The sequence below is a fragment of the Drancourtella sp. An12 genome (assembly GCF_002160935.1).
Classification (GTDB): Bacteria; Bacillota; Clostridia; order Lachnospirales; family Lachnospiraceae; genus Sellimonas; species Sellimonas catena.
On sequence record NZ_NFLO01000001.1, the window covers coordinates 229,973 to 345,315 of the forward strand.

Sequence of the window (115,343 nt, forward strand, 5' to 3'; positions counted from 1 at the left end):
CTGACACTGTTGGAGTCATTCAGGCGATCAATACGCCAAAGCAGAGTGTTACAATCAATGTTGAGTTATTTGGCCGTGAAACACCGGTTGAGATCGGTTTTTCAGATGTCAAGAAAATGTAACGTAAATGAAGTGGGAGGGAAATCCCCGCAAATACCACAAGGAGGTACAATATAATGGCTAAAAAAGTAGAAGGTTATATCAAATTACAGATTCCTGCTGGAAAGGCAACACCGGCTCCTCCGGTTGGTCCTGCTCTTGGTCAGCACGGAGTTAACATCGTAGAATTTACAAAGCAGTTCAACGCAAGAACAGCTGATCAGGGAGATCTGATCATCCCTGTAGTTATCACAGTTTACAATGACAGAAGCTTCAGCTTCATCACAAAGACACCGCCGGCAGCAGTTCTGATCAAAAAAGCCTGCAACATCAAATCCGGATCTGGTGTTCCGAACAAAACAAAAGTAGCTACGATCACAAAAGCTCAGGTTCAGGAAATTGCTGAACTCAAAATGCCAGACTTAAACGCTGCAAGCGTAGAAGCTGCTATGAGCATGATCGCTGGTACATGCAGAAGCATGGGTGTTACAGTAGTTGACTAATTGTAAACGTTAGAAATGTGGGAGGGCTCGCTCCCGATATTACCACTAGGAGGTTATAAGATGAAAAGAGGAAAGAAATATATCGAAGCTTCTAAACTGATTGAAAGAGGAAATCTTTACGACAGAGATGAAGCAATCGCATTAGTTAAAAAAGCTGCAACAGCTAAATTTGACGAGACAATCGAAGTTCATATCAGAACAGGCTGTGACGGACGTCACGCAGATCAGCAGATCCGTGGTGCGGTAGTACTTCCGCACGGAACAGGTAAAAAGGTTCGTATCCTTGTATTTGCAAAGGACGCTAAAGCTGAAGAAGCAAAAGCTGCCGGAGCAGATTACGTTGGAGCAGAAGATCTGATCCCGAGAATCCAGAACGAAAACTGGTTTGACTACGACGTAGTTGTAGCTACACCGGATATGATGGGTGTAGTCGGACGTCTGGGACGTGTACTCGGACCAAAAGGATTAATGCCGAACCCGAAGGCTGGTACAGTAACAATGGACGTTACAAAAGCCATCCAGGACATTAAAGCTGGTAAGATTGAATACAGATTGGACAAGACAAACATTATCCATGTACCGGTTGGAAAAGCTTCCTTCACAGAAGAACAGTTAGCGGACAACTTCCAGACGCTTATTGATGCAATCAACAAAGCAAGACCGGCAGCTGTAAAAGGTCAGTACCTGAAGAGTGTAACAATCACATCTACAATGGGACCTGGCGTAAAAGTAAATCCGGCTAAATTAGCTTAATCAGATTTGCGTAGATAAAGGGGAATCCTGCAATAGCAGGATTCCTTTTTGTTATACAATTCTATAACTGAAATCAATTTGCGGTTTTATTTTAAAGATTTTATAATAGAATTAAAGAGTCCGACTAACCACGGACCTGGCAGCCGATGGATTGTTTATAATAGGAAGAAAGAAGGTAACAAAATGATTTACAAAGATTTTCAGGGCCTGAAACTGTCTGCCCTTGGACTTGGTACAATGCGTCTTCCGGTAATCGATGGAGACGATGCCAGAATCGATGAGAAGGCAACAGAGGAAATGGTGGCTTATGCGATGGAGCATGGTGTCAACTATTTTGATACTGCATGGGGATATCATAATGGAAACGCTGAACTGGTCACAGGAAAGATGTTAAGCAAATATCCAAGGGAAAGCTTTTATCTTGCTACGAAGTTCCCGGGTTACGATCTTTCCAACATGGACAAAGTAGAAGAGATTTTTGAAAAGCAGCTGGAAAAATGTCAGGTAGAGTATTTTGATTTTTATTTGTTCCACAATGTGTGCGAGATGAATATCGATGCCTATCTGGATCGTTCTAATGGAATCTACGAATATCTGATGAAACAGAAAGAAAACGGACGGATCCGTCATTTGGGATTCTCTGCACATGGAAGCTATGATGTCATGAAGAGATTTCTGGAAGCATATGGAGAGTGCATGGAGTTCTGCCAGATCCAGCTCAACTATCTTGACTGGTCATTCCAGGACGCCAAGGCGAAAGTAGAACTGCTGAAAGAATACAAGCTTCCGGTCTGGGTTATGGAGCCGCTCAGAGGAGGAAAACTTGCCAAACTGAAAGACAGTGAAGAAGAAATATTAAAATCCATGCGGCCGGATGAAGGAATCCCGGCATGGGCTTTCCGTTTCCTTCAGTCTATTCCGGAAGTGACGATGACCCTGTCCGGTATGTCCAACATGGAACAGCTTCAGGATAATATCCGTACCTTTGAGACGGAAAAACCGCTTTCCAACGAAGAGATGGATAAGCTGTTGTCTGTGGCAAACAGAATGCTGGACGGTACACTTCCTTGTACCGCATGCCATTATTGTGTCAGCCACTGTCCACAAGGTCTTGATATCCCGAACCTGTTAAGCCTGTACAATGAACACAGCTTTACAGGAGGCGGCTTCATTGCGCCGATGGCACTGAGTGCCGTTCCGGAAGATAAACGGCCGGGCGCCTGCATCGGATGCAGAAGCTGTGAAGCAGTCTGCCCGCAGCAGATCAAAATTTCCGAGGCAATGGCAGACTTTTCGGCAAGACTGAAAGCATAAAGAAGAGAATGAAAAACCGGGAGAAATGCACGCTCATCTTGTGAATTTCTTCCGGTTTTTGAAATATGCCAAATCGTCTCTACATTACAATAAAAATTTTCGGAACTCCTCTGCTGTTGTCCCATACTCCTCTGCGGCCTGTTCCAAAGTCAGCAAATGTTTACGGTACAGATTGACCAGCAGTTCTTTCTTTTCCAAGGCTTTACCCTCTTCCATGCCGGCGATTTTGCCATCTTCCCAGCTTTCCCGCCGAAGATCTTCCTCATATTTTTCCTGATCAAATTCTTCCAGGATCACATCGCTCACCTCCGCACTGTTTTGCTCCAGGAATTCCTTCAGGATATCCTTTTCAATACAGCTTTTCTGCGCTTCCCGGACTGCTGTTTCTATGGCAAGCCCCTGTTTCTGGTTCTCTCTTACTTCATTTATAAAGTAGGAGTATTCCCATAGAACTTTACAGCTTTCCAGAAGTTCCTGATTGTGCCCAAGATTGATGTTGAGCATCAGTGCCCGGCATTCCAGTGCGACCTGTCCCGCAAATGCAGATTTCATAAAGGAATCTGAAAGGTTTAATTCCCGGTATTCCGATTCTTCGCTTTGTCCATTATAGAATACCACATATACCGGTACGGGTAAAGGAATCTGTCGTGTGCTGTAAAGATTCAGCCCGTGTTTCTTGATATAGTTCTGGTAAATGCGTGCCATATAAAACAGGCCGCGGATCGGCATATTTGGATTCAGGGTGCTTTGATGTTCGTACAGATTGAGGGTACTGGAAAAGAGAAAAGATACATCATTTTTCATTCCTACATAGATGACGTCTTCCAGAGTGGTGATTTCAAGATCTTCTTCGTTCGTATAGGAAGAGTGGTTTAATGCGTTATAGAGGGATAAAAGATTGTGTCTGTCCCGGAAAATCATACGGAAAAGAGTGTCTTTGTACTTTCGGTTGACAGGTTTTCCCAAGGACCGGTTCCGTTTTTTTTGTTTTAGATGTGATTTTTCTTTGTTTTTTCTTCATAGGCAGAAGCCTCCTTTGATTTGAAAATAGAATGGAATCAATAGATAATGAGAAATGGCTCCCGCCTTGTAGGAAAAGGCGGGAAAGAACATGTTCACAGTATAGTAATAGAAGTGATATAAATCAACATATGCCAAATTGTTTCGGCATCACAATAAAAATTTTTGGAACTCTTCTGCTGTTGTACCATACTCCTCTGCGGCCTGTTCCAAAGTCAGCAAATGTTTACGGTACAAATTGACCAGCAGTTCTTTCTTTTCAAATGCCATACCGGCGATTTTGCCATCCTCCCAGCTTTCCCGCCGAAGATCTTCCTCATATTTTTCCTGATCAAATTCTTCCAGGATCACATCGCTCACCTCCGCACTGTTTTGCTCCAGGAATTCTTTCAGGATATCCTTTTCGATACAGCTTTTCTGCGCCTCCCGGACTGCTGTTTCTATGGCAAGCCCCTGTTTTTGGTTTTCTCGTACTTCATTTATAAAGTAGGAGTATTCCCATAGAACTTTACAGCTTTCGAGAAGTTCCTGATTATGCCCAAGATTGATGTTGAGCATCAGTGCCCGGCATTCCAGTGCGGCCTGTCCCGCAAATGCAGATTTCATAAAGGAATCTGAAAGGTTTAATTCCCGGTATTCCGATTCTTCGCTTTGTCCATTATAGAATACCACATATACCGGTACGGGTAAAGGAATCCGTCTGGTGCTGTAAAGATTCAGTTCGTGTTTCTTGATATAGTTCTGGTAAATGCGTGCTATATAAAACAGGCCGCGGATCGGCATATTGGGATTTAAGGTGCTTTGATGTTCGTACAGATTGAGGGTACTGGAAAAGAGAAAAGATACGTCATTTTTCATTCCTACATAGATGACGTCTTCCAGAGTGGTGATTTCAAGATCTTCTTCGTTCGTATAGGAAGAGTGGTTTAATGCGTTATAGAGGGATAAAAGATTGTGTCTGTCCCGGAAAATCATACGGAAAAGAGTGTCTTTGTACTTTCGGTTGACAGGTTTTCCCAGGGACCGGTTCCGTTTTTTTGTTTTAGATGTGATTTTTCTTTGTTTTTTCTTCATAGGCAGAAGCCTCCTTTGATTTGAAAATAGAATGGAATCAATAGATAATAAGAAATGCCTCCCGCCTTGTAGGAAAAGGCGGGAAAGAATATGCCCCTAGTATAGCAATAGAGGAGATAGAAATCAACAGTCATACTATTAAAACTGTCTTATTATAGAGAGGACTGCCTGGAAACGAGCACTTATTTATTAAGTACACATTGATATAGCTCGATGAACCTGTCGCCCATTTGTTTTGTACTATAATATTGTCTGGCCCGGTTATAAGCGTTTTCTGCTACAGCGTTTCGTTCCGGAGTATGACTGAACCAGTAGCGGACAGACTGAGCCAGTTGAGCTGAATCATCACAGTGAAAGAGGGCTCCGGTGATTTGATCGACAATCATTTCCCGGTTGCCGGGACAGTCAGAGGCGATCAGGAACACATGGTTTGCCATCCCTTCAAGTAGTGTGTAGGAGCAGCTTTCCGTTTTAGAAGGCAGGATAAGAATTTGATATTGATTCAGAATTTGGCCGATATTTGAACAGAATCCATGCAAAATACAGGTTTCCTGTAAAGAATTCTGCGCGATTACCTTTTTGATTTCCGATTCCATTGGACCATTTCCATATAGATGTAAATGGATCGATTCCTGCTTCAGCTGTTTCATGGTTTCCAGAAGTACCATGACATTCTTTTCTTCCGAGAGTCTTCCGGTAAAAACAAGATCTTTGGCATTGGCATTGACATGGGTGTCGGGAATTGGAATTCCATTCGGAATTGTATGTACAAAATCTGGAGCAAAGTCATTTTCCAGAAGAATTCTGCGGGCAGAGTAAGAAACGGTAATCAGACCGTCACTTTGTTTTAGACAGTGATAATAATCTGCGTACAGCCTTAGGCTTTCGCGTTTCATGACTTCATGGATCGTAATCAGGAGTCTGTATTTTCGGATCGTGAAATCTGTCAGATAAGTATTGACTTCCACATAGGCATTTGAGTTAATCAGGTCGAATGTATTGAGGAAAGAAAGTGGTAGATCTTCTGTCAGATGACCTTTGCGAAATGGAAGCAGACGGATGTCTGATTCCAACTTTCCTTTGTAAATCTCGATATTTGGGGCCATAATGGTAACATCACACCGACGACGGCATAGTTCGTCTGCAAGATGACAAATATGTGTTGTGACGCCGGAATAGTGATCCAGACTGTCAATCAATAAAATTTTCATAATCTTTTTCTCCTGATATATAGAATTACTAAATTAAGAAAACCAGTTTGGAAACCGTTTCTTATATTCAGACGGCGAATATCCCGTTACCGACTTGAAAAGTCGGGAGAAGGAAAATGGATTTTCTAGTCCTACCGCATTTGCAATGACCTGCAGGGAATAATCTGTATCTACAAGATAGATTTTTGCTTTCTCAATCCGCAGTTCTGTCAGATATTGTTTCGGTGTTTTGAAGTATTTCTGCTTAAAGACCGCGGTTATATAATGAGGATTCAGATGCAAATAGTCAGCAATGTCCTGAATTTGCATATGTTCATTATAATGCCGGTCAATATAGGCTTTGATCTGCTTCGGATACGGAGCTGAGGAAATGTCCTCCTGATCTTTGTGATGTTCCGCAACAAGGCTCGAAAACATTTCCTTCAGTAGACCATTCAGTTTGAGATGTCCGGATGCGGTTTTTGCTTCTGAAAAAAAGGTAAGAGGAAAGTCTTCGGGTGTAAATCTGGCTCCATCAGGAATACGCCGATCGGTGAAAGCGAGGAACTTCATGATCATTTTTTCGTAAAGAGTGACATCCTGTATGTCGGTAACGAAGCCATCTCCAAAAAGAAGGCTCGTATAATAGCCGGCCTGAGTTCCCTGATAACCGATCCAGCAGTATTTCCATGGGTGGCGGAAATCTGCCTGGTAGGCGGCATTTACGCCTGCGGGAATCAGAAATGCCTGCCCTGGCTTGACCGGATATTTTTTTTCTTCGATCTGCAGAACACCGAAACCGTCTAAAACAAAATGGATCAGATAATAACGCCGGATGCGCGGACCGAAAATATTTCCGCAGACACACTGATCGATGCCGCTGGATTGAAAAGCAAGATCCAGAGAATCTTTTTCTACAGCATTTAAAAATAAATCCGAATTCTGTAACATGCTATCCCCCTTTTCTATATAGTGACTTGATTATACAATTTCGCAATGCTAAAAGAAAGAAAAATTGCAAAAAAGAAGAAAAATCTGAGAAATGGCAATGTTTATAGACAAAACAGCTATGGATGCAAAAAGGCATTAATGATAGAATCATACCAATGGGAAGGGAGTGAGAAAAAAGTTATGAAAAAGTTATATTATCTAATCAGAATGACGTTTCAAACAAAATTTGCATATATCAAAGCCTTCTGGTTCAATATTTTCGGAACGGCGGTCTCGATTCTGATTTACTATTTCCTCTGGAAATATGTATTTCAGTCCAGGGACGAGCTGCATGGATTTACGGCGGTGGAGATCACGACTTACGTGATTATTTCCCGGCTTCTGTCCTCGCAGTTTTCCGGCGGAATCAACCGGGAGTTTTCCGAGTGGGTCCAGAAAGGCGATATTGTGGTTGAGCTTCTGAGACCGGTCCCGCTTGTATTTACGCTCTTTGGAAAAAGAGTGGGAGAATTCCTTTTCTTTATCCTTTTCAAAGGAATTCCAGTCAGTATACTCGCAACCTTTATTTTAGGCGGAACCGGTCCGGATGGCGCAGCAAACTTTGCATTGTTTCTTATCAGTGTCTTTATTTCCATCGGTCTGATGTTCTGGATTGAAGTGATGGTGGGGCTGATTTCGTTCTTTACACTGAATTCATACGGGATTGGTTATACGAAGACAGCGCTGATGTCGATTCTTTCCGGCGGGATTGTACCGCTCTTTCTTTTCCCGGAAGGTGTGGCAAAGGTGTTGGACTATATGCCTTTTGCCGGGATGGTCTCGGTGCCGGTTCACATTTATCTTGGAAAATACACGGCCGCAGAGGCCTTTTCCTTTATCGGTCTTCAGATTATCTGGGTGGCACTGCTTGGAATCGGAGTGATGGCGTTTTACCGGTTCGCAATCAAAAAAGTTGTGGTACAGGGAGGTTGATGGTATGAGATGGAAATACTATGCAAAGCTCTGGCTTTGCTATATGAGAATCGGGCTTCTCTGCATGACCCAGTACCCGGCGGACACATTGATCTGGCTGATTTCCATGATCGTTCGGGAGGCCTGCGGGTTCATCGGAATTCTGGCAGTAGCCAGTGTGACGGGAGGCCTTGGCACATGGGGATTTTACGAGATCTGCCTGTTGTTCTCCATGTGTGCGGTAATTGAAGCAATCGGACAGGCATTTTTTGACAATGTCTGGTCTATCGATAAGATGATACGAAGAGGTGAGATGGATGTATTCCTGATCCGTCCGGCGTCACCGTTTGTGCAGATGCTTGGACAAATCATGCATTTTCAGGCAGTGTTAAGTATGGTAGTCTATGTAGGAATTCTGGCGTGGTCTATTCATGGAATCGGCCTTTCTATGGGAGTCCGGGAGATTGTGCTGCTTGTCGAATATGTGATTTTCGGGACGGTCATCAACTCCGGAATTTACACGATTTTTAACAGTTTGAATTTCTGGATCGTGCAGGGAGATGACATCGCAGTTCTCGTGCAGACCTGCCGGGAATTTGTCAAATATCCGCTTCAGGTATTCCCTGCGGCGATACAGGGATTTTTCACCTACATTCTGCCGCTGGGGTTTGTGGCCTACTATCCGGTGCTTGGTCTTCTTGGAAGAACCGATATGCCGGTCATGATCCTTCTGCCGTGTGTGGCGGCACTGGTAGCCGGAATTGCGGCTGTGATCTGGCGGCTGGGCCTGAAGGGATATAACAGTACAGGAACGTAAGGGGGAAGAAGTTTCTATGCAGATCGAAGTGAATCATTTAGTAAAAGAATATAAAAGGAAAAAAGATCCGGGCTCCGTGGGGAAGGCTCTGGCATCCATGTTTCATCCGCAGTACGATGTGTTCCGGGCGGTAGATGATATCAATTTTCAGATCCGGAAAGGTGAGGCAGTGGGTTATGTCGGACCAAACGGGAGCGGGAAGTCTACAACGATTAAAATGCTTTCCGGAGTGCTGACGCCGACAGCCGGGAAGGTGCTTGTCAATGGACTGGAGCCGTCAAAAAATCGGATGAAGGTTAATAAACATGTCGGCGTTGTATTTGGAAACCGTTCCGTGCTCTGGTGGGACGTGCCGGTCATCGAATCTTACCGGGTGCTGCAGCAGCTCTACGAGATTCCGGAAAACCGATTTCGTCAGAATCTGGAGGAGTTCACGGAACTGATGGAAATGAAAGAACTTCTTGGTACACCGGAGCGGCAGCTGTCCCTTGGCCAGAAGATGAAATGTAATATTGCGGCGGCATTTCTTCACGATCCGGAGATCGTTTATCTGGATGAGCCGACCATCGGACTTGACAGTGAGTCCAAATATAAAATCCGGAAATTTATCCGGCGGATGAATGAGGAGCGGAAGACGACTTTTATCGTGACATCTCATGATTTTCAGGACATTGAGTCGCTGTGCCGCAGAATTATCCTCATCAACCATGGGAAACTGGTTGTAGATGATAAAATTGAAAATGTCCGGAAAAATTTTGACCGGAGAAAACAGATCCGTCTGGAACTGGAACACAATCCATGGAATCAGAAAACCGTATTTGAGATTCCGGGAGTGGAAATTCTGCACTCACAGGAATCCGAACTTGTGCTGGAATTTGACAGTGAAGAAAATGACAGCATCCGTATTATCAACCTGATAGCGGAGAAAACAAGAATCCTTGATGTGTCCATCAACGGACAGGATATCGAATCCATCATCCGGGATATCGTAAAACAGGATAACAGAAAATAAGAAAAGGGCGTATCGTACGAAGCTTATGCTTTCGCACACGGTACGCCCTTTGACAGTTATTGTTCTGCAGCACAGGACATCTGTTTTTGGGAACCTGCCATTTTCAGCAGGCAGGTAGAAAGAATCAGGACCACCGGGAATATACAGGCGGCCAAAAGGCCTGTTTTCAGGCTGTCGCCGGAACTTTCCGTTACGAATCCGACGATGCCGGGGCCGATAGATCCTCCAAGATCACCAGCCATTGCAAGCAGTGCGAACATTGCTGTTCCGCCAAGAGGAATACGGGAGGACGATATACTGATTGTACCCGGCCACATGATTCCGACAGAGAAGCCGCACAGAATGCAGCCGGCAAGCCCCAAAGCGGGATGCTGCCCCAGTGCCGACATCAGATAGCAGACAAGACAAAGTGCGCCGGAACCGATCATGAATTTGAGAAGATCTATTTTTTCGCCGTATTTTCCGTAGAGGAGACGGCTGAGTCCCATAGTAACGGCAAACAGAGAAGGGCCGGCAATGTCTCCGATGCTTTTGGAAATTCCAAGAGCTGATTCCACATAGGCGGATGCCCACTGAGCCATGGAGATTTCACTTGCTCCAGCACAAACCATCAGGACAATGGAAACCCAGAAGACCGGAATCCTGAAAAGCTTCCGGATTCCTCTGGCTTCCCCTCCTTCTGCAGGATGCCGGATTGGACAAGTAGAAAAGTTGTACACATTGTATAATGGGATCAGAGCCCAGATACATGCAAGAATCCGCCAGTTTTCTATGCCGAAAATGGCAAAAAATGCGGTTGAGAACAGAATAACGCCGACTGCTCCCCAGCAGTAAAAGGAATGAAGCAGGCTCATCACGCTGTCTTTCCTGTCGAAAGGACAGGCTTCCACAATCGGACTGACAAGTACTTCGATCAATCCACTTCCGATTGCATAGATGATGGCACTGAGAAGAATTCCGATGTACGGATCACCAAGAAGCTCCGGCAGCACAGTCAGCCCGATAAGGCCGGAAGCCGAAAGAATCTCGGAAGCCACCACGCTCTTCCGGTAACCGATGCCGTCTACGAATCTGGCACAGAACAGATCCACAAGCAGCTGTGTAAAGAAAAATGCTGTGGAAATGAATGCAATCTTTCCAAGAGGTATGTTGTAGGTGTTGTGGAAAGTCAGAAACAGCAGAGGAGCAAAGTTTGCACAGATTGCCTGCGTTACAAATCCAAGGTAACACGCGGTGAGAGTTTTTTTATATGGATTTTTCATGATTTCTTCCCCCTGTGATTATTATGATTTGTCTAGGGGTTTCCGCTCCGGGACTGTTGTTTCCCAAAACGAAAGCCAACTGAATTATATCGTACCACATTCCGCCTGTCATTGAAATATATCACATATTTGTTGTATAATATCGTAAACGACAGTGCCTTTAAGGGGTGAGAAGCTATGAAGTACGGCAGACAAAGTAACAAAATCATGACCGATGACAGTCTGATGGAAATAGTCCGGCATGGAAACAGCAGTTATCCGTTCCATTATTACTATGAAAATCTGGCTGAGTTTGACTTTAATTGTATCGAGTGGCACTGGCATGTCGAAGTGGAATTTGTTCTGGTTGAAAAAGGCACAGTGAGGTGCGAGATCGGGGAAAAGCAGTTCTCTTTGCTGGAAGGAGACGGACTGTTTGTCAATTCCAGAGTGTTGCACCGCTTTTATTCGGAAGGAGAAGCGGTAGTGCCGAATTTTGTATGCCATCCGGTATTTATAGCGCCGCAGGACAGTTTGATCTTTGACAGGTACGTGCTGCCTGTCCTCTCTTCTGCTCTGGATTGTCAGACTTTTGAGGAAAACATATCCTGGCAGTCCGAAGTGCTGACACTTATGAGGGAAACTGTCCGGATTCAGGAGTCGGATTCCGGAAAAGAACTGCTGACGTCATCGCTGCTTCAGAAGATCTGGTATCTGATGTATGAAAATCTGGAGACGGATCTTGCGGGAAGGAGAATGGATACATCTGTTTCTTCTCAGGCAAGGGTACAGTTGATGATGCAGTATATTCACCAGAATCTGGCGTCAGGTATTTCCCTGAGAGATATTGCCGATCAGGCACTGGTTAGTAAAAGCACCGCGCTCAATCTTTTTCGCCGGTATCTGCATACAACACCGGTGGACTACCTGAACAGCTGCAGACTGAAAGAAGCGGCAAGGCTGCTTACGTCCACGGAGAAAAATATTAAAACAATCTCGAAAGAGACAGGATTTAATCACGAGGATTATTTTTGCAGAAAGTTTAAGCAGCACTACAAGGTAACCCCCACTGAATATAGAAAAGACAGTTTGAAAAAAATTTCAAGGCAGGATAACCATGTGAAATCCTGTACTGCAACCTCAGGTTGACAATGTTCCGTCTTCGGTTGCTGGAAAAAATGCCGGGTTTCGGTTAACCTGTAGGCAGACAAAATCAGAAAGGCAGGATATACAGGTATGGAATTATCAGAAAAAATTCAGATGCTCCGGAAGAAGGAGGGGCTTTCGCAGGAAGCATTTGCGGAGAAGATGGGAGTCAGCCGCCAGGCAGTATCAAAATGGGAGCTTGGAGTATCCAAGCCGGACGTGGATAAGATCGTTATGATGAGCAGTCTGTTTCAGGTGACTACAGATTATCTTCTGAAAGACAAGCAAGAAGAACAGACGGAGAAAGTGGTGTATTACAGAGAGGTCAGGCCGTGGCATTTCGAAAAGAAGAGCAGACACACACTGTTTGGACTTCCTATCTATCATATCTGTTTTCAGGGAATGAGAGAGAGCGGAGGGCGCTTTCGGATGAAGATGGCTCCGGCAAAAGGAATTCTGGCAGTCGGGGTGCGGGCTACAGGAGTTGTCAGTATCGGAGTATTCGCAAGAGGCCTGGTCGCGATCGGAGCAGCGGCGATGGGAATGATTTCCATAGGAGCGGCGAGTCTTGGCATTCTGGCTCTTGGAGCATTTGCCGCAGGAATCATTGCGGGAGGCAATCTCAGTGTGGGAATCGTTGCGTTCGGCAATCTTGCGGTGGGGATGTACGCCATCGGAAACTGTGCTGTCGCGAATAAGATCGCTCTTGGTAATTATGCCCATGGGCATATTGCCATAGGTAATACAGTCAGTGGAATGAAAGAAATTCTGCTGAAGGACGCGAACTTTACAGATATGGATCCGGAAGCGGTACGCAGCATGATTCTGCAGGAATTTCCAAAGACATGGCCGATGATACAAAAACTGTTTACGATGTGGTAAAAATGCGTGCCGCCGGGGAGTGAGATTCTCCCTGTGCGGCACGCGCTGTTTAATTGGATTCGGAAGAAGCCGTCTCCGGATTGCGACGGCTTTTCTGACTGCCATCGGTTATTTCTCCTTCGCACGATGCCGGCTGGCCGGAAGTTCGGCACCCTCCAGCGTGAGCAGACTGATTTTTTTATCAATGCCTCCGGCATAACCGGTCAGGCTGCCGTTCGTTCCGAGGACACGGTGGCATGGCACAATGATAGAAACCGGATTGTGTCCCACGGCACCGCCAACAGCCTGGGCGGACATATGATCCAGACCTCTTTTTCGGGCAATCTGACGTGCGATGTCTCCATAAGTAGTCGTTTTTCCGTAAGGGATTGTGCAGAGAATTTTCCAGACCTCTTTTTGGAATTCGGTTCCCATAAGGTGCAGAGAGACAGGGAAATCCGGATTTTTTCCTGTGAAATAAAGATCGAGCCAGCGCTTTGCATTAGCTAAAAGCGGAGTTTCACGGTCTAAACACTTGGCATTCAGAGAAAGAGCAAAATATTTCTGCCCTTCAAACCATAGACCGGTCAGGCCGGTATTGTCTGCTGCAAGAAGAATCCTGCCGAGCGGAGACTGGTAATGGCTGGTGTACTGCATAAGATTTCTCCTTTTATTCCGTTATGAGTTACTGCTCACCCCGAGCCGCCGGAAGCTGCATCTTACATGCAAACATGACGCTGCATTTTCCAACATCCCGGCACTGTGTGAACAGTAATTATTTTAGCACAATTTAGAAAAATTTTACATTGTGCCGGTTGATAATTGTGTCATATATGCTAGAATCAAAGAATATATGTAAGAATGGAAAGGAATGTGATCAATGTATCTCAATTATTACCTGCAGCAAATAAGATATATTTTATATATGGCACCGGTACTGCTGATTGCGATTACTGCCCATGAGTTTGCACATGGCTGGATGTCGGAACGCCTGGGAGATCCGACACCGAGAGCTGACGGGCGTATGAGCCTGAATCCGCTCAGGCATCTGGATCCGGTCGGAACACTGTGTCTGATCTTCTTCCATATGGGCTGGGCAAAGCCTGTAAGGATTAACACAAGATATTACAAAAACAGGCGACAGGGGATTATTTTGGTATCCCTTGCCGGACCGGTGATGAATTTTATTCTGGCGTTTTTGTCGGTTCTGTTAAGCGGCCTGATTATTCGTTTCGGAGACGCAAATTCGGAACTGATGCAGGTGTTATATCTTCTCTGCTATTATTCTGCGGTGATGAATACCGGACTTGGAGTCTTCAATCTGATTCCGTTCCCACCGCTTGACGGATCCAATGTGCTGGAACAGATCTTGCCAAGAGTCGGGTATTTTTATCAGAGAATCAGGCCCTACCGTTCCCTGATTCTCTTGCTTCTCCTTGTGAGCGGCGTTTTAAGCCGTCCGCTTATGAATGCGAACAGTACGATTCTGGGAGGAATGTGGGAGATTGTGCAGAGAATTCTGGGATTTGGCGTGCAGATACAGTCATCGGGCGGAGGTACGATTCTTTAAAAATGTGAAGAAGAAAGCGAAAGCCAGAGAGGGAAATCCTGCTCTGGCTTTTTACAATGGACAAGTTTATTCTGCTGCCTCTTTTTCCTCTTCCGGATCGTATTTTTTAAAGATGCGGTTGAATAAAATGCAGCACATGTAGGCAGTCACGGAAAAACCGCAGATCATGCTGATGGCGATAACAAGGCCAAAAGTGGTCGTAGAAGCAGTAAGTAAAAATCCGATCAGTGCAAAGTAAGCGAACATGATGAGAGTATATGGAAGATGGCCGATACTCATCAAAAACGCATTTCGGACAGCCTGCTTTGTCGTACAGATGTAATGCGAGATAATCGGGAATACATACAAAAACGCTGCTGCAAATACAAGGATAATCATCAAAAGCAGCAGCTGAATCACCCGGAACATGGTGCCACCTACTGAGGCTGCAATTATATAATCATAACGGAAAAACAGAAATACAGCAACGCTGAGGAGCCACACAATGGTGCTCTGTTTAAAATTTGCTGCAAAAGCTTTGAAAAATCCTTTGACAATGTAAGGCTCTTCCCGGCGGACCAGTTTCAGCGCGATTGTATTCAAGGCACTTAAGGATGCTCCGATTGTAAACAGAGGAACACAGCTGAAGATAAAGACAACGTTCAGAATCAACATGTCGCAGACTTTGGAAAGAAACTGCATAAAAGGATTTTCCAGACTAAACAAACGACTCATAATAACCTCCTTATTGATCCCGCCATGGGCGGACCGTTAAAACACAGTATAGCGAAAAAACAGGTAAAAATCAACAAAATAGACCAGATACACAAAAAATTCACTTGCCATATTGACGAATATTCATCATAATAATAGAATACAACAACAGGAGGAAACATCATGCTGGACAGAAAGTACGAGCGTCAGATGAGCGGAAAAGAAAAACGGAAATTTGAAGCGGAAAAAATGCGGCAGATGACGCTGAAAGAGAAAATTGAATATTTGTGGATGTACTATAAAATTATTTTTCTGATACCGGTGATTATCGGAGTTGTTATTTATCTGGGAGTCACCATGTATCAGGGAATTACCCGTGAAGTGCTGCTGAATCTGACAATCACGGGCGGAACAGGCACGGAATTGACAGATCTTGAAGAGGATGTCAAAGATCTCCTTGGTACAGGGAGCAGCAAAGAGACGGTGGAGATCAATTCCAACTTAAGCGGATCGGCAGATGATTACAACAGCAATGTTGCCCTGTCCACACTCATTGGTGCGGAATCGGTCGATGTTCTGATCTGCACGGAGGAAGTTTATGAACAGTATAATGATCAGAATGGCTTCGTGAATCTGGAAGAACTGCTTTCGGAGGAAGCACTTGCGGGCGGAAAAGTACAGGGGGATGCGTTAGTCCTTGAGAAGAATGACTACATGACAGAAAAAATGGGGGTTTCCTACGAACCGGCTTATGTCTGTGTCATGGAAAATGCAAAACATAAAGAGAATGCGGCAGCATTCGTTGAAATGCTTCTTGAAAATGTCTCCTGATCCGTTCAGGAGATCCAAAACGGATAAACCGCTTTAAAAAAGCGCTGAAAAGTGGTATAATAAACCTTGCAACTTTTGGATTTGAGGACGTAGAGATGAACAAAAAAGGAACTATTCATTTTAAAGGCCAGTTGAAGTTGTATATGCAATGGCCGGCGATTATGACGATTCTCCTGATTGCCATGAATATCTGGATTTACATGGTTGATCAAAGTGCAGGTTTTCTGATGAGTGCATTCGTCATCGTCTATGCGATTATTGCGTTTATCCTGTATTTTTATAACAGGTCCCTGCTTATGGCAGAGCTTGTGGAGTTTGCCACTCAGTACGGCGGGGTACAGGACATTCTGCTCAGAGAGTTGTCGATTCCATATGCCATCCTGATGGATGATGGAAAGATACTGTGGGGGAACAGCCAGTTTGCCGAAGTGATCGGACCTGGACTAAGACCGGATACCTACTTGAGCAAGTATATTCCGGAACTTAACAGGAGCGTATTCCCAAAAGAGGAAAAGGAGACGGTACGGCTTGAAGTCACCTATATGGGACGGGATTACTCAGTGGATCTGCGGAAGGTTCCGGTATCCGGATTCAGCCAGAAAGAACCGATTCTTGAACTGCCGGAGGGGAAAGAGTATTTTGTTACCCTCTATATGAATGATATTACAGACCTGAATCAGGCTGTCGCTGAGATTGAAGACCAGAAGCTGGTGGCAGGACTGATCTATATTGATAACTATGACGAGGTTATCGAAAGTGTCGAGGAAGTAAGGCAGTCCCTGCTGATTGCGCTGATTGACCGTAAGATCAACCAGTATGTGGCAAGGATGGATGGAATTGTCAAGAAGCTTGAAAAAGACCGCTATTTCATTATTGTAAAAAACTTTTATTTCCACAAAATGGAGGAAGACCATTTTTCCATTCTCGATGATGTAAAAGAAATCAGTGTCGGGAACAAGATTCCGGCGACACTCAGTATCGGTCTTGGCTTCAGCGAAGACACCTATGGACAGAGCTATAACTATGCCCGTGTGGCGATCGATCTTGCGCTTGCAAGAGGCGGGGATCAGGCTGTCATTAAAGACCAGGACGGCATCAAGTACTACGGCGGCAAGCGTGAGCAGATGTCGAAAAACACAAGAGTAAAGGCAAGAGTAAAGGCAGAGGCGCTCAGAGAGTTCATGATTGCCAAGGATCAGGTGCTGATCATGGGACATAAGCTTGGAGATTCAGACTCTTTTGGCGCGGCAATCGGAATTTACAAGGTTGCGGAAAGTCTGGAAAAGAAGGCGCATATTGTAATCAATGAGATTACGGTATCTTTGAGACCGCTTTATAATGAGTTCATGGAAAATGACCACTATCCGGAGGATATGTTTGTCAGTTCCCAGGAAGCGCTGAGGCTTGTGGATGATAATACAATGGTTGTTGTCGTGGACGTAAATAAGCCTCCGATTACGGAGTGTGAAGAGCTTCTTGGAATGGTGAAGACGGTTGCGGTGCTTGATCATCACAGGCAGGGCAGCAAGGTAATTGAGAACGCGGTGCTTTCCTATATCGAGCCGTATGCGTCATCCACATGCGAGATGGTAGCGGAAGTTCTGCAGTATATTTCGGACGATATCAAGCTCGACCCGATCGAGGCAAACTGCATTTACGCAGGGATCATGATTGATACGAACAACTTTACGAACCGGACCGGCGTCCGTACCTTTGAGGCGGCGGCATTCCTGAGAAGAAGCGGCGCGGATATTACACATGTACATAAGATTTTCAGGGATGATCTGGCAGCATACCGGGCAAAGGCAGCGATTATCGGTCAGGCTGAGATCTACAGAGAATGCTTTATTATTGCAAAAGGAGCAGGAGAAGATATTGAGAGTCCGACGATTGTAGGAGCGCAGGCGGCCAACGAGCTTCTGAATATCAGTCAGGTAAAGGCAGCCTTTGTTCTGACAGAATATCACGGAAAAGTTTATGTGAGCGCGCGTTCGATTGATGAGATCAATGTACAGATCATCATGGAGCGGATCGGCGGTGGAGGACATATTAATACTGCCGGCGCTCAGTTTGAAAATACGGATCTGGAGGGCGACATCGAAACGCTCAAACAGGTCATCGATGATATGATTGAAGGAGGAGACATCACAGTATGAAAGTAATTTTACTGGAAGATATCAAGTCACTTGGGAAAAAGGGTGAGATCGTGGAAGTCAGTGACGGCTACGCACGGAATGTCATCCTGAAGAAAAAACAGGGAGTGGAAGCAACAAGCAAGAACTTAAACGACCTGAAACTGAAAAAAGCGAATGATGCCAAGATTGCACAGGAGCAGCTGGAAGCAGCGGAAGCCCTGAAAAAGGAAATCGAGGCAGAAGATAAAAAAGTAGTATTGAAGATGAAAACGGGAGAAGGCGGAAAGACATTTGGATCCGTATCTTCCAAGGAAATCGCGGCAGCAGTCAAGGAGCAGCTGGGATATGACATTGATAAGAAAAAGATTCAGATGAAAGAGCCGGTGAAGTCACTTGGCATGCACCGGATTCCGGTCAGACTTCATACAAAAGTGACCGCTGAACTGAAAGTATCTGTTCAGGAAGAATAGGCCGATCGCCTGGAGAGCAAGATGACGGGAGGAATTCAAGATGGAAGAGGCTTTGATTAAGAGAGTCCTGCCGCACAGCATCGAGGCGGAGCAGTCTGTTGTGGGAGCGATGCTGATGGACAAAGAAGCGATCATGACGGCGTCCGAGATCATCAGCGGAGAAGATTTTTACCAGACCACCTACGGTGTGGTATTCAATTCCATTGTAGAGCTTTACAATGAAGGGAAGCCGGTAGATCTGATTACGCTTCAGGACAGACTTCGGGAGAAAGACGTGCCCGAAGAAATCCAGAGCCTGGAATTCGTGCGTGAGCTTCTGACATCGGTTTCCACCTCCGCCAATGTCAAATACTATGCGGATATCGTGGCGGAAAAGTCAATGCTCAGAAAGCTGATCCGGCTGACAGAAGGCATTGCCAATACATGCTATCTGGCAAAAGAACCGCTGGAAGGAATTCTGGAGAAGACGGAGAAAGATGTCTTTGAGCTGATTCAGAAGAGAAATACCGGAGATTATGTTCCGATCCGCCAGGTAGTTTTAAATGCCCTCGACAAGATCGAAAAAGCATCCAAGAGTAAAGGAACCGTAACCGGTATTCCGACAGGATTTATTGATCTTGACTATAAGATGTCGGGACTGCAGCCGTCGGATCTGATTCTTGTGGCAGCGAGACCGTCCATGGGAAAGACGGCATTCGTACTGAATATTGCGCAGCATGTTGCGTTTAAAGTGGAGAAGACCGTGGCGATCTTCAGTCTGGAGATGTCAAAGGAACAGCTGGTAAACCGTCTGTTCGCTCTGGAATCCCAGGTTGATTCCCAGTCGCTACGTACCGGAAATCTCAAAGATACGGACTGGGAAAAGCTGATTGAAGGAGCCGGCATCATCGGGCGCTCCAATCTGATCATCGACGATACGCCTGGTATCTCCATTTCCGAGATGCGTTCCAAATGCAGAAAGTATAAGCTGGAACACAATCTGGAACTGATTATCATCGACTATCTTCAGTTGATGAGCGGAAGTGTGGGAGGCCGAAGCGAGTCAAGACAGCAGGAGATTTCCGATATCTCACGTTCACTGAAAGCACTCGCCCGTGAGCTGAATGTTCCGGTGATTGCACTGTCACAGCTGAGCCGTGCCGTGGAACAGAGACCGGACCACAGGCCGATGCTCTCTGACCTTCGGGAATCCGGAGCGATCGAGCAGGATGCCGACGTGGTTATGTTTATCTACCGTGACGACTACTATCATAAAGATACAGACCGGCCGAACATTGCGGAAATCATCATCGCAAAACAGAGAAACGGCCCGATTGGAACCGTGGAGCTGACATGGCTTCCGAATTATACCAAATTTGCAAACTTCCTTCGGAAGGATGACCGATAAAAATGCTGCCACATGTAAGAGCAAACAGAGTTCTTACCGTGTGGCAGCATTTATAGATTCAGGCTTCACCGAGCAGTCTGTGGAAGAAGCGGGACGGAGCGTTCCTGACACTCTCTTTCCGGTAGAGCTGCTGCTGGCGGATCAGCTGATCCAGGTTTCTGTAGCGTTCTTCTTCCTGGCGTTCTTTCGCCTGGAGCAGGAAACTCATATTCTGGGATACCTGTTTTGTGATCGTCTCACTGATCTGTTTTTCGAGGATCGGATTGTTTTCCGCCAGTACAGAGCGCAGGACGGACGCCAGAAGGGATTCCGGTGTCTCTTCCTTTACTCTTTTCTGCAAAGCCTCTTTCGTATGTAAAATATCCGGGATGACTTCCTTTAAATCTCCGATCCGGATACCTTGTTCTAGTAGTTCTTTGATACAGCCAAACAGCCGTATGTCTTCGTCTGTATAGTAACGATGCCCGTTTTCAGTCCGGCCGCACGGAAGAGATAAATTCTTTTCCCAGTAGAGGAGCAGGTGCTCGTCCACGCCCGTGCGCTTGGCAGCTTCTGAAATCATATACTGAACCTCGCCCATACAACAACCCCCTGTTAATTTTTTTATACACTTTTGCTGCACTTCTATCATAACATATTGTGGGGAAGAATTCCGAAAAACTTCTCGACGGATTCGGACAGGAAACCCGGAAGGCATGGCGGATTCCGGCGAAAGGAGGCGGTGGAAAAAGAAACAGGGAAAAAATACCGCCACCCAAAACCAAATGGATGACGGCATTTTCATTCATGCATTCAAAAGTATTAAACAAACTGAAATTATTCAGCGGAGATAGCACCTGTCGGGCACTGTGCTGCACAAGCACCACAATCTACGCAAGCAGACGGATCGATTTCATAATGATCTGCTCCCTGAGAAATAGCGCCAACCGGGCATTCTGCTTCGCAAGCTCCACAGCTTACACATTCATCACTAATTACATGTGCCATAGTATGTATCCTCCTTTATTCTAAACATTCCATGTTATATGGTGATTTTATTTTAATACAAAAAAATTCATTATACAAGCAAATTCGTGGTTTTAATTTAGTACAAAAGAAATATTCAGCGGGAGCAGCGAGAAAAATTAAGAAAAACTTTATGCTTTTTCCCTGAAATTGGTGTATAGTGTAGGGTAGTAAATTTCAATTAACAGGAGAAAGAACGATGAAAAAAAAGATCGCAGTCATGGCAGTCATGCTCTGCGCGGCAGTTTCAACGGCAGCCTGTGCAGGGAAGGGTACGTCCGATAAAGATAGCGTGGTACTCGGTCAGGAAGAAGAAGAGTCAGCAGATCAGACAAAACTTAACATGATTCAGCCGCAGGCTTACAGCACGGTAGAAGGTCTGAATCTGGAGAAAGGAAGTTATATCTCCATCATCGGGAAATCTGAAGATTCCGAATATTGGGATGAAGTAAAACGCGGGGCTGAAGATGCTGTGGACCAACTGAACGAAGCCCTGGGATACAGTGGAAGAGATGAAATCAAGGTAACATATAATGCTCCGGGACATGAAGGAGATGTGGACGAGCAGATTAATATTCTGGATGAAGAGCTGGACCGTTATCCGGTTGCTGTCGGCATTGCAGTGATAGATAAGACTGCATGTGAGGTACAGTTTGACCTGGCTACGGAAAATAATATTCCGGTTGTCGGGATGGATTCTCCAAGTGATTATCCGGGGCTTATGCTTGTTTCCACGAACAATCAGGAGGCAGGTGCTACAGCGGCAGATAAGATGGCGGGGCTGTTAAATGAGCAGGGAGAAGTACTTCTTTTCATTCAGGATAATATTTCCGGTTCTGCCAAGCAAAGAGAGGCAGGAATGATCAGCCAGTTCCAGTCACAGTACCCGAACATTACGGTGTCCGGTATCTATTACATGGACGAGCTGGACAGCATGAAAGAGGGAACCGCTGAGAAACTTGGCAAAGCAGCAGAGGATGTGACAGACGAAGAGGTGATTCAGCAGATTCTGGCGGAGCACCCTAATGCAAAAGGATGCATTGGAGCCAATGAAGAGACGACCAAGATGCTGATTGACGCATGTGAAGCATCAGAGAGTGATGACATCCGGCTGATTGGATTCGATGGAGGAGAGACACTGACAGAGGCGCTCGAGGACGGCAAGGTCGATGGATTGATCGTACAGAATCCATACGGTATGGGCTATGCTACAGTAGTAGCTGCAGCAAGATCGGCGCTTGATATGGCAAATGAGGCAAACGTCGATACCGGCTATGCATGGGTAACACAGGACAATATGGAAGAGACAGCAATCAAAAACATGCTGTACTAGTTCTTAAAATATAAAGCGGAAACCGAACAATAAAACGGGCAGATTCCTTTGAAGGAGAAGGAATCCGCCCGTTTTTTTTTGGGTATAAATTTGTGACGAAAACTTATTTGCCGCTATCTGACTTCGGGAGGGAAAAGATAAATTCCGTTCCGACTCCTTCCGTACTGATAACATTGATATTTTCATTATGTGCCTGAATAATCTCGCGGACTATGGAAAGACCAAGGCCGGTTCCTTTTTTGTCTTTTCCGCGGGAAAGATCGCTTTTGTAGAAACGTTCCCAGATCTTACTGAGATCTTCTTTCGGAATACCGATTCCATAATCTTTAACAGAAACAAAAACTTTCTCTCCCCGCTCCGTTGTCTCCACTGTGACTGTAGACTGTGGATTGCTGAATTTGATGGCGTTATCCAGCAGATTGTAAAGTACCTGCTGGATCTTGCTGTGATCAGCATGGACGTAGAGGACCCTGGAAGCAAGCAGGAGTTCGATGGATATTTTCCTGGATGTGCAGGCTCCTTCAAAGGAGGCGGCTACCTGCTTGATCATTTCATGGAGATCAAAGGATTCCTTGTTCAGAAGAAGCTCCTTTGTATCAAATTCATTAAGCGTCAGAAGATCCCGTGTCAGGTCTGTCAGACGTTCCGTTTCAAAGAGAATAATACCCAGATATTTACTCTGAAGCTCCACCGGGATTGTACCATCGGCAATTGCCTCCACATATCCCTTGATGGAAGTCAGAGGGGATCGAAAATCATGCGACACATTGGCAACAAATTTTTTCTGATAATCCTCCATATCTTTGAGATGAGCGGACATATAGTTCAGCGAAGCGGAAAGATATCCGATTTCGTCCTGTGAATTTACCGGGATCTCATAGTCCAGATTCCCTGAGGCGTACTGTTTGGCAGCTTCCGTAATCTTGCGCAGAGGCAGATAAATAATCAGATGAATACCGAGGAAGATTGTAAACGAAAGCAGATAAATGACAGCCAGAGTGATATAAACGGAATGCATGATGCTGTGCTGCTGATCCTCGAAATAGGAGACCGGCTTATGTACGATAAGATATCCTTTTGTGGAAAATCCTTCTGTTACCGGGACAATCATGGTAAGAACTTCTTCTGAATAATATCCATGATAATCGCCGGTCAGATACTGTTCACCTCCGGATTCCGCCGGATCAAAGTCACGGATCTGCTCCGGAACTATGGCGGAGCCGGAGGAGGAAACGGACAATAATACATTTCCCTCTGTATCCGTAAGCCAGAGATCCGCTTCCAGATAGACATTTACTCCGTTCAGCATTGCCCTCGTCGAAGAAGCGGTAGTCTCTTTCGAATAATAATCAGTAAGGTAGTCGGTTGCCAGAATGGTTGCTTCCCGGTACAGCCTGGATGCATCCTCGTCACGGATGGTATCGAGAATAAGCTGTGCTCCAAGTGTGGCAGCTGTGAAAAGGCTTAAAAAACCGAAAATAATATACAATATGATAAATTTCAGGTAGAGATTGCTGTGCATTGTTTATTTTACCTCAAATTTGTATCCGATTCCCCAGACAGTGCTGAGGCCCCACCCGCTGTGATCTTTGATTTTCTCACGGAGACGCTTGATATGGACGTCCACGGTACGGGTATCCCCGATGTATTCATATCCCCAGATCTGATCAAGAAGCTGCTCTCTTGTAAAGACCTGATTCGGGGAAGCGGCAAGAAAATATAAAAGTTCAAGCTCCTTTGGCGGCATATCCACGCGCTGTCCATCGACAACTACGGAGTAGTTGGTAAGATTGATGGAAATTCCCGGATATTCGACACATTTTCCCTTTGACGGGTCCGGACTTTCCGGCTTTGCCGGCTGGTAACGGCGGAGCACAGCCTTGACACGGGCCACAAGCTCCTTGGAATCAAACGGCTTGATGATATAATCATCCGCACCAAGTTCCAGTCCGAGCACCTTATCAAAGACTTCTCCTTTGGCTGAAAGCATGATGATCGGTACATTGGATCTGGAGCGGATTTCGCGGCAGACCTGATAACCGTCAATGCCCGGCAGCATCAGGTCAAGAAGGATCAGATTCGGCTGATAAGAATCGAAAGCCTTTAACGCCGCCTCTCCGTCATAGACCATACGGGTATCAAAACATTCCTTGGTCAGATAAAGACTGATCAATTCGGCAATATTTTCATCATCGTCTACAATTAAAATTTTCTGTTTTGTAGTCATAACTTCCTCCCTATTTGAATTCTACAATAGTAACTCCCGCGTCCCCTTCGCCAAAAGCGCCGAGACGGTAGGATTTGACATGTTTCTGTCTCTTTAAATACTGATGGACAGCATTGCGGAGTGCGCCGGTTCCTTTTCCGTGTACGACACGGACCGGGCTGATATGTGCCAGATAAGCATCGTCCAGATATTTATCCAGCAGAGCAACTGCTTCGTCTGTCGTCCGGCCAATCAGATTGATCTCCGGGCTCACGCTCAGTGATTTGCCCATCTTCATCTTTCCGGATGAAGTGCGGCGTGTCTGTTTGGAAACATAGGAAACCGGTTCGTCAATGATATCCAGATCAGTGATCGGAACCTTGGACCGGAGAATTCCCATCTGTACTTCTACATTTCCTCTTGAATCCGGAAGAGTATGAACGGTTCCGGTCAGATTCATGCTGAGCACCTTGACAGCGGTGCCGAGCTTGAAGTCAGACGGCTTATAGGTTTTCTTTGGCTTTGCCTTTTCCAGAGAAACGGAAGAAGATGTCTTTGCCATCTTCTGGCGTAGTTTTTCGCGCTCTTTTTCCATCTCGGATGCAGAAATATTTTCTTTTCCGAATTTGCGGAAATTACGCATCGTTTCATCCGCATAATCTTTTGCACTCTGAAGGATACGACCGGCCTTTTCATTGGCTTCCCGAATGATCCGGTCTCTCTGGGCATCCAGCTTTTCCTGTTTTTCTTTTGTACGTTTGCGGAGCATTTCCAGTTCCTCTTTGTAAGCCTGAATCTCCGCCTGCTCCTTTTCAATTGTACGGCGGCTGTGTTCCAGATCGCTTAACAGCTCTTCAAAGGACTCTTCCTGATCACTCAGGTGCGTCCGGGCCTCTTCAATAATCTCATCTGAAAGACCGAGCTTCTTTGAGATGGCAAATGCATTACTTTTCCCCGGAATTCCAATGAGCAGATGGTATGTCGGGCGGAGGGTCTCCACATCAAACTCACAGCAGGCATTTTCTACACCTTCGGTGGTGAGCGCAAAAACTTTCAGCTCGCTGTAATGTGTAGTGGCCATCGTACGGATTCCCCTCCTGTGGAGGCTTGAGAGAATAGCAATGGCAAGGGCTGCTCCCTCTGTCGGGTCTGTCCCGGCGCCAAGCTCATCGAAGAGGACGAGAGAATGTTCATCGACCTGTTCGAGGAAAGAAACGATATTCGTCATATGGGAAGAGAAGGTACTGAGACTCTGCTCAATACTCTGTTCATCGCCGATATCGGCGTATACTTCTGTAAAGACGGCAAGTTCGGACCGGTCAAGCGCCGGAATGTGAAGACCTGCCTGACCCATGAGGGTAAACAGCCCGGTTGTCTTTAAGGAGACAGTCTTTCCTCCGGTATTCGGTCCGGTGACAATCAGAAGATCAAACTCATCACCGAGACGGATTGTGGTCGGCACCACTCTGGCCTTGTCAAGGAGCGGATGCCGTCCTTCGCGGATATGAATCCGCCCTTCCTGATTGAATACCGGGCGGGAACCGTTTAAATCAACGGCAAAGCTTCCTCTTGCAAAAATGAAATCCAGATTTGTCAGCATTTCGTAATCAACGCGGATCTCATCGCTGTGTTCCGCAGCCATTGTGCTTAAATTTGCAAGAATTACCTGAATCTCCTCCTGCTCCCTTGCATGAAGCTCCATCAGATCATTATTCAGTTTTACGACCGCCATCGGTTCGATAAATAAGGTAGAACCGGTGGAGGACTGATCGTGGATCATTCCCTTGACCTGACTGCGGTATTCGGCCTTGACCGGGAGACAGTACCGGTCTCCACGCATGGTTACAATGGCGTCCTGCAGATAATTACGCATGGAACCGTTTACCATACTGTTCAAGGTGGAGTGAATCCTGCCGCCTGATGCCTGAATGCTGCGGCGGATCTTTAAAAGATTACTGCTGGCGTCATCAGCAATTACATCTTCTTCCAGAATACAGCGCCGTATCTCGGACGCGGCTCTGGATACCGGCTCCAGACGCTGGAAATAAGAATCCAGACAGTCCGGCACCTCATCGACCGTATCATGCCGGCCGTACGCCTTCGCCTGTCCCGCACATTCCAGCAGTCTCCCGATAGAAAGCAGTTCAGGAGCGCTGAGCGAAGCGCCCAGGTCCAGACGTTTTAACGAGTCTTCTACAGCAACGCATCCTCCAAAGGACGGCATTCCTTTCTTGACGATCCTGGTAAATGCTGCGGCAGTCTCTTCCTGCATCTGTTCGATAACAGATAAATCTGTCTGCGGAAGCAGACTGAGACAACGGTTTTTTCCACTCTCCGACGCGGCATGGTCTGCGAGGAGCTGTATTATTTTATCATATTCTAATTTACGTAATGTTTTCGTATTCATGAAAATCCCCTGTCTATACATACTTTGTCAAGTATCATTTTACCCCATTTGCTTTCTAAAATAAAGCAGAAAAAAAGGTTAAATGTTGAACATTGGGAGGTGTTACGGTATACTATAAAAAGGGATTAAAAAGGAGAAATACGATGTCTGCCCAATTTCAAGATGATGATGAGAAGAAGGAAGAAAAAGACTCCTATTCTTTTTTGAAGGAAACGATCAAAAAACCCCCGGTGGATAAGCGGGTGGTGGCATTAAAGATTCTGAGGGTCGCGGGCCTGGGACTGATTTTCGGACTTATGGCGTGTGTTGGGTTTGTTGTGGCCAAACCATGGGTAGATGAGCATATCGGAAATACGAGGACAAATGTGACGATTCCGCAGGATGAGCAGACGGAGGAGGAAGATGAGACTGAATCAGAAGACGGGCAGGCCGCTGTTCCATCACTGACGATTGAAAATTATCAGCAGATGATAGATGAGATGAACCAGATCGCTGATACTGTGGAGAAAAGTGTTGTTGTGATTGAAGGGACGGTACCTGCTTCCGAGGACGGGCAGACAGCAAGTACAAAGCAGAGCCGTTCCGGAATTATTGTGGCGGATAATGGAGTGGAGCTTTTGATTCTGACAGGAGACAGTATCTTTGAGAGCGGCAAGGCAGTGACGGCTACATTCTACGATGGCAATGAGGTGACTGCTTCTTTAAAACAGCAGGACAGAAATCTCGGAATTGCGGTCTACGCAGTAGAAAAGTCGCGGCTTTCGCAGAACACAGCGATCCAGGCATCAGTCGCGGTGCTTGGAAATTCCAATCTTGTATCCACCGGAGATCCGGTGATTGCGCTGGGCGCACCGTTCGGTTCAGAGGGCGGGGTAAGTTTCGGGACTGTCAGCGGAACAGAAAGACAGCAGTATCTCTGTGACGGCCAGTATCAGATGATTGAGACGGATATGGTGCGTGTGGAAGGCGCAAGCGGAGTTCTGGTAGATTTAAGCGGAGAGATTATCGGGCTGATCGATGAGGACGAAGACGGTACGTCAGGAGTCATTACCGCTTTCGCGATTTCCGAATTAAAAGAAGAGATCGAACTCCTTTCAAACGGTATTTCTGCAGCATACCTTGGAATCAATGGAACCGAAGTGTCAGATGCCGTTGCGGACAGTCAGGATATGCCAAAAGGGGTCTATGTAAGTTCCGTCATGCCGGATTCACCGGCCATGCAGGCAGGAATTCAGAGTGGAGACATTATTACAGCGATCGGGGATACCAAGATCTATACTTTAAAAGGGCTCAAAGAGGAGCTTATGGATTACCGGCAGGGACGTCAGATTACGATCAAAGGACAGCGTAGAGGATCGGAGGAATATGTGGACGTACAGTTTGATGTTACGCTGGCCGGGGCAGAATAATGAATTTAGAAAGAGGAAAAAAATGAGATATATCAAGGAACTGCATGAAGGAGAAACCATTCGTGCCATTTATTTATGCAAATCAAAAAGAAGCGCAGAGACCAGAAATGGGAAGCCATATGACAACCTGATTCTGCAGGATAAAACCGGCACACTGGACGGAAAAATCTGGGATCCGAATTCCAACGGAATTGCGGACTATGATGAAAAAGACTTCGTGGAGATTGTCGGCGAAGTGACGACTTATAACAACAATCTGCAGCTCAACATCAAACAGCTCAGGAGAGCACAGGAAGATGAATATATTCTGGCAGACTACATGCCGACCAGTGAACGGGATGTGGAAGAAATGTACAAAGAGCTCCTTGAATTTGCGGAGATGATCAAGAATCCGTATCTGAAACAGGCTGTAGAGTATTATTTTGTGAAAGACGAGGAATTTATCCGGAAGTTTAAAAATCATTCCGCGGCAAAGAGTGTTCATCACGGATTCTGCGGGGGCCTGCTGGAACATACATTAAGCATTTTAAATCTTTGCCGTTATTACCTTGCGGCCTACGATTTCCTGAGCGGAGATCTCCTGTATGCAGCGGCTATGTATCATGACATCGGAAAGACAAAGGAACTGTCTGCATTTCCGGAAAATGATTACACGGATGACGGACAGCTTCTGGGACATATTATTATCGGAGTGGAAATGCTGGATGACGCAATCCGCTCAATACCGGGATTTCCGCCAAAGCTTGCAAGCGAACTGAAACACTGTATTCTGGCGCATCACGGAGAACTGGAATATGGTTCCCCGAAAAAACCTGCACTTGCAGAGGCCATGGCATTAAATCTGGCTGATATGACAGATGCCAAGATGCAGACAATGAAAGAGTTATTAAAAGATAAAAACACAACAGAGTGGATCGGATATAACAGACTGTTTGAGTCAAACTTAAGAAAATCAAGTTTGTCATAGAGGGAAGTAAGATAAGCAGGACCCGGGTCCCGGACAAGAAGGACGGCGGTTCTGCTTTTTCTTGTATACATACGGAAAGTCGGGTATAATGGGCGGTAGATAGCAGATCAGAGAATCATCTGCGGAAACAGAACTGCGTATTAGGGCACAAAAGGGGAAGAATCAATGAAGAAAAATGATTTTGTGACACTGACAATAGAAGATATCGGAGTAGGAGGAGAAGGAATCGGGAAAGCCGAAGGGATGACCTTTTTTGTAAAAGATGCGGTCGTCGGTGATGTGATCGAGGCAAGAATTACAAAGCTGAAAAAGAATTACGGTTATGCCAGGCTGATGAAAATCCTCAAGCCGTCTGAAAAGAGGAAAGAGGCAAAATGCCCGGTGGCAAGACAGTGCGGGGGATGCCAGGTTCAGGAGATGGCTTACGAGGAACAGCTGAAATTCAAGGAGCGGAAAGTCCGGAATAATCTGGAACGGATCGGTGGATTTGAAAGCACACTGCTTGATGCTGTTATGGAGCCGATCTGTGGAATGGAGGAACCATTTCATTATAGGAATAAAGCACAGTATCCGATCGGAACTGACAGGGACGGGAATCCGGTAGCCGGCTTTTATGCAGGACGGACCCACCAGATTATTCCAAACACGGTTTGTGCACTTGGCAAGGAGATCAACACCGAAGTCCTTAACATTGTCCTTGAATTTATGAAAGAATTTCATGTTACTGCCTACGATGAAGGAACGGGAACAGGGCTGTTCCGCCATGTTCTGATCCGAAGTGGATTTAAGACAGGCGAGATCATGGTCTGTCTGATCGTAAATGGAACACAGATTCCGCATGTGGAGACTCTGACAGAACGACTGACAAAGCTTCCGGGAATGACCAGCATTACAATGAACATCAATTGTGAAAATACCAATGTTATTATGGGAAAAGAGATCCGGCTTCTCTGGGGACAGGAGTATATCACAGATTATATCGGAGAGATCAAATATCAGATTTCACCGCTTTCCTTCTATCAGGTGAATCCGGTACAGACAGAAGTTCTTTATGGACTTGCCTGCGATTACGCTGGACTGACGGGACAGGAAACAGTATGGGATCTATACTGTGGAATTGGAACAATCTCACTCTTCCTTGCTCAAAAAGCAAAGCAGGTCTATGGAGTTGAGATTATTCCGCAGGCGATTGAAGATGCCAGAAAAAATGCAGAGATCAATGGCATCACAAATGCCGAATTTTATGTTGGAAAAGCAGAAGAAGTGCTGCCGGACTATTATAGAAAATACGAAGAGTCTCATCCGGGCCGTCGAGCTCACGCGGATGTGATTGTGGTGGATCCGCCGAGAAAAGGATGCGATGAAACATTGCTTGAGACGATGGTAAACATGGAGCCGGACCGGATTGTCTATGTGAGCTGTGACTCCGCAACACTGGCGAGGGATCTGAAGTATCTGTGTGAGAACGGGTATGAATTGAAAAAAGTACGGCCGGCGGATATGTTTCCGATGACGGTGCATGTGGAGACGGTAGTACTGCTCACACGAGATATTGTATAAATGCAATGGAAAACGAAATAAATACCACAAGATATAGCTGTTTGCAGAAACATATCTTTTGGCAGAAGTAAGGGCAAAATGCCTGGAAATAAGAGAAAACAGCGAATATGGGGTGTGAATAAGCATCCCATTTTTGCTATTCTAAAGGTGGATATTTTAGCCGGAATAAAGGTATGCTTAGAGATTTTCAGAATGAATATTTGTAAATGTGGTGTGTTTCTTTGTTTTACAGAATGTATATCAGTTTCCGAAGAGTGAAGAGGGGTAAGAAAAATGGTTGGATAACGGGCTTATGCGAAAATGTTTACTTTTACCGAAAAGTATAAAACAATCTGGCAGAAGCATTTAGAAATTTTATGCGCATTATGTTCTGTGGTGTGTTAATCTATAAATGCAGAAGAAATCAGCATGGACGATTGGAAAATTGCATTGGATTTTGAGGCAATTAGAGCTATAGGAATCAAAGAAGTCCGGGTAACAGAAGTGGTAAATATTTGGGAGGGTTATAGTGAATTATAGAGACGAGTTTGAAAAAATTGTAGAAAATATAAAAGTTAACAGGAATACTTTGCCAGAAGAATTTAATCAAAAAATGCAGCCAATGATTCAATTCATTCAAAATAATATACCTAACCAGCTTTATAAATTTAGATCATGTACAGAATATAGTTTGGATGCGTTTGAGAAAGATGAGATATGGTTAGCGAATGCTTCGCTATTTAATGATTTACACGATAGTCTCTTATTCCTTGATAAACCAACAATACTAGAACATGCAAAAAAAGTATTTGCCCCTGAAAATGCTGCAACTTTATTTAAATATATAAAACAGTATCAGGAACCTCTAGAGAATTTGAAGTTTGCAGACTCAAATATGCGTACATTTATAAGAAATGGACTTGATGCTTTGGATGAGCGGACATTTTTGGATAAAGTACAACAAATTCTTCCTGGACTTGATGCGTTTTTGGAGACAAGTTTTTCCGCAATTAGAGAAGAAATACGAGGTCACATAAAAATGGCTTGTCTTTCTGAAAGTATAAAGTCCCCATTAATGTGGGCACATTATGCAGACAATCACAAAGGATTTGCAATAGGATATGATTTTAGAGATAACGATATTTCGCAATGCTCTAATTGTCCCAATCGATCATGCGGAAATATTAAGTTAGCTACTATATATCCGATAATCTATTCTGATAAACGTTTTGACGCAACAAGCTACGGCCAATGGCGTGTGGAACAATACATGAAAGAATGCATAGGAATTCTGCCAGAAGGAAGTTACGAAGATGAGTTCCTATTTACGAAAGCTGCATTAAACAAGTCAAATGATTGGAAATATGAGAATGAGTGGAGAATAATATGTTCAACACCTAATCAAGCTATAGAACAAAAAAATCGTTATCCAATTATTAAGCCGCCGGTTGCAATTTATTTGGGATGTCAGATTCCTGATATTTATCGAAAACTACTTATACATATTGCTGATATGAAAGGAATTGCAAAATATCAGATGATTGTGAAAGATTATTCACATGCATATGAATTAGATTATAAACCTCTATAAATATGTTCATTTAATTGTCTGCTTTCAGAAGTGTGTAAAAAGAAATGTCAAACTCATATATTTAAAACCAGATAGTTTATATTTTATTTTATTTTATTTCATAGGTTAATGCTATCATTATTTTATCGCTTTTCTCATAGGCAATAATAGAAAAAGAATTGTTTAAATTAAATTTTTTAGAAAAGTAAAGTGAATAGTTGAAATTGCTAAGAGGTACAGTATGAGTAAGAGTAGTACCTTTACTATCAGAAAATAGAATAAATTGATGTACAATCTCTGTAGTTGGCAAAGCGACAATGAGACGGTATATTTCCTTTATTAAATCTTGTGGTATTTTTTCTTTAACAGCTTTAGAAACTATAAGTTTTTTCATTGAGCAATCCTCCTTTTTTGTCAGTTCATGTTAGCTCTGATTTTTATAAATAGCAAGTATTTTAGATGACCAGAGGCATTAAAAATATTCAAAAAAGATGTGGGCAGTACAGAGATCCGATTGACAAGGGCATCAATTTTTAGTATTATTTTTAGTGGGCAATGAGAAATTATGTTTGGAGGCTTATATATGGAAGAATATGCTATTAGAATCAATAATTTGATCAAAGATATTCAGAAGCAGCTGGAATCAGAGGAACTTGAGTCTGTTATTAGAGGGGATACCTGGGATCAATTAACAGAGGTAATGAGTGACAGAATCAATACAATCGCTCTGCAAGCAGAATCTGAAAGTACGATTGCTTTTGAAATGGATCATCAATTGGTTAATATTTCCGATCTTATTCTCATTCCTGCGGGATATGATGGATATACGCCTTATCGCGAAAGAAGTGTAAAATTAACTGCTTTTGATGATGATGACACAAAGTTTCATGCTGTGAGCAAAAATGGTAGGATTGATAGTAAGTACAATAATTTTATCATCGAATATAAAAAGCACTCAAAGTATTTGACAATTGCAGATATGGAAAAAGCAGAAAAGCAGGCGATTAAATATCTTCAGGCATTGAATCAGGAAGAACCTGGTGAGTATGCTGCTATGGTTACAGACGGTTTCCAGTATCAATTTATTGAATGGATTGATAATACATTTCATAGTGAAACGGTAGAAAGATTTGACGGGAAAGCATTAAGCAGGCTGATTAAAAATATTATTAAACTTTCTGTTAAATCTTTGGATGCAAAAAATTTAATTAATGATCTTGTCATAGCACAGCATAGAGGAACTAACCTGATTTATTCTATGACAAAGGCAATTAATACTTCTTTAGATAGTATGTGTATGGAAACTACTATATCATATTCTTCATGGCTTGACAACTTTGGCCTGTCTCATGATGATGCTTCACAGCAACAGGCAATTGAAGAGAGACGAAAGGACTTAGCATCTATTGTCGGGAAAAAAGAAATTGGTTCAAACGAGGAGTATAGAATTTTATTTTCTTTACACACAGCTACGGCAATCATAGGTATGCTTATTGCATACAAGGTAGTTTCAGTTATAAAAAATAATAGGAAAGAGTATTCTTTACGCAAGTTATATAATCTTGAGCCAAGATTTTTGCGAACAGAACTTAATCGTATTGCAAATGGAGCGGTTTCTTCAGAAATTCATATATATAATTTGTTGGAACTGAATTGTTTTACATGGGTATTCTTAGAGGAACAATGGACAGAACAAATTTATCATACTATCAATGATGTGATATCTGTTTTGCTCAAGTATGAAAACATGCCTGATTTGACCAGCAGAACCGATGATCTTTTTAGAGATTTATATATGGCAATTATGCCTACTAGCGTAAGGCATTCGCTAGGAGAATATTACACTCCTTCGTGGCTCGCAGAGAATGTGATCAATGAAGCAATTAGATATTCACCGCTAAAGGGAATAAATGGAGTAAGAGTGCTGGATTCTGCAGCAGGGTCAGGTACATTCCCCCACAAGGTAATATCTATGAAACGAAAAGAGTATTGTAATCTGGAAAAAGGTAAACAGCTTGAACATATATTAACAGAGGTAGCATCAATAGATGCTAACGTTCTGGCGGTAATTTTAGCGCGTATTAATTATTTTATCACCATTGCAGATCTCATATCTCATGAACAAAAAATATATATTCCTGTTTTTATTGGGGATTCTACAGTTTCCAATAGTGACAAACTAACCGAAGATAAAAAATACTATGTTGACAAATTGCTTGATGCTGAGGGAAATACTGTAACCTTAAGAGTTCCCACCCATTCTGTCAATAATAAAGAAGAATTTATTAATACAATTCGTTTTATGGCAGATATTTCAGATGACGAGAACGATGATAGTTTGATTAGACAGCTAGATAAAATTTGCACGGAAGATGAAACCGAAGAAATAAAAGAAGATTGGATTAGATTAAAAAGACGAGGCATGTTAAGTGACTCTATGGTGAGTACTATAACAGACTATTATTTGTTATGCGCTTTAGGTAAGTACGATATGATTGTAGGAAATCCTCCTTGGGTCGATTGGAAAAGTCTGCCGTCTGTTCATAGAGAAAAAATCAAAAACGCATGTGTTTCAAGAAAACTGTTTTCTGGTGACAGACGCACCGGCGGAATTAATTTAAATGTTTGTGCATTGTTGTCGAATATTACGGCTGAGAATTGGTTGGCAGAGCATGGTGTTATGGCTGTTTTGATGCCTCAGAATCTTCTATTCCAGCAGAGCTATGAGGGGTATAGAAATTTGTATATAGAAGGGGATAGACGGTTATATTTCCAGGAAATTGTTGACTGGTCAATGTCGGGACATCCTTTTTATCCTGTACAGCAGCTTTTTTGTACTTATATAATATCCGATACAAAACAGGATTATTTTAAAGGGATACCGTATAGAGAAATCGTTTTAAATAAAGGGATAAAACTTGAGAAGATTTCAGATAAAATTTCACAAGACACTTTTAATGATTATTTCACAATAAACGAAAAGGTTATTGGAAGAACCACGGAAACCCGCACAGCCTTGACAGTTGCGGATAATATATCAGTGCTAAAAAGTATTCAGAAAATATCAGGAACTACTTCATATATTGGAAGAGAAGGTGTTGAGTATTACCCACAAGAATTACAACTTTTTATTCTCAAGAACGTTAATCATGAAAAGCAAACAGTTTCATTAGAAACGTATAAAAACAAAAGATCCAAGTATTCTATTGGAGTTAGAACTCCAGAAATTGAAACCAAATATTTGCGTCCACTGGTTAAAGGAGTCGGCATCAAAAGATTTCATGTTGAACCTTCAGAGTTTATAGTCGCTTTTCCATATGACAAGGAACATAGCAAGATCCCATTTAATAGAAGTGAGTTAAGTAAGTCTTCTCCCCTTCTTTATCAGTATTATAAGGAAAATAGGGAATATCTTGAAATGCAAACAGGATACAGTGATTCAATTATTGGAAATAAACATGCAGAATACTATGCACTAGCCAGAACAGGCATTTATTCGCATGCGCCGTGGTATGTAGTTTTTAGAGATAATACCAAGTGGGTATCTGCAGTTATAGGTCAGGTTGACACCGCTTGGGGCGGAATGAAAACACCAGCATTTCAGAATCATTGTGTTTCTATTTGCGAACGATCCGATGGTGAATTTATATCCGAAAAAGAGGCCTACTATATTTGTGGAATTCTCAATTCTCATTTGGTCGAAAATTTCATAATGGCCACATCAGATAAAAGAACTTTTAAGATTAGGATCCCGGTTAAAATTGTCGAGTTCGATGGGATGAACAAAGTTCATTTGAGAATAGCAGAATTAAGCGAAAAGGCCCATATTAATTATAATAATGATGAAATGATTGAAAATATACGTGACGAAATAGATATGCTCTATCTTGAATCTCTAAAGTAACGATACTAAAGATTTAATAAAGTAAACATCCCATTGACAAACAGAACGTGTGTTCGTATAATATAATCATCGCTACAGTAGGAATCGTTAATTCGAAATGAGAAGAGATTAAACAGACACTTTCCCTTGAGTTTAATCTTGCTCAGGAGGCACAATGATTATATGGAATATGAAATAGGATCCAAAGCCTTCATCATTGAAAGTAATCGAATTCTTCGAGAAGTAACCATAGTTCGTAAGAACTCAGATTTTTATATTGTTCGGTTTGACAACAATGGCAGTATCCAGTTACGTAAAAGCCGGATCTTCCCTACCAGGGAAGCTGCAGAACAGCATCTTTCAAAGAATGACCGCGCATCTCAGACATCTGGGAGTCAATCACCATATCAGCCTTGGAAATAAAAGGTAAAACATTTTGATATTGGTGATTGACAACTCCCGGTATTTTTTGTATACTCATGTTAGCATAAAAGCGAACAAGCATAAATGCTAACATAAAAACGAAGAAGAGTAAAAATAAGACTACAAGAACGAAAGAGATGAAAAGGTGAAGGATTATGACGTATGCGAATTTTGGAGATTTTATAAGCAGGAAGAGGATCGAGAAAAAGATAACCATCAGAAAAATGGCGGATATGCTCGGAGTCTCTGCACCGTTTCTTACGGATGTTGAAAAAGATAGGCGAAATCCTTTCGACATTGAGAAGCTGAATCAACTCGCTCATATTCTGGAACTGACAAAAGAAGAAAAAAATGAGATGCTGAATCTAGCTGGAAAGAAGAGAAAAGCTGTTGCCCCAGATTTGCCGGAATATATTATGCAACGAGATTATGTGAGCGCGGCACTGCGTACAGCCAGGGATTTGGACGCTGGCGAAGAGGAGTGGAAGCATTTTGTTGAAGAACTGAAGAAGCGAAAGGGGTAAGTGCCTATCTATGTATGTAGCAGAAATTGTTCGAAAGAGATCAGGGGCTCCGGTATTAAGCCGGAAGGAGATCGATATTATTGGAGAAAATTTAGTATCAGATTTTAATCCGGACGCCATGCAAACACCGCAAGAGATCGATATAGATCTTTTTGTCCAGGATTATCTGGGGACAGATCAGGATTTCCAATATTTATCTCATTGCGGTGTCTATCTGGGAATGACGGTGTTTAATGATACGGACAGGGTTCCTGTATATGATCCTATTCAAAATCGGGCTGAGTATATTAGTGCCAGGGCCAATACGATTATTATTGACCGGACTCTTTTAGAAGAAAATCAGGAACATAGGTATCGTTTTACAATGGGACATGAAGCAAGCCATGTTTTTTTACATACCCCATACTTTGCTTATGACCCTAATCAGATAACTTTAATGGATTTGCTGGGTGAAGGAAAAGAAGCTGCAATGATACAGTGCAGGGTTGATACGAAAAAGATGAATTGTGAACAGCAGGCGGTCTGGACAGACAAAGAGTGGATGGAGTGGCAGGCCAATGCATTATCTTCTGCAATTTTAATGCCTAAGGCAATGGTTCATAAACTTGTGAGGGCTCTCCGGCAAAAGCCAGGATTTTCTCAGAAAAAAGAAATTCAAAGATGCTATATTGAAGCGGATACAGTTTCACAAGTTTTTAACGTGTCCTTTCAGGCAGCTACGATCCGGTTAAAAGAGTTGGGAATTATTCGGCAAGAAATTTGTATGACACAGCAAGTCCTTTGTTTTATGAGGGAGTAGTTCACCTATAAGGATATGGCGGGTTTCTTAAGAAGCCCGCAAAATTTTTAATCTTTATGTTCGCTAGTTAGCGAACAAGTAAATGAAGAAGGGGGATTGATACAGTGGAAGAATTTCAAATGGATATCCATTTAAGCTGTCCGTGGTGTGGTGGTAGCGAAATATTGGTAGATCACCGTACCAAGGCTACGATTTCTGTTCAGTGTGCAAAATGCAGAAAGATTTACAAAGCCTATCTGGACTTATTAAAAACAGAAAAATCTAAAGCCCAGAAACGTATGGGATGAAGAAGATAGAAAAGCTGACTGACCGTAGGGACAATTCAATAGTCACCAATAAGGGTCGGAGCTGACTGTAAATGTTTACAGTTATGCTCTGATCCTTTTTTTATTTCTATCAGCTACTTTTTACACTTTCTTATATGTAAACGGAGAATAAACGAGTAGATAAAAGTTTTGCGAAAAAGTTTTTTAAAGCGGTCAAAAGGTGTCCGGTTTAACCAATAAATTAAAGCCACGGAGCAAGGGAAAGGAGGTGTGACACGATGAGACCCAATGAACGAAGGGCGGCGATCTTCGATGCACTGTGCATTAGACGCCAGGATACAGTAGAAAATCTGGCGTCTGAGTTTGGCGTGAGTGAGAAAACCATCCGGCGTGATATTGAGGAACTATCGTGTTCATACCCAATTGAGACAGTTCGTGGCAGATATGGTGGCGGTGTGAAGGTAGCAGATTGGTACCATCAAAACCGGAAGACGCTCTCACCGGAACAGGCAGAACTTTTGAAAAGGCTGGCCCCCTCTTTGGAAGGAAATGACCTTGATGTTATGAACAGTATCATTTCCCAATTTTCTCCCTATTAAATCCAGAATACGGGAACACCCCCGAATGATTATGAAAGGTACAGGTGAATGACGATGAAAAAAATTTATATTTGTTCTCCCTATCGTGGTGATGTTGAGAGGAATGTAGCGCTTGCAAAAGCCCATGCTCGGTTTGCGGCCCGTTGCGGATATTGCCCTGTGGTTCCGCATTTGATGTATCCGCAGTTTCTAAAGGATTCTGATCCGGATGAGCGGATTCTCGGTATTACGCTCGGTGTAGAATTGATGAAGATTTGCGATGAGGTGTGGATTTTTGAAAGCACAATCAGTAATGGTATGGCGTTTGAATTGGAGCATGCCAGCAAGCTGGGAATTCCGGTACGCCTCTACTCTGATGATGGCAGCCGGATTTATCCGGAAACCATGATGATTGATGACCGCATCACGGATGCGTTCCGTCAGGCAGTATACAAACTGAGATTTGCTTAAGAAAGGATGTCACATATGAATGAAATTTATAAGACCCTCGCAGAAGGGTATGAAAAGCTGGCCGCTGGTTATCGTGCTTTGGCAGAAGACCAGAAGGATGAAAAAGTAGAGATGGCTGTTCCGGCTGAACCAGAGAAGAAAGAAATTTCCATTGAAGAAGTGCGGGCAGTTTTGGCAGCCAAGACTCAGGCTGGAAAGCGCCGGGAAGTGAAAGAACTGCTTTTGAAATATGATTCCGGGAAACTCTCTGGCGTGAAGCCGGAAAACTATGCAGCCCTTATGACTGATGCGGAGGCGCTCTGATGGGCGCTCATGCAAGGTTCTCTCCATCGGCGGCAAACCGCCTCATCCATTGCCCACCTTCTCTGGTGCTGGGCGAGGCATTTCAGGATGAGGAGAGTCCTTATGAGGCAGAAGGTTCCGCTGGCCATGCACTGGCAGAACATCTGATCAAAAAGCACCTGAAGCAGCAAACTCGCCGTCCGGTCTCTGATTACTATTCCGATGATCTGTTAGAAGCGGTAGATGATTATGTCAGTTTCGTAGTCGGTGAAATCGAAGCTGCCCGGAAGGAATGCCCTGATCCGATTTTCTCTGTAGAACAGAGGGTGGACGTTTCTGATTATGTGCCGGATTGCTTTGGCACAGCGGATATGGTGATCGTGACGGACAAGCTGGTACACATCATTGATCTGAAGCTGGGAAAAGGCGTTCCGGTGTATGCGGAGAAAAATCCACAGCTGATGATCTATGGGCTTGGCATTCTCGATATGGCCGAGATGCTCTTTCCGATAGAGACTGTTCGTCTGACCATTTTTCAGCCGAGACTTTCTAATTCCAGCACATGGGAGATTGCTCCAGAGGATCTGAAAGCATGGGGAAATGAAGTGCTGCGACCCGCCGGAAAATTGGCCCTGAAAGGCGAAGGATACCTAAGCGCTGGAAGCTGGTGTCGGTTCTGCAAAGCACGATTTACCTGCAGGCAGAGAGCTAAGGAAAATCTGAAGCTGGCCCAGATGGAGTTTAAGGAACCTGCACTTCTTACAGATGAAGAAATAGCGGAAGTGCTGAAGCAGGCGGATGAACTTTCTAAATGGGCAGCAGATATCTATGCCTACGCACAGGATCAGGCGATTGTCCATCATAAGCAGTGGGACGGTTTCAAGCTGGTAATGGGAAAGAGCAATCGGAAATACACCTCGGAAGAAGAGGTGGCTGCTGCCGCAAAAGCTGCAGGCTATACCGATATTTATAAACACACACTGCTGGGAATTACCGATATGGAGCGCCTGATGGGCAAAAAGGAGTTTTCCCGTATCCTCGGCGCTTTGGTGTATAAGCCCGCTGGGAAGATAACGCTTGTACCAGAGTCGGACAAGCGGGAAGCCATTCAAACATCAACCGCAGAAGCGGATTTTCAGAAGGAGGACTAACCTATGTCTAAAAATATGAACCCTACAAAAGTAATCGTACCCTGCCGTTTTTCCTATCTGCACTGTTGGGAGCCGGATTCCGTCAATGGCGGCGATCCCAAGTATAGTGTCTCGGCCATTATTCCGAAGAGCGACACGAAAACCATCAACGCTATCAAGGCTGCCGTAGAGCAGGCCAAGAAGGACTCCATTTCCAAATGGGGTGGGAAGATCCCGACCAATCTGAAGCAGCCTCTTCGGGATGGTGATATCGATCGCCCGGATGATGAAGCCTATGCGAACAGCTATTTCTTCAATGCGAACAGCCGTCAGGCACCTCAGGTGGTGGATTCCCATGTACAGCCGATTCTGGATCAGAGCGAAGTGTATTCCGGCTGTTATGGAAAGATCAGTGTGACCTTCTACGGATATAACTCCAACGGAAACCGTGGGATCGCAGCTGGACTCGGCAATATCCAGAAACTTCGTGACGGGGAGAGCCTTGGTGGACGCACCACAGCAGCAGAAGATTTTGAAACGGAAGAAGACGAGGATTTCCTTTCTTGATTATATTGGCGGGTGGTTTTCCACCCGTCTCTACATAAAAATATCCATTTGTTTGAAACAATTTTGCAAATAAAGGAGGGAAATTTTATGCCTATCCTGTCAATAGATATTGAAACTTATTCGGATGTGGATCTAACCAAATGCGGCGTGTATGCCTATTCGGACAGTCCTAATTTTGAAATTTTACTCTTTGCTTATGCATTTGATGAGAAGCCGACTCAGATTGTGGATTTTGCCTGTGGAGAACAGCTTCCAGAGAGGGTACTGGCTGCTTTGGAAGATCCGGCAGTTACAAAAGTAGCGTTTAACGCTCAGTTTGAGCGTACCTGTATCTCTAAGTATCTGGGACGGAGATTCTCCCCTTTTGGATGGCAGTGTACGGCCGTCCAGTCTGCCATGCTTGCCCTTCCCCTTTCCTTGGATAACGTGGGTGAAGTCCTGAATATTCAGAGAAAAAAGCTGAAGGAAGGTACTGACCTTGTCCGGTTCTTCTCCATGCCATGTAAGCCCACGATAGCCAACGGTGGCCGGACTCGGAACCGGCCAGAGGACGCACCGGAGAAATGGGAACGGTTCAAAACTTACTGCATCCGGGATGTGGATGCGGAGCGGGAGATCCGGCAGAAACTGTGGAAATTTCCAATCCCGAAATCGGAGATGGAACTGTACCGGATGGATCAGGAGATCAATGATCGGGGGATTCTGGTGGATCAACAGCTGGTGGAGAATGCAGTTCTCTGTGATAACCAGTACCGCCAGATGGTCATGACCAGAGCCTATGAACTGACCGGGCTTTCCAATCCCAACTCCCCGGCGCAGATTAAGGGTTGGCTTTCCGAGCATGGCGTGGAAGCGGAGAAGCTGGATAAAAAGACGGTCAAAGGGTTGATTTCGGAAACGGATGGAGAAGTACTGGAAGTATTGAAACTCCGGCTTTTGATGGCAAAGACCAGTGTAAAAAAGTATGAAGCCATTGAGCGCTCCGTCTGCTCGGACGGTCGGGTGCATGGCCTGCTCCAATTTTATGGAGCGAACCGCACGGGGCGCTGGGCCGGACGCTTGGTGCAGGTACAAAACCTCCCCCAGAACCACATCCCGGATTTGGAGCTTGCCCGTACCCTTGTGAAAGAACAGCGCTTTGAAGATCTGGATCTGCTATACGATTCCACGCCAGAGGTTCTGTCGGAACTGATCCGGACGGCCTTTGTACCAAAGCCCGGATGCCGGTTTATCGTAGCAGATTTTTCAGCAATTGAGGCAAGAGTCCTGGCGTGGTTCGCCGGGGAGCAGTGGCGGCTGGATACTTTCGCAGAGGGCGGAGATATTTATTGCGCTTCCGCATCGAAGATGTTCGGCGTCCCGGTGGTGAAACATGGCGTGAATGGGCATCTCCGCCAGAAGGGAAAAATCGCCGAGTTGGCACTGGGATACGGCGGTGCTGTGGGAGCGCTCACCTCGATGGGGGCATTGGATATGGGACTTCAGGAGGAAGAACTGCAGCCGCTGGTGAGCCAGTGGAGAAATTCTAATCCACATATCACAAAGTTCTGGTGGGAGGTGGATACAGCGGCAGTAAAGGCCGTGAAGGAGCGGACGGAGGTGGCAATGGGAAAACTGTGTTTTACTTACCGATCCGGCATCTTATTTGTCACCCTCCCCTCTGGCCGGAAGCTCTCTTATATCAAGCCCCGGATAACACAGAACCGCTTTGGAAGGGAGAGCCTTTCCTATGAGGGTGTCGGGGAAAGCAAAAAGTGGATGCGGATTGAAACATACGGCCCGAAGCTGGTGGAGAACATCGTGCAGGCTACGGCCCGTGATCTTTTGGCGCTGGCCATGCTCCGGCTTAGGAATCAAGGATTTGACATTGTGATGCATATCCACGATGAGGCTGTATTGGAAGTCCCAGAGGGCGTCTCCGGGGTAGAGGAGATCTGCAAGATCATGTCGGAGCAGCCGGATTGGGCGGCGGGCCTGCCCCTCCGTGCGGACGGTTACGAGTGTGCGTTTTATAAAAAAGATTAGAGGAGGATGCGCTATGGGGATCAGTTATAAGAATGGATCAGGATGTCCCGATCCGACAGCCTATTATGCTGTACAGCATATGGAAGCGGAAGAAAAGAGATTACACATCCGGTATCCGACCGGGCAGATGGTTTTGGAAATTGAGCGTTTCTTCCCCTGTACCGTTGCAAAAGCAAAGAAACTCTCTCTGTTGCTCCGGCGGTACTGTGAAAAATCAGAAAAGGAAAAACTGCGGCAGTTTCTGGTGAAACAAGAGATGAATTACCGCTCCCGGATAAAGGCGTATCAGAACCGGGAGAAAAAGACGGAAGATGAATCGGAAAAGCGGGAACTGCAGCGCTGTATCCGGGAGTGTGAAAGGATACTGCGGAGGATAGGAAGAAACATGGAAATCTTGATGGAGGAGGGAACCGAATGATCCGACTGAGTATTGGTAACTCCAGAATGGAGAAACACTGGAACCTTGTGGAGATGGAATTGTCCGAGTTTAGAGACCGGATCTTCCGCACCCAGAGGACTGCCGAGACGGTGGAGCAGTACCGGAAGCTGGGGAAAGCGAAGCAGGATGAGATTAAGGATGTGGGTGGTTTTGTCCTTGGCACATTAAAGGGCGGCCGCCGGAAGAAGGACTGTGTGATTACCCGGTCGGGGCTGTCGCTGGATATGGACTATGCAACAGAAGATATCATCGATCAGATCGAGATGTTCTTTTCTTTTCAGTGTTATGTGTATTCCACGCATAAGCATACACCGGAAAAGCCAAGACTCCGTCTCATCATCCCTCTGTCCCGTGAGGTGACACCGGATGAGTACTGCGCTGTTTCCAGAAAAGTTGCGGAAGAGATCGGGATTGAACTGTTTGATGATACCACTTATGAGCCGAGCAGGCTGATGTACTGGCCTTCCACCTCTTCCGATGGGGAGTTCGTGTTCCGGGAGATCACGGGAGACCTGCTCGATCCGGATAAGGTTCTTGCTAAATACACGGACTGGCACAATACAGCGGAGTGGCCAGTGTCCAAACGGCAGCAGACCATTGTCCGCAGGGATATGAAAAAACAGGCTGATCCTCTGGAAAAGCCGGGAGTGGTCGGAGCGTTCTGCCGTGCCTACAGTATCACGGAAGCGATGGATACTTTCCTGACCGATGTGTATAAACACAGCGCTATGTCCGGCCGATATGACTACATTCCTGCTGACTCGCAGGCCGGTGTCGTGATCTATGAAGACCGTTTCGCATACAGCCACCATGCCACTGATCCGGCCTGTGGAAAACTGATGAATGCGTTTGATGTTGTCCGTATTCACAAGTTTGGAGGATTGGATGCAAAGGCAAGTGAAGATACCGATCCGGCGAAGCTGCCATCCTTTAAGGCCATGCAGGAATTTGCTATCCAAGATCAGCGGGTGAAAGCCCAGCTTGCCAAGGAGCGGACGGAGGCGGCGCAGGCCGAGTTTACGGAGGAAGATGCAGAGAACTGGCAGACTCTTCTGGAATTGGACAAGCAGGGTAAGGTAAAAGACACGCTTACCAATATTGCCCTGATTCTTCGGTACGACCCGAAGTTGAAGAACATCGTCTTCAACGAGTTTAAGTGCATGGTGGATGTGATTGGGCCATTGCCGTGGCGGCAGGTGAAACCCGGCTGGGGTGATACGGATCTTTCCTGTGCCAAGCTGTATTTTGAGCGTGTCTATGGGATCTGGTCACCGACAAAGTTTAAGGACGCCTTGCTGGCCGTGGTATCTGCGGAGAGGCTCTATCACCCCATCAAAGAATACTTTTCTACCCTGCAGTGGGACGGGACAGAGCGGCTGGATACACTCTTGATCGACTATCTGGGTGCGGAAGATACAACCTACATCCGTGCTGTTACCCGGAAAACCTTTACCGCTGCGGTAGCCAGAGTGTATGAACCGGGGATCAAGTTTGATTCCATCCTTGTGCTGAACGGCCCGCAGGGGATCGGGAAATCTACCCTGTTTGCCCTGCTGGGAAAAGACTGGTATTCAGACAGCCTTTCCATTTCTGATATGAAAGATAAGACCGCCGCTGAGAAGCTGCAGGGATATTGGATTCTGGAACTGGGAGAGCTGGCCGGGATCAAGAAGGTGGATGTGGAGACCGTGAAATCTTTTGTTACCAGAACGGATGATAAGTTCCGGCAGTCCTATGGCGTGGCTGTGGAGAGTCATCCCAGATCCTGCATCATTGTGGGAAGTACCAACTCCGAGGGAGGCTTTCTGCGGGACATTACCGGGAACCGGCGCTTCTGGCCGGTACATGTTTCCGGGCATGGCCGGTTCCACCCGTGGGAACTGCAGGAGGTGGATCAGGTCTGGGCAGAGGCATTGGAGCGTTATCACAATGGAGAGGAATTGTATCTGAAAGGCCGGGTGGCGGCAGATGCTTATGTCATGCAGCAGGATGCGATGGAGTCCGATGACCGGGAAGGCGTGATCGCAGAGTATCTGGAGACGCTGCTCCCTGCGAACTGGGATCGGATGGATCTATACCAGCGGAGAAGTTTCCTCGGCGGCAGCGAGTTTGATGGTACGCCCACGGCGGGAACCGTGCGCCGGGAGAAGGTCTGCATCATGGAAATCTGGTGTGAGTGCTTTGGAAAGGAGCGCCAGAACCTGAAACGGACGGATTCCTATGAGGTGGAATCCATCCTGATGAAGATTGGTGGCTGGGAGCCGATACAGGGACTCAAAAGCGGAAAAACCCGTTTTCCCCTTTATGGCCCACAGAAGACATTCGTGCGATGCAAGGAACAGCCGGATTAAGTTGGGAACGTTCCGTTGTATCTTTGGAGACTCAGGGAACACAGGTCTGGAACAGGCAAAACCCCTTTGAAATCAAGCGGTTGGCGATAGCCTGTTCCTATGTTCCTAAGAAAAACCATATTGAGGATAAAAGATAGAAAAATATATAGAAATAGGCACACGTATATACGTGTACGCGCGTATAGGATTTTTGGTACTGGGAACAGCACTAAGGAACAGGAGGTTTTTTTCGTGAGGGAAAGTGTCGTAGAAAAGAAGTTCGCTGCGGAGGTAAAAAAGCGTGGTGGGCTGGCTGTCAAATTCGTCTCCCCCGGATTCAATGGGGTGCCCGACCGCTTGGTTCTCTTCCCCGGAGGAAGGATGGCCTTTGTGGAATTGAAGGCTCCGGGAGAAACCATGCGGCCCTTGCAGCAGTACCGGGCAAGGCAGCTGGCCGCATTGGGCTTTCGTGTTTATACCGTGGATCGCAAAGAAATGATTGGAGGGATTTTGGATGAAATACAGACCACATAACTATCAACAGTACGCAGCAGATTTTATTCTGGAACATCCGGTTTGCTGTCTGATGCTGGATATGGGACTTGGGAAAACGGTGATCACGCTTTCTGCCCTGTGGGAACTGGCATTGGATCGTTTTGATATCGGGAAAATTTTAGTGATTGCTCCAAAGCGTGTGGCCACGGACACTTGGCCGAAGGAGCTACAGAAATGGGAGCATTTAACAGGGCTGACCGCTTCACTGGTTGTGGGGAATCAGAAACAACGGGAAGAAGCTCTTGCCAGTCCGGCATTTTTATATATCATCAATCGGGAAAATGTCAGCTGGCTGGTGCAAAACCACCGTTGGGATTTTGATACGGTGGTCATTGATGAATTATCCAGCTTCAAATCGAATAAAGCAGAACGGTTCAAAGCCATGAAAAAGGTGCGCCCTCTGGTGAACCGGGTGATCGGTCTGACCGGGACACCGGCCCCCAATTCCCTTCTGGATCTCTGGCCCCAGATGTATCTTCTGGACATGGGGCAGCGGCTGGGCAGATTTATCACCGGATATCGGGAGCGGTTCTTCAAACCGGATAAAAGAAACCGGGAGATCATCTATAGTTACAAACCCCGTGAGGGAGCAGAGCAAGCCATCTATTCCCTGATCTCGGATATCTGCATCTCGATGAAGGCTGTGGATTATCTGGATATGCCGGAATGTATCTACAATCGGGTGAAGGTGGAGATGAACCGGAGAGAGAAAAAAATCTATGATAACTTCTGTCGGGATATGGTAGTGCAGATCGGAGAGGAAGAACTGGATGCGGTCAGCGCAGGTGCTTTGTCCAATAAACTTTTACAGATGGCCAATGGTGCCGTGTATAACAGCGACCGGAAAGTCCTCCCGATCCATGACCGGAAGCTGGATGCTCTGGAGGATCTGGTGGAAGCGGCCAATGGAAAACCACTGCTAGTAGCCTTTTGGTACAAGCATGATCTTTCCCGTATCCGGGAGAGATTCCCGGCGGCTCGGCGCATCGACACTTCGGAAGATATCACGGATTGGAATGCCGGGAAGATCCCTTTAGCACTGATCCATCCAGCCTCTGCCGGACATGGGTTGAATCTTCAAGAGGGTGGCTGCACTATCGTCTGGTTTGGGCTGACATGGTCTCTGGAGCTATACCAACAGCTGAATGCCAGACTCTGGAGACAAGGACAGAAACACACGGTGGTGATCCACCATATCATCACTAAGGATACCCATGACGAGGATGTGATGAAGGCTCTGGAGAATAAAGATATGCGGCAGTCTAGTTTGATAGAAGCTGTCCGTGCAAGGATTGGAGGGTAAGTGATGAGTGAAAGGATAGAAAAAATCATAAAGGAATATCATCGGATGAAGAAGGAGCGAAACTGTCTGGAGCATCAGATCCGGAATTTCAGAGGGATTTCTGAGAAGGAGATGATCGACTCCATGAACTTTCATTCCCCGGAAGGTGAACGGGTTCAGACCAGCAATATTTCCAATAAGCCCGCCTCGATTGCACTGAATTATCATGAACGTATGGAGCGGATCAATCAGGAGTGGTATGAACATCTGGAAAAACAGTATCTGATGCTGGATGAAGAAATCAGGTTCTTTGAGGCGGCGCTGTCAGCCTTAAGTGGCTATCTACCGGAATTTATGGCAGACATGGTGGTTAACGGTTGCACGTGGGATTATCTGTGTGAGCATTATCATATCTCCCGGACGATGGTGGCAAAGAACCGCCGGAAAGCGATCCGGGAACTGGAGGAACTGTATGCGCAGCGAGATGCCGAGATGGTGTCCTATATGCTGAGTTAAGGAGGCGAATATGATGGAATGCAGACGAGGCGATATTTATTTTGTGGACTTTGGCAGAGATACTGAGAGTAGCCTGCAGTGCGGTATCCGCCCGGCTCTTGTGGTCAGCAATAACCGGGCGAATGAAAATTCCCCGGTGATTACGGTAATCCCTCTGACAGGGAGAACATATAAAAGGCCTCACTTCCCTACCCATGTGCTGATCCCGAAGACTTCTGGTACCGGACTAGCCAGAAACAGTATGGCGCTGGCGGAGCAGGTCAGCACTATTGACAAGTCTTGCCTCATGGAGAAAAAAGGAAGTGTTACAGATATGGAAATTATGGCTACTGTTACAAAGGCATTACAGATACAGATTGGAGCTGTGGAGAGATATAATTGATTGCTTTACTTTCAGAGATGCACTTGGTATTATAATAGTAAGCTTGGAATTTGTATTTAATCTGTTATCTATATAATAATTAGCAAAATAAAGAGATGAAGGGAGAAAAGTATGCCGTATAACTATAAGGGAGATTTATACAAAGGAGAAATTGTTAAAAAATTACAGGACATGGGATATAATGTTAAGAGCGTAAATGCTTTAAATAAGATTATGGAAAAAATGGGATTGTTAGTTCATTATGGTAATGGGTGGGGAACTACTGATAAAGGTGCTAGGTTCTCAATGTGGCATAAAGGTGTATTGAATTCTGATGCATGGCACCCTGAAATTGTTGACGAAATCGTTAAATATTTAAAGAATAACTAGTATTCGATGAACAAAATGCTAAGTTGTATAATTGAAAGGATGGTAGAAATGAAAAATTATACTGTGGCTTCTAAGATTACATTAGGAATATGCTTTTGTTTCATTATTTGTGCTGTGGTAAATGGATTTACTGGATTTATAAATACAAGAATCTCAATTGGTGCAACACTAATCTGCATTATTGGGTTTAGTATAGCCATATTTGCGATTACAATAATGGAGAATGAAAGGCAAAAGAGAAAAGCAAACGAATCTTAAATTGTTCTGCTAATTGGTTTACTAAAGGTGTACTGTTTTTTCAGATCCTCTGTGCTATCATTATAATTGCCGAAATAAGACAGGGCTTGGAGTGCAAACTTCAGGTCCTTTTTTCGTGGCCGGGCGGGGCTTTATCCTTTCACCCGTCTGTACATAGAAGGGAGTGGAAGCGTATGGATACAGAGAAGATGCGGGCAGCATTGTTATATCTGAAGAAAAAGAAGCCGGAACTGACCGTGCAGCAGTACCGCACGATCAAAGGGCAGATCCTTGCCGGTGATGAGGATGGTGCGATCCGTGGCATTGACCGGGTGGTGGAACGGAACCGGAGAGGATGTGGGTATCATGCCATGTAGGCCGAACACCCCGTGCAAGCATCCGGGCTGCGGCAAGCTGGTTCCCTACGGCACCCTGTACTGTGAGGAACACAAACCCTTCCACCAGCACGACAGGAAGACTACCAGTGAGAAAGGATACGGGAGCCGCTGGCAGAAGGCAAGGGCTGTGTACCTGCGGTCTCATCCCCTTTGTGTGAGGTGCCTTGCCAAAGGACGTTATGTGAAGGCAACGGTTGTGGATCATATCATTCCTCATCGGGGAGATCGGAAATTGTTCTGGGATCGGGACAATTGGCAGGCTCTTTGCAAATCCTGCCACGATTCCAAAACGATGACAGAGGACAGATACGAGGAATTTCACTACCCGGAGGGGCGGTCGAAATCTCTGTGACTTTGCTGCCAAAAGACCGGCGCCCCCTCAAACGTGAATTTCTGCGAAATTAAAGAGGGGGGATACCTGCCGGGGCAAAGAAAATACGAAAAATTTTTGACAGGCGGCGAGAAAAGATGCGGATTTCCTGCATCTGAGCTGCTTGCCAAACAGAATATCATTTGCCAAAAAGTTAAATTTTAGGCTGGGAAACTTATCCGCAAAGGTGGGTTTTCCAGCTTTTTCTTTTGAAACCATTTAGCGAAAGGATGTGAAGCAATGACCGATTTTCAGGCAAAACAGATACGGGAATTACGGCTTCGGGGCGCTGGATATAAATCCATTGCTTCCGCTGTCGGACTTTCCAGAGATACTGTCCGGAATTATTGTAAGAGTCACGGACTGGACGGATACGCCTCTGCCCTTGTTTTGAATGTGAAAGAACAGATGGAAAGCGGAACGGCGTGTCTTTGCTGCGGCAAAGAACTGATCCAGCCTTCCACCGGAAGGAAACGGAAGTTCTGCTCAGACAAATGCAGGCGGGAATGGTGGTCAGCCCATCCGGAAGCTATCAAGCGGAAAGAGACCGCTTTTTATGAAGCAACCTGCGCTTATTGTGAGAAAACATTCCGGTCATATGGAAATAAGAACCGCCGGTACTGCTCCCATGAATGTTATGTGAGGGATCGGTTCTGGAGGAAAGAAGAAGGACGGGAGCCTTATGTCGGCCCCGATGATCGTAAGGAGGTACAGGCATGAGTGCGATGGAATGGAAAACCTTGCCCGTGGACGCTTTGCGTCCGGCGGCATACAATCCCCGTAAAAAACTGAAAGCCGGGGATAAGGAATATGAGAAGATTAAAAACTCTATTTTGGAATTTGGCTATGTGGAGCCGATCATTGTCAATTATGATATGACCGTGATCGGCGGACACCAGCGTCTGACGGTGCTGAAAGACTTGGGATATACAGAAGTCCAGTGCGTTGTGGTTCATATTGAAGATGAGCATAAGGTAAAAGCGTTGAATATCGCCCTGAATAAGATTACGGGTGCTTGGAATGAGGAACTGCTGGCAGACTTGCTGGTGGATCTGCAAAGCGTGGACTTCAATACTGACCTGACGGGCTTTGAGGCTCCGGAGATCGAGCAGCTGTTTTCTAAAGTTCATAACAAGGACATTAAGGAAGATGACTTCGATGTAGAAGAAGAATTAAAAAATCCGCCGATCTCTCGGAAAGGTGATATCTGGTTCCTAGGCAGGCACCGTGTGATCTGTGGAGATTCTACGCTTCCAGAGACATACACGAAACTCATGGAAGGGCGGAGAGCCAATCTGGTTCTTACCGATCCGCCCTACAATGTAAATGTAGAAGAAACCGCTGGAAAGATCCAGAATGACAACATGCCGGATGAGGATTTCTATAAATTCCTGTTTGCAGCATTTGTAAATATGGAACAGAACATGGAAAATGATGCATCCATCTATATGTTCCATGCGGATTCCAAAGGACTGATCTTCCGGCAAGCGTTCCATGATGCCGGATTTTATCTGTCCGGCTGCTGTATCTGGAAGAAGAATGCTCTGGTATTGGGACGTTCCCCATACCAGTGGCAGCACGAGCCGTGCCTGTTTGGCTGGAAGGTCGGTGGGAAGCATCAGTGGTACTCCGACCGGAAGCAGACCACCATCTGGGAATATGACCGTCCGAAGTCCAGCAAGGAGCATCCGACCATGAAGCCAGTGGCACTGATGGCTTATCCGATCCAGAATTCCTGTATGAGCAATTGCATCGTTTTAGATCCATTTCTGGGATCTGGCTCTACCCTGATCGCCTGCGAAGAAACTGGGAGGATATGCTATGGGGTAGAGCTGGATGAAAAGTTTTGTGATGTGATTGTGAAGAGATATGTAGAGAAAACAGAGTCTGGTGATCAGGTATCTGTTCTCCGAGATGGTGAGAAGATCCCCTATTCACAGCTTTCTAAAGACGAGGAAGAAATCCCTCTGTTTTAATATCTTCGTAAAATGGAAAATAGGACTTGCTATTTTTGCCTTTTAGAGTGATTAATGTACTACCAAAACGAAGGAGGCAAAATCAATGAGGATTGAAACCAAAACAGACAACCGGAGAAAGATGGTGCAGGACATCGCAGAATTTACAGGAGAAGAACTGCACTATGTGGGGCCTCCCACCTTTTCCTACACAGTGGGCCGCCTTACCATTGACCGGGACGGCGTGATCACAAGCGAGACAGAGGAAGGAGAAGATTTTCTGACACAGTTTTTGCAGGAGAAAGGCTATCTGGAAGACCCTGTGGATGAAGTGAAAATTGAGATCCCGGCAGATACCGGAGAGGGGAAATTTTTGCAAAACTTACTTTTTATGATCCATGCACGGGCTTATTTGCTCAACCGGATCACAAGGTATGAGACCTTTGCGGTTAGCGATTCCCTGTTGGAAAAGCTGGAGCAGCTTTCGGAGGAGAATGCCGGGGAGAATTTACAGACCATTCTGTCAACGGATACGGCGGCCCTGAAGGGGCTTTCGGTGGAAGAAGGCAAAGTGATCTTTACTTTCCCCCTTTCGCCTGACAGTGCGAAAAATAAAGCATATTCCGAATTGGCGGCAAAGATTGTCACAAAAGCGAAGGAAGCCAAGAGAGTCAGCGCCACTCCGGTGGTGGAAGAGAATGAAAAATATTATCTTCGTATCTGGCTGGTACAGCTTGGCCTGGCTGGTACGGCGAATAAGGAGTCAAGGAAGGCTCTGCTGGCTGGTTTGAAAGGACACACGGCTTTCCGGACAAAAGAGGAGGCGGAAAAATTCAGCATTATCCAGAAGGAAAGGCGTGCCGCTGTGAAAGCAGCGCAAATGAACAATCAGGAAAGTGAAACGCTCGGAGGGAATGCATGATGGAAGATACCTTATCGAAAACGGCACAGGCAAAAAAACTTCTGCTTGAATTTTGGAGTGATTTTCAACCGCATTCCGTCCATGAGTTCCGGGATTATTTGAAGAAAAATAATATTACAATAGTTGACCGTACTCATATCAGCAGCGCTGTTTATACGGCAACCCAGCAAGACATCTTGGTACGTGTGGATCGGGGAAACTACCAGGCGGGAATAAACTTTCATGAAGATATAGAAATTCCTATGAAAAAGATGGCTGGTATCCAGTCTGTTCTCCTGCAGACAAAACGTGTGTTGTCCATTCCTATCAATATTGTGGAGCTTACCCCTAAAGAACGGGAACTGATACCAAGGCTACAGGAGTTATATCAGGAATGCGAAAGAATGTTGGAGGAACTGGAGAAAGATGAAGACGAAAATGAAGTTTCCAAAGGAAGAGATTGTTGATTGCATCCGTAAGCAACTGTAAAAACACACAAATTTTTTCGCTGAAGATTGTGCAATATATGCCTCAGAATTGACTTGCTATTATCGGCCTTCAGAGCGAATATGTGTACTACCAAAAGGGAAAACACACAAAACGAAATGGAGGATTTTATAATGAATGAGAAAGTTGCAAGACAGATTGAGGAAATGAAGAAACAGACCATCGGAGTTGAGGTGGAAATGAACAACATTACCAGAGAGAAAGCTGCAAGAGTGGCAGCCAGATACTTTGGAACCCATCGTTATGAGAACACTGCAAGCCGCAACGGATACAGCACATGGTCAGCATGGGATGCACAGGGCCGGGAATGGAAATTTCAGAAGGACGTCAGCATTGCAGGACTGGATAGCGAAAAATGCGAAATGGTTACTCCGATTTTGACCTACTCGGATATAGAAACTTTACAGGAACTGATCCGGCAGCTGCGCCACGCAGGAGCAAAGAGCGATGCCACCAGAGGATGCGGTGTTCACATCCATATCGGAGCCAAAGGCCATACACCGCAGACGCTCCGCAACCTGGCAAACATCATGGCCAGCCACGAAAGCCTGATTGCAGATGCTTTGAATCTTGATCATGGCAGGATGAGACGCTACTGCCGGACGGTTGATCCACGGTTTCTGGAACAGGTCAACCGCAGAAAGCCAACTACGATGACACAGCTTGCCGATATTTGGTACAGTAGCCACGATGCAAACTGCAGCAGGAGCCACCACTACAATGACAGCCGTTACCATATGCTAAACTACCATGCAACATTTACAAAAGGGACGGTCGAATTCCGGCTTTTCCAGTTCGATGAGCCCACAGGAGAACGCAGGGGCGGGCTTCACGCAGGACAGCTTAAGAGTTACATTCAGCTTTGCCTTGCACTGAGCCAGATGGCTAAGACTTTAAAAACAGCCAGCCCGAAACCACAGCAGAATGAAAATCCAAAATACGCCATGCGGACTTGGCTCCTCCGGCTGGGATTTATCGGGGATGAATTCAAAACTGCCAGGGAAATCCTGACGAAGAGACTGGCAGGAGATACAGCCTTTAGACACGGACGGGAAGCTGCTTGAAGGAATTAGCCTCCTGCCACCTTATGAACCGCTTCGGCGGTCTTAAGGTGGTAGAAGGGTAATCCCTTCGGAAAGGATGGATACTAAAATGAAAAAAAGATACTACATTGCTTATGGCAGCAACTTAAACATCCGGCAGATGAGGATGCGCTGCCCTTCTGCACGGATCATCGGGACTTCTGAGATCCCGGATTATGAATTGATTTTTAAAGGAAGTAAGACCGGATCTTATCTGACGATTGAGCCAAAGAAAGGCAGCTGGGTTCCGGTTGCAGCGTGGGAAGTAAGTGCCGAGGATGAGCAGGCGCTGGATCGCTATGAGGGATTTCCTACTTTTTATTACAAGAAAGAAATGCTCCTTCCGATCAAGGGAATCCGAAGCGGAAAAATCCGGCCGCGGAATACATTCGTGTACATCATGCATGAGAATAGAGTATTAGGCGTGCCGAGTAATTTTTATATGCAAACATGCTTAAGTGGCTATAAAAGTTTTGGGTTTGATCCTAAATTTTTGCATGAGGCCTATGACAGGAGCAGGGAGGTGGAAAGATGATCGGTTCAAAAAGATGGGCAAAGCAAAGCTGGCGCAGAGGCAGGGGGCCTTACAGTTTAAGGGGAGAATTAAAGTTTTCAATAAAAAAGAATAAGAGATATTTCAATCGGCAGGTTTGCCGTTGTACTACAGATCTGCCAAATGGAAATACATATCGGAAACTGGCAGGAGAAAAAGTGTGGGATTATGTAGTGTGATATAAGGAGTTCGTCATGAAAGAAATAAGTATTACCCAGATTAAAATCTGCCCACGATGCGGACAGGCATACTACGAGGCTCCTGCTCTTTCCAGAATAGATAATCAAACGCCGATCTGTCCGGATTGTGGAACAAGAGAAGCGTTGGAAAGTATGGATGTTGATCAGGAGGAGCAGGAAGTAATTCTTGCGATTATCCATCGCCAAAGAAGAAATTTATGCTAAGAAATTTTTTATAAAAAATTATGGAGTACGGAAGCCGAGAGGCTTCTGTCTCTTGTTATATATTTTGATGAGGTCGCTACATGGCGGCTTTTTTTATTGCCTATCGGACCAGAGAGGAGGTGGGAGCGATGGCGCAGAGAGGCAGGAAACCGAAGCCGACTGCACTAAAGATGCTGGAGGGGAATCCGGGCGGTCGGCCTTTAAATACAAAAGAACCAAGGCCAGAGAAGAAGGCTCCACGCTGCCCTTCCTGGCTGGAAGATGAGGCAAAAAAAGAGTGGAAGCGTATGGCGAAAGTGTTGGAACAGATGGGACTTCTGACAGAAATGGACATGGCGGCCTTTGCCGGATACTGTCAGGCATATGCCCGTTGGAAGGAAGCGGAGGAATTCCTGACGCAGCACGGCTCTATGGTGCGGACGCCAAATGGCTATCTGCAGCAGGTGCCGCAGGTATCCATCGCCCAGACCAATATGAAGATTATGCTGAAATTTTGTGAGCAGTTCGGTCTGACGCCATCGGCCCGGAGCAGGATCGTTGGCGGAGAGAACAGCGATGAGGAAGATGAAATGGAGAAATTGCTGGAAGGAGGCGGATGTTGATGGATTTTCAATACACACCTTCTCCCTTCATGCTCCCAACTTCCCATTACGATGCGAAGCGGGCGGATCATGCGGTTGCTTTTATCCAGAACCTGAAACACACAAAAGGAAAATGGGATGGGAAACCATTTCTTCTGCTCCCATGGCAGGAGCAGATTGTCCGGGATCTTTTTGGAATCGTAAAAGCCGATGGAAAGCGTCAATTCCGGAGTGCCTATATAGAGATACCAAAGAAGAACGGGAAGTCAGAACTGGCAGCGGCCATCGCACTGTATCTTCTCTATGGGGATGGGGAGGCAAGTGCGGAGGTATATGGCTGCGCCAATGACCGGAGTCAGGCATCTATCGTTTTTGATGTGGCTAAAAGAATGGTAGAGAAATGCCCGGCACTGTTAAAACGGTCAAAGATTGCTGCCGCTACAAAGCGGATCGTCAACTACCGGAATGCCGGGTTTTATCAGGTGCTTTCCGCTGAAACAGGAACAAAACATGGCCTGAATATTTCCGGGCTGGTTTTTGATGAGATCCATGCCCAGCCGAACCGGAAACTCTATGACGTCATGACCAAAGGTTCAGGTGATGCCCGTGAGCAGCCACTGTTTTTTATCATTACTACGGCTGGTACGGATAAGGAGAGCATCTGCTATGAACTGCATACCAAGGCGCTGGATATCATGAATGGCCGGAAATCGGATCCTTCTTTTTACCCGGTGATCTACGGCCTGAGTGATGAGGATGACTGGAACGATGAGAAAAACTGGTATAAAGCGAATCCGTCTCTGGGATACACCATCAGTATCGACCGTGTCCGGGACGCCTACCGGGAGGCTTTGGATAATCCGGCAGAGGAGAATGTATTTAAACAGCTGCGCCTGAATATCTGGACAAACTCAGCGGTGGCGTGGATACCGGAGCATATTTATGACAGGGGAAATCAGAAGATTGATTATACTTCCCTTCTGGGCCGGGACTGCTATGCCGGACTTGACCTTTCTTCTACCTCAGATATTACAGCGTTGGTGCTAGTGTTTCCTCCGAGGACGGATGGGGAGAAATACATCGTTCTCCCTTTTTTCTGGCTGCCGGAGGAAACACTGGAACTTCGCTGCCGTAGGGATCATGTTCTTTACGATGTATGGGAGCGGCAAGGTTATATCCTTACTACAGAAGGAAATGTGATTCATTACGGTTTTATTGAACGGTTCATCGAGCAGCTGGGAGAAAAGTATCACATCATTGAAATTGCTTATGACCGCTGGAATGCCACACAGATGGTGCAGAACTTAGAGGATATGGGCTTTACCATGGTTCCCTTTGGACAGGGATTTAAAGATATGTCCCCGCCATCGAAAGAACTGTACAAGCTGCTGATGGAAGGAAATATCATCCACGGCGGTAATCCGGTTCTCAAATGGATGGCCCAGAATGTGGTGATGCGGCAGGATCCGGCGGGCAATATTAAGCCGGATAAAGAAAAATCTGTGGAAAAAATCGATGGGATTGTGGCGTTGATTATGGGACTGGATCGTTGTATTCGTAGTTCACCGCCAAGCAGTGTTTATGATACAAGAGGCATTCTCTTTATTTAGAAAGGGGCATGAGTGTTATGGGAATCTTATCAAGTTTATTCCGGTCAAGGGATAAACCGTCTGACCGGACATCCGGCAGCAGTTATAGTTTCTTTATGGGAGGAAGTACCTCCGGAAAGCGGGTGAATGAGCGGACGGCCATGCAGATGACGGCGGTGTACTCCTGTGTAAGGATTCTGTCGGAGGCAGTGGCCAGCCTGCCCCTGCAGTTTTACCGGTATACGGATGACGGCGGGAAAGAGAAGGCGGTAAACCATCCCCTCTATTTCCTGCTTCATGACGAGCCGAACCCGGAGATGACTTCTTTCGTATTCCGGGAGACGCTGATGACGCACCTGCTTTTGTGGGGCAATGCTTATGCCCAGATCATCCGGAACGGGAGGGGCGAAGTGATCGCCCTGTACCCGCTGATGGCGGACCGGATGTATGTGGATCGGGATGAGAAAGGGCAGCTGTATTATGAGTACACGTTGAGTTCTGATGACGCGCCGACCATGAAAGGTTCTGTTGTGCGGCTTTCTCCTTACGAGGTGCTGCATATTCCGGGGCTGGGGTTTGACGGGCTGGTGGGATATTCTCCTATCGCTATGGCAAAGAATGCGATCGGCATGGCCATGGCCTGTGAGGAATATGGGGCGAAATTTTTTGCCAATGGCGCAGCACCGTCCGGGGTGTTGGAGCATCCTGGAACCATTAAGGATCCCAGCCGGGTGCGGGAAAGCTGGCAGAGGACATTTGGGGGCTCCGGTAATGCCAATAAGGTGGCGGTACTGGAAGAAGGAATGAAATATACCCCGATCTCCATTTCGCCGGAGCAGGCACAGTTTTTGGAAACAAGAAAGTTTCAGCTGGATGAAATTGCCCGGATCTTCCGGGTGCCGCCCCACATGATTGGGGATCTGGAAAAATCCTCATTTAATAATATTGAGCAGCAGTCTATGGAATTTGTGAAATATACACTGGATCCCTGGGTGTCCCGATGGGAACAATCCATGGTGCGGTCTTTACTTTCCAGGGAAGAGAAAAAGCAGTATTTTATCAAGTTCAACGTGGACGGCCTGCTGCGTGGGGATTATCAGAGCCGGATGAACGGATATGCCACGGCAAGACAGAATGGATGGATGAGTGCCAATGACATCCGGGAATTGGAAAATCTGGACCGGATTCCGGCGGAGCAAGGAGGAGATTTGTATTTGATTAATGGAAATATGACGAAGTTGGAGGACGCTGGTCTGTTTGCAGCGGCTCCGGCAGGAAAGGAGGATCCGTCCAATGAAAAAGTTTTGGAAGTGGAAGAATCAGGCGGGAACACAGGAACGGACGCTGTTTCTGAACGGAACCATTGCGGAAGAGAGCTGGTATGACGATGAAGTCACACCGGCTCTTTTTAAAGAGGAATTAATGGCAGGAAATGGAGATATTACGGTCTGGATTAACAGTCCAGGTGGTGACTGTGTGGCCGCAGCGCAGATCTATAACATGCTGATGGATTATCCCGGAAATGTGACCGTTAAAATCGATGGGATTGCGGCCAGTGCCGCTTCGGTGATTGCCATGGCAGGCACAAAGGTGCTGATCTCCCCGGTAGGCATGCTGATGATCCATAACCCGGCAACCCTTGCATGGGGAGATTCCGGGGAGATGCAAAAAGCCATTGAGATGCTGGGAAGTGTGAAGGATTCCATTATCAACGCTTATGAAATCAAGACAGGCCTGTCCCGTACAAAGTTATCCCACATGATGGACGCAGAGACTTGGATGGACGCCGGGAAAGCGGTGGAACTTGGTTTTGCCGATGGGATTCTTGCCAGGGCAGAACTGATGGAGGATGTGGAACCGATCACAATGTCCATGCTGTATTCCAAAGCTGCCGTAGTCAATTCCCTGATGGATAAGATCGCGGCGAAATGCATGACAAAACTGAAAACCGAACCTGCAGGCCGCAGCGTAGACAGTCTCTACGAGCGGCTTAATTTATTGAAAAATTAGGAGGACATGACGATGACGATTTTAGAATTGAGAGAAAAGCGGGCAAAGGCATGGGAGGCAGCGAAGGCTTTTCTGGATTCCCACAGGAATGAAAAAGGTGTGCTGTCTGCAGAGGATGACGCTGCCTACACCCGTATGGAACAGGAAATTACAGATCTGGGAAAAGAGATCGCCAGGCTGGAGCGGCAGGAAGCCTTTGAACGGGAACTGTCCCAGCCCCTGAATAAACCTCTGACGGGACGTCCCGTATCAGGCGGTGTGGAAAAAGAAAAGACCGGGCGTGCTTCGGAGGAGTATAAGGCCAACTTCTGGAATGCCATGCGTTCAAAAGTGCCGCTTCCCAGTGTAGTCAATGCTTTAGAGGAAGGGACGGATTCCGAGGGTGGTTATCTGGTCCCGGATGAGTATGAGCGTACCCTGGTGGAAGCCCTGGAAGAGGAAAACGTGTTCCGCCAGCTCGCTAAAGTGATCCGCACTTCCAGCGGGGATCGGAAGATCCCGGTAGTGGCAACAAAGGGAACGGCGTCCTGGATCGATGAGGAAGGGGCGTATACGGAGAGCGATGATTCCTTTGGGCAGGTATCCATCGGGGCTTATAAGGTGGGTACCATGATTAAGGTGTCCGAGGAACTTCTCAATGACAGCGTCTTTGACCTGGAATCTTATATCGCAAAGGAATTTGCCCGCCGGATCGGGGCGAAAGAGGAAGAAGCGTTTTTTACCGGAGACGGTTCCGGGAAGCCTTTGGGTGTCCTTGCGGCTACCGGTGGCGCCGAGACCGGGGTAACCGCAGCATCTTCCACGGCGGTGACAGCAGATGAACTGATGGATCTGTTCTATTCCCTGAAATCTCCGTACCGGAAGAAGGCAGTGTGGGTGCTGAACGATTCTACGATCAAGGCTGTTCGGAAACTGAAGGATTCTACCGGACAGTATCTGTGGCAGCCTTCTCTTGTGGCCGGAACGCCGGATACCCTCCTTGGCAGGCCGGTGAAGACCTCCGCCTACATGCCGGTGATTGCGGCGGGGGCAAAGACGATCGCATTCGGAGATTTCAGCTATTACTGGATTGCGGACCGGCAGGGACGCTCCTTTAAGCGCTTGAATGAACTGTACGCCGCCAACGGTCAGGTAGGCTTTCTTGGATCCCAGAGGGTGGACGGCAAGCTGGTGCTTTCCGAGGCCGTGAAGGTGCTGGCGCAGAAAGCTGGTTCCTGATGGATTGATGTGAGAAAAGGACGGCATCCCCTTGTGTGGGGATGCTGCTGGTAAGGAAGGAGGGCAGGAAGGATGCTGGTGACGCTGGAAGAAATGAAAAATTACCTCCGGGTGGATGACAATGAAGACGATGGGCTGATCACTACGCTTTTGGCGTCAGCGGAACGGATGTGTATGGATATCCTGCGGATAGATGAAGAAAGCAGTCTGCAGGAAGTGGAGAATGGAAAACCGGCGGTGATGTATACGGTGGCTTATCTGTATGAACACCGGGAGGAAGCTGACCACCATGCCCTGACCCTGACGCTGCGCTCCCTGCTCTTTGGAAGCCGGAAGGAGGCGTTTTGATGGAGATTTCCCCTCTGAATGTAAAAGTGACCTTCCAGAAAAACTCCGTAGTTGCGGACAATATTGGAAACCGCAGGAATGTCTGGGAGGATTATTATACCTGCCATGCCACGGTCAGTGGTGAGGGTGGGAATGAAAAGGCCGCCGCCGGATTGACGGTTGTGGATTTTGACATTGCGTTTACCATCCGTTTTTGTAAACGGGCGGCGGAGGTGACGGCGGACGGTTTCCGTATCCTGTTTGGCGGGGAGATTTACAATATCGTGGCCGTGGATCACATGAACTATAGAAAGAAAGCGCTGAAGTTCCGGTGTGAGAAAGCGAGGCGGTAAACATGGGACAGACCGTGCAGATAGGGGATCTGGCGGACGCCATTATGGAGACATTGGAGGAATACGCGGATCTGGCTGCTGAAGATGTGAAACAGGCGGTCCGGGATGCCGGGGAGACGGTAAGGAAGGAGATCCGTGCCAACGCCCCGAAGGATACCGGGGACTATGCGAAAAGCTGGGCGGTGAAGAAATCGAAAGAGACTTCCAACAGTATTACGATGACGGTTTATTCCCGGAATCGTTACTACCTGGCCCATTTGCTGGAATTTGGCCATGCCAAACGAAATGGCGGCCGGGTCGCTGGAAAGAGCCATATTGCTCCGGCGGAAGAAAAGGGAATCCAGCAGTTGGAAGAAGAGGTTGAAAGGAGTCTTAGGGATGGATAGGTTGCTATCAATTTTAAACAATATAGGAGTTCCTTATGCTTATGACCATTTTGCAGAAGGGGAAGCGCCGGATCCGCCTTTCCTCTGTTATCTGCTTCCGGAGAGCGATAATTTTTCCGCAGACGGGAAGGTATATCACAAGTTTACGGAAGTCCGGCTGGAACTGTATACGGATTTTAAAGACCCTGAAGCGGAGCAGAACGTGGAAGATGTTCTGGACGCAGCGGGGATTTTTTATAACAAGTCGGAAACCTGGATTGACAGCGAGAAGCTGTATGAAGTTCTGTACGCTTTTGAAATGCCGACAGAGGGAGATAGTGCTGGGAAAACCGGGAATGAGATGAAGGAGGCTGGAAATGTCTACAAAGAAAAATAAAGTCAAATTTAATATCTGCAACATGCATTACGCACTAATTACGGTGGACGATAACGGAGATGTGACCTTTGGGACACCTGTGGCTATGCCGGGCGCAGTATCCCTGTCCCTGGAGCCAAACGGCGAGCCGTCCAATTTTTATGCGGATGGGTACGCCTATTATACGATCTCCAATAATATGGGTTATGAGGGGGATCTGGAACTGGCCATGGTGCCGGAGAGTTTCCGGACAGATGTGCTGAAGGAATCTCTGGATGACAACAGCGTGCTGGTGGAGAGTGCCAATGTGGAGACAGCGAACTTTGCCCTGCTCTTTGAGTTTGATGGAGATGTGAAGAAGATCCGTCATGTGCTGTATAACTGCTCTGCGGCCAGACCCAACATTGAATCCACAACCAATGAGGAGGAGATTGAGGTGCAGACGGAAACATTGGCCATCACGGCAGCGCCTCTGGCCAATGGGTACGTGAAGGCCCGTACTGGGGACAGCACCACGGATACGGTTTATACGGGATGGTATACGGCAGTGTATCTGCCGGAGGTGACGGACCCGGATACTTCCGGGACACAGCAATCCAATCAGCAGGGAACAGACGATGAGACAGGAGGGGAGACCTTATGAGCATGAAACGGAATATCACGATTGATGGGCAGGAGGTTCCTTTTAAGGCCTCTGCCGCTATTCCTCGGATCTACCGGATGCGGTTCCACCGGGATATTTATAAAGACCTGCGGGATCTGGAAAAAGGGATCGATAAGAACGACCCGGAGAATTCTAACCTGGATCTGTTCTCTTTGGAAATGTTTGAGAACATTGCCTATGTGATGGCAAAGCACGCAGATCCGTCCATCCCGGATACGCCGGAGGAATGGCTGGATGGGTTCAACACCTTTTCCATCTATCAGGTACTGCCCCAGATCATTGAACTGTGGGGGCTGAACACCCAGACGGATGTGCAGGCTAAAAAAAACTTCGCCCGACTGACCGGGAAATGACAACGCCTCTGTTCCTCCTGCGGTGCGTGCAGCTGGGACTGTCCATCAGGGATCTGGATCTTCTGACTATCGGGATGGTGAATGATATGTATGTAGAAAGCCGGAACGATGAGCATAAATATGCGGTGGTTGCCACGCAGGAGGATTTTGACAGGTTTTGAGTGCTTTTACTGGATCGTGAGGCCGTTTTAAATGCGGTAGCGGGTAATATCTTTCCAGTTTGCAGGGAATCCCATTATATCCAAAAGGGAAGATTCGCTGATCTGCCCGCTGTTTTTTATGTACTTATTGATAATACTGATTAATGCATGTTTAAATTCCAGAAAGTCCTGTTTGGGGAGCAGGTAACGGAAAGCGATGACCAGACCGAACAGATCCCGTTTTCCGGAAAGATACTGATTCCCTTTTTTTGGTATATTCAGTTTCTGATGAAGCATTGTATCTGGAAAATCAATCTGGGTCCGGAAAGAATAAAGCCGCTCGTTATGTGCGCATACGTTCCGGAACAGGGTAAGGATTTTCAGGTAACGTTCCAGGTTCTTTTCATTTACGCCTGGAAAATCTTTGCTGATACCGCTTTGCAGTTGGAAGGGGAGCAAGGCGTAAAACCTGGAAATCTGTCCGTAAGTCAGGGTATTGGTCAGCACCCATAGAGGAACGTTATGGTAAACCTTCCGTTGGTGGACAACATAATTATGTTCCGTATTTTTGTTTGCCTGGTAGGATAAGATCTGGATCAGGCGGGTGATATCAGCAGCATTCTTTTTTGTATGATTATAATTCCCAGGAGTGAGGTATGCGGTCTGCTGTTCGCCATGGAGACTGCAAAAACGGTAGGAAACAAGCTGCCGGATTTTACATTCTATTTCACACAAATATTTGAAAACAAGTTCACGCAGGGAAAGATCAAACTGATACAGGGCATAGATATCCTCAAAAGAAGTATTGTTCTGGTAAATACGGGTCATGGGGTTGATGAACGGTGTTTTGTATCCTCCGATCAAGGAAAAATATCCGATATTTTTTAGGATTTCTTTTGCGGTTGCCCGGTCATGAATTTGAAGTTTTTTTTCGTTCTGCAGTTTATCAAGCTGCTGGTCGTATGTAAGAAACGGTTTTGACAAAACTTTCCCCTCTTCCTGTTATCAGAATAAAAAAAGGAGGGCCCGCAGGTCCTCCCCCGGTCTCAGTCCTCACGAGTATCTGAAACCTGATCACTAAGACAGAGTCTAGCACGGATCCACTCAAAAGTCAATGGCTTTTAGCAAATCCGGCGGCTTTGTCCTTTGATTATTGTATTCGAAGAGAAAAGAAAATATGTAAAGATTCCGCCCGGAGTAATCCGGGTATTTTCTATATTCATTTTCAGGAGGTGGTGACACATGGCGAGCCGGATCAAAGGCATTACAGTGGAGATCGGCGGCGATACCAGCGGACTGGAAAAATCGCTGAGTGCGGTGAACAATTCCATAAAGAAGACCCAGAGCCAGCTTCGGGATGTGAATAACCTTCTGAAACTGGATCCATCCAATACCATCCTTTTGGCACAGAAGCAGGAACTTCTGCAGTCCGCGATTGGAGATACGGAAAAGAAGCTGGAAGCCCTGGAACAGGCCCAGGAGGATGTGGTGAAAGCCTTTGAGAGGGGCGACCTGGGAAAAGACCAGTACATGGCTTTCCAGCGGGAGGTTGAGGAAACCCGTGGAACGCTGAATCGGTATAAGGCGGATCTTTCCGGCTTGCAGTCGGAGCAGGAACGGCTTTCCTCCAATACGGAACGGCTGAATAAGCTGTTTGTCGCTACTGGTTCCAGTGTGGATGATTATGCGGATGTGCTGGGGAGCCGCCTGGTGACAGCAATCCGGAACGGGACAGCTTCTTCCGATCAGCTGAAAACAGCTGTGGAGAAGATTGGGAAAGCAGTTACCGGCGGGAAGGCAGACATTAAGCAGCTGACAGATGCCCTGGATACGGTAGATGACGGGCAGGCGGTACGAAATCTGATCAACGATCTGAATGATGTGGGGGACGCAGCCCAGGGCGCTGCGGATGACATCGGGGAGATTGCCCAGGCCACCAAGGGCACGGCCCTGATGGAAGCCGCTGATCAGCTGTCTGTGGTCGGGGATAAGATCCAGGATGTGGGCGATAAGGCGGTATCCGCTTATGCGGAGACAGAGACTGCTGTCTCTAAGGTGAACGCTTACTTTGGTGAGACCGGGGAGGCGGCGGAAGCCAGCGCTGAAATTGTGAAAAACGTGTACGGCTCCGGCGTGGGTCAGAGCATGAATGCGGTGGCGGAAGCGGTCATCATGGTCAAGAAGAACCTGGGGGATCTGGGAGCTACCGACCTGACCAACCTGACGAAACAGGCGCTGACTCTGGAAGAACTGTATGGCATTGACATGAATGAGACCCTCCGGGGTGTCAATTCCCTGATGAAGCAGTATGGCCTGACCGCCCAGGAGGCCATGGATTATATTGTCCGGGGTACCCAGAACGGCCTGGATAAGACCAATGAACTGGGGGATAACTTGTCTGAATATGCCGGGAAATTTGAGCAGGCAGGGTATTCGGCTTCCGAGTATTTCCAGCTTCTGCAGAATGGCCTGCAGGGCGGTGCTTACAACCTGGACAAGGTTAATGACGCGATCAATGAGGTGACCACCCGTCTGGCGGATGGAACCATCGGGGATTCCATTGACCTGTATTCCCAGAAGACCCAATCTTTATTCCTTGCATGGCAGAACGGGGAGGCCACCCAGAAGCAGGTAATCGATTCCATTGTGGCAGATATCGGAAACTGCACCAGCCAGCAGGAAGCCCTGAACATGGCGGCCAAGGCATTTGGAACTATGGCGGAGGATGGAAACCTGAAATTTATTACTTCCCTGACCTCTGTGGGAGAGACTTATGATAACGTAGCCGGATCCGCAGAAAATCTGTTCAGCCAGACACAGACGCCCATGCAGGAGATGGAAGCTAATACAAGAAAGCTGCAGCAGGCGCTGGTGCCTCTGGGAGAAAAGATTGTGGAGCTGGCCAACGTGGTGCTGCCGCCATTGGTGGCCATTATTACGGCAGTGAGCGAGGTATTCGGCATGTTGCCGGAGCCTGTGCAGAATTTTGTGGTAATCCTTGGGGCTTTGCTGGTGGCGTTTACTGCATTGACGCCAGTAATCGCGGCTTTGGCGGTGTCCTTCGGGGCGCTGAACATCTCCCTGCTTCCCGTGATCGGCATTATTGCCGGAGTGGCGGCGGCCATTGCCGGGATCATCGCTATCGTCAAAAACTGGGGAGCGATTACGGAATGGTTCGGGAACCTGTGGCAAACAGTATCCCAAAAACTGATGGAATTATGGGACGGGCTGGTGGTCTTTTTTACGGAGACCATCCCGGCAGCGTTCCAGACCTTCATCAGCTTTTTTTCTGCCATCCCGGACTGGTGGAGCGGCCTGTGGTCACAGGTATCCGCGTTTTTCACGAATACCTGGAACGCAATCCTGCAGAATCCCATTGTCCAGCTGGTGGTGACAACGATTACTTCTTTGTGGGAGAATGCGAAAAATACTCTGCAGGGGATCTGGTCGGGTATCTGCGACATTGCCGCCGGTGCCTGGGAGCTACTGAAAAATGTGATCCTTGCCCCGGTGCTTCTGCTGATCGACTTGGTGACGGGAAATTTCTCCCAGCTTGCTTCTGATGCGGCAAATATCTGGAACAATATCAGAAATGCCGCCACCCAGATCTGGTTAGGAATCCGGCAGGTGGTGACTTCTGCGGCTTCGGGACTGAAGCAGGGCGTGGAGACGGTGCTTTCGGCTCTGTCCCAGTTCGCCGCTCAGATCTGGTCCGCTATGAAGCAGACGGCGTCTTCTGTCTGGAATGGCATCAAGATCACGGTGGTGAATATCGCATCCACGTTGCGTGAAGCAGCGGTGACCGCCTTCCAGCGGATGGTCTCCGGGATCAGCTCTGCCCTTTCCGGGCTGTATTCCGTGGTTTCTAATGGATTTTCTTCCGCCATCCGGTTTATTACCGGGCTGCCGGGGCAGGCGTTCCAATGGGGGAAGGACTTTATCCAGGGGCTGATTAACGGAATTTCCAGCATGATCCAGAGTGTGATCAACACAGTTTCCGGTCTGGCTGACCGGATCCGTTCTTTCCTGCACTTCTCGGCTCCGGATGAGGGGCCGCTGGCGGATTATGAGACTTGGATGCCGGACTTCATGAAAGGGTTGGCGAGCGGCATTGAGAAGAACCGGAACCTGGTGGAGAAAGCTGTCCGGGATGTGGCTTCGGATATGGTACTTTCACCGAAAGGAAACGGGATGGAGTATGGCTATACCGATGATACTTTATCCGGTGGGAATATGTCCGACCTGATCTCCGGGATTTCTTCTGCGGTGTCAGAAGCCCTGGTGGGATTCTCCGGCCCGCAGGGGAATATCGTGATCCCGGTATATGTGGGTGGGACGCTTCTGGATGAACTGGTAGTGACGGCGCAGGCAAGACAGAACCTGCGGTCAGGAGGGAGGTAAGCCATGGCATTTATACAGTATCTGACCTTTGACGGGACGGCCCTCCCTTTGCCGGATTCCTATGAAGTACAGATGGATGATGTAGAGGCGGACTCCGGCGGGGAGACGGAGGCCGGTACGGTGCAACGGGATGTTGTGCGCGCAGGCGTGGTGAGCATCCCGGTGACATTTTCTGTTTCGGCAAAGTGGCTGAAGATCCTAACGGAGTTTAAACAGAAGGAAAAGATCACGGTGGGATATTTTGATACGGAGACACTGGCTGTGAAGACGGCGGAGATGTATGTGGAAGGGTATAAGGCTTCCCTTGTGAAGGATACTTCCCGGAAAGGTCTGTGGACAGTGAGTTTTACGCTGAGGGAGTTCTGAAAGTGTATTCTATTTTGGTGGGAATTGTGGTATATTTGAGAAAAAGATTGAGGTTACAGAGGTGAGGTTATGAAAATCGCAAAAATTCTGTTATCTATAATAACAATACTTTTTGCTGTATTAGGATTAATAAAAGTTCTTCCATTTGATATAGCAAATCCTATTATGCTTACATCACTTGCTACTCTTTTGCTGTTAAGAAGTGTAGAATATAAAAATAGCAGAGAGAAAAGTGGTTTTGTTCTTACCTGTTTAACCGCAGTTTTTGTCTATGTTGTTGTGATTTATAATGTTTTTATAGGATAAGCAGCTCCCCATTTATTGAGAAATTGAACAAAATGACAAATCCTATTTTATATTACCAACCAATAGTAACCCATGATCCTGATGAATTGGGAGGTGAAGTATGAAGATCGAGATTAGAAAGGATTTTCCGCAGCATTTTAAACCGGCATATCCGGAGGAATTTGATTTGTTTTCTCATTTTGAGGTAACGGCAGGAATACCGAACGTTCTGTTTGCTGTCACGACTTGGAAAGAGAACGGGAAACCGAATGTTTGCTTTCATTCGTGGAGCTGCTTTCACGGAGATAAGACTGCTTTTTTCGCTGTGATGGGAAACTTATATCAGCATACCCACACCTATGCCAATATCCAAAGGGAAAAATGTTTTTGCATCAATTTCCTTCCGATAAATTGCTACGATAAGCTAGTAAAGACTATTCACCAAAATGGAATGAATGACGATGAATTTGCGACAGGCGGCTTTACGGTTGCAAATGCAAAAACTATTCACGCACCTGCGATTAACGAAGCGTTTCTCACTATGGAATGTACTTTGAAAGAAATGCAGGATTTAAGCGGTGCGGGTATTACGGCTATGGTAATCGGGCAGGTACAGCATATATCTGTAGAAGAATCCTATGCACAAGGATATGAACAGAGATATGGTAAAGATGGATTTATGCTGCTTGTGCCTGCACCGCAGGATCTTGTCACCGGGGAGCCGAATCAGTCGGCGATTGCCACCGTGCATATTGAGAAATATGACTGATTTGAGGAGGGTGCGAAAATGGCAACTTCAAATATAAAAGCGCTGATTTCTGGAGAGCTTAGTAAAGTGTGGGAGCTGGTTTTGAATGTTGAAAATTATGGAGCTTGGAGAAGCGACCTGAGTAAGACAGAAGTTATCAGCGACAAGCAATTCATCGAATATACCAAAGATGGCTACCCTACGACATTCACCGTGACGCTTGTTGAACCATACAGACGCTGGGAATTTGATATGGAAAACAGCAATATGACAGGTCATTGGATCGGCGTTTTTACGGATAAAGGAAATGAAACAGAGATAGATTTTATGGAGTGCGTGGAAGCGAAAACATGGCTGCTGAAACCTTTTGTGAAGTCATATCTGAAAAAGCAGCAGGCACAGTTCGTTGCAGACATAAGAAAGGCATTGGAGGGAAATAACCTATGAAAGATATGATTGGATACTGCGGATTGGACTGCGAAAAATGCGATGCATACATGGCCACCGTCAATGACGATCAGTCTTTGCGGGAGAAAACAGCGAAGCAGTGGGCAGAGTTAAATAATGCTCCAATTTTGCCGGAACATATTAATTGTGAGGGATGTCGTGTGGACGGAGTAAAAACAGTATTTTGTGAACATATGTGTGAAATCCGTAAATGCGCTTTAAGAAAAGGCGTTTCTACTTGCGGCAACTGTTCTGAGTTGGAAACTTGTCAGACTGTCGGGGCTATTATTTCAAATGATTCTGCTGTTTTGAAGAATTTGAGAGGATAAATATATGAATAAACGAATTAAAAGATGAGGAGGTTTTATGAAACGGAAATTAGGAATTGCCAGATGTGGTCTTGCGTGCTGTTTATGTACAGAAAATGCCGATTGCAATGGATGCGGTTCAAATGGGTGTCCAGATAATGATTCTTGTGAGAATAAAAAATGTTCGATTGCAAAAGAACTGACACATTGTTATGAGTGTGAAGAAAATTGCAGGAAAGGAGTATTGAGTAAAATTAAACCATACACATTTACCTTATTTGCTAAAAAATATGGAGAAGAAAAGCTCCTGGATTGTTTAGAGAGAAATGAGAAAAATGGAATTGTGTATCATCGAGAGGGCATACACGGGGATTATGATGATTTTGATGATGTAGAGCGGTTAATGAATTTTATTTTAACAGGAGTACGATAGATTAAAAGTTGTTGAGTTATATAATTCTGATATTTTATATTGCCAAGAGCATCAGTCAGAAATGATTGGTGCTTTTTTGATGCCTGGAAACGGAAGGAGGGGTGTCCGATGTACCCGGTGAGCGAGGCGTTCCTGCAGGCGGTGCAGGGGAACACCCGGAAATATTACTGGACGGGAAAGATCACCACGGCAGGCGGTGTGGTGTATCCCTTTGACCAGGAAGATATTGTGAAAGGCAGCGGCTATATCACGTCCCAGTGCTGCGGTAATTCGGAGATTGAGCTTGGGGCGGTGTATGCGGCGGAGATGGGGATCAGCCTGTTTCTGGATATTGACCGATATACGCTGGAGGATGCGGAGGTGGAATTATCCTATCATCTCCGGCTTGCCAGCGGCGCTTATGAGACTGTCCCTATGGGGATCTTTGAAGTGAGTGAAGCCAACCGGACGGCGCATGTGCTGGAATTGAAGGCTTATGACCGGATGCTCCGCTTTGACCGGACTTTCAATGGTTTTGAAACCATTGGCACTGCTTACGGGATGATGGCGCTGTGCAGTATGGCCTGCGGGGTGGAACTGGCGCAGACCCAGGCGGAGATTGAGGCGCTCCCGAATGGATCAGAACTGCTCTCTATTTATCCGGAGAATGACATTGAGACGTACCGGGATGTGCTGTATTTTACAGCACAGGTGCTGGGCGGGTTCTTCTGCATTAACCGGGCCGGAAAGCTGGAATTCCGTCAGTACGGGGAGACGCCGGTGATGGAGATCCTGCAGAAGCACCGGTTTTCCAGCAGCTTCTCCGATTTTGTGACCCGGTACACTGCGGTCAGTTCCACCAACCTGCGGACGCAGACTTCCGAGTATTACGCTTTGGAAACAGACGATGGGCTGACTATGAACCTGGGAGTCAATCCATTATTGCAGTTCGGACTGGAAGAGACTAGGGCAGAACTGTGCGGGAACATCCTTGCTGCCCTTTCCAAAGTGAACTATGTGCCCTTTGATTCCGATACCATCGGAAATCCGGCATTGGATCTGGGGGATGTGCTGACCTTTTCCGGCGGGCAGGCGGATGCCCAGCAGATCACCTGTGTGACGTCTTTCACGACTAAAATCGGCGGGCGGCAGAGTCTGAAATGTGTGGGAAAGAATCCAAGACTTTCCCAGGCAAAGTCCAAGAATGATAAGAACATTTCTGGCCTCTTAAACCAGATCGAGGCGGGAAAGATCGGCATCCACACCTTTACCAATGCCTCTGAATATACCTTCGGTGAGACGGATGTGCGGATCATCAGTATTGAGTTCGCTTCCAAAGAAGAGAATCACGCCCAGTTCTTCGGACAGGTGGTGGTGGATGTGGCGGCTGATCCGGCTGCAAGGTCAGCCAATGCCAGCGGCACGATTGTGACTCCATTTCCTTCTGGGAATACAGGAAACAGTGGGGGGACGTCTGGTGGAGCAGCGGATACAGAAGATGGTTCTGAGGATGGTGTCTCCGGGGAAGAAACTGCAGATATTTCTGTAGATGTGAGCCTGCCGGTCACCTGGATGGAGGACGGGAAGGCAGTCTGCTATGTGACTTTTGAACTGAACAATGCGGAGATTCTGCTCCATCATCCGGTGGAGACCTGGCACAGCGGGAAGCACATCCTGTCTTTGTATTATCCGATTGAAAATATTGTGCCGAATATTACAAACACTTTCAATGTGTACCTGCGTATGGAGGACGGCTCCGGCAGTGTGGGGATCGGGGACTGCATTGCGTCCATCAGCGGCCAGGCCATGGCGGCTGCGGCAGCATGGGACGGCAGGATCGATATTGAGGAAATAGTGGGGCTGTTTTCTGTAGGCGGCGGCCTGCAGGGTAAGGGCTTTACAGATGTGATGACAGTGGAAACGATGGAACTGGTGCAGAAAAGCTATTCGGATATCCTGAGCGTGAAGCCGAAGATCGGGGCGTTCTGCCGGCCGGTGACGCTGCCGGTATCCAGTGACTCAGAATGATGGGAGGAAAATAGACATGACTTTAAAAGGCGTGATGACAATCGAACTGACAGACGCGAATACCGGGGCGGTGGAAACGGTTACGGAGGAAAACATGATCACAGAGTCCGTCAATAACATTCTGGGGTTAAACCCTATGGGTATCTTTTACGCGGCAACCGGGGAGTATGACGAAGCGGTTCTTTGGAATGGGAACCTTCTCCCTATCTGCCCCAACATGATCGGCGGCATCCTGCTTTTTTCCGAAGCGCTGGCGGAGGATGAGGAACTGCTATATGAAAGTTCCGACAACCTTCCGGTGGCCTACGCTTCCAACAATGTCAATTCTACGGCGAACCTGGCCAGGGGAAGCCTGAACCTGACGGAGAGTATGGCTCTTTCCAACGGTTATAAGTTTGTGTGGGAGTTTACGCCTAACCAGGGCAACGGGACGATCGCAGCGGTGGCGCTGACCAGCGCCCTGGGCGGGCAGAACGGGTTTGGCAGTCTGGTAGGGGATGCCAGCGCTTTTCTCCAATTAAAGGCGGCGGATATTGGAGCCATCCCGGATGCCAACAAGATGGTGCTGTTTGAGGCAGTGGAGATGGATTTCGAGAACAGCCTGCTGTATTCCATCACCTTTGAAAATGCGGGCGTCCGGATCCGGAAGCTGCGGATCCCGGTATTTTCCATCGGGCTGAATGAGAAGCTGGATGATTCCACTTATACCGTCCTGGATGATGAGGTGCTGACGCCGGAGACTTTTGAGTTTTTGGGGAGCTACACGAAGTATGGGGAATTTATGGATGGGAAGGACGGCTACTGGTACGGGTTTTCTAATGAAGGAAATTCCTCCGGGGATGCTGTGATGGTCTGGATCAAAATTTCCAAAACGGATTATTCCTTTACAGAGGGGCAGTGGACGCTGTCCAATGCCAAGCTGATGGATGTGGGAAACCGGGAGAACGGCACCTTCGCAGAGCGTGTGGTGAAATGCTGCGTCCGGGGCGGGTATCTGTATGTGCCAGCCTATGACAAGACGGGGATTTACAAGATCAGCCTTTCTAATTCCACAGATGTAACGCTGATCAATTTCGGTTTTACCTCCCAGTGGAAGCCCCTATGTGAGACCGGATCCTGTGAACTGTATTTGACACTGGTCGGGGATCTGATCATCGGCGGGGATTTCCAGATCACGGTGGAGGACACCGTGATCCAGACCCAGGGAAGCGTGCGGCTCAATAATGCCGCAACGCCCCTGTTCCAATACAAGAATTTCCTGTTTGGATGGGGCGGCAGCTATGGGAATGAATACCGGACGGCCTATCTGCTGACGCCGTACCTGGCGTCCATCAATAACCTTACGTCAGCGGTGGTAAAAACAGTGGATAAGACTATGAAGATCACCTATACGCTGACGGAGGAGTGAGGGGATCAGCGGTGGCGCTTTGGAGAGTTGCCGGAGATGAGGATGTATTCCTGCTGTGGCTCTGCTACACGTGGGAGTTCCTGGCTTTCTTTTTCCAGCCGGAATTGGAGCCTTCGGATTTCAGCGGCTTTGCTGTCCAATTCCTTCTGGGTCTCTCTGCGCTGTTTTTCAGCCAGTTCCATTTCGGTCATTGGGCGGATACACAGGGAACCTTCCCCATATTCGACCACAATGGTACTTCCGATGGAAAAGCCGAGTTCTTCCAGCCAGCGCCCCTCCATCTGAATTTTCGGGACCTGGGTGTAGGAACCGCCGGAAAGGCGGCTAGTGTATGCGACTTTGATATGTTTCTTGTTCATGAGCGTACCTCCTGTTCGTCTGTTTTGTGGTTTTTCCTGGGTCGCTTCCGATAAGACCCTTCCCTGCCAAGCCAATAGGTGTCATGGGACCGGATCTGCCGGAGACAGCAGGGAAGCGTAGCTCCATGCCCGTGTTCATGGTAAGGGGTTCCTCTGTGATGGGTGTGATAGATCCGGCAGCTTCTGAAACGTGGGTATTCCTCCAGAAGGATATGCCAGCAGTGGCCGGTGTTGTTTGACTGGAGCGTCACGGCGCTTCCATGTAATGCGATGATGGAAAAATAGACGGGGTCAATGGCGTTCAATTCCTTTGGCGTAAACATTTTTTCCTCCTTCCTGCCAAGGGCTTTTGGTGATTGTATTTATCACTCTATCTGGCAGGAATAGCAACCTGATTCTGTGCCATAAACCGCACAAATCTCCGCAATGGAGATTGTGCAGCTTAGACACTTCACATAGCAACCTGAAGGCAGGCGCTCAGAGATGGGCGTCTTTTCTTATGGAACGAAAGCGAGGTATTTGTAATGAAAGAATTTTGGAACATGGTCCAGATGGTATTTGCCGCTGTGGGCGGATGGCTGGGGTATTTCCTTGGCGGCAATGACGGGCTGCTGATCGCCCTGGTGCTTTTTGTAGCGGTGGATTATCTGACCGGTGTGATGTGCGCCATTTCTGATAAGACGCTGTCCAGCAACGTAGGCTTTAGGCTCCAATCACTCTGTGATAGTGTGTACCTGAGAAGATAAGACGCTGTCCAGCAACGTAGGCTTTAGGGGCATCTGCAGGAAAGTGCTGATCTTCCTTTTGGTAGGGATCGCTAACATCCTGGATGTCCATGTTATCGGCACTGGATCGGTGCTGCGGACGGCGGTGATCTTTTTCTACATTTCCAATGAGGGCGTGAGCCTTTTGGAGAATGCGGCACATCTGGGGCTTCCGGTGCCGGAAAAGATCAAGGCTGTCCTGGAACAGCTTCATGACCGGGCAGAAAAAACAGAAACAGAGGAGAAATGAGATGAAGTTAGTACAGAGTATTTTGACGAAAAATCCCTGCTATACGGCAGGAAGAAAGATCACAGTCAAGGGGCTGATGCTCCATTCGGTGGGATGTCCCCAGCCGAAGGCGTCTGTGTTTATCAATAGCTGGAACAGCCCGTCCTATGACAATGCCTGTGTGCATGGTTTTATTGACGGCAATGACGGCACAGTGTATCAGACCCTCCCCTGGAACCACCGAGGCTGGCACTGCGGTTCCGGCAGCAAAGGCAGCGGAAACAATACCCATATCGGAGTGGAGATGTGTGAGCCTGCGTGTATCCGGTACACGTCAGGCTCAAACTTTACCTGTTCCGATCTGTCCACGGCAAAGGCTGTGGCGAAGCGCACTTATGATGCGGCAGTGGAACTGTTCGCCATGCTGTGCAAGCAGTACAATCTGAATCCGACCGCAGACGGTGTGATCGTCAGCCACCGGGAGGGCTACAGCCGTGGGATTGCCTCCAACCATGGCGATCCGGAGCATCTCTGGAACGGCCTTGGTATGGGATATACCATGGATGGATTCCGTAAGGCAGTGAAGGCTGCCATGGGTGGAAGCACGGCCGGAGGCGGTTCTTCTTCTGGCAGCGGTGGTTCTGGGATTTCTGGGTTCCCAGCGGTTCCCTTTACGGTAAAGGTACTCATTCCGGATCTGAACTATCGGTCTGCCCCGTCCATGAGTGGAAGTGTAAAGGGCCAGACGGGAAAAGGGGTCTTTACCATTGTGGAAGTAAAAAATGGCTGGGGACGTTTGAAGAGCGGAGCAGGCTGGATTTATCTGGAGAACCCGTCCTACTGTACGGTGCAGTCCTCCGGTTCCGGAGGCAGTTCTTCCAGCGGCTCTTTTCTGGTACAGGTATCCGCCACAGACCTGAACATCCGGAAAGGTCCGGGGACCAACTACGGAACTACTGGAAAGTACACAGGAAAAGGAACCTTCACGATTGTGGAGACCAGATCGGGACAGGGTTCCAATGCAGGATGGGGTAAACTGAAGAGCGGAGCCGGATGGATCAGTCTGGATTATGCTAAACGAGTGTAAAAGAAAGTGAAAAGTGCCGGGCAGGAGAGAAACAATCCCCTGTCCGGCAAAATTTTTGCAGAGGATAAGTTTGGCGGGAGTGGAAGCAAAAACCGGTGGAAATGGTGAAACTGCTTGACTTTCAGGGGCTTCAGAGTGATAGATAGACTACCAAAAAAGAAAGGAGAACTTGTAAGAATGGTAATAGCAGGAAGAGTGAACCGGGTGGCTTTTTACTGCCGTATGAATCATAGGGATCATGATTATACCCAGTTTTTGGATGATGTGAAAAAACGGTTGGAAAGAGCCTATGGAAAACAGGAATGGGAACTGAAAATCTATTTTGAAGAAGCCTCTGGCGCTGATCCGGACAGGAAGGAGTTCAACCGTCTGAAACAGGATATTTCACAAGATCAGATTGATGTAGTGGTTTCTGCCCGGGCAGCGATGATTGCCAGGGATTGGGGACAGTTTATGGAGTTTATGGAAATCTGTGAAAAGGCGCAGGTGGAAGTCCTCTGTCTGGATGAAGTGGAAGATGCAGGGCGTATTTTTCAAAGGATTCAGAAATTTATTGAGGCTTATTTTGAAGGAAGTGAAGAAACATGCGGATAAGGATTATCACTGCGGTTCCTACAGCAGAAAAGAAAAAAAGAGTTTGCGCTTATGCCAGGGTTTCCACTGACAGCAGAAGGCAGGAGGAATCTCTGGAAAACCAGACAGCAACTTACGAAAGACTGATCCGGTCGAATCCGGAATATGCGTTTGCTGGTGTCTATGCAGATCAGGGAATCTCCGGATATTGTGAAAACCGGCCGCAGTTCCAGAAGATGCTGGAGAGAGCAAGAGCAGGGGAGATCGATCTGATCATAACAAAGTCCATATCAAGGTTTGCACGAAATACCGTCACCGTTCTGAAAGTTGCGAGAGAACTGAAAGAACTGGGTGTCGGTATTTTTTTTGAAGAACAGAAAATCAACACTCTTTCAGGGGACGGTGAGATGATGCTTGCCGTCCTCGCTTCTTTTGCCCAGGAAGAGAGCAGGAGCATGAGTGAAAACAATAAATGGAGCATCAAGAAGAAATTTGAGCGGGGAGAGGTGATGATCACCACTTCCCGTTTTTGCGGCTATGACAAAAACGAATACGGGGATCTGGTGGTGAATGGCAAAGAGGCAGAGATTGTCCGGCTGTCTTTTGACCTTTATCTGATGGCCGTAGGAAGTACCAGAATTGCGAGCCTGCTGGATTATCTTGGAGTTCCCACAGTGGCAGGGGGAACCTGGGAAGGCGGGACTATTGGCGGAATGATTGCCAATGAAAAGTATAAAGGGGATTTCCTTTTACAGAAATATTATACGCCGCCAGACAAGCGGAATTTCACACGGAAAAATCGAGGGGAAGTACAGAGCTATTACATTTCCGAAAACCATGAGCCGATTGTTTCACCGGAAGTCTGGCAGCAGGCGCAGGAGATGCGGGATTACCGGAAAAAGATCCGAAATATCGGACAAGACGGAACGAGGAAGTTTCAGAACCGGTATCCCCTAAGTGGAATGCTGATCTGCCCATATTGTGGAAAGACACTTCGGCGGAGGCAGGTTTACAAGAAAAAGATCCAATGGCTGTGCAGCACTTACATTGAGCATGGGAAACAGGCGTGCAAGGGAATCCGGATTGATGATGCGGAACTTGCAGGACTGCACGTCACGGGACAAACGGTAGTAGAGGAGGTTTTGAAGGATGGCAAGAAGCATTACCGTTATACCAGCAAGGCAGAATTTGACTTCACAGGAGAATCCCAGCCAGAACGTCCGGAGGATACGGATGGCAGCGTACTGCCGGGTGTCAACCGACCAAGAAGAACAGTTATTAAGCTATGAGAACCAGGTGAATTATTATACGAAATTCATCAAAGACAATCCGCTGTATACGTTTGCCGGGGTCTATGCGGATGAAGGAATTTCCGCAACCAATACCAAAAAGAGAGAAGAATTCAACCGCATGATCGCAGACTGCAGGGAGGGAAAAATTGATATGATCATTACGAAATCCATCTCCCGGTTTGCCAGAAATACATTGGACTGCCTGAATTATGTACGGGAATTGAAAGAACTTGGTATCGGGATTCTTTTTGAAAAAGAGAATATCAATACTCTGGATGCAAAGGGGGAGGTTCTGCTGACAATCCTTTCTTCCCTGGCACAGGATGAAAGCCGGTCGATTTCTGAAAACTCCACATGGGGTATCCGGAGGCGCTTTGAAACGGGAAAGCATAAGATGAGTACCAAGCGGTTCCTGGGATATGACAGCGATGAAACAGGAAAACTGATCGTCAATTCCAGACAGGCGAAGATCGTTGTCCGGCTGTTCCAGGAATTCCTGGATGGAAAGACTACGGATTATATCAAGCGGATCTTTGAGCGGGAAGGGGTGGTAAATTGGGATGGAAGTACCAAGTGGCATGCCACTACAATGAACAGCATGCTTCAGAATGAAAAGTATAAAGGAGACGCCCTGCTGCAGAAGAGTTACACTGTGGATTTTCTGACCAAGAAGCGGGCGAAAAATTCCGGAGAAGTCCAGATGTACTATGTGGAGGATGATCATGAAGCAATCATAGATCCTCGTATATGGGAATGCGTCCAATTGGAATTTAAACGGAGAGAAAAATATCTAAAGGAGCATGGAACCCATTCTTATTCCCGAAATCCGGAAACAAATCCATTTGCTTCACGGATTGTCTGCGGAACCTGCAATAAAGTTTTTTCCAGAAAGGGATGGCGCAGCAGTGCCGGATATGACAGGAAAGTGTGGCAATGCAGCGAAAGGTACCGGGTGAAAGGTGTTCAGGGATGCGATAACCGCCATGTGGAGGAAGAGACACTGATAAAGGCATATCTTATGGCCTGGAATGCGCTGGTGGAAAATCGTGAGAGTTTCCTGGAACAGTGGAAACAGCAAATGCGGGGAGAGGATCTCCTGGCAGGATACCGGGCAAAAAAACTTGTGGAATATACAAAAGACGCGAAGCCACTGAAAGAGATGGATACGGATTTTATGCTGAAAACGCTGGATCATATCAAGGTGTTTGAGGATGGGACACTGTTGGTGACATTTCTGGACGGATCGGAGATTGAGTATAGAAGTGAAGAAGCGTAAGAAAAGAGGCCGATTGGGATGTGAGAGTCCTGATCGGCTTTTTTTCTTGCGCTATCAATAGGTATCAATAGGATATGAAAATCATTGTCGAAATTAAAAGTAAAGTGTGCTACACTATATATGTATTAATTTTAGTAAGGTGGTGAGCTAATGGAAACAACTCTGGATGCTTTGTGGGAATTGCTAAAAAATTCTGTGTTTGAGGCTTCTTCTATGGATAGTAATGTGCAAGATAAGAAAAAAAATATGCTACGAAAGGCAGAAGAAGCTGAGATTAGCGTAACAATTATCGACAAATTTTTCAACCAATTAGTAGATAACATATCTAATACGCCAGAGCCAATTCCAATGCCTTTACATTTGATAACATTTAGGAAAGCTTTGGAAGAATTCGATACCAAATCTGTTAGTGGAATAAAGGAAGGGGCAATTCAGGCAAACAACTTGGCGAAAGATTGTGGCATGTGTGCAGTGTGCAGTGGATGTGCAGAGAGGTTTTATGAGAATGTTGTTAATGGAAATAATAAAGAGAGAGCTTTACCTGTGCAACTTGAGAACTATTTTTTATTACCTACACAGATGCATTATTATCAAAGCGGATTAGCTGTTTCGAAAGAGAGAAGACAGTTAAATAATACCTTATTATGTTTGAAAGGATTTTCTTCATCTACACCGACTATACATTCGGCTACATTTAGTTCAGATTGTGTCGGGGGTGGTCTATATATTAATTACCAAGGAATGGGAATTGTTATTGACCCAGGAATAGGGTTTGTAAATTCAATGCATAAGCATGGTATTTTTATAACAGATGTTGATTTAGTGATAATCACACATGATCATTTGGATCATAATGCAGATGCTGCAGTCATATCTTCTTTACTATATGATTATAATAGATATAGCATGAAGAAAAACAAAATTGTGCAAGAAATATTTGAGATACAAAGAGAAAATGCTCATGAAATAACCTGGATTATTGATGGAGATTCCTGTAGTAAATTATCAAAGCAAATTGGAAAATCTATTCAACTAAAAAAATATTTAGGCAGACCTAAGCAAATTTTCTCGAAAAATAGAAATTTGAAATTGTCAGCTATCAAAACCGAACACATTAAGGATAATTCTGAAACGTATGGTATAAAAATTTTAATGGAATTTGATGAAGGCACATTCGTTTTAGGGTATACTTCTGATACGGGATATTTTCCTGAATTGTCAGATTTTTTTGCTGATGTAGATTTGCTAATATTTAATATTAGTGATATTTATAAAAAGGATGTTAAGGGAATTAAGGATAAACATTCGCATTTAGGATACAATGGTAGTGTTAAATTGCTGAGACAAATATCCCCTAAAATGGCAATAGCTTCTGAGTTTTGCTGCACTAATGGTGATTTTCGTGTGAATATTATAAAATCACTAAATAAAGAAAAGTTAATAAGTAAAGATTGTGAAATTTTTCCAGGTGAAATTGGATTAAATGTTGAATTGCCAACTTTACAAGTTGAATGTTCAATTTGTAAAAGGAAAGTATCATATAAAAATATTAACATTGTAGGCCCTAAAAAGGAATTTGGAAAAATAGAATATATTTGTAGAAATTGTTTGTGATGTGTGATATAATACTAAACTAAGAAATTAGAAAAATGGAGATACACCAGGATAAGTTGTAATAACCGCTATGAAGGAATATGAATATATTGTATTAGCAACAAATGAAGTATTTAGTCATATGATTACAAGTACCATATGTTTGGAAAATTATTTAAATGATTCAGCAGAAGAAGCATTTAGAAAAGTTTTTGTAATGTTCAATCAATTTCGCGAAGATTATAAAAAAAATATGGAGAAGGCTGGAGATAGTAGTGCGGTAGAAATCGAAACGGCAAGATTTAAGACAAAATGTCGAGTAAAGCGAGAAGCGGTTTTAAAAAGTTTCATTAATGAGCTGAAAGAGATTGATAATGAAATTGATTATGATAATGAAGTGAGAAAATATTATAACAGAATTGAAAAAGAGGATGTAGAGACGCTGGAGATGCAATTAATGATATATCCATATCTTATGTCATTAGTTAGAAAGAAAGAGGAAGAGTAGGAGATTTATAGGAATGGAGCAAGATATTATGAAGCGCTTTGAAAAATTAAATAAGGCATGTGTTCAATATCCACCAATTGCATTATGTAGCTTAGAGGGTAGGGGAGGATATCTAAATCATAAGAAAAAAGCTAGAATTTATACTAAACCTACGGTGAGAGCTAAAGATGGTTTTATTGAGAAATTTTGTCTTTAGTAGTGAGGTTCAATCATGAGAGAGATGCAAAGTATGCATCCGGCAGAGAAAGATCAATTCTGTGAGTATATTTATGAGGATTTTATTGTAAAAACTGCTTTAGTATTGTGCCAATATGAGAAATATGCCAAAGTGGTAAATTTGTATATTCCTATTAGCTGTTATACTAATTTTCGGGATTCACTTTTTCATTTTAGAAAAATGGTTTCAAGTATAGAAGAAAGAGAGATAGAAGAACAGTCATTTGCTATAAAAGAACATTTATCACGAACGCTAACTGATGCAAGTACTGCTATCCTTTATTGGCTATCGGCTGTATCAGAAGAATTATTGAAAAGAGATGATTTGACCTCGGAAATAAAAATGCAAATCAGGAAAAATTTACATAAGTTGAAGAATGTTATTTTATTTAAGCGTATGAATGGTATGATGATTTCCCAAGATGTTTCTTCGGGAATCAGTCACGAAGAAATTCTTGCATTGTTAGATGAGGTTTATGTATTCTTTCAGGATAATTGTTCACAAGAGTATGCAGAATGCTCAAATGAGTTAAGTGCGGACGATGAAGGAAATTAAAATGATAGATAGTTAATGTACCTATGCTTTTCTTCCAATATGCATGATTATTAGAATTTATCAGGCTAGTTCTTCAAACAGATTAGAAAAATCCATTTGTCTCCCGGATTATCTGTGGAACTTACAACAAAATTTTCCAGAAAGGGATGGCGCAGCAGTGCCGGATATGACAGGAAAGTGTGGCAATGCAGCCAAAGGTACAGGGTGAAAGGAGTTCAGGGATGCAATAACTGCCATGTAGAGGAAGAAACGCTGATAAAGGCATATATTATGGCTTGGAATGCACTAGTGGAAAATCGTGAGAGTTTCCTGGAACAGTGGAAACAGCAAATGCAGGGAGAGGATCTTTTGGTCGGATACCGGGCGGAGAAATTTGTGGAGTATACAAAAGATGCGAAGCCACTGAAAGAGATGGACACGGATTTTATGTTGAAAACGCTGGACCATATCAAGGTGTTTGAGGATGGAGTATTAAGGGAGATATTTCTGGATGGAATGGAGATTGAGTGTAGAAGCGAAGAAGCGTAAGAAAAAGGCCGATTGGGATGTGAGAGTCCTGATCGGCTTTTTTCTTGCGCTTCTCCGGATAGTAAAGGGTGGCGGAATATGATAAAATAACATTATTAAATTGGGAGGCAACAATGAGGAAAGTTGATGAATTAAGAAACGAAATTGCAAATCAATTTGCTTATGAGTATAAGGTTTACGACTTAGAATATGCCCGCAATAAGTATGGTGGATATGAGTTTTTGGATACAAACTATGCAAAACAAATGTTATGTGAGTTTTTTGACAAATTATTTGAACGATATGAAATTGATTTATAAAATACGAGAGAAATGTGTATGGAACTACTAAATGATGTAATTATACAGTGTGGAGGATATGGAAATATAAATATTAAAGAGGAGGATGAGTAATGGAGAAGAATAAAGAAAAATACGATTTGGATTCATATTTTGTGTCAGAGGCACATAAATTGATTTTTGCACTGCTTTTTACAGATAAAAAAATAAGAATGGAATTATTAGGGATTGAGGAAGAATTATATCTTGACGAAGAAAAGGCAAAAGAATGGCACCATAGAATTGCTAAAATAATTCATCCAGATACTTGTACGATAGAAGGTTGTGAAAAGGCTATAATGAAGCTGAATGAATTATATTCAGGAATGGTGAAAGCGGATGAGTAAGTTTGAATTAACCAGAATCCCTATAAAAAAAGGTGCCTACCAAAAACCTGAGCGTTATAATAGGAACATTCCTGATGCAAAATATGATAAAGTAGATAAAGCTTGTGAAGAAGATGTTTTCTTGTCGAACGATGGTAATGTATATGTTCCTGAAGATTCAATGAGTACAATATTTAATACTGATACTAAAAGAGCGCAGTATATATACGATAACTTTTTAGATGACGATGATAAAAGATGTATTAATGGGACTAATGCAATAAAATCATCCGGTGTGGTAGGTGAATTAGATAAGAGATCTCATGAGACCAGAGATTCTGAAGATGCAGATTTGGATAGATATACAAGGGATTCCCTGATCAGGATAGGAGATTCCGACCAAGCAGAGGCGATAAGACGTAAATTAGATACACATACAAAGAAAGAACTATCTAAGATGAAGAAGCAAAGAGGTTCTGAGGTTGACGAAATAACAGGAGAACCTTTGACGAAAGGTTCAGCATTTCATCATGAGAATGAAAAAGAATTATACACTGATCCAGTATCTGTACTTGATGAGATAAAAGGGAAGAATGTTAATAGTACTACACATAAAGAGATTCATAAAAGAAATATTCGAACGGGTGAAGAATTAAAAAAACAGGCAGAAGATATCAAGAAGACTGTTGCGAATAAGAGAAGAAAGGGGTAAAATTTAGCCCCCTGTTGTAAAGCTTTTTGCAAAAGGAGATGGATTTGCTATCTAATATAAGAAGAAACTATCACCGCACGTAGAAACTGTTGTGAAAATATGCCGGAAAATCAAGGTGTCCGGAAAATAGTTTCCTGATTAAAAATGCAGAGTGTGTTCAGTCATTTCCTTATGGTAGTATATGTAAAGGAACAAACGTGTTGCAGGGTGGCTGACCTCTATTCTACATAGAATGGGGGTGGTGCTGATGGACAATAAAAATCATTTTGATTTCAAAGACCTTATGGCTTTTGGAATGTTCATTCTGGCATTGCTGACATTCGTTTTTACGTTTATCAGATAATGTTTTAAGCATAGAAAAAACCACCCCGGAACTTTGGCTGAGTGATGAGGTGGCAATTCTATGTTAATCCTTGTTATTAGGTCAACCACTTTGTGGGCGGTTGTTCCTTTTTCTACTTACAATATAGCACATTGTGTTTTCATGTTCAAGAAAAAATTGACGGCAGGCATTTGGCATCCCCAAATTGAGCATATAAAATAAATCTCTTTTTGAAATTTTGCCATCCGGTTATTTCCGGATGGCACTTTTCATCCTTCGGCTCAAAACAAGTAAACAGGCTACCAGAAGGATCGGAAAGAATGTGGCGGTCAGCAGTCCTGCTTTAAGATTGCCGCCGGCCAGTTCCGAGAACTTCCCTACTATCGCCGGGCTTACTGTACCGCCAAAATCCCCTGCTAATGCTAAAAATGCGAACATAGCGGTGCCGCCTTGCGGACACTTTTGGGAAGAAAGGCTGATTGTACCAGGCCACATAATACCAACACTGAATCCACAAATGGCACATCCGGCCAGTCCAAGAATCGGGACAGGTGAAAGAGAGGCCAGCAAATAGCATGCCACGCACAATAATCCGCTCAGCAGCATGGTTTTTGTCAGGTTCAGTTTCTCGCTCATTTTGCCGTACAGCATACGGGAAATTCCCATGAAAACGGCGAACAGGCAAGGGCCGGCCAAATCACCAATGGTTTTGGATACACCAAGAGCAGATTCTGTAAATGCAGACGCCCATTGTGCCATCGATGCTTCGGATGCGCCGGAACAAATCATCAGCAGAATCATCATCCATATCAATGGCAGACGGAGCAGTCTGCGAATAGGCAGACTTTCGCCATCTTCCACCAGACGCTCTATCGGACAAGTGAGAAACTGAAAGACATTTACCAACGGTACCAGTGCCCAGAGTAAGGTAAGTATTTTCCAATTTTCAATGCCAAATACCGCAAAAAAGAGCGTGGAACCTAAGATTACGCCCACCGCACCCCAGCAGTAAAAAGAGTGAAGCAAACTCATCACGCCATCCTTATTTTCAAAAGGGCAGGCTTCCACAATCGGGCTCACCAGCACTTCTACAAGGCCGCTGCCGATGGCATAAAATACTACCGCGAGGAGGATTCCCAGAAATGGTACAGGGAGAACTTCCGGGAGAAACGCCATCAACACAAGCCCTACGGCGGAAACGACCTGAGAGATCACCACACAGATACGGTAACCGATTATGTCGGCGAACTTGGTTGCTCCAAGGTCAACCAACAACTGGGTCAGATAAAACACAACCGGGATCAGAGCGATTTTTTCCAATGAGATCCCGTAGGTATGTTGAAAGGTCAAAAACAGAAGCGGTGCAAAGTTGGCGGCGATAGCCTGAGTGACAAATCCCATATAGCAGGCCACCAGTGTCTTTTGATATTTACGATTCCCGGACATATCACTTATCTGCCTCCGTCTGTTTGATCAGGTTTTTGTTTAAACATTGAAATTTCATGATAGCTCTCCTTTCTAGACTCGAATAAACGTATTATATAATCAAATTATTCAAAGATAAAGGCACTATAGTGTCAGGGAAAAGCATTATTTACCCGATCCGTGCGTTTGTCGGTGAATATCCGTACCTTTTGCGAAATTGACGGCTGAAGTAATTTACAGAATGAAACCCGCAGGCAAAACTGATCTCCTGCAACGTCAGTGTGGTTTCGTGCAGTAAACGCTTAGCTGTTTGCAGGCGGTACTTAATAAGCGCTTCCACCGGAGAACACCCCAGGTAGGACTGGAAACACCGGCCGGCTTCGCTTCGGCTGATATGGGCGGCACCGGCGATATCTGCCAGGGTAATCCTTTGGGCGTAATTTTCATAAATATAAGACAGCATTTTCTGGAGGCGTATCTGGGTGTTCAGTTGTACCCGTGATGCGTTGGATTTTGGCAGGGAATCAAAATTGCGAAAGATGGTTTCCAATATACAACAGATGCTGCGCTGGACCGTCATTTCGTAACAATCGGGCTGTTCCTGCATGGCGAAATACGTGGTGCGAATCCACTGGCGGACCTCATCCCACAGGTCGTTGTCGTGCCGGAACACAACAAAGGGAAGAGAGTTACAAGCCAGAATCGGCCGGATGTATTTCCGGTAAATGGTGCTGGTCTCAGGGGCAACCACTGTGCCGGAAAAAACGATGTTTGGAAAGCGATCCGGCTTCACACCTGACAATTGTCGAATTCCGTGGAGCATATTCTGGTTGATGAAAATACTGTCCCCCGGTTCCAGAATCGTATGGGTTTGCCCCACCTGAAAGTCGAGAACACTGCTTTGTGATGTGGCAATCTCAAAGTAGGGATGCCAGTGCACAGGTCCCGCACGGTTTGGCAAATCGGCAAGTTCATCGCAATAAAATGTAATGGGGAAAGTTGAACTGTCATGTGGTATCTGTTCTTGTAATTGATGGTCAAGTATGATTGGCATATTGTAGTCCTTTACTCATAGATAAGTATCGTTTTCCGGAAACTCAGCAATGGCTTTCGTCATCAGTATCCGTTTTACATCTATTATACCTTGTACAATCAAAGCGGGCAAATGTTTTCCGCCGGTCCAATGAAAAGTGCGCATTGTGACCGGTCGCTTTACGTGGTAGTATATGGAAAGGAATAATCGGAGAAATCTGTATTTTTTCTATAAATCATAACTATCGCTTGACTGTAAAGTCCCTTTACCCCTTATAATTAAATATCATATCAGGGGAGGATTATGCCGATGACGATCAAAGAAGTGGAAGAACTGTCCAATATGACGCGGGCGAATATCCGGTTTTATGAAAAAGAAGGACTCATCACGCCGCAGAGGGATTCAAATGGTTACCGTAATTATACGGAACAGGATGTGGATATATTGAAACGGATCCGGCTGCTTCGGACGGTTCATCTCGGCCTGGAAGAGATCCGGTCCTTAAGTGAGAAAGAAAGTGAGCTGACAGATGTTCTTCTTATACATTTAAGGACATTGAAAAAAGAACAGAAGGATCTGGAACAGTCAAAAGCGATCTGCGAGCAGCTGTGCAGGGATCAGGCAGCTTATGAAAGTTTTGACGCGGAGCATTATTTCAATCTGCTGGAAAAGGCGCCTTCAGAAATTCCGGCGGAGCTGGAAGCAGATTCACTTCCAAAAGTGAGAGCGCCTTGGAAACGATATTTTGCCAGACTGATCGATGAAACAATCTATCTGATTTTCTGGAATCTGATTCTGGCGCTTGGCTTTCATATGAATATCAGACAAACAGGATGGGCATTTGCAGTCATAGGGATCATAATGCAGTCTGTTTTGCTTCTTATGGCAGAGCCTGTCATGCTTTCAAGATTTGGTACGACACCCGGGAAATTTCTGTTTGGTTTTCGAGTGTCGGCAGAAAGCGGTGCACGGCTTACATGGAGAGAGGCTTATGACAGAACCGGGATCGTATTAAAAAGAGGACTGGGATTTTATATCCCGGTTTATGGGCTCATACGAGAATACTCTTCTTACAGGGATTGTAAAAAAGGAGAGATTCTTGAGTGGGAAGAAGACAATATTCTCACGTTGGATGAACGGCATATGAGGTGGAAAGTGATAGCGGCAGTTCTGGTACTGGGTGTACTTGACATCCTGAATTTTTTGGTGTGGCAGGCAGGTGCGCTGCCGCGGAACAGAGGAAATATCACGGCGGCACAGTATGCCGAGAATTTCAACGATATGCAGAAATTTTATCAGATTGACCATCAGCTGAATCTTCCGGAGTTTTTACCCCCGCTTGGCGATTCCAGGAAGCTGCTGAATCAGGACGGTGATTGGGAAAAGATGTCCGGAAAACCGTATATCGTTGGCACAGGAGTGGATTATCCGGAGCTTCCCGAACTTCAATTTACGGAAAAGGACGGTGCTTTGACAGAAATTTCATTTTCTTCCGAATATAAAGATGAGAACGTGGAAATTCCGGTGTATGGAGATCTGATGGCGCTGGCATCGCTTTCCTATATTTGTGCGCAGGAAGAGTACAACCTGCTGCCTTCCCCGCCTTCACGTCTTTACAGGCAGGTGAAAGAATATGGGGATCAATGCAGTGATTTTACGATTTCCGAGGCAGGGGTCACAGTGAAGGCATCGTTCGATTATAGCGGGTATGAACTTCGGCAGGCACAGTATGGAAGCAGTGATGTACTTGTGCCGGTGTATGGGAAGGATGTATATTTCCAGGTGGATTTCCGGATCTGGCAGGAGTAAAACAGCTTGACTTTTTTCGCTGCGAAAAGCATAATGAAATCAGTGCAAAGTAAACGGAGGGAAACCGGGTCCAGGAGGCCCGGTTTCTTTGGCGGAGGTGGATAAAATTGACGACAAAAGAAAGTATTCTTGCTCTGTTTGAAGAGCAGAGGGGAGTTTATTTTTCAGGCGAAGAGATTGCAGCCAGGCTTGCGGTTTCACGGGCGGCAGTATGGAAGGCGGTGAACGGCCTTCGAAAAGAAGGTTACGAAATTGACGCAGTCTCAAACAAGGGCTACCGTCTTGCGGCCGATACGGATATTTTATCTACACAGGGAATTGAAAAATATCAGGATCCTGTCTGCCGGACATTGAACTTATGCGTTCTGCCGGAGGCAGAATCTACCAATACGCTTCTCAGGGAAAAGGCAAATGCAGGAGCGCCGGAAGGGACTGTAATCCTTGCCAACACCCAGACAAAAGGACGGGGGAGGAGGGGCCGGAGTTTCTATTCTCCGGCAGACACCGGTCTCTATCTGAGTATCCTGTTAAGGCCGGATGGAATGACACCGGATCAGGCGGTGAAGATCACGACAATGGCTGCTGTCGCTGTATGCGAAGCGGTAGAGGAGATTTCCGGAAAAGAGACCTGGATCAAGTGGGTCAATGATATTTATCAGGAAGGACGGAAGATCAGCGGAATTCTTACAGAGGCTTCAGTCAGTATGGAAAATGGAAGTGTAGAATCGGTGATTCTGGGAATCGGAATCAATGTTTATCCGCCGGAGAGTGGATTCCCGGAAGATATCAGAGAAACTGCAGGATCCGCTTTTGACGGGAAGCAAAATGATGGAAAGAACCGGCTGGCCGCCGGAGTTCTGAATTATTTTTTTAAAGAATATGAGAGGATAGATCGTACTGATTATGTGGAAAAGTACCGTGCAAAAAGTCTCGTAGTGGGGAAAGAGATCACGATACTGTCCCCGTCCGGCGACAGAAACGCAACGGCGCTGGATGTGGACCAGGACTGCCATTTGATTGTGCAGTATGAAAATGGACAGACAGAACGGCTCTCCTCCGGGGAGATCAGTATCCGGCTTTCATAAACTGTTGCCGGAGCTGTGGGCATCAAATGAAAAGGCCGGGCAGGATGTGTCCGGCCTTCTGTAAACGAGGCCCATGACTGCATTTGTGTCCCATAGCTGTTCAGAAGATTTTTTAATTCCAGCTGTGGAAAGTACACATGAGATTCCACCTGATTTACCGCGGGAATGATTTCACAGGACCGGACAAACTCTTTGTATTTTTCAGCATCAAAGTTAGAAATCCCGATGGCACGGACTTTTCCGTCCCGCAAAGCTTCTTTGAAGGCTTCATACATTTCCGGAGCGCTTTTATAGGGCTCGTGGATCAAGAGAAGATCGATATAATCGGTCTGCAGCTCGTTCAGAGACTGTTCAATCCCCGATTTTGCTTTTTGATAGGTCGTTCTGGGACGGTAAATTTTGGTTGTGAGAAAGAGTTCTTCTCTGGGAATTCCACTTTCTTTGACTGCATATCCGACAATATACTCATTTTCATACATCTGGGCTGTATCGATCAGCCGGTAACCAAGATCCAGCGCAGTCAGGATGCTCTGTTTTCCCGCTTCCCCGCGGATATCCCAGGTGCCATAGCCGATCACAGGCATCCGAACATGATTATTTAAGGTCAGTTCATTCAAAATACATTCCCCCGCTTTCTGAATTTGTCTGGATTCATTATACAGAAAGCGGGGGAATATGTAAAATATCCAATATTTATATCATGATATGCAGAACGGGAATATCATATGACTGCGGATTTATGTAAATCTCTACTGAATGGATTTTCCAAGCTCGTAAGCCTTCTGCAGTTCCGGCTTGCCATCGATATCACCGATATCACCATTTCCGCCGGCAAGAACGTGGCCGAGATTTTCCCATTTGAGATGTTCCATCAAATGGTTGTAGTAGAGAAGGACATCTTCAAATCCATTTCCTTCCGCGGCCATCAAAAGCGCGGATGCACGTCCGTGTCCTCTGAGAAGGTTGCCGTCCCCCTCTTCCAGCGCAAACAGTCGGTCCACAGCGGTCCGAAGCTGCCCGCTCATGTTCCAGTAATATAATGGGGAAGCGAGTACGATCACATCACAGTCCCGGACAGCCGGATAGATTTGATTCATATCGTCCTGCTGAACACAAGGACAGTCTTTGCTGCTGTGTCCGCCAAAGCATCCTCTGCACCCATGGATATTCATGCCGCCCAGAAAGAATTCGGTGACTGTATTGCCGGAGGCTTCGGCGCCTTCCGTAAATGATTTTACAAGAGCTGATGTATTGCCCTTTTTTCGAGGGCTTCCGTTTAAGATTACAATTTTTTTACTCATTTCATTTTCTCCTTCATCATGATTGATAATGATCAGATCTTATCTGCCAGTGCGGCTGCCTGCCGGCATCCGTCTGTTTTTTCAATGTCTCCGGTATTCAAGACGCCAGGTACAAGAACTTCGCCGACTATCTGCCATTTAATAAGAGCAGCGGAACGTTCGATCGGGATTCTGACACCGTCCAGAACTGTGAGATCATCCTCCTCACAGCAGGCAATCAGAGCACACTCTTTTCCGGCAATATCCTTTCCTGCAACGCAGAAAGAATACAGTTTATCAATGACTGCTTTAATCTGTGCAGGAATGGAATACCAGTATACCGGCATGGTGAACACAACAGCGTCCGCTTCCAGAACAGCCGGAGCAATCTTATTGAAATCATCATCAAAGGAACATGCCTTTCCTGACTTGAAGCAGGTTTCACAGGCACGGCAGCCGCCCACATTCATCATAGCTGCATCAAATCTTGTGACAGTGTGTCCTTTTGCCTGTGCAGCTTTGATAAACGCATCCGTCATGGCAAAACTGTTCCCTGCTTTCCGGGGACTTCCTGTAATTACAACAATTTTTTTACTCATCTTTTTTCCTCCTGTTCTCATAAAATCTGGCTGGTTTAATTCGGAATAAGAATTGACTTTCCACATTCCTGATACTATAATCATAACAAGTGTTGATAAGAAAACAAGTACGCACATAAAAGTGCGATACTTACAGTATAGTATGGTACTTACCCAAAGGAGAGTGTGAAATGGGAACACGATGTATTTCAAATGAATGTCTCAGTACGACAGGTTTCAGCTATACATTATCGTTGATTAACGGAAAATATAAGATGACCATCCTTTATACATTGATGGAATTCGGTGTGGTTCGGTTTAATGAAATGAAAAAATATATTGGAGGAATCTCCTATAAGACACTCAGCTCCACGCTAAAGGAACTGGAAGCGGATCAGCTTGTCCACAGAGAGGAGTACCCGCAGATTCCGCCGAAGGTGGAGTACAGTCTGACGAAGCGGGGCAAATCGCTGATCCCGATTCTGGATGGAATGTGTGAATGGGGAGATAAAAATCGGTTATAAGGAAACGGACGAGGGCCGGTCAGAGTCATTCTAAAGAAAATGCTCATCATGCTAAAATGAAGTGTGAGGAGGGATAGGGTGAAATCTATTTATTTAAAAACGCCGGAAGTGGAGGAGCTTTATTATAGACAAAAATGGATGATGGATCCGGAAACGATGTCATATAATGCAGGATATGATATGGAAATGGAGGGCTATGATAAAGTGTCTGGAACAATCTGCAAAACAGATGAGCAGATGCAGGAGTGGTATAAAAAATGGACGAAGTCTCACAATAGATATATTGCATATATTTATGATGCAGAGATGAAAATACCGGTGGGCGAAGTATATTTTCAGAATGATGAAAATAGCAGGGAATACGAAATTGGAATTGTAATTGCTTCCCAATACAGGGGTAAAGGTTATGCATATCCAGCACTGTTAAGTCTGCAAAAAGTAGCTTTTGAAGAAAACGAGGCGGAGATACTGTCTGACTGGTTCCCGGAGGATCGTTTCGAAGCCGTAAAATTGTTTCGGAAAGTGGGCTTTCTTCCAACAGATATCAGGAGAAAGGAACTCGTTTTCGGGCAGGAAAAAGAAGCGGTGAAATATTTACTGACGAAGGAGCAATATGAGCAGAGAAAGATGAAGCAGGAAATTTGATGCGAAAATCGCATCCTGCCTCTTGACTTTGAAAAACATAGTTGTTATATTATAAATAGAACAGACGACAAGATGCCCCGGATGAATCCGGGGTATTTTCAAAGAAGATAGATAAAAGGATTGTTTTCAAAGCGGAGAGGGTGAGATTATGGCAGCAAAGAGAGATTACTATGATGTACTTGGTGTCAGCAGAAATGCAGATGCATCAACAATTAAAAAAGCATACAGGAAACTTGCAAAGAAATATCATCCGGATACGAACCAGGGAGATGCCCGGGCAGAGCAGATGTTTAAAGAGGTAAATGAGGCTTATGATGTACTGGGAGATCCGGAGAAGAAGAAGATGTACGACCAGTTCGGCCATGCAGCATTTGATCAGAACGCGCAGGGAGCCGGGCAGGGCTTCAGTGGTTTTGGAGGTTTCGGCGGTCAGAACGGCGGCTACCGGGAGTTCCATTTCGAAGGCGGAAATATGGATGATCTTTTCGGAGATATCTTTGGAGGTATGTTCGGCGGAAGCGGCAGCAGAAGTAATAGCGGATTCAGTGGCTTCCGCAGCCAGGGATTTGGAGGCCGTTCCTATCAGAGCAGAGGACAGGATATCCATACAGAGATTTCGGTCAGCTTTGATGAAGCCGCATTTGGATGCGATAAGATGATCCGGCTTCAGAAAGAGGACGGTTCCATTCAGACGCTGCAGGTACACATTCCGGAAGGAATGGAGGACGGCAAGAGCATCCGGCTTCGCGGCAAGGGAGCACCGGGAACGGGCGGCGGCCAGCCGGGAGATCTGTTTATGAAGGTTCATGTAGGAACACGTCCGGGATTTGAACGGAAGGGATCCGATATTTATACAACGGTTCAGGTGCCGTTTACCACAGCGGTTTTCGGCGGAGAAGTTATGGTGGAGACCCTGACAGGGCGTGTGCTCTGCAAAATCCGGAAGGGAACCCAGTCCGGTTCCAGGATCCGGTTGAAAGGAAAAGGTGTTGCTTCCATGAACCAACCGTCCGTACACGGTGATCAGTATGTGACGGTACAGATCCAGGTTCCGACGTCCTTAAGTCCGGAGGCGGAGCAGAAGCTTCGGGAATATGAGGCGGCCTGTAAAGGCGGGAGGAGAAGAGGAAACTCCGCGGCATAAAGCCTGATGATAACCGGCAAATGAAAATCTGATTATGAATAAAAGGGGAAACCGCCTCCTTCCTTCTTGCAAGGGGAGCAGGGAAGGATTATACTGAATAAATCAGAGTAAGGAGGCGGCAGATTTGAAAGACTGTTTATTTGAAAACGGAATTATTTTTACATCGGACGACACAAACCTTTATGCAGATGCCATACTTGTCTCGAACGGAATGATCCAATGGATCGGAAAGAAGGAGAATATTCCGGACGGGAATTATGAGCATGCGGATCTGAAAGGGGCTTGTGTCGTTCCTGGTTTTGTGGACGCGCATATGCATCCGGTGATGCTGGCAGATTTCAGCAAGAAGATTTCCGCCCTTCCGCCGGAAGTCCATTCGATTGAGGAATTAAAGGAGAAGATCCGTCAGGTGCGGGAGACGCAGCAGCCGGGTGAATGGATTGAAGGATGGGGATACGATGAAGGCAAGTTTGAGGAGAAACGTTCGTTGAACCGTTATGATCTGGATCAGGGATGCAGCGATTCTCCGGTTTCCATCACAAGAACATGCGGACATATCCGCTGCGTGAACAGCAAAGCTCTGGAGATTGCCGGCATTACAAGGGATACGCCGGATCCGGAGGGCGGCGAGATCGAGCGGGATGCATCCGGCGAGCCGACCGGTGTTTTAAAGGAAAATGCAAGAAATCTGGTGCTTCCGTTCATACCGAAAGAGAGCCACGATGATAAGGTGCAGAATCTGGTGGATCTTGGAAATCTCCTGAAATCTCAGGGAATTGTGGCGGTCTGTGATATGGGAAATCTAGATAATGGCGACAATTTTCCGCTGTATCAGGAAGCAGCCAGGCGAGGATACTGCCAGGAGACGGCAATTTACTATATGTGGGATTATTTTGCGGACGATCCGGATTTTATCATTCCGGAAACACATCGGGATAAAAGCAGCCAGATTTTTGCGGCGGGACTTAAGCTGATTGGAGATGGAAGCGTCTCAGGAAGAACGGCCTGGATGGATAAGCCGTATCTTGGGACAACGGATGAATATGGAATTTCTACCTGTTCGGATTCATTGATGGAATCGGCCGTTGCTTTCTGTAAGAAGCATCATTGCCAGCTTTCCATGCATGCGATGGGAGGAAGCGCCATCAGTCGTGTTGTAGACCGGGCATACCGGGAAGAGAACTGGATGGAAGACGACACTCCGTATGTACGGGTGGAGCACATCACAGACCCGGCGGCAGACAGTATCCGAAAGGCGGCGGAAAAAGGAATGTTCTTTGTGACACAGCCGATTTTTATGTACGCGGAGATCGAAAGCTATCTCACCAATCTGGGAGAAGCGTGGATGAAAACGTGTTATCCGGTCCGGACCATGCTGGATCAGGGAGTGCAGCTCTGTTTTTCCACAGATGCTCCGGCCACATCCTGGGCAGTACCGTCCGACCCGTTCCCGTGCCTGAAAGCAGCGGTGACACGGCGGGCCTATGACGATACCGACTGCGGGCAGGACCAGAGGGTGGATATCGAGACGGCAGTGAAACTGTATACAAGAGAATCCGCAAAGGCAGCAGGATTCCAGAAAATCGGGCAGTTAAAAGAAGGATATAAGGCGCACTTTGCGGTGTTAGACCGGAATCTGTTTGCAGTTCCGACGGAGGAGATTGACCAGGTCAAAGTGGAGACCCTCTATATAAATGGCAAGCGCGAATATCAACGGTAAATGATTAAAAAAGAAAAAGCTGAGGCGGCGGATTGTTTTGCAGAAAATTTCTGCAGATAGATCAACCAGCCTCAGCTTTTTGCTGTTTTACAGGCGGTTTTATGATAGAATGGGAAACAGAAATAGATAAAATGATGAGAGGTAAGACATGGAAAGACAGGAATACACATGCAGTCTGCAGCAGAAAGGGTGCGGAGGCTGCCCGCTTCTTTCGCTGCCCTATGAGGAGCAGCTGCGGAAAAAACAGAAAGCGATGAAAAAGCTGATGGGGAATTTCGGCAAGGTGCGCCCGGTGATCGGGATGGAGAATCCATGGCATTATCGGAATAAAGCGATTTCTACCTTCGCGGAGGGGCCGGGGCGACAGTTGATCAGCGGAATTTATGCCCGCGGAAGCCACTATGTGATTCCGGTCAAAACATGCCTTCTGCATCATCCGGCACTGGATGAGGCCGTGCGCGCAGTACGGAAAGCGGCAAGACTCTGTAAATACAAGCCGTACGATGAGGACAGAAAGACCGGACTGATCCGCCATGTACTCGTCCGCCACAGCCTTCTGACAGATGAAGTGCTGGTGGTACTTATTACAGCTTCCCCGATTCTTCCGGGTGCAAAGGCCTTTGTCAAAAAGGTACGGGAACTCTGCCCGAACGTCACGACCATTGTCCAGAATATCAATGCAAGATCCACCAGTGCAGTTCTTGGATTTTCCGAGAAGATTCTGTATGGAAAAGGGTATATTGTCGATGAATTGTGCGGAATCCGTTTCCGGATTGCTGCATCCAGCTTTTACCAGATCAATCCGGTTCAGACGGAAATCCTGTACCGGACAGCTATCGAGGCGGCCGGGCTTGACGGTACCCGGACTGTTCTGGACGCCTACTGCGGAGTCGGGACCATCGGACTTGCGGCGGCTCCTCACGCAAAGCATGTCCTGGGAGTCGAGAAAAACGGAAGTGCCGTCAGATGCGCTATTCAGAATGCAAAAGACAACGGAATTCAGAATGCCCGTTTTCTGAACGAAGATGCAACCAAGGCTATTCAGAAGATGGCGGCAAGAGGTGAAAAGGTAGATGTCGTATTTATGGATCCGCCGCGGGCGGGCAGCACACCGGAATTTCTGGATGCTGTCAGCCGTATGAGCCCGGAAAAGCTCGTCTACATTTCCTGCAATCCGGAAACCCAGAAGCGGGATCTGGAGATCCTGAAGAAAAAAGGATGGGGAGTCCGGATGATTCAGCCGGTGGATTTATTTCCACATACGGAGCATATAGAAAACATTGTGGTTTTGGGACGGAAACAGTAATAAACAGGAGAAAGTTATGATAGAAATTAAAGAATGGATTTGAATGAAAAGCATCGATTTCCCAAACCTGCACATACTATCTCCGAGGTGGTTGTATGAGTAAAAAGCAGAAAGAACAACAGGAAAGACAGAAAAATCTGAATCAGTTCAACAGTATCACGCAGAAGGTGAAGCCGGAAAATCAGAATCAGGGACATAATGTCCGGGATGAGGCGGTGGAACCGAAGAAGAGACAGATGTAGGCATCCGAAAGGGTGCCTTTTTTCAGTAAGTTAAGGGCATGTAAAATAATGAAAAGGTGAGATGCAACGCTGGAAAAACGAAAGCGGCAGGTGTAAAATACATATGTGGGATTTTAAGGGGAGAAATGAATATAGCAGGGAAGGAGGAATTATTCATTACCAGAAGAGGTTAAGAATACAGTTTTATTGCTGTAAATAATGTAAATATTACGGAGGAATGAGAAATGGGAAAAAAATCTGTGAAATTGACAACAGCGGTGACGGCCGCAGTACTTCTTTCTTCATCTGTGATGGCACAGGATGTAGCTACAGCAGCAGATGCAGGACAGATTGACGGACAGGAGGATAAGCAGGTAAAAGGGACTGCAGAAAAGAAAAAGGCAGCTCCGGTCAGTCTGGATGAAGCAAAAGAAAATCTGAATATGGCTAAAGAACAGGAAGAAAAAACTGCTTCTGAAGAAAAGCAGGCATCGGAAGCCTACGAAGTAGCGAAGAAAGAAGAAAGTGAAGCGGCACAGGCAGCGGCAGAAGCGGTTGCCAAGGCAGAGGAAGCGAAAAAGGAAGCAGAGCAGGCATTTCAGGAAGCAGTAGCAGAAGCGGAGAAGGCAGAGGTCGAAGCTCAGGATACTTTTGACCAGAAGCAGGTAGAACAGATGCAGGCCGCAGTCAATACGCAGGAAAAGAGCCAGGCGTATACAGATAGTCAGGAGCTTAGTAAAGAAGCGCAGGAGTATCTGGAAGAGGTACAGGAAAAAGTTACTGTAACGGAAGAAGAGGTCCAGCAAAAGCAGGAGGCTCTGGAAGCATCACAGGCAGATTTAACGGAAAAAGAGGGAGCCGTACAGGAAGCACAGGAAAACCTGGAGCAGATTAATGGACAGATCAGCAGTTCAGAAGCTGCGATTGAGACAGCGAAAGCTAACATTGTAAAGGCTCAGGAAGCAAAAGCCCAGGCAGAGCAGGATATTGTAGAAGCCCAGGCAGCTCTGGAACAGGCAACAGCAGTTTATGAGCAGGCAGAAGCAGAAGCCGCAGAAGGTTCTCCAGAATACAAGGTTGCATTGGAAAAGGTGGAACAGGCGAAGGATGCGTTAAGTGAAGCACAGGCTGTGCAGGCAGAAAAGCAGGCAGCTTTGGATACGGCAAATGCGGTTCTGGCACAGGCACAAAGTGCCGCAGAGAGTGCGCAGACAGATGTGGATCAGGCACAGAAAGAGATTGAGATCGCACAGGCAGAAGGCGCTGTAGCAGCAGCACAGGAAAGCCTTGCGGCAGCAGTACAGACAGAGCAGCAGGCACAGTCTGTATTAAATTCAGCACAGAGTGAACTGAATGCGGCACAGACTGTAAAAGATCAGAAAGATGCTGTACTGAATCAGAAAACACAGGAGAAAGCAAACGCAGAAGCAGCTCTTGAGAAGGCAAAACAGGAAAAAGCAGCGGCAGAACAGGCGGAAGCGGCCAGCAAAGAAGCACTTCAGGAAGCGCAAGAAGCTAAGACAGCTGCGGAAAGTTCAGTTGCGTCTGCACAAACAGCCAAAAACAGCGCAGATTCCCAGGCGGAAGCAGCAAGAAAACAGGTGGAAGAAAAACAGGCCGCAGTTGACGCAGCCCAGAAAGCTTATGATGAGGCAAAAAAAGCAAGTGACAATGCAGAAGCCCAGATTGCGAAAGGATCGTTTGGATTCTTTGAGGAAATGGGGGCAGAGGAAGCGCTGGATATTTTGAATAATGCTCCTTTAAAAGAGTATACAGAGCAAGGGAATGAAAAGGATGCCACTTCTCTGGAAAATATGAAAGCGGCTTTGGAATGGATTAAAGAGTGTAATGAACTTCGGGAAAATCATCAATGTGCAGACTTAAAGGTATCTGATTCATTAATGGCAATTGCACAATCGAATACGAATGCTTCAGGGAATTATATTGGTCATACAGGGCAGTTCCAGGTCGGTGGAGAAAATTTGGCATGGGGTTCGGGTTCATACGACCCATTTTATGGATGGTATACAGAGGAAAAAGAGGATTATGAGACTACGGGGAACCCGGATAATAGCGGGCACTATTTCAATATCATTCAGGAAGGCTTTGTTTATACGGGATTTGCTGTGAATCAATATAGTGTCAGATATGGGGCTGCCTATGGACAAGTATTTAATTGGGAAAATTATAGTGAGCAATATAACGACAACGCCATGACCCTCGAAGACTATACCAACCGTTTCATGAAATACTATGACGGTCTGATGAATGCTCCGCAGATTGCCGAGGAGGCAGCAAAGAAGCTGGAAGAGGCGAAGAATGCACTTGCATCTGCGCAGACTACATATGAGGCTGCACAGAAAAAGGCGGCCGAGGCAGCTACAGTCCTTCGGCAGAAACAACAGGCAAATACTCAGGCAGCCCGGAAAGTAACATCAGCTCAAAATGAAGTTAAGGCTGCAGAACAGACAACAGCTCAGAAAGTTGCAGCTGTGACATCAGCATCAGCAAAAGTAACATCAGTATCACAGGCGGTGCAGAGCGCAAAGGCAGAAGTAAACGCAGCACAGCGGACACTTTCTGACAAGCAGCAGGCATACCAGACTGCAAAAGCCTCTCAGGAGCAGGCAGCGCAGAAGAAAGAAGAGCAGGAGACAAATCTTAAGCAGAAACGTCAGGCATACAGAGCACTTGCAGGCAAAGAAATTGGTGAGACAAATGCTGAGACAGCAGCAGCGCACTTACAGACAGCGCAACGGAATTATCAGACAGTATCAGCGGTCCTTAGGACAGCTAATGAAAAACTGAGTACGGCAAAGACAGAAGCTGAATCAAAAGAGACAGATCTGAAGTCTGCGCAGAGTGTGACAGCAGCGAAAGAGGCGGATCTTACACAGGCAGAAAAGGCGAGAGACGAAATAGAAGCTGTTGTGGCCGCAGATCTTGCTGAAAAACGACAGGCAGTAGAAGATTGTAAAGTAGATCTGCAAACAGCACAGCAGGATAAGACAGACGCTGAGACAGATATTCAGACGAATACCGAAGCGCAGAAAGATGCTGAATCACAGCTGACATCATTAAGAGAAAACAAACCTGAAGCAGAAGCAGCTGTTGCTGTGGCAGAAGAAGCACGCAAAGAGAGCGAAGGAAAAGTTGAGGAAGCTCAGAAAATATATCAGGATGCAGTAGATGCAATTACACCGCTCCGTGAGGCGAAAGCGGCATACAACACAGCTCTTTCTGAAGAGGCAAAAGCGAAAGAAAACTATGAAAAAGCTGTGGAAGACGAGGCGAAAGCAGTACAGGCTGTTGCTGATGCGAAAGCGGCTCTGGAACAGGCAGAAGCAAAGAAAGCGGAAGCAGATAAACTGTCTTTGACAGAAGCGATGAAAACACCAATCGAGGGTGCAAACTTCTCCTATCTGAATGCCTATGTAGATGAGATTAAACTGGCCGAAAAACAGGTTGAGGAAGCTGAGGCTGTACATGAAGATAAGAAAGCTGCACTTGCAGAGGCAAAAAATACATATGATCTGGCAAAACTGGCTTATGCGGAAGCTGTTGTTGATCTTGCTGACGCACAGGAAAGCTATGATCAGTTTATGAAGACTTCTACGGAGCAGAACGGTGAAAACGTACAGCAAACAGAAAAAGTTCAAAAAGAAGAAAAAACAGATACAGAAGAAAGAATAACTGTAAAAACCGGCGATTCGGCAGAACCGGCTTTGTATGCGACAGCAGGAATGGGAGCGTTGGCAGCAGCACTTGCAGCGTGGAAGAAAAAACACAGTTAATTAATAATGCACCGGACAGGCAGTAATTTAAACTAAATAAAAAAGGCCATTTACAGACGGAGATCATTGATCCGGTAAATGGCCTTTTGGTGTATAATGGATTGAGAAATTGTAGAAAAGCAGAAACTGAAACGGAGACTTATTATGCGAAGAGAACTTGGAATTGCAAGATGCGGGCTTGCCTGCTGTATTTGCTCAGAAAATCAGAATTGTGCCGGATGTAATGCGGATACCTGTCCGGACAAGGACTGGTGTGAGAATCGAAAATGCACAATGGAAAAGGGAATCGGCCATTGCTATGAATGCAAAATTGACTGCCGGAAAGGAATTTTGACGAAGATCAAGCCCTATGCGTTCACGCTCTTTGCCAGACGTTATGGCGAGAATGCGCTGCTGGACTGTCTGGAGCGGAATGAACAAAATGGGATTATCTATCACCGGGAAGGCATCAACGGTGATTACGATGAGTTTGACGATGTGGAGGAACTGATCCATTTTATACAGACAGGAAGACGAACGAGAGAGGAAGCAGGAATTCCATCCATGAATGAGGCGCGATCCCTGCTGGAAGAGGGCGGCAGGATGAATCCGGGACCATGGATCCGACACAGCAAATATGTAGCAGAGGCCGCAGGAAAAATTGCGGCCGAGTGCGAAGGGCTGGATGAGGAAACGGCCTATATTTGTGGTCTGCTTCATGACATTGGACGGCGGTTCGGGGTCAGTTATCTGGCGCATGTCTATGACGGATATACGTTTTTGATGGAGCGTGGCTATGAGAAAGCCGCAAGGACGGCGCTTTCCCATTCGTTCAACCGGAAAAAGATGGAAGATTATATTGGAAAGTTCGACATATCAGAAGAAAAGCAGGAAGAGCTGAAGAACCTGCTGGATGCAATGGAATACGATGAATACGACTATCTGATTCAGCTCTGTGATTCCATTGCTGTGGCCGACGGGATTGTATCTCTGGAAGAGCGGATGAATGATGTGAAAAGCCGTTACGGTTATTATCCGCAGGATAAATGGGACAGAAATATGGCGCTGAAGGAATATTTTGAGAAAAAGACGGGAAAAGATCTGTACACGGTTGTGCTGATGAAAAGCACACCGGAACATTGAGAAAAAGATTGATGGTTGCGGATTGACAACGCCTGTCAGCCAAAGATATGATTTAGCTACATGAACGGTGCACTGATTCATTTAAGAAATCTTTGGAGGGATTCAGAATGAATGGATTAAAATATATCAGGGTTCGGTGCAATCTGTCACTAAATGATCTGGCAGAGTGTATTGGCGTTACAAGACAGGCATTAAGTGCGTGGGAGAACGGGAAAAAAGAAATACCGGAGCAAAGGAAAGAGCAGCTTTCAGAGTTTTTCGGGATTGACCAAAGATATTTTGGAGAAATATCAGAAGAAGAAAAGATCACTTTGCTTGAAAAGGCGATGTTCCGCTATGACCATAATGGCAGGGAGAGTTATCGGTATAAACCGCAGGATAAGGACGGGAAAAATCAGCATATATATTTTCTGCCGGATACCCGGATCAGCATGGATGAAAAATATGTACTGGCGCAGAAAAGGAAACAGGAAATTCTGGAAAAGGCAGACGATATAATCAAATGGACCGATCATGCGGGGAGTATAGCATCACAAATTGCATGCATCGACCGTGGATGCAGCATTTATGGAATGACCAATGATCTGATGGAAATGATGCGGAATATGGAAAAAATGATTTTGAAAATGCCGTTTTATTATGAGTTGATGAGTGTGTGGAAGGCAATGCTTCTGGCATACGGGCTTATGGAACAAGAAGAGATTTCCGGCGGCGCACCATCAGAAGCCCATGGGGGTGAAGACCCGGAATGGATTATCCGGCTGGCCGAAGAGATCCGGAAACACTGGGATGCGGAGCGGAGTTATCATGAAAACTGTGAAGAAGAGAGGAGAAAACAACAAAGAAAAGAGAAGGAAAACAAGGAACAGTTGAAAGAGAAGGATCAGATTACGAGGGCAGAAGAGCAGAACAGACAATTCAGAGAGAAGTGCTCAGAGAGCGGGAAAGAAGCCGGCCTGGTGAGTAGTGCTTCTGACCATCACGATTAATATAACTTGACAAAAGGGATAGAGTGTGCTTTGATAGTAACAGAAAACAAAAGAATAATTAAGGGCAAAACCTTCGAAAGATGGCGACGCAAAACTATAGGGTCTAATCCATAGTAATATGAGAATGACAGCCAGTTGCAGTATTATTAAATGTACCGGATTCCCCCCGATATGTATTGTGCAACGGATAAAGCAGATGTTTTATCCGTTTTTTGTTACCTTTTATTCCGGGTTTTCAAAAGCATTCTTTTGCAGGATGCTGCAGAAGAAAATACAAAGGAAGAAGGAGAAGAGTCATGTCAAAACATTTACCTTTGTCCGTGCGGGTTCCGATTGAAAGCGACAATCCAAGTATCTGCAGGGACGAAGAGGCATGTATCAAATGCGGGATGTGCAGGGACGTGTGTACGAATGTAATTGGGGTACACGGTACGTACACACTGGAAGAAACCGGGGATACGGCGATCTGTATTCACTGCGGTCAGTGTGCCAACGTCTGCCCGCCTGCAAGTATCACGGAGGTATATGAGTATCAGGCGGTAAAGGATGCTATTAAAGATCCAGACAAAGTGGTCATTGTCAGCACCTCACCGTCGGTCAGAGTCGCACTGGGAGAAGAGTTCGGTATGAAGCCGGGCGATTTTGTCCAGGGGAAAATGGTTGCTCTTTTGCGGGCGCTTGGAGCGGACTATGTTCTGGATACGAATTTTGCGGCGGATCTTACCATCATGGAAGAAGCGGCCGAACTGCTGGAAAGGATTACAAAAAAGACAGCGCCGCTGCCACAGTTTACAAGCTGCTGTCCGGCCTGGGTCAAGTTTGCGGAAACCTATTATCCGGAACTGCTGCCAAATCTTTCTACGGCAAAAAGCCCGATCGGAATGCAGGGACCGACAATCAAAACGTATTTTGCCCGGAAGATGGGAATTGATCCCAAAGCGATTGTGAATGTAGCATTGACACCGTGCACCGCCAAGAAGTTTGAAATCCGCAGACAGGAAATGAATGTGGCCGGAAAACAGCTTGGAGAGCCGGATATGCGCGACATGGATCACGTTGTGACGACCCGTGAGCTGGCACGATGGGCAAAGGAAGAGGGGATCGATTTTGCAAAACTGGAGGAAAGCAAATACGATTCTCTGATGGGAGAAGCATCCGGCGCAGGTGTGATTTTCGGAAATACCGGAGGGGTGATGGAGGCCGCGCTTAAGACTGCATATTATAGTCTTACCGGGGAAAATGCGCCAAAGGAGTTCTATCAGTTAGAGCCGGTGAGAGGATATGAGGGCATCAGGGAAGCGAGTCTTGATATTGCCGGAACACAGTTGAATGTTGCCGTTGTGCACGGCACACAAAATGCAAGGAAGATGATCGAACGCCTGAAAGAGGGGAAGAAAGATTATCACTTTATCGAGGTGATGGCCTGCCCGGGAGGCTGTATCGGCGGAGGCGGACAGCCGCGCAATCTGGAGGTGGATGCCGATCAGACGAGAAAAGCAAGGATAGCGGGGCTCTACAGCCGGGATGAGCAGATGACGCTGCGGTTCAGTCACGAGAATCCGGAAATCAAAAAACTTTATGAAGAATTTTACGGTACACCGCTAAGCAGGCTGGCTGAGAAGATGCTTCATACTTCCTACATCAGCAGAGCAGAAGATTTAACGAAACATGGAAACGAACAAGAGACGGAAGAAAGAAACGAGGAAAACACAATGACAAAATGGAAATGTAAGATCTGTGGTTATATTTATGAAGGAGAGACTCTGCCGGAAGACTTTGTATGTCCGATCTGCAAACAGCCGGCATCCTCTTTTGAAAAGATAGAGGAAATACCGGCGGCAGGAACTTCTCCGTATGCCGGAACAAAGACAGAAAAGAATCTTCAGGAAGCATTCTCAGGGGAAAGCCAGGCAAGAAATAAATACACCTTTTTTGCGCAGGTTGCACAGAGAGAAGGATATGAGCAGATAGCGGAATTATTCCTCCAGACAGCCCGCAACGAACAGGAACATGCCCGCCTGTGGTATCAGGAATTAGGACACATCGGGACAAGTAAAGAAAACCTCCTGGCGGCAGCAGCAGGAGAAAATTATGAGTGGACCGATATGTATGAGCGCATGGCGAAAGATGCCGAGGAAGAAGGTTTTCATGATCTTGCAGAACGGTTCCGGAGAGTAGGCGCGATCGAAAAACGTCATGAGGAACGTTACAGACAGCTTCTGGAGAATCTTGAAAAAGGACAGGTATTTGAGAAAATCGAAGAAACTGTATGGGAATGCCGCGTGTGCGGACACATCCATGTAGGAACAAAAGCTCCGGATGTATGCCCGGTATGCAGCTACAGCCAGTCCTACTTTGAAGTGCATAAAAAGAACTACTAATATGTAAAAATAAAGCTGGAAGAAACAAGTCCTTTTGAAAGGCACGGTTTCTTCCAGCTTTTGTGCAAATAGAGAGTAATGAAGTTACTTAAGCAATGGTCTGAACTCCTGTTACTTCATATCCTTCTTCTGTAACAGCGGCAGTGAGCTTTTCATCTGTAACGGATTCCGGTACACAGACAGTTGCTGTCTTGTCTTCCAGGCTGACAACAACATCCGTTGCGCCCTCGATTGCTTCAAGAGCTTTCTTTACGTGCTTTACGCAGTTCTGGCACATCATTCCTTCTACTGAGAGTTGTTTTTTCATTGTAATACCTCCTGAATTTTGTTTCGTTTTATTTTGACAGCAGTCTTCTTGCGGGAGGGCTTCCCTGGCGGAAGGCTCTTCGGAAGAGACGTGTTCTGCTATCGTCGTGTGTGTAACAGTAAACGGCTTTGTCTCTGTCTCCGTATTGGCGGAAGCGGCAGCGGATCCGTGTTTCGGCTTGAAGAAGCGCAGGCGGAGTGCATTGCTTACGACAAAGACGGAACTGAAGCTCATGGCGAGAGCCGCAACCATCGGATTCATCTTCAGACCAAAGGCGGTGTAGAAGCATCCGGCAGCAACAGGGATACAGATTGCATTGTAGAAAAAGGCCCAGAACAGGTTTTCCTTGATGTTGCGGATGGTCGCTTTGCTCAGTTCGATGGCGCCTGCTACATCCAGCAGGTCGTTCTTCATCAGGACAATGTCAGCGGATTCCATGGCGATGTCAGTACCTGCGCCGATGGCGATTCCGACATCTGCTCTGGCAAGGGCCGGAGCATCGTTGATTCCATCACCGACCATGGCGGTTTTTTTGCCGCTTTCCTGAATCCGGCGGATTTCTTCTTCCTTATCCTGAGGGAGCACTTCGGCGATAACTCGGTCCACACCGACCTGCCGGCGGATTGCTTCGGCAGTCTTTTTGTGGTCTCCGGTCAGCATGACGACTTCAATTCCCATGGCCTGAAGCTCTTTGACAGCCTGACGGCTTGTCGGTTTTACGACATCGGCTACAGCGATCATGCCAAGAAGCCGTCCGCCTTCGGCAAAGTATAACGGTGTCTTGCCGTCGGATGCCATTTTATCCTGTAACTGCTCCAGTGCCGGATCATGGATGGAAAAGGCGTCCATCATCTTCTGGTTGCCGGCCAGATATTCTACGCCGTCGATTGTTCCCTTGATGCCCTGCCCCGGTATCTGCTGAAAGTTCTGTACTGCAAGATACGCGATCTGGTGGTTTTCTGCTTCCTCGACAATCGCATGTCCAAGTGGATGCTCAGAGAGCTTTTCCAGAGATGCAGCCACTTGAAGAAGTCGGGCTTCCGACACTTTCGGCTCGCAGACAATATCGGTCACCATCGGTTTTCCCTGGGTGATTGTACCCGTCTTATCCATGACAACCGTCTGGATCGAGTGGGCGGTTTCCAGCGCCTCTGCGGACTTGATCAGAATTCCGTTTGTGGCGCCGCGGCCGGTGCCGACCATGATTGCGGTCGGAGTCGCAAGTCCAAGCGCACATGGACAGGAGACAACCAGAACGGAAACGGCGATGGTCAGCGCAAATTCAAAGGATGCTCCCAGGATCATCCAGACAACAGCGGAAACAATGGCAATGGTAATGACAATCGGGACGAAAACGCCGGCTACCTTATCTGCAAGCTTTGCGATCGGAGCCTTGGAACTGGTCGCTTCATCCACGAGACGGATAATCTGTGCAAGAGCGGTTTCGTCCCCGACTTTGGTTGCCTGCATTTTGAAATATCCACTCTTATTGACAGTTGCGCCGATAACTTTATCTCCGGCCTGCTTGTCAACAGGAATACTTTCGCCTGTTATTGCAGATTCATCAATGGAGGCAGAGCCTTCCATCAGGATTCCGTCTACCGGGATGGATTCGCCGGCCTTTACAATCAGTATATCACCTTTTTCCAGTTCTTCCACCGGAATTGTGGATTCCACACCGTCACGAATGACGGTTGCGGTCTTCGGGGCAAGGTTCAGAAGCTTGTTGATGGCATCGGAAGTCCTGCCTTTTGCACGTGCCTCGAAAAACTTGCCGAGGGTGATCAGCGTCAGGATCGTGCCTGCACCCTCAAAGTACAGGTCGTGGGAAAATTGATGCACCATCGCGATATCCCCGTGTCCGAGACCGAATGAGATCTTGTACAATGCGTAGATGCCGTATGCGAGAGAAGCGCCGGATCCGAGAGCGATCAGGGAATCCATGTTCGGGGATCTGTGAATCAGTGTCTTAAACCCGACACGGTAGTATTTGAAGTTGATAAATACGACCGGAATCAGGAGTAGAAACAGGGTAAAGGCGTAGATCATGGAATTTTCCGTGCCAAGGAAAATATCCGGCAGCGGCCAGCCCATCATATGTCCCATGGAAAGATAAAACAGCGGGACAGTGAAGACAAAGGACCAGATCACCCTCCGTTTCATGCTTTCATATTCTTGCTTCGCGGCAATGGCAGATGCGGACTGCGCTGTTGCGGAAGATGCTTTCTTCTGCCCTCCAGTCTGTAAGGAAGCACCGTATCCGGCCTTCTCGACTGCCTGAATAATATCGGCTCCGGTCAAAGTCTGGTCATCGTAGTTGACGACCATGCTGTTTTTTAAGAGGTTGACCGAACACTCTTTCATGCCGGGAAGAGCCGAGACTGCTTTTTCCACACGGGAAGAGCAGGCAGCACAGCTCATGCCGGTCACATTGTATTTTTCCTGCATATCTATTCTCCTTTCTGGCCGCACGGCTGGAATAAAACCGCCGCATCACGACCATGTATATTCTTATGAGGAAACAAATACACATATACGGGGTATGAGTATCTATGTGGCTTTAGTATAATCCAAAACAAAAAGTTTGACTTGCCCAATCAGAAATAAAATTAGTCCAAATGGAAGAAGTAGAAAAACGGACAGACGTTTTCATACGTCTGTCCGCTTCTGCTGGATAAAATTTCCTTCTCTGTATTTTTTTCGATAACTGCTCGGTGTCAGATTGGTAAATTCTTTAAATGCCTTGGCGAATTTCCCCTGTGTTTCGTATCCTACTTTTGCGGCAATCTCGGCAATGCTATCGTCTGTCTGCTGCAGAAGTTCCATCGCCTTGCGGATCCGGAATTCTTTCATATAAGTTGCAATGGGCATTCCGTAAACGCCTTTAAAAATTTCTTTGAGCGAGGAAGTGTTGATCAGATACTGGCGGGACAGCTCTTCAATCGTATACCGGCGGTCCAGGTGTTCCGTAAGCTGATGATGGATCTCCTGCATCAGTGCGGCCTGCCGGGACTGGACCTGGGCAGGGGCCGAGATCTCCGGGGACAGGCGGTATAAATAGAGAAGCAGTTCCTGAACTTTCAATTTAAAATATGGCATGCGGAGCTGTTCCGGAAGTCCGTATAATGGGCGGAAAATGACGTCAATATCCGGCCCGGACGGAAGAACGGCCGGGGTCTCCGGCAGACAGAACCATCGATATAGAAGGTCCGGATCCAGCATTATGTCCCGTAAAATCGGAGGCATGTGCAAAGAAAGTTCTTTCAGATTGATAAAAATACTGATCCCTTCGCAGTAACCAAGCGGAAATGTCATAACAGAATCTGCACAGCAGTCTGTACTGTGCAGGGACAGATCCCCGCTTCCGAGGTAGACGGAGGTTCCGCTTTTGAAATTCCAACCGATGCGGCCGAAACGGCAGTGGGTAATTTCAAGAATATGACGGTTGGCACCATGCCGGAAAGAGACCTGATCTGCCAGAAACCAGTCGAGAGAAAGCAGGATGCCGGGAAATACAGGATAGATCTCCAGTTTCCCTTTTCCGGACGTCTGTGATTCGAACTGCTCTGTAAACAGGTTGCTTCCCTGATGATCATCCGTGTGCTGTTCAAGAACAAGGGAACCGTTTGGAATATCGCATAAAATAGATTCGATCTGAATGAATGGCTCATGTTTCATATTCTATTTCCCCTCTTTATGACTGGGTGAGGAAGAAGGACAGGAAATCTGGATCACCTGCTCGATCATGTGATGAAGCAGTTGAGCCTGTACCGTGTCGGCCGCTTTATAATAGACTTCTTTTCCTTCCCGCCGGCTGACAATCAGTCCGGTGATTTTTAACTGTTTCAGATGGTGGGAGACTGCCGGGCTGCTCATTTCTACAAGCGAGGAGATATTGATGACACATTCCTCGCAGTGGCATAAAAGCCAGAAAATCCGGATCCGGCTCTGATCGCTCATCTGTTTGAACAGATCCGCGACAATCTGAAAGTCTTCCGGATTTGGAATCTGATCCGGCATGTGTTCAAATGTCTGGCCGTGATCATGTGGTAAAGTTTTCATAAGCGATTCCTCCTTTGATGCTATTTTTACTATAACAGCATGAACGAAAGAAAACAAGGCAGAAGAAATTTCCGTGAAGAAGAAGGAATTTGCCCAAAAGGAAATAGATTTAGCCGGTTTGGAAGGGAATTTGAGATGATTATTGACCTGAAAGGAAGATATGCTATCATAAAGACAAACGATTAAACAGTTGTTTAATTAAGCGAGAGTAACAGAAAGGATGTAGAATCATGAAAAGAAGTTATAAGATCGAAGTAGACTGTGCGAACTGCGCAAATAAAATGGAAGCTGCGGCAAAGAAGACTCCGGGTGTAAAAGATGCTGTTGTTAATTTTATGCTGCTGAAGATGAATGTTGAGTTTGAAGATGGACAGAATCCGAAGGAAGTGATGCAGGAAGTCCTCAAAAACTGCAAAAAGGTAGAGGCTGACTGTGAGATCTTTCTTTAAAATGTTCGTTTTTGAATAAGTGCACCGTAGATTTACAAGAAAGATTCTGCGGTGCATTTCTTAAGAATAATATATGAATATATGAGCATATATAAAAATGAAAGAAGGGAATTACTATGACAAAAAAACAGAAAATCATGCTGGTGCGGATTTTGATTGCGGCCCTGCTTCTTGTCGGACTGAATTTTGTCCCGGCAGAAGGCTGGCTCCGGTTTGTACTGTACTTGATCCCGTATCTCGTGATCGGTTATGATATTTTACTGAAGGCATTCAAAGGGATCCGGAACGGCCAGGTGTTTGACGAGTGTTTCCTGATGGCAGTGGCAACGATCGGAGCCATTGCTCTGGCACTTTATGAAAGGAGCGGAGATTATACGGAGGCAATCGCCGTCATGCTCTTTTACCAGATCGGAGAGTGGTTCCAGAGCTATGCGGTTGGAAAGAGCCGGCGCAATATCAGCGAGCTGATGGATATCCGTCCGGATTACGCCAATATGGAAAGAGACGGAAAACTGGAAAAAGTAGATCCGTATGATGTAGAAATTGGAAGTACGATTGTAGTTCAGCCTGGAGAAAAGGTACCCCTTGACGGTATTATTGTAGAGGGGAACTCCACTTTAAATACCAGTGCGCTGACAGGAGAAAGTCTTCCAAAAGATGCGAAAGCAGGGGATGAGATTATCAGTGGATGTATTAACATGACAGGCGTTCTGAAAATCCGGACCACAAAAGAATTTGGAGAGTCTACGGTATCGAAGATTCTGGATCTGGTGGAGAATGCAAGTTCCCGGAAATCCCGTTCGGAAGATTTTATCTCCAGATTTGCCCGGGTCTATACGCCTGCGGTCTGCTATGCGGCACTGGCACTTGCGTTCCTGCCGCCGCTTGTCCGGATGCTTTTCATGGGGCTTCCGGCGGACTGGGGAACCTGGATCTACCGGGCGCTTACCTTCCTCGTCATCAGCTGTCCGTGTGCCCTTGTGATCAGTATTCCACTTAGCTTCTTCGCAGGAATCGGAGGGGCAGGTAATGCAGGGGTTCTCGTAAAGGGTTCCAATTATCTGGAAACACTTTCCCGGACAAAGACCGTGGTCTTTGACAAGACCGGGACACTGACGAAAGGTGTCTTTGAAGTCAATGCCATTCATCACAATTCCATGGAGGAGGAAAAACTGCTCGAATATGCGGCTCTTGCGGAGAGTGCGTCTTCCCACCCGATCAGCAGGAGTCTGCAGAATGCTTACGGGAAACCGATCGACCGGTCCCGAGTAGAGGGCATTCAGGAGATCAGTGGAAACGGTGTGACGGCCCGTGTGGACGGTGTGGAAGTGGCGGCGGGAAATGACAAGCTCATGGAGCATCTGGGAATTCCTTATCAGAACTGCCATCTGGCCGGAACGATTATCCATATGGCGGTAGACGGCGCGTATGCAGGTCATATCGTGATTTCGGATATTGTGAAGCCGCATGCCAAAGAGGCTGTACAGACATTGAAAAAAGCAGGGGTCACAAAAACAGTGATGCTGACCGGAGATGCTGCAAAAGTGGCGGATAAAGTGGCTGCAGAGCTTGGAATCGATATGGTTTACAGTGAACTGCTTCCTGCGGATAAGGTAAAAATAGTGGAAAAGCTTTTAAAGGAAAAACCGGAAAAATCGGCATTGGCATTTGTGGGCGACGGAATCAATGACGCCCCGGTTCTGGGACGTGCGGATATCGGAATCGCCATGGGAGCCATGGGATCGGATGCAGCGATCGAGGCGGCGGATGTAGTGCTGATGGATGATGATCCGATGAAGATTGCAAAGGCGATCCGGATATCCCGGAAATGCCTGCGGATTGTTTACCAGAATATTGTATTTGCCATCGGTATTAAGCTGATCTGCCTGCTTCTGGGAGCGGTAGGAATCGCAAATATGTGGCTGGCTATTTTTGCGGATGTCGGGGTTATGATTCTTGCAGTGCTGAATGCGATCCGGGCACTGTTCATAAAAAAGCTGTAAGCAGGGAACGCACAGCCTCGGCAACACCGTCGTGGTTGTTGGAGGAAACAACAACATCGGCCATGGATCTTAAGGCCGGTACGGCATTCCCCATCGCAAAGCGCAGTCCGGATGCCTGAAACATGGTGATATCATTTTCACCGTCACCGATGCAGGCAATCTCGTCCTTTGAGACAGAAAGATAGTCTGCCACGGCTGAAAGGGCAGTGCCCTTGGTGGCATTGGAGGAATAAATTTCCGCATAATACGATGTGCGGGCAGAAGAAAGCTCAGGGAACTCAGACACGATGCGTCTGGTACGTTCCCTGGCTTTTTTGGTGAGAAGGAAAAACTGCAGCTCCTCCACGTCCGCGTGCCGGCTTCGGATAAATTCTGCAAGATCCGGCACCGCCTTTGCCTGGGAGGCGTCACGGCCATAGATCAGATGTCCGAAGAAAGGCAGAAGCTGACCCTGCAATAGATAATCATGGCGGATATGTGCCGCCATTTTCAGATCCGGCCCCTGGCAGGATTCAATAATTGTCGCCGCTGCTTCGTAAGGCATGAGAGCACGGAAGAGAGTCTTTCGTTCTTTCAGATCTACGGCAACAGCGCCGTTGGAGGAGATGACATAGCGGAACAGGCCCGTTTTCCTGAGCTGATGCGGAATACAGGAGAGCGCGCGTCCGGTAGTAGGGACAATCTCAATCCCCGATGTCCGGGCAAGGTATAACGCATCCATTGTCTTTTTGCTGATTTTACTGTAGGAATTCAGACAGGTTCCGTCCATGTCAAGTGCAAGCAGTTTCATAATGTTTTTCCTCTTTTCTTGTTAAAGCAAATGGTGTCAATCGTTACTGTAACAGTTCGACAAAAGCGCCGAGTCTTGTATCGATCTGTGCCTGATCCGACGGGGAATAGTCGGTGTTAATGGCAATATATGGAATATGCTTCTTCTGTGTGACAAATTTCTTGACCGCATCGGATTCGATAGCAAAGGTGTGGCATGCCTGAAGCAGCACTTCCACGACACCGTCCACCTGGTATTCATCGATCTGCACATCCAGAGCTTCGAGACGGCCAGGGTTCGGACTCATGACGGAGCAGTTGACGCGGAGATATTTCTCTGCAATCGCAGTGATCGGATCCTTTTCTTCATCAATAGGATCTTTCTTTTCACGAGGGCCGCAGCAGTTTTCAAATCCGACAACGTCGGCTCCAAGCTCCTCAATCCGTTTCACGATCTTGTCCATGACGCCGTTTGTCGGACATCCGGTAATGAGGACACGCGGCCGGGACGGCTTTCCTTTATATTCACGTTCATAAAGATCTTTTAATTCGGCGGTACGTTGGTTGAGAAATGCGATTTTTTCTTCCAGATCCGGTGAAAATTCGTTGGAAGAAATCACGGTATTGATTTCATAGCCGCTGATCGGGGATGGTTTCAGCCGTGCCACCTCGAAGAAGTCAAGGACAGCTTTGCGTTCCCGGTTCCGGAGCTTGATGGCATCCCGGATTTTATCTTCTGTAATGGTAATGCCGTAAAACTGTTCCAGATCTTCCTTTACGCTGATGACTTCCTGTTTCCAGAATTCCAGCGCACCCCGTCCGGTCTTTCCGGGCGGAAGCTGCATGATGTGGCAGTGTTTCAGCTCGCCCATCAGCTCGTACATCTTTTTCTTCCCGTCACAGGTTGTTTCGGCCAGAACCATATCCGAAAAATAAAAGAACGGGCACCGGTCGGTCACAGCGGCACCATAGCTGGCCTTGATGAGCGGACAGAGGTTTTTCGGAAGCCGGAGCTCGGCAGCAGGGATGTTGTCGTCTCCGATTCCGCACAGAACAACGGCAACGGCATCCGCGGCAAGGATCAGTTCCCACGGGGTATAGGTACAGAAGACCCCGACGATCCGGCGGCCCTGCTCTTTTAGTTCTTTCATGGTGATAAATGCCTTCTTGCGGGCTTCGGGGTAAGTTTCAAAGTTTTCCGGTAAAGAAAATTCTGGCATTTTGGTTCCTCCTTGGTTGTCAATTATAATTATACTAGATATTATAGGAAAAATCCAAAAAGATTGAAAATAGAAACAGACTATAAGAAGGATAGAGAAAATCGATAATAGAAGTAGGGGGACAATTTTGGATGTTTTGCCTAAAAATAAAGAAATAAAATTATGATAAATGATGAAAAGAAAATTTATAGTGGACAAATGAAGCTGAAGCTGATAATATAGATGCGTAAATGAAGTTTGTTATTACGTAATGGTAAGCAAGACTGTTTATAATACTGATGGACTGGTATTGTAGGCAGTTTTTTATTTTGCATCAAAGTACTTCGCTGTTTCGCCGCTTACCGGAAGGGATGAGAGCAAGTGAAAATTGTCAGAGTTCTAAACACGAACGCGGTCGTATCGACAGACCGGCAGGGAAAGGAAATCATCATCACCGGTGCCGGTATTGGATTTAAAAAGAAAAAAGGCGAGGAACTGGATAAATCTCTTGTAGAGAAGATTTACTGCCTGCAAAGTGAAGAAGATAATCACCGGCTTCAGCAGGTGGTTCGGGAGATTTCAGAGAAGTATCTGGAGACGGCCGGGAAAGTCGTGGTTTCGGCGAGAAATGCGGGATTGAAAGTCCGGGATACTTTGTATGTAACGCTGACTGATCATATCAATTCCGCAGTCGAGCGTTATCAGAACGGGATCAGCCTGAAAAACATGATGCGTCATGAGATCAGAAAGTTTTATCCTCAGGAGTACCGGATCGGCTGT

121 protein-coding genes, 2 pseudogenes and 1 riboswitch (2 of these 124 running past the window's edge) are annotated in these 115,343 nt (G+C 46.2%); of the genes and pseudogenes, 97 read left to right on the forward strand and 26 right to left on the reverse strand.

From position 1 onward, the window contains the following. From nusG to B5E64_RS01115, 4 genes are all read left to right on the forward strand, one after another. Positions 1-122: the 3' portion of a transcription termination/antitermination protein NusG gene (gene nusG / locus B5E64_RS01100; RefSeq protein ID WP_087166678.1), read on the forward strand. It extends 394 nt beyond the left edge of the window; the window shows 122 of its 516 coding nt (coding positions 395-516); its start codon lies off the left edge, out of view; the stop codon is at positions 120-122. Between the two features lie 54 nt (positions 123-176). Continuing rightward, positions 177-602 carry a 50S ribosomal protein L11 gene (rplK, locus tag B5E64_RS01105; RefSeq protein WP_024731653.1) on the forward strand — a complete coding sequence of 142 codons (426 nt, stop codon included), beginning with the start codon at positions 177-179 and terminating at the stop codon, positions 600-602. Between the two features lie 60 nt (positions 603-662). Then, positions 663-1,355: a 50S ribosomal protein L1 gene (gene rplA / locus B5E64_RS01110; protein ID WP_087166679.1), complete on the forward strand. Its 693-nt coding sequence runs from the start codon at positions 663-665 to the stop codon at positions 1,353-1,355. 183 nt (positions 1,356-1,538) lie between these two features. Then, complete coding sequence (locus B5E64_RS01115; RefSeq protein WP_087166680.1) at positions 1,539-2,669, forward strand: aldo/keto reductase; 1,131 nt, start codon at positions 1,539-1,541, stop codon at positions 2,667-2,669. Positions 2,670-2,753: 84 nt separating this feature from the next. Here the strand turns inward: B5E64_RS01115 and B5E64_RS01120 are convergent, their stop codons facing one another. From B5E64_RS01120 to B5E64_RS01135, 4 genes are all read right to left on the reverse strand, one after another. Continuing rightward, positions 2,754-3,590: an Rpn family recombination-promoting nuclease/putative transposase gene (locus tag B5E64_RS01120; RefSeq protein ID WP_140398802.1), complete on the reverse strand. Its 837-nt coding sequence runs from the start codon at positions 3,588-3,590 to the stop codon at positions 2,754-2,756. A 249-nt stretch (positions 3,591-3,839) separates the two neighbouring features. Continuing rightward, positions 3,840-4,763 carry an Rpn family recombination-promoting nuclease/putative transposase gene (locus B5E64_RS01125; RefSeq protein ID WP_140398803.1) on the reverse strand — a complete coding sequence of 308 codons (924 nt, stop codon included), beginning with the start codon at positions 4,761-4,763 and terminating at the stop codon, positions 3,840-3,842. Between the two features lie 182 nt (positions 4,764-4,945). Beyond that, a complete protein-coding gene (locus B5E64_RS01130; RefSeq protein WP_087166682.1) occupies positions 4,946-5,974 on the reverse strand; it encodes a glycosyltransferase family 4 protein in 1,029 nt (342 codons plus the stop codon). Positions 5,975-6,007: 33 nt separating this feature from the next. Continuing rightward, a complete protein-coding gene (locus B5E64_RS01135; protein WP_087166683.1) occupies positions 6,008-6,904 on the reverse strand; it encodes an AraC family transcriptional regulator in 897 nt (298 codons plus the stop codon). Positions 6,905-7,111: 207 nt separating this feature from the next. On the opposite strand from B5E64_RS01135, the gene B5E64_RS01140 reads away from it, so the two are divergent. From B5E64_RS01140 to B5E64_RS01150, 3 genes are read left to right on the forward strand one after another with little or no spacing between them, the layout of a single operon-like run. After that, complete coding sequence (locus tag B5E64_RS01140) at positions 7,112-7,876, forward strand: ABC-2 family transporter protein (protein WP_242960052.1); 765 nt, start codon at positions 7,112-7,114, stop codon at positions 7,874-7,876. A gap of 4 nt (positions 7,877-7,880) precedes the next feature. Next, complete coding sequence (locus B5E64_RS01145; protein ID WP_087166684.1) at positions 7,881-8,672, forward strand: ABC-2 family transporter protein; 792 nt, start codon at positions 7,881-7,883, stop codon at positions 8,670-8,672. A 16-nt stretch (positions 8,673-8,688) separates the two neighbouring features. Beyond that, a complete protein-coding gene (locus B5E64_RS01150; RefSeq protein ID WP_087166685.1) occupies positions 8,689-9,684 on the forward strand; it encodes an ATP-binding cassette domain-containing protein in 996 nt (331 codons plus the stop codon). 56 nt (positions 9,685-9,740) lie between these two features. Here B5E64_RS01150 and B5E64_RS01155 read toward each other — a convergent pair whose 3' ends face one another. Next, positions 9,741-10,946 (reverse strand): MFS transporter, encoded by a 1,206-nt coding sequence (locus tag B5E64_RS01155; RefSeq protein ID WP_087166686.1) that lies wholly within the window; start codon positions 10,944-10,946, stop codon positions 9,741-9,743. A 177-nt stretch (positions 10,947-11,123) separates the two neighbouring features. Between B5E64_RS01155 and B5E64_RS01160 the strand changes: the two genes are divergently transcribed. After that, positions 11,124-12,074 carry an AraC family transcriptional regulator gene (locus B5E64_RS01160; RefSeq protein ID WP_087166687.1) on the forward strand — a complete coding sequence of 317 codons (951 nt, stop codon included), beginning with the start codon at positions 11,124-11,126 and terminating at the stop codon, positions 12,072-12,074. 87 nt (positions 12,075-12,161) lie between these two features. Further along, positions 12,162-12,953 (forward strand): helix-turn-helix transcriptional regulator, encoded by a 792-nt coding sequence (locus tag B5E64_RS01165; protein WP_087166688.1) that lies wholly within the window; start codon positions 12,162-12,164, stop codon positions 12,951-12,953. 108 nt (positions 12,954-13,061) lie between these two features. Here the strand turns inward: B5E64_RS01165 and B5E64_RS01170 are convergent, their stop codons facing one another. Beyond that, the gene (locus B5E64_RS01170) at positions 13,062-13,589 is read right to left on the reverse strand and encodes a methylated-DNA--[protein]-cysteine S-methyltransferase (RefSeq protein WP_087166689.1); all 528 of its coding nucleotides are present in this window, start codon (positions 13,587-13,589) and stop codon (positions 13,062-13,064) included. A 268-nt stretch (positions 13,590-13,857) separates the two neighbouring features. Between B5E64_RS01170 and B5E64_RS01175 the strand changes: the two genes are divergently transcribed. After that, on the forward strand, positions 13,858-14,502 hold the full coding sequence (locus B5E64_RS01175) for a site-2 protease family protein (protein WP_242958818.1): 645 nt from the start codon (positions 13,858-13,860) through the stop codon (positions 14,500-14,502). Between the two features lie 66 nt (positions 14,503-14,568). Here B5E64_RS01175 and B5E64_RS01180 read toward each other — a convergent pair whose 3' ends face one another. Then, positions 14,569-15,216, reverse strand: a complete 648-nt coding sequence (locus B5E64_RS01180) for a DUF624 domain-containing protein (RefSeq protein WP_087166691.1) — start codon at positions 15,214-15,216, stop codon at positions 14,569-14,571. 162 nt (positions 15,217-15,378) lie between these two features. On the opposite strand from B5E64_RS01180, the gene B5E64_RS01185 reads away from it, so the two are divergent. From B5E64_RS01185 to dnaB, 4 genes are all read left to right on the forward strand, one after another. Continuing rightward, positions 15,379-16,026 carry a hypothetical protein gene (locus B5E64_RS01185; RefSeq protein WP_087166692.1) on the forward strand — a complete coding sequence of 216 codons (648 nt, stop codon included), beginning with the start codon at positions 15,379-15,381 and terminating at the stop codon, positions 16,024-16,026. A 95-nt stretch (positions 16,027-16,121) separates the two neighbouring features. Beyond that, positions 16,122-18,182 carry a DHH family phosphoesterase gene (locus tag B5E64_RS01190; protein WP_087166693.1) on the forward strand — a complete coding sequence of 687 codons (2,061 nt, stop codon included), beginning with the start codon at positions 16,122-16,124 and terminating at the stop codon, positions 18,180-18,182. Beyond that, positions 18,179-18,631, forward strand: a complete 453-nt coding sequence (gene rplI, locus B5E64_RS01195; RefSeq protein ID WP_087166694.1) for a 50S ribosomal protein L9 — start codon at positions 18,179-18,181, stop codon at positions 18,629-18,631. The genes B5E64_RS01190 and rplI overlap by 4 nt, the downstream gene beginning before the upstream one ends. 40 nt (positions 18,632-18,671) lie before the next feature. Continuing rightward, positions 18,672-20,018 carry a replicative DNA helicase gene (gene dnaB / locus B5E64_RS01200; RefSeq protein ID WP_087166695.1) on the forward strand — a complete coding sequence of 449 codons (1,347 nt, stop codon included), beginning with the start codon at positions 18,672-18,674 and terminating at the stop codon, positions 20,016-20,018. A 58-nt stretch (positions 20,019-20,076) separates the two neighbouring features. On the opposite strand, the gene B5E64_RS01205 is transcribed toward dnaB, so the two are convergent. Together B5E64_RS01205 and B5E64_RS01210 are read right to left on the reverse strand one after the other, a co-directional pair. Further along, positions 20,077-20,598, reverse strand: coding sequence for a helix-turn-helix domain-containing protein (locus B5E64_RS01205; protein ID WP_087166696.1), 522 nt, complete (start codon positions 20,596-20,598; stop codon positions 20,077-20,079). Positions 20,599-20,834: 236 nt separating this feature from the next. Next, complete coding sequence (locus tag B5E64_RS01210; RefSeq protein ID WP_087166697.1) at positions 20,835-21,005, reverse strand: 4Fe-4S binding protein; 171 nt, start codon at positions 21,003-21,005, stop codon at positions 20,835-20,837. Between the two features lie 217 nt (positions 21,006-21,222). On the opposite strand from B5E64_RS01210, the gene B5E64_RS01215 reads away from it, so the two are divergent. Next, positions 21,223-22,356 carry a substrate-binding domain-containing protein gene (locus B5E64_RS01215; protein WP_087166698.1) on the forward strand — a complete coding sequence of 378 codons (1,134 nt, stop codon included), beginning with the start codon at positions 21,223-21,225 and terminating at the stop codon, positions 22,354-22,356. Positions 22,357-22,459: 103 nt separating this feature from the next. Here B5E64_RS01215 and B5E64_RS01220 read toward each other — a convergent pair whose 3' ends face one another. From B5E64_RS01220 to B5E64_RS01230, 3 genes are read right to left on the reverse strand one after another with little or no spacing between them, the layout of a single operon-like run. Beyond that, positions 22,460-23,878 (reverse strand): HAMP domain-containing sensor histidine kinase, encoded by a 1,419-nt coding sequence (locus B5E64_RS01220; RefSeq protein WP_087166699.1) that lies wholly within the window; start codon positions 23,876-23,878, stop codon positions 22,460-22,462. 3 nt (positions 23,879-23,881) lie between these two features. Continuing rightward, positions 23,882-24,583 carry a response regulator transcription factor gene (locus B5E64_RS01225; protein WP_087166700.1) on the reverse strand — a complete coding sequence of 234 codons (702 nt, stop codon included), beginning with the start codon at positions 24,581-24,583 and terminating at the stop codon, positions 23,882-23,884. Between the two features lie 10 nt (positions 24,584-24,593). After that, positions 24,594-26,969 (reverse strand): endonuclease MutS2, encoded by a 2,376-nt coding sequence (locus B5E64_RS01230; RefSeq protein WP_087166701.1) that lies wholly within the window; start codon positions 26,967-26,969, stop codon positions 24,594-24,596. A gap of 143 nt (positions 26,970-27,112) precedes the next feature. Between B5E64_RS01230 and B5E64_RS01235 the strand changes: the two genes are divergently transcribed. The 4 genes from B5E64_RS01235 (at position 27,113) to B5E64_RS01250 (ending at position 32,475) form a co-directional block, all read left to right on the forward strand. Further along, positions 27,113-28,378, forward strand: a complete 1,266-nt coding sequence (locus tag B5E64_RS01235; RefSeq protein WP_087166702.1) for a S1C family serine protease — start codon at positions 27,113-27,115, stop codon at positions 28,376-28,378. Positions 28,379-28,400: 22 nt separating this feature from the next. Further along, positions 28,401-29,345: an HD domain-containing protein gene (locus tag B5E64_RS01240; protein WP_087166703.1), complete on the forward strand. Its 945-nt coding sequence runs from the start codon at positions 28,401-28,403 to the stop codon at positions 29,343-29,345. A 165-nt stretch (positions 29,346-29,510) separates the two neighbouring features. Beyond that, positions 29,511-30,905: a 23S rRNA (uracil(1939)-C(5))-methyltransferase RlmD gene (rlmD, locus tag B5E64_RS01245; RefSeq protein ID WP_087166704.1), complete on the forward strand. Its 1,395-nt coding sequence runs from the start codon at positions 29,511-29,513 to the stop codon at positions 30,903-30,905. A 508-nt stretch (positions 30,906-31,413) separates the two neighbouring features. Beyond that, entirely contained in the window at positions 31,414-32,475 is a 1,062-nt protein-coding gene (locus B5E64_RS01250) for a DUF2971 domain-containing protein (RefSeq protein WP_087166705.1), read from the forward strand. 88 nt (positions 32,476-32,563) lie between these two features. On the opposite strand, the gene B5E64_RS01255 is transcribed toward B5E64_RS01250, so the two are convergent. After that, entirely contained in the window at positions 32,564-32,848 is a 285-nt protein-coding gene (locus B5E64_RS01255; protein WP_087166706.1) for a hypothetical protein, read from the reverse strand. Positions 32,849-33,037: 189 nt separating this feature from the next. Between B5E64_RS01255 and B5E64_RS01260 the strand changes: the two genes are divergently transcribed. From B5E64_RS01260 to B5E64_RS18115, 40 genes are all read left to right on the forward strand, one after another. After that, a complete protein-coding gene (locus B5E64_RS01260; protein WP_087166707.1) occupies positions 33,038-36,358 on the forward strand; it encodes a hypothetical protein in 3,321 nt (1,106 codons plus the stop codon). A gap of 162 nt (positions 36,359-36,520) precedes the next feature. Then, complete coding sequence (locus tag B5E64_RS01265) at positions 36,521-36,760, forward strand: hypothetical protein (protein ID WP_087166708.1); 240 nt, start codon at positions 36,521-36,523, stop codon at positions 36,758-36,760. A gap of 155 nt (positions 36,761-36,915) precedes the next feature. After that, entirely contained in the window at positions 36,916-37,284 is a 369-nt protein-coding gene (locus tag B5E64_RS01270; protein ID WP_087166709.1) for a helix-turn-helix transcriptional regulator, read from the forward strand. A gap of 10 nt (positions 37,285-37,294) precedes the next feature. Beyond that, entirely contained in the window at positions 37,295-38,083 is a 789-nt protein-coding gene (locus B5E64_RS01275; RefSeq protein ID WP_087166710.1) for an ImmA/IrrE family metallo-endopeptidase, read from the forward strand. 104 nt (positions 38,084-38,187) lie between these two features. Next, positions 38,188-38,370 (forward strand): hypothetical protein, encoded by a 183-nt coding sequence (locus tag B5E64_RS01280; protein WP_087166711.1) that lies wholly within the window; start codon positions 38,188-38,190, stop codon positions 38,368-38,370. A 257-nt stretch (positions 38,371-38,627) separates the two neighbouring features. Beyond that, positions 38,628-38,948, forward strand: a complete 321-nt coding sequence (locus tag B5E64_RS01285) for a DeoR family transcriptional regulator (protein WP_087166712.1) — start codon at positions 38,628-38,630, stop codon at positions 38,946-38,948. 54 nt (positions 38,949-39,002) lie between these two features. After that, complete coding sequence (locus B5E64_RS01290; protein WP_087166713.1) at positions 39,003-39,398, forward strand: DUF4406 domain-containing protein; 396 nt, start codon at positions 39,003-39,005, stop codon at positions 39,396-39,398. A gap of 15 nt (positions 39,399-39,413) precedes the next feature. Beyond that, positions 39,414-39,701, forward strand: a complete 288-nt coding sequence (locus B5E64_RS01295; RefSeq protein ID WP_087166714.1) for a hypothetical protein — start codon at positions 39,414-39,416, stop codon at positions 39,699-39,701. After that, a complete protein-coding gene (locus B5E64_RS01300; protein ID WP_087166715.1) occupies positions 39,701-40,831 on the forward strand; it encodes a DUF2800 domain-containing protein in 1,131 nt (376 codons plus the stop codon). Before B5E64_RS01295 ends, B5E64_RS01300 begins: the two co-directional genes overlap by 1 nt. 3 nt (positions 40,832-40,834) lie before the next feature. Then, positions 40,835-41,377 carry a DUF2815 family protein gene (locus B5E64_RS01305; protein WP_087166716.1) on the forward strand — a complete coding sequence of 181 codons (543 nt, stop codon included), beginning with the start codon at positions 40,835-40,837 and terminating at the stop codon, positions 41,375-41,377. Positions 41,378-41,464: 87 nt separating this feature from the next. Beyond that, a complete protein-coding gene (locus B5E64_RS01310; RefSeq protein ID WP_087166717.1) occupies positions 41,465-43,402 on the forward strand; it encodes a DNA polymerase in 1,938 nt (645 codons plus the stop codon). A 13-nt stretch (positions 43,403-43,415) separates the two neighbouring features. After that, positions 43,416-43,820, forward strand: coding sequence for a hypothetical protein (locus B5E64_RS01315; protein WP_087166718.1), 405 nt, complete (start codon positions 43,416-43,418; stop codon positions 43,818-43,820). Then, a complete protein-coding gene (locus tag B5E64_RS01320; RefSeq protein WP_343284034.1) occupies positions 43,820-46,192 on the forward strand; it encodes a virulence-associated E family protein in 2,373 nt (790 codons plus the stop codon). The genes B5E64_RS01315 and B5E64_RS01320 overlap by 1 nt, the downstream gene beginning before the upstream one ends. A 231-nt stretch (positions 46,193-46,423) precedes the next feature. Beyond that, entirely contained in the window at positions 46,424-46,705 is a 282-nt protein-coding gene (locus B5E64_RS01325) for a VRR-NUC domain-containing protein (protein WP_087166719.1), read from the forward strand. Further along, positions 46,686-48,029 (forward strand): DEAD/DEAH box helicase, encoded by a 1,344-nt coding sequence (locus tag B5E64_RS01330; protein WP_087166720.1) that lies wholly within the window; start codon positions 46,686-46,688, stop codon positions 48,027-48,029. Before B5E64_RS01325 ends, B5E64_RS01330 begins: the two co-directional genes overlap by 20 nt. 3 nt (positions 48,030-48,032) lie before the next feature. Next, on the forward strand, positions 48,033-48,524 hold the full coding sequence (locus tag B5E64_RS01335) for a hypothetical protein (RefSeq protein ID WP_087166721.1): 492 nt from the start codon (positions 48,033-48,035) through the stop codon (positions 48,522-48,524). A gap of 10 nt (positions 48,525-48,534) precedes the next feature. Next, complete coding sequence (locus tag B5E64_RS01340) at positions 48,535-48,906, forward strand: type II toxin-antitoxin system PemK/MazF family toxin (protein ID WP_343284031.1); 372 nt, start codon at positions 48,535-48,537, stop codon at positions 48,904-48,906. 111 nt (positions 48,907-49,017) lie between these two features. After that, a complete protein-coding gene (locus tag B5E64_RS01345) occupies positions 49,018-49,275 on the forward strand; it encodes a hypothetical protein (protein WP_087166723.1) in 258 nt (85 codons plus the stop codon). Between the two features lie 48 nt (positions 49,276-49,323). After that, positions 49,324-49,533, forward strand: coding sequence for a hypothetical protein (locus tag B5E64_RS01350; RefSeq protein ID WP_087166724.1), 210 nt, complete (start codon positions 49,324-49,326; stop codon positions 49,531-49,533). Positions 49,534-49,706: 173 nt separating this feature from the next. Further along, on the forward strand, positions 49,707-49,889 hold the full coding sequence (locus B5E64_RS01355; protein ID WP_087166725.1) for a hypothetical protein: 183 nt from the start codon (positions 49,707-49,709) through the stop codon (positions 49,887-49,889). After that, positions 49,879-50,262 carry an HNH endonuclease signature motif containing protein gene (locus tag B5E64_RS01360; protein WP_087166726.1) on the forward strand — a complete coding sequence of 128 codons (384 nt, stop codon included), beginning with the start codon at positions 49,879-49,881 and terminating at the stop codon, positions 50,260-50,262. The genes B5E64_RS01355 and B5E64_RS01360 overlap by 11 nt, the downstream gene beginning before the upstream one ends. Before the next feature lie 258 nt (positions 50,263-50,520). Further along, complete coding sequence (locus tag B5E64_RS01365; RefSeq protein ID WP_087166727.1) at positions 50,521-51,000, forward strand: RNA polymerase subunit sigma-70; 480 nt, start codon at positions 50,521-50,523, stop codon at positions 50,998-51,000. A gap of 5 nt (positions 51,001-51,005) precedes the next feature. Next, the gene (locus tag B5E64_RS01370; protein WP_087166926.1) at positions 51,006-52,256 is read left to right on the forward strand and encodes a site-specific DNA-methyltransferase; all 1,251 of its coding nucleotides are present in this window, start codon (positions 51,006-51,008) and stop codon (positions 52,254-52,256) included. An 85-nt stretch (positions 52,257-52,341) separates the two neighbouring features. Beyond that, positions 52,342-53,157 (forward strand): phage terminase small subunit P27 family, encoded by an 816-nt coding sequence (locus tag B5E64_RS01375; RefSeq protein WP_204247042.1) that lies wholly within the window; start codon positions 52,342-52,344, stop codon positions 53,155-53,157. Next, the gene (locus B5E64_RS01380; RefSeq protein WP_087166728.1) at positions 53,154-53,603 is read left to right on the forward strand and encodes a hypothetical protein; all 450 of its coding nucleotides are present in this window, start codon (positions 53,154-53,156) and stop codon (positions 53,601-53,603) included. The genes B5E64_RS01375 and B5E64_RS01380 overlap by 4 nt, the downstream gene beginning before the upstream one ends. A 153-nt stretch (positions 53,604-53,756) precedes the next feature. Then, positions 53,757-54,707 carry an amidoligase family protein gene (locus B5E64_RS01385; protein WP_087166729.1) on the forward strand — a complete coding sequence of 317 codons (951 nt, stop codon included), beginning with the start codon at positions 53,757-53,759 and terminating at the stop codon, positions 54,705-54,707. Positions 54,708-54,795: 88 nt separating this feature from the next. Further along, positions 54,796-55,260 (forward strand): gamma-glutamylcyclotransferase family protein, encoded by a 465-nt coding sequence (locus B5E64_RS01390; protein ID WP_087166730.1) that lies wholly within the window; start codon positions 54,796-54,798, stop codon positions 55,258-55,260. 212 nt (positions 55,261-55,472) lie between these two features. Beyond that, the gene (locus B5E64_RS01400) at positions 55,473-55,682 is read left to right on the forward strand and encodes a hypothetical protein (RefSeq protein ID WP_087166732.1); all 210 of its coding nucleotides are present in this window, start codon (positions 55,473-55,475) and stop codon (positions 55,680-55,682) included. Between the two features lie 128 nt (positions 55,683-55,810). After that, positions 55,811-56,284, forward strand: coding sequence for a phage terminase small subunit P27 family (locus tag B5E64_RS01405; protein WP_087166927.1), 474 nt, complete (start codon positions 55,811-55,813; stop codon positions 56,282-56,284). Then, on the forward strand, positions 56,284-57,873 hold the full coding sequence (locus tag B5E64_RS01410; RefSeq protein WP_087166733.1) for a terminase TerL endonuclease subunit: 1,590 nt from the start codon (positions 56,284-56,286) through the stop codon (positions 57,871-57,873). The genes B5E64_RS01405 and B5E64_RS01410 overlap by 1 nt, the downstream gene beginning before the upstream one ends. A 17-nt stretch (positions 57,874-57,890) precedes the next feature. Further along, positions 57,891-59,237: a phage portal protein gene (locus B5E64_RS01415; protein ID WP_087166734.1), complete on the forward strand. Its 1,347-nt coding sequence runs from the start codon at positions 57,891-57,893 to the stop codon at positions 59,235-59,237. Next, positions 59,146-59,862 carry a head maturation protease, ClpP-related gene (locus tag B5E64_RS01420; RefSeq protein WP_087166735.1) on the forward strand — a complete coding sequence of 239 codons (717 nt, stop codon included), beginning with the start codon at positions 59,146-59,148 and terminating at the stop codon, positions 59,860-59,862. The genes B5E64_RS01415 and B5E64_RS01420 overlap by 92 nt, the downstream gene beginning before the upstream one ends. 12 nt (positions 59,863-59,874) lie before the next feature. Beyond that, entirely contained in the window at positions 59,875-61,080 is a 1,206-nt protein-coding gene (locus tag B5E64_RS01425; RefSeq protein WP_087166736.1) for a phage major capsid protein, read from the forward strand. Between the two features lie 72 nt (positions 61,081-61,152). Further along, positions 61,153-61,428, forward strand: coding sequence for a head-tail connector protein (locus B5E64_RS01430; protein ID WP_087166737.1), 276 nt, complete (start codon positions 61,153-61,155; stop codon positions 61,426-61,428). Further along, positions 61,428-61,760 carry a phage head closure protein gene (locus B5E64_RS01435; protein WP_087166738.1) on the forward strand — a complete coding sequence of 111 codons (333 nt, stop codon included), beginning with the start codon at positions 61,428-61,430 and terminating at the stop codon, positions 61,758-61,760. The genes B5E64_RS01430 and B5E64_RS01435 overlap by 1 nt, the downstream gene beginning before the upstream one ends. Before the next feature lie 2 nt (positions 61,761-61,762). Next, a complete protein-coding gene (locus B5E64_RS01440) occupies positions 61,763-62,146 on the forward strand; it encodes an HK97 gp10 family phage protein (RefSeq protein WP_087166739.1) in 384 nt (127 codons plus the stop codon). After that, positions 62,139-62,522: a hypothetical protein gene (locus tag B5E64_RS01445; RefSeq protein ID WP_087166740.1), complete on the forward strand. Its 384-nt coding sequence runs from the start codon at positions 62,139-62,141 to the stop codon at positions 62,520-62,522. The genes B5E64_RS01440 and B5E64_RS01445 overlap by 8 nt, the downstream gene beginning before the upstream one ends. Further along, the gene (locus B5E64_RS01450; protein ID WP_087166741.1) at positions 62,503-63,144 is read left to right on the forward strand and encodes a major tail protein; all 642 of its coding nucleotides are present in this window, start codon (positions 62,503-62,505) and stop codon (positions 63,142-63,144) included. Before B5E64_RS01445 ends, B5E64_RS01450 begins: the two co-directional genes overlap by 20 nt. Then, a complete protein-coding gene (locus B5E64_RS01455; protein WP_027643584.1) occupies positions 63,141-63,518 on the forward strand; it encodes a hypothetical protein in 378 nt (125 codons plus the stop codon). Before B5E64_RS01450 ends, B5E64_RS01455 begins: the two co-directional genes overlap by 4 nt. Further along, positions 63,515-63,679 carry a hypothetical protein gene (locus tag B5E64_RS18115; RefSeq protein ID WP_166430228.1) on the forward strand — a complete coding sequence of 55 codons (165 nt, stop codon included), beginning with the start codon at positions 63,515-63,517 and terminating at the stop codon, positions 63,677-63,679. The genes B5E64_RS01455 and B5E64_RS18115 overlap by 4 nt, the downstream gene beginning before the upstream one ends. Before the next feature lie 27 nt (positions 63,680-63,706). On the opposite strand, the gene B5E64_RS01460 is transcribed toward B5E64_RS18115, so the two are convergent. Further along, a complete protein-coding gene (locus B5E64_RS01460; RefSeq protein ID WP_087166742.1) occupies positions 63,707-64,642 on the reverse strand; it encodes an Abi family protein in 936 nt (311 codons plus the stop codon). 258 nt (positions 64,643-64,900) lie between these two features. Between B5E64_RS01460 and B5E64_RS01465 the strand changes: the two genes are divergently transcribed. The 9 genes from B5E64_RS01465 (at position 64,901) to B5E64_RS01505 (ending at position 74,061) form a co-directional block, all read left to right on the forward strand. Next, complete coding sequence (locus B5E64_RS01465) at positions 64,901-68,059, forward strand: phage tail tape measure protein (RefSeq protein ID WP_087166743.1); 3,159 nt, start codon at positions 64,901-64,903, stop codon at positions 68,057-68,059. Positions 68,060-68,062: 3 nt separating this feature from the next. Beyond that, complete coding sequence (locus B5E64_RS01470) at positions 68,063-68,425, forward strand: hypothetical protein (protein ID WP_087166744.1); 363 nt, start codon at positions 68,063-68,065, stop codon at positions 68,423-68,425. A 69-nt stretch (positions 68,426-68,494) separates the two neighbouring features. Continuing rightward, positions 68,495-68,731, forward strand: coding sequence for a hypothetical protein (locus B5E64_RS01475; protein WP_087159937.1), 237 nt, complete (start codon positions 68,495-68,497; stop codon positions 68,729-68,731). Positions 68,732-68,831: 100 nt separating this feature from the next. After that, positions 68,832-69,479 carry a flavin reductase gene (locus B5E64_RS01480; RefSeq protein WP_087166745.1) on the forward strand — a complete coding sequence of 216 codons (648 nt, stop codon included), beginning with the start codon at positions 68,832-68,834 and terminating at the stop codon, positions 69,477-69,479. Positions 69,480-69,497: 18 nt separating this feature from the next. Beyond that, positions 69,498-69,905, forward strand: a complete 408-nt coding sequence (locus B5E64_RS01485; RefSeq protein WP_087166746.1) for an SRPBCC family protein — start codon at positions 69,498-69,500, stop codon at positions 69,903-69,905. Next, positions 69,902-70,234, forward strand: coding sequence for a DUF3795 domain-containing protein (locus B5E64_RS01490; protein ID WP_087166747.1), 333 nt, complete (start codon positions 69,902-69,904; stop codon positions 70,232-70,234). The genes B5E64_RS01485 and B5E64_RS01490 overlap by 4 nt, the downstream gene beginning before the upstream one ends. 37 nt (positions 70,235-70,271) lie before the next feature. After that, complete coding sequence (locus B5E64_RS01495; protein ID WP_087166748.1) at positions 70,272-70,646, forward strand: DUF3795 domain-containing protein; 375 nt, start codon at positions 70,272-70,274, stop codon at positions 70,644-70,646. A 108-nt stretch (positions 70,647-70,754) separates the two neighbouring features. Beyond that, positions 70,755-72,653, forward strand: a complete 1,899-nt coding sequence (locus tag B5E64_RS01500; protein WP_087166749.1) for a hypothetical protein — start codon at positions 70,755-70,757, stop codon at positions 72,651-72,653. Between the two features lie 16 nt (positions 72,654-72,669). Beyond that, positions 72,670-74,061 (forward strand): hypothetical protein, encoded by a 1,392-nt coding sequence (locus B5E64_RS01505; RefSeq protein WP_087166750.1) that lies wholly within the window; start codon positions 72,670-72,672, stop codon positions 74,059-74,061. 5 nt (positions 74,062-74,066) lie between these two features. On the opposite strand, the gene B5E64_RS01510 is transcribed toward B5E64_RS01505, so the two are convergent. Further along, positions 74,067-74,420 carry a SymE family type I addiction module toxin gene (locus tag B5E64_RS01510; protein ID WP_087166751.1) on the reverse strand — a complete coding sequence of 118 codons (354 nt, stop codon included), beginning with the start codon at positions 74,418-74,420 and terminating at the stop codon, positions 74,067-74,069. Further along, on the reverse strand, positions 74,417-74,743 hold the full coding sequence (locus B5E64_RS01515) for a hypothetical protein (protein ID WP_087166752.1): 327 nt from the start codon (positions 74,741-74,743) through the stop codon (positions 74,417-74,419). The genes B5E64_RS01510 and B5E64_RS01515 overlap by 4 nt, the downstream gene beginning before the upstream one ends. 201 nt (positions 74,744-74,944) lie before the next feature. Here B5E64_RS01515 and B5E64_RS01520 point away from each other — a divergent pair. From B5E64_RS01520 to B5E64_RS01580, 13 genes and pseudogenes are all read left to right on the forward strand, one after another. Next, positions 74,945-75,434, forward strand: a pseudogene (locus tag B5E64_RS01520) (phage holin family protein). Position 75,435: 1 nt separating this feature from the next. Next, positions 75,436-76,500: a peptidoglycan recognition family protein gene (locus B5E64_RS01525; protein ID WP_087166753.1), complete on the forward strand. Its 1,065-nt coding sequence runs from the start codon at positions 75,436-75,438 to the stop codon at positions 76,498-76,500. A gap of 177 nt (positions 76,501-76,677) precedes the next feature. Continuing rightward, the gene (locus B5E64_RS01530) at positions 76,678-77,094 is read left to right on the forward strand and encodes a recombinase family protein (protein ID WP_087166754.1); all 417 of its coding nucleotides are present in this window, start codon (positions 76,678-76,680) and stop codon (positions 77,092-77,094) included. Then, complete coding sequence (locus B5E64_RS01535) at positions 77,085-78,362, forward strand: recombinase family protein (protein WP_087166755.1); 1,278 nt, start codon at positions 77,085-77,087, stop codon at positions 78,360-78,362. Before B5E64_RS01530 ends, B5E64_RS01535 begins: the two co-directional genes overlap by 10 nt. Beyond that, a complete protein-coding gene (locus tag B5E64_RS01540; RefSeq protein ID WP_087166756.1) occupies positions 78,307-79,641 on the forward strand; it encodes a recombinase family protein in 1,335 nt (444 codons plus the stop codon). Before B5E64_RS01535 ends, B5E64_RS01540 begins: the two co-directional genes overlap by 56 nt. Before the next feature lie 150 nt (positions 79,642-79,791). Beyond that, positions 79,792-81,255 (forward strand): MBL fold metallo-hydrolase, encoded by a 1,464-nt coding sequence (locus B5E64_RS01545; RefSeq protein WP_087166757.1) that lies wholly within the window; start codon positions 79,792-79,794, stop codon positions 81,253-81,255. Between the two features lie 70 nt (positions 81,256-81,325). Next, positions 81,326-81,742, forward strand: coding sequence for a hypothetical protein (locus tag B5E64_RS01550; RefSeq protein ID WP_087166758.1), 417 nt, complete (start codon positions 81,326-81,328; stop codon positions 81,740-81,742). A gap of 13 nt (positions 81,743-81,755) precedes the next feature. Then, the gene (locus tag B5E64_RS01555; protein ID WP_087166759.1) at positions 81,756-81,938 is read left to right on the forward strand and encodes a hypothetical protein; all 183 of its coding nucleotides are present in this window, start codon (positions 81,756-81,758) and stop codon (positions 81,936-81,938) included. Positions 81,939-81,953: 15 nt separating this feature from the next. Further along, positions 81,954-82,514, forward strand: a complete 561-nt coding sequence (locus B5E64_RS01560; RefSeq protein ID WP_087166760.1) for a hypothetical protein — start codon at positions 81,954-81,956, stop codon at positions 82,512-82,514. Between the two features lie 114 nt (positions 82,515-82,628). After that, entirely contained in the window at positions 82,629-83,042 is a 414-nt protein-coding gene (locus tag B5E64_RS01565; protein WP_140398805.1) for a hypothetical protein, read from the forward strand. Between the two features lie 113 nt (positions 83,043-83,155). Then, a complete protein-coding gene (locus B5E64_RS01570) occupies positions 83,156-83,341 on the forward strand; it encodes a hypothetical protein (protein WP_087166762.1) in 186 nt (61 codons plus the stop codon). Between the two features lie 92 nt (positions 83,342-83,433). Beyond that, positions 83,434-83,706, forward strand: coding sequence for a hypothetical protein (locus B5E64_RS01575; RefSeq protein ID WP_087166763.1), 273 nt, complete (start codon positions 83,434-83,436; stop codon positions 83,704-83,706). Further along, positions 83,699-84,397 (forward strand): hypothetical protein, encoded by a 699-nt coding sequence (locus tag B5E64_RS01580; RefSeq protein WP_087166764.1) that lies wholly within the window; start codon positions 83,699-83,701, stop codon positions 84,395-84,397. The genes B5E64_RS01575 and B5E64_RS01580 overlap by 8 nt, the downstream gene beginning before the upstream one ends. Positions 84,398-84,968: 571 nt before the next feature. Here the strand turns inward: B5E64_RS01580 and B5E64_RS01585 are convergent. Together B5E64_RS01585 and B5E64_RS01590 are read right to left on the reverse strand one after the other, a co-directional pair. After that, positions 84,969-86,165: an MFS transporter gene (locus tag B5E64_RS01585; RefSeq protein ID WP_087166765.1), complete on the reverse strand. Its 1,197-nt coding sequence runs from the start codon at positions 86,163-86,165 to the stop codon at positions 84,969-84,971. Between the two features lie 148 nt (positions 86,166-86,313). Further along, positions 86,314-87,198 carry an AraC family transcriptional regulator gene (locus B5E64_RS01590; RefSeq protein ID WP_087166766.1) on the reverse strand — a complete coding sequence of 295 codons (885 nt, stop codon included), beginning with the start codon at positions 87,196-87,198 and terminating at the stop codon, positions 86,314-86,316. 288 nt (positions 87,199-87,486) lie between these two features. On the opposite strand from B5E64_RS01590, the gene B5E64_RS01595 reads away from it, so the two are divergent. Continuing rightward, on the forward strand, positions 87,487-88,986 hold the full coding sequence (locus B5E64_RS01595) for a MerR family transcriptional regulator (RefSeq protein ID WP_162610112.1): 1,500 nt from the start codon (positions 87,487-87,489) through the stop codon (positions 88,984-88,986). 107 nt (positions 88,987-89,093) lie between these two features. Continuing rightward, positions 89,094-90,071 (forward strand): biotin--[acetyl-CoA-carboxylase] ligase, encoded by a 978-nt coding sequence (locus B5E64_RS01600; RefSeq protein WP_087166768.1) that lies wholly within the window; start codon positions 89,094-89,096, stop codon positions 90,069-90,071. Positions 90,072-90,136: 65 nt separating this feature from the next. Here the strand turns inward: B5E64_RS01600 and B5E64_RS18285 are convergent. From B5E64_RS18285 to B5E64_RS01615, 3 genes and pseudogenes are all read right to left on the reverse strand, one after another. After that, positions 90,137-90,655 (reverse strand): annotated as a pseudogene (locus B5E64_RS18285) (aldo/keto reductase); the annotation flags it as partial. A gap of 165 nt (positions 90,656-90,820) precedes the next feature. Then, the gene (locus tag B5E64_RS01610; RefSeq protein ID WP_087166770.1) at positions 90,821-91,372 is read right to left on the reverse strand and encodes a flavodoxin family protein; all 552 of its coding nucleotides are present in this window, start codon (positions 91,370-91,372) and stop codon (positions 90,821-90,823) included. Between the two features lie 32 nt (positions 91,373-91,404). Continuing rightward, entirely contained in the window at positions 91,405-91,950 is a 546-nt protein-coding gene (locus tag B5E64_RS01615) for a flavodoxin family protein (protein ID WP_087166771.1), read from the reverse strand. A gap of 170 nt (positions 91,951-92,120) precedes the next feature. Here B5E64_RS01615 and B5E64_RS01620 point away from each other — a divergent pair, with 170 nt between their 5' ends. The 10 genes from B5E64_RS01620 (at position 92,121) to rbr (ending at position 105,775) form a co-directional block, all read left to right on the forward strand. After that, on the forward strand, positions 92,121-92,453 hold the full coding sequence (locus B5E64_RS01620; RefSeq protein ID WP_087166772.1) for a helix-turn-helix domain-containing protein: 333 nt from the start codon (positions 92,121-92,123) through the stop codon (positions 92,451-92,453). Positions 92,454-92,531: 78 nt separating this feature from the next. Beyond that, positions 92,532-93,098: a GNAT family N-acetyltransferase gene (locus B5E64_RS01625; protein ID WP_087166773.1), complete on the forward strand. Its 567-nt coding sequence runs from the start codon at positions 92,532-92,534 to the stop codon at positions 93,096-93,098. 148 nt (positions 93,099-93,246) lie between these two features. Then, a complete protein-coding gene (locus tag B5E64_RS01630; protein ID WP_087166774.1) occupies positions 93,247-94,242 on the forward strand; it encodes a DnaJ C-terminal domain-containing protein in 996 nt (331 codons plus the stop codon). Positions 94,243-94,366: 124 nt separating this feature from the next. Further along, a complete protein-coding gene (locus B5E64_RS01635) occupies positions 94,367-95,962 on the forward strand; it encodes an amidohydrolase (RefSeq protein ID WP_242960054.1) in 1,596 nt (531 codons plus the stop codon). 148 nt (positions 95,963-96,110) lie between these two features. After that, complete coding sequence (gene rlmD / locus B5E64_RS01640) at positions 96,111-97,268, forward strand: 23S rRNA (uracil(1939)-C(5))-methyltransferase RlmD (RefSeq protein WP_087166775.1); 1,158 nt, start codon at positions 96,111-96,113, stop codon at positions 97,266-97,268. A gap of 95 nt (positions 97,269-97,363) precedes the next feature. Next, positions 97,364-97,510 carry a hypothetical protein gene (locus B5E64_RS18120; RefSeq protein ID WP_171027983.1) on the forward strand — a complete coding sequence of 49 codons (147 nt, stop codon included), beginning with the start codon at positions 97,364-97,366 and terminating at the stop codon, positions 97,508-97,510. 224 nt (positions 97,511-97,734) lie between these two features. Next, positions 97,735-101,283: a CAP domain-containing protein gene (locus tag B5E64_RS01645; RefSeq protein ID WP_087166776.1), complete on the forward strand. Its 3,549-nt coding sequence runs from the start codon at positions 97,735-97,737 to the stop codon at positions 101,281-101,283. 144 nt (positions 101,284-101,427) lie between these two features. Beyond that, complete coding sequence (locus B5E64_RS18710) at positions 101,428-102,405, forward strand: HD domain-containing protein (protein WP_343284032.1); 978 nt, start codon at positions 101,428-101,430, stop codon at positions 102,403-102,405. A 107-nt stretch (positions 102,406-102,512) separates the two neighbouring features. Continuing rightward, entirely contained in the window at positions 102,513-103,394 is an 882-nt protein-coding gene (locus B5E64_RS01660) for a helix-turn-helix transcriptional regulator (protein ID WP_087166777.1), read from the forward strand. A 53-nt stretch (positions 103,395-103,447) separates the two neighbouring features. Beyond that, a riboswitch (cyclic di-GMP riboswitch) is annotated at positions 103,448-103,537 on the forward strand. Between the two features lie 153 nt (positions 103,538-103,690). Continuing rightward, positions 103,691-105,775: a rubrerythrin gene (rbr, locus tag B5E64_RS01665; RefSeq protein WP_087166778.1), complete on the forward strand. Its 2,085-nt coding sequence runs from the start codon at positions 103,691-103,693 to the stop codon at positions 105,773-105,775. An 88-nt stretch (positions 105,776-105,863) separates the two neighbouring features. On the opposite strand, the gene B5E64_RS01670 is transcribed toward rbr, so the two are convergent. The 3 genes from B5E64_RS01670 to B5E64_RS01680 all read right to left on the reverse strand — a co-directional run bounded on the left by B5E64_RS01670 (position 105,864) and on the right by B5E64_RS01680 (position 110,144). Beyond that, a complete protein-coding gene (locus B5E64_RS01670) occupies positions 105,864-108,530 on the reverse strand; it encodes a heavy metal translocating P-type ATPase (protein WP_087166779.1) in 2,667 nt (888 codons plus the stop codon). 201 nt (positions 108,531-108,731) lie between these two features. After that, positions 108,732-109,760: an AraC family transcriptional regulator gene (locus tag B5E64_RS01675; protein ID WP_087166780.1), complete on the reverse strand. Its 1,029-nt coding sequence runs from the start codon at positions 109,758-109,760 to the stop codon at positions 108,732-108,734. Between the two features lie 3 nt (positions 109,761-109,763). Beyond that, on the reverse strand, positions 109,764-110,144 hold the full coding sequence (locus tag B5E64_RS01680; protein WP_087166781.1) for a metalloregulator ArsR/SmtB family transcription factor: 381 nt from the start codon (positions 110,142-110,144) through the stop codon (positions 109,764-109,766). Between the two features lie 39 nt (positions 110,145-110,183). On the opposite strand from B5E64_RS01680, the gene B5E64_RS17935 reads away from it, so the two are divergent. From B5E64_RS17935 to B5E64_RS01690, 3 genes are all read left to right on the forward strand, one after another. After that, positions 110,184-110,330, forward strand: coding sequence for a hypothetical protein (locus tag B5E64_RS17935; RefSeq protein ID WP_162610113.1), 147 nt, complete (start codon positions 110,184-110,186; stop codon positions 110,328-110,330). A gap of 44 nt (positions 110,331-110,374) precedes the next feature. Continuing rightward, complete coding sequence (locus B5E64_RS01685) at positions 110,375-110,593, forward strand: cation transporter (protein WP_087166782.1); 219 nt, start codon at positions 110,375-110,377, stop codon at positions 110,591-110,593. A gap of 116 nt (positions 110,594-110,709) precedes the next feature. Further along, positions 110,710-112,596 (forward strand): heavy metal translocating P-type ATPase, encoded by a 1,887-nt coding sequence (locus B5E64_RS01690; protein ID WP_087166783.1) that lies wholly within the window; start codon positions 110,710-110,712, stop codon positions 112,594-112,596. Here B5E64_RS01690 and B5E64_RS01695 read toward each other — a convergent pair. Together B5E64_RS01695 and B5E64_RS01700 are read right to left on the reverse strand one after the other, a co-directional pair. Further along, positions 112,580-113,386 (reverse strand): Cof-type HAD-IIB family hydrolase, encoded by an 807-nt coding sequence (locus tag B5E64_RS01695; RefSeq protein ID WP_207753120.1) that lies wholly within the window; start codon positions 113,384-113,386, stop codon positions 112,580-112,582. The two genes, B5E64_RS01690 and B5E64_RS01695, sit on opposite strands and share 17 nt — an antisense overlap. A 43-nt stretch (positions 113,387-113,429) precedes the next feature. After that, positions 113,430-114,584: a double-cubane-cluster-containing anaerobic reductase gene (locus tag B5E64_RS01700; protein ID WP_087166785.1), complete on the reverse strand. Its 1,155-nt coding sequence runs from the start codon at positions 114,582-114,584 to the stop codon at positions 113,430-113,432. A gap of 360 nt (positions 114,585-114,944) precedes the next feature. On the opposite strand from B5E64_RS01700, the gene B5E64_RS01705 reads away from it, so the two are divergent. Continuing rightward, on the forward strand, positions 114,945-115,343 hold the 5' portion of the coding sequence (locus B5E64_RS01705; protein WP_087166786.1) for a PRD domain-containing protein. It continues 441 nt past the right edge of the window; 399 of the gene's 840 nt are visible here — the first part of the coding sequence; it begins with the start codon at positions 114,945-114,947; its stop codon lies off the right edge, out of view.

Coding starts and splice junctions, on each gene's coding strand:
- rplK (WP_024731653.1), top strand. CDS start 177: ATGGCTAAAAAAGTAGAAGGTTATATCAAATTACAGATTCCTGCTGGA.
- rplA (WP_087166679.1), top strand. CDS start 663: ATGAAAAGAGGAAAGAAATATATCGAAGCTTCTAAACTGATTGAAAGA.
- B5E64_RS01115 (WP_087166680.1), top strand. CDS start 1,539: ATGATTTACAAAGATTTTCAGGGCCTGAAACTGTCTGCCCTTGGACTT.
- B5E64_RS01120 (WP_140398802.1), bottom strand. CDS start 3,590: ATGATTTTCCGGGACAGACACAATCTTTTATCCCTCTATAACGCATTA.
- B5E64_RS01125 (WP_140398803.1), bottom strand. CDS start 4,763: ATGAAGAAAAAACAAAGAAAAATCACATCTAAAACAAAAAAACGGAAC.
- B5E64_RS01130 (WP_087166682.1), bottom strand. CDS start 5,974: ATGAAAATTTTATTGATTGACAGTCTGGATCACTATTCCGGCGTCACA.
- B5E64_RS01135 (WP_087166683.1), bottom strand. CDS start 6,904: ATGTTACAGAATTCGGATTTATTTTTAAATGCTGTAGAAAAAGATTCT.
- B5E64_RS01140 (WP_242960052.1), top strand. CDS start 7,112: ATGACGTTTCAAACAAAATTTGCATATATCAAAGCCTTCTGGTTCAAT.
- B5E64_RS01145 (WP_087166684.1), top strand. CDS start 7,881: ATGAGATGGAAATACTATGCAAAGCTCTGGCTTTGCTATATGAGAATC.
- B5E64_RS01150 (WP_087166685.1), top strand. CDS start 8,689: ATGCAGATCGAAGTGAATCATTTAGTAAAAGAATATAAAAGGAAAAAA.
- B5E64_RS01155 (WP_087166686.1), bottom strand. CDS start 10,946: ATGAAAAATCCATATAAAAAAACTCTCACCGCGTGTTACCTTGGATTT.
- B5E64_RS01160 (WP_087166687.1), top strand. CDS start 11,124: ATGAAGTACGGCAGACAAAGTAACAAAATCATGACCGATGACAGTCTG.
- B5E64_RS01165 (WP_087166688.1), top strand. CDS start 12,162: ATGGAATTATCAGAAAAAATTCAGATGCTCCGGAAGAAGGAGGGGCTT.
- B5E64_RS01170 (WP_087166689.1), bottom strand. CDS start 13,589: ATGCAGTACACCAGCCATTACCAGTCTCCGCTCGGCAGGATTCTTCTT.
- B5E64_RS01175 (WP_242958818.1), top strand. CDS start 13,858: ATGGCACCGGTACTGCTGATTGCGATTACTGCCCATGAGTTTGCACAT.
- B5E64_RS01180 (WP_087166691.1), bottom strand. CDS start 15,216: ATGAGTCGTTTGTTTAGTCTGGAAAATCCTTTTATGCAGTTTCTTTCC.
- B5E64_RS01185 (WP_087166692.1), top strand. CDS start 15,379: ATGCTGGACAGAAAGTACGAGCGTCAGATGAGCGGAAAAGAAAAACGG.
- B5E64_RS01190 (WP_087166693.1), top strand. CDS start 16,122: ATGAACAAAAAAGGAACTATTCATTTTAAAGGCCAGTTGAAGTTGTAT.
- rplI (WP_087166694.1), top strand. CDS start 18,179: ATGAAAGTAATTTTACTGGAAGATATCAAGTCACTTGGGAAAAAGGGT.
- dnaB (WP_087166695.1), top strand. CDS start 18,672: ATGGAAGAGGCTTTGATTAAGAGAGTCCTGCCGCACAGCATCGAGGCG.
- B5E64_RS01205 (WP_087166696.1), bottom strand. CDS start 20,598: ATGGGCGAGGTTCAGTATATGATTTCAGAAGCTGCCAAGCGCACGGGC.
- B5E64_RS01210 (WP_087166697.1), bottom strand. CDS start 21,005: ATGGCACATGTAATTAGTGATGAATGTGTAAGCTGTGGAGCTTGCGAA.
- B5E64_RS01215 (WP_087166698.1), top strand. CDS start 21,223: ATGAAAAAAAAGATCGCAGTCATGGCAGTCATGCTCTGCGCGGCAGTT.
- B5E64_RS01220 (WP_087166699.1), bottom strand. CDS start 23,878: ATGCACAGCAATCTCTACCTGAAATTTATCATATTGTATATTATTTTC.
- B5E64_RS01225 (WP_087166700.1), bottom strand. CDS start 24,583: ATGACTACAAAACAGAAAATTTTAATTGTAGACGATGATGAAAATATT.
- B5E64_RS01230 (WP_087166701.1), bottom strand. CDS start 26,969: ATGAATACGAAAACATTACGTAAATTAGAATATGATAAAATAATACAG.
- B5E64_RS01235 (WP_087166702.1), top strand. CDS start 27,113: ATGTCTGCCCAATTTCAAGATGATGATGAGAAGAAGGAAGAAAAAGAC.
- B5E64_RS01240 (WP_087166703.1), top strand. CDS start 28,401: ATGAGATATATCAAGGAACTGCATGAAGGAGAAACCATTCGTGCCATT.
- rlmD (WP_087166704.1), top strand. CDS start 29,511: ATGAAGAAAAATGATTTTGTGACACTGACAATAGAAGATATCGGAGTA.
- B5E64_RS01255 (WP_087166706.1), bottom strand. CDS start 32,848: ATGAAAAAACTTATAGTTTCTAAAGCTGTTAAAGAAAAAATACCACAA.
- B5E64_RS01260 (WP_087166707.1), top strand. CDS start 33,038: ATGGAAGAATATGCTATTAGAATCAATAATTTGATCAAAGATATTCAG.
- B5E64_RS01265 (WP_087166708.1), top strand. CDS start 36,521: ATGGAATATGAAATAGGATCCAAAGCCTTCATCATTGAAAGTAATCGA.
- B5E64_RS01270 (WP_087166709.1), top strand. CDS start 36,916: ATGACGTATGCGAATTTTGGAGATTTTATAAGCAGGAAGAGGATCGAG.
- B5E64_RS01275 (WP_087166710.1), top strand. CDS start 37,295: ATGTATGTAGCAGAAATTGTTCGAAAGAGATCAGGGGCTCCGGTATTA.
- B5E64_RS01285 (WP_087166712.1), top strand. CDS start 38,628: ATGAGACCCAATGAACGAAGGGCGGCGATCTTCGATGCACTGTGCATT.
- B5E64_RS01290 (WP_087166713.1), top strand. CDS start 39,003: ATGAAAAAAATTTATATTTGTTCTCCCTATCGTGGTGATGTTGAGAGG.
- B5E64_RS01295 (WP_087166714.1), top strand. CDS start 39,414: ATGAATGAAATTTATAAGACCCTCGCAGAAGGGTATGAAAAGCTGGCC.
- B5E64_RS01300 (WP_087166715.1), top strand. CDS start 39,701: ATGGGCGCTCATGCAAGGTTCTCTCCATCGGCGGCAAACCGCCTCATC.
- B5E64_RS01305 (WP_087166716.1), top strand. CDS start 40,835: ATGTCTAAAAATATGAACCCTACAAAAGTAATCGTACCCTGCCGTTTT.
- B5E64_RS01310 (WP_087166717.1), top strand. CDS start 41,465: ATGCCTATCCTGTCAATAGATATTGAAACTTATTCGGATGTGGATCTA.
- B5E64_RS01315 (WP_087166718.1), top strand. CDS start 43,416: ATGGGGATCAGTTATAAGAATGGATCAGGATGTCCCGATCCGACAGCC.
- B5E64_RS01330 (WP_087166720.1), top strand. CDS start 46,686: ATGAAATACAGACCACATAACTATCAACAGTACGCAGCAGATTTTATT.
- B5E64_RS01335 (WP_087166721.1), top strand. CDS start 48,033: ATGAGTGAAAGGATAGAAAAAATCATAAAGGAATATCATCGGATGAAG.
- B5E64_RS01340 (WP_343284031.1), top strand. CDS start 48,535: ATGATGGAATGCAGACGAGGCGATATTTATTTTGTGGACTTTGGCAGA.
- B5E64_RS01345 (WP_087166723.1), top strand. CDS start 49,018: ATGCCGTATAACTATAAGGGAGATTTATACAAAGGAGAAATTGTTAAA.
- B5E64_RS01350 (WP_087166724.1), top strand. CDS start 49,324: ATGAAAAATTATACTGTGGCTTCTAAGATTACATTAGGAATATGCTTT.
- B5E64_RS01355 (WP_087166725.1), top strand. CDS start 49,707: ATGGATACAGAGAAGATGCGGGCAGCATTGTTATATCTGAAGAAAAAG.
- B5E64_RS01360 (WP_087166726.1), top strand. CDS start 49,879: ATGCCATGTAGGCCGAACACCCCGTGCAAGCATCCGGGCTGCGGCAAG.
- B5E64_RS01365 (WP_087166727.1), top strand. CDS start 50,521: ATGACCGATTTTCAGGCAAAACAGATACGGGAATTACGGCTTCGGGGC.
- B5E64_RS01370 (WP_087166926.1), top strand. CDS start 51,006: ATGGAATGGAAAACCTTGCCCGTGGACGCTTTGCGTCCGGCGGCATAC.
- B5E64_RS01375 (WP_204247042.1), top strand. CDS start 52,342: ATGAGGATTGAAACCAAAACAGACAACCGGAGAAAGATGGTGCAGGAC.
- B5E64_RS01380 (WP_087166728.1), top strand. CDS start 53,154: ATGATGGAAGATACCTTATCGAAAACGGCACAGGCAAAAAAACTTCTG.
- B5E64_RS01385 (WP_087166729.1), top strand. CDS start 53,757: ATGAATGAGAAAGTTGCAAGACAGATTGAGGAAATGAAGAAACAGACC.
- B5E64_RS01390 (WP_087166730.1), top strand. CDS start 54,796: ATGAAAAAAAGATACTACATTGCTTATGGCAGCAACTTAAACATCCGG.
- B5E64_RS01400 (WP_087166732.1), top strand. CDS start 55,473: ATGAAAGAAATAAGTATTACCCAGATTAAAATCTGCCCACGATGCGGA.
- B5E64_RS01405 (WP_087166927.1), top strand. CDS start 55,811: ATGGCGCAGAGAGGCAGGAAACCGAAGCCGACTGCACTAAAGATGCTG.
- B5E64_RS01410 (WP_087166733.1), top strand. CDS start 56,284: ATGGATTTTCAATACACACCTTCTCCCTTCATGCTCCCAACTTCCCAT.
- B5E64_RS01415 (WP_087166734.1), top strand. CDS start 57,891: ATGGGAATCTTATCAAGTTTATTCCGGTCAAGGGATAAACCGTCTGAC.
- B5E64_RS01420 (WP_087166735.1), top strand. CDS start 59,146: ATGAAAAAGTTTTGGAAGTGGAAGAATCAGGCGGGAACACAGGAACGG.
- B5E64_RS01425 (WP_087166736.1), top strand. CDS start 59,875: ATGACGATTTTAGAATTGAGAGAAAAGCGGGCAAAGGCATGGGAGGCA.
- B5E64_RS01430 (WP_087166737.1), top strand. CDS start 61,153: ATGCTGGTGACGCTGGAAGAAATGAAAAATTACCTCCGGGTGGATGAC.
- B5E64_RS01435 (WP_087166738.1), top strand. CDS start 61,428: ATGGAGATTTCCCCTCTGAATGTAAAAGTGACCTTCCAGAAAAACTCC.
- B5E64_RS01440 (WP_087166739.1), top strand. CDS start 61,763: ATGGGACAGACCGTGCAGATAGGGGATCTGGCGGACGCCATTATGGAG.
- B5E64_RS01445 (WP_087166740.1), top strand. CDS start 62,139: ATGGATAGGTTGCTATCAATTTTAAACAATATAGGAGTTCCTTATGCT.
- B5E64_RS01450 (WP_087166741.1), top strand. CDS start 62,503: ATGTCTACAAAGAAAAATAAAGTCAAATTTAATATCTGCAACATGCAT.
- B5E64_RS01455 (WP_027643584.1), top strand. CDS start 63,141: ATGAGCATGAAACGGAATATCACGATTGATGGGCAGGAGGTTCCTTTT.
- B5E64_RS18115 (WP_166430228.1), top strand. CDS start 63,515: ATGACAACGCCTCTGTTCCTCCTGCGGTGCGTGCAGCTGGGACTGTCC.
- B5E64_RS01465 (WP_087166743.1), top strand. CDS start 64,901: ATGGCGAGCCGGATCAAAGGCATTACAGTGGAGATCGGCGGCGATACC.
- B5E64_RS01470 (WP_087166744.1), top strand. CDS start 68,063: ATGGCATTTATACAGTATCTGACCTTTGACGGGACGGCCCTCCCTTTG.
- B5E64_RS01475 (WP_087159937.1), top strand. CDS start 68,495: ATGAAAATCGCAAAAATTCTGTTATCTATAATAACAATACTTTTTGCT.
- B5E64_RS01480 (WP_087166745.1), top strand. CDS start 68,832: ATGAAGATCGAGATTAGAAAGGATTTTCCGCAGCATTTTAAACCGGCA.
- B5E64_RS01485 (WP_087166746.1), top strand. CDS start 69,498: ATGGCAACTTCAAATATAAAAGCGCTGATTTCTGGAGAGCTTAGTAAA.
- B5E64_RS01490 (WP_087166747.1), top strand. CDS start 69,902: ATGAAAGATATGATTGGATACTGCGGATTGGACTGCGAAAAATGCGAT.
- B5E64_RS01495 (WP_087166748.1), top strand. CDS start 70,272: ATGAAACGGAAATTAGGAATTGCCAGATGTGGTCTTGCGTGCTGTTTA.
- B5E64_RS01500 (WP_087166749.1), top strand. CDS start 70,755: ATGTACCCGGTGAGCGAGGCGTTCCTGCAGGCGGTGCAGGGGAACACC.
- B5E64_RS01505 (WP_087166750.1), top strand. CDS start 72,670: ATGACTTTAAAAGGCGTGATGACAATCGAACTGACAGACGCGAATACC.
- B5E64_RS01510 (WP_087166751.1), bottom strand. CDS start 74,420: ATGAACAAGAAACATATCAAAGTCGCATACACTAGCCGCCTTTCCGGC.
- B5E64_RS01515 (WP_087166752.1), bottom strand. CDS start 74,743: ATGTTTACGCCAAAGGAATTGAACGCCATTGACCCCGTCTATTTTTCC.
- B5E64_RS01525 (WP_087166753.1), top strand. CDS start 75,436: ATGAAGTTAGTACAGAGTATTTTGACGAAAAATCCCTGCTATACGGCA.
- B5E64_RS01530 (WP_087166754.1), top strand. CDS start 76,678: ATGGTAATAGCAGGAAGAGTGAACCGGGTGGCTTTTTACTGCCGTATG.
- B5E64_RS01535 (WP_087166755.1), top strand. CDS start 77,085: ATGCGGATAAGGATTATCACTGCGGTTCCTACAGCAGAAAAGAAAAAA.
- B5E64_RS01540 (WP_087166756.1), top strand. CDS start 78,307: ATGGCAGCGTACTGCCGGGTGTCAACCGACCAAGAAGAACAGTTATTA.
- B5E64_RS01545 (WP_087166757.1), top strand. CDS start 79,792: ATGGAAACAACTCTGGATGCTTTGTGGGAATTGCTAAAAAATTCTGTG.
- B5E64_RS01550 (WP_087166758.1), top strand. CDS start 81,326: ATGAAGGAATATGAATATATTGTATTAGCAACAAATGAAGTATTTAGT.
- B5E64_RS01555 (WP_087166759.1), top strand. CDS start 81,756: ATGGAGCAAGATATTATGAAGCGCTTTGAAAAATTAAATAAGGCATGT.
- B5E64_RS01560 (WP_087166760.1), top strand. CDS start 81,954: ATGAGAGAGATGCAAAGTATGCATCCGGCAGAGAAAGATCAATTCTGT.
- B5E64_RS01570 (WP_087166762.1), top strand. CDS start 83,156: ATGAGGAAAGTTGATGAATTAAGAAACGAAATTGCAAATCAATTTGCT.
- B5E64_RS01575 (WP_087166763.1), top strand. CDS start 83,434: ATGGAGAAGAATAAAGAAAAATACGATTTGGATTCATATTTTGTGTCA.
- B5E64_RS01580 (WP_087166764.1), top strand. CDS start 83,699: ATGAGTAAGTTTGAATTAACCAGAATCCCTATAAAAAAAGGTGCCTAC.
- B5E64_RS01585 (WP_087166765.1), bottom strand. CDS start 86,165: ATGTCCGGGAATCGTAAATATCAAAAGACACTGGTGGCCTGCTATATG.
- B5E64_RS01590 (WP_087166766.1), bottom strand. CDS start 87,198: ATGCCAATCATACTTGACCATCAATTACAAGAACAGATACCACATGAC.
- B5E64_RS01595 (WP_162610112.1), top strand. CDS start 87,487: ATGACGATCAAAGAAGTGGAAGAACTGTCCAATATGACGCGGGCGAAT.
- B5E64_RS01610 (WP_087166770.1), bottom strand. CDS start 91,372: ATGAGTAAAAAAATTGTAATCTTAAACGGAAGCCCTCGAAAAAAGGGC.
- B5E64_RS01615 (WP_087166771.1), bottom strand. CDS start 91,950: ATGAGTAAAAAAATTGTTGTAATTACAGGAAGTCCCCGGAAAGCAGGG.
- B5E64_RS01620 (WP_087166772.1), top strand. CDS start 92,121: ATGGGAACACGATGTATTTCAAATGAATGTCTCAGTACGACAGGTTTC.
- B5E64_RS01630 (WP_087166774.1), top strand. CDS start 93,247: ATGGCAGCAAAGAGAGATTACTATGATGTACTTGGTGTCAGCAGAAAT.
- rlmD (WP_087166775.1), top strand. CDS start 96,111: ATGGAAAGACAGGAATACACATGCAGTCTGCAGCAGAAAGGGTGCGGA.
- B5E64_RS18120 (WP_171027983.1), top strand. CDS start 97,364: ATGAGTAAAAAGCAGAAAGAACAACAGGAAAGACAGAAAAATCTGAAT.
- B5E64_RS01645 (WP_087166776.1), top strand. CDS start 97,735: ATGGGAAAAAAATCTGTGAAATTGACAACAGCGGTGACGGCCGCAGTA.
- B5E64_RS18710 (WP_343284032.1), top strand. CDS start 101,428: ATGCGAAGAGAACTTGGAATTGCAAGATGCGGGCTTGCCTGCTGTATT.
- B5E64_RS01660 (WP_087166777.1), top strand. CDS start 102,513: ATGAATGGATTAAAATATATCAGGGTTCGGTGCAATCTGTCACTAAAT.
- rbr (WP_087166778.1), top strand. CDS start 103,691: ATGTCAAAACATTTACCTTTGTCCGTGCGGGTTCCGATTGAAAGCGAC.
- B5E64_RS01670 (WP_087166779.1), bottom strand. CDS start 108,530: ATGCAGGAAAAATACAATGTGACCGGCATGAGCTGTGCTGCCTGCTCT.
- B5E64_RS01675 (WP_087166780.1), bottom strand. CDS start 109,760: ATGAAACATGAGCCATTCATTCAGATCGAATCTATTTTATGCGATATT.
- B5E64_RS01680 (WP_087166781.1), bottom strand. CDS start 110,144: ATGAAAACTTTACCACATGATCACGGCCAGACATTTGAACACATGCCG.
- B5E64_RS17935 (WP_162610113.1), top strand. CDS start 110,184: ATGAACGAAAGAAAACAAGGCAGAAGAAATTTCCGTGAAGAAGAAGGA.
- B5E64_RS01685 (WP_087166782.1), top strand. CDS start 110,375: ATGAAAAGAAGTTATAAGATCGAAGTAGACTGTGCGAACTGCGCAAAT.
- B5E64_RS01690 (WP_087166783.1), top strand. CDS start 110,710: ATGACAAAAAAACAGAAAATCATGCTGGTGCGGATTTTGATTGCGGCC.
- B5E64_RS01695 (WP_207753120.1), bottom strand. CDS start 113,386: ATGAAACTGCTTGCACTTGACATGGACGGAACCTGTCTGAATTCCTAC.
- B5E64_RS01700 (WP_087166785.1), bottom strand. CDS start 114,584: ATGCCAGAATTTTCTTTACCGGAAAACTTTGAAACTTACCCCGAAGCC.